105 protein-coding genes, 2 rRNA genes and 2 pseudogenes (1 of these 109 only partly in view) are annotated in these 112,401 nt (G+C 72.8%); 34 read left to right on the top strand and 75 right to left on the bottom strand.

Annotated elements, in window-relative coordinates; genetic code table 11:
- Positions 1 to 49 carry the beginning of a redox-sensitive transcriptional activator SoxR gene (gene soxR, locus IE136_RS09415; RefSeq protein WP_158985785.1) on the bottom strand. Its footprint begins 416 nt before the window's first position, so the window shows 49 of its 465 coding nt (coding positions 1-49); it begins with the start codon at positions 47 to 49; its stop codon lies beyond the left edge, outside the window.
- Positions 50 to 166: 117 nt separating this feature from the next.
- On the opposite strand from soxR, the gene IE136_RS09410 reads away from it, so the two are divergent.
- Complete coding sequence (locus IE136_RS09410; protein ID WP_158985787.1) at positions 167 to 628, top strand: MaoC family dehydratase; 462 nt, start codon at positions 167 to 169, stop codon at positions 626 to 628.
- Here the strand turns inward: IE136_RS09410 and IE136_RS09405 are convergent.
- Both IE136_RS09405 and IE136_RS09400 read right to left on the bottom strand, forming a co-directional pair.
- On the bottom strand, positions 619 to 1,257 hold the full coding sequence (locus IE136_RS09405; RefSeq protein ID WP_158985789.1) for a TetR/AcrR family transcriptional regulator: 639 nt from the start codon (positions 1,255 to 1,257) through the stop codon (positions 619 to 621). The genes IE136_RS09410 and IE136_RS09405 overlap by 10 nt on opposite strands.
- Before the next feature lie 97 nt (positions 1,258 to 1,354).
- The gene (locus tag IE136_RS09400; protein WP_189600087.1) at positions 1,355 to 2,506 is read right to left on the bottom strand and encodes an acyl-CoA dehydrogenase family protein; all 1,152 of its coding nucleotides are present in this window, start codon (positions 2,504 to 2,506) and stop codon (positions 1,355 to 1,357) included.
- 72 nt (positions 2,507 to 2,578) lie between these two features.
- Between IE136_RS09400 and IE136_RS09395 the strand changes: the two genes are divergently transcribed.
- The 3 genes from IE136_RS09395 to IE136_RS09385 all read left to right on the top strand — a co-directional run bounded on the left by IE136_RS09395 (position 2,579) and on the right by IE136_RS09385 (position 5,100).
- Entirely contained in the window at positions 2,579 to 3,244 is a 666-nt protein-coding gene (locus IE136_RS09395) for a TetR/AcrR family transcriptional regulator (RefSeq protein WP_158985792.1), read from the top strand.
- 159 nt (positions 3,245 to 3,403) lie between these two features.
- Positions 3,404 to 4,099 carry an ArsR/SmtB family transcription factor gene (locus IE136_RS09390; RefSeq protein WP_189600086.1) on the top strand — a complete coding sequence of 232 codons (696 nt, stop codon included), beginning with the start codon at positions 3,404 to 3,406 and terminating at the stop codon, positions 4,097 to 4,099.
- Between the two features lie 32 nt (positions 4,100 to 4,131).
- Positions 4,132 to 5,100 (top strand): DMT family transporter, encoded by a 969-nt coding sequence (locus IE136_RS09385; RefSeq protein ID WP_189600085.1) that lies wholly within the window; start codon positions 4,132 to 4,134, stop codon positions 5,098 to 5,100.
- 76 nt (positions 5,101 to 5,176) lie between these two features.
- On the opposite strand, the gene IE136_RS09380 is transcribed toward IE136_RS09385, so the two are convergent.
- From IE136_RS09380 to IE136_RS09330, 11 genes are all read right to left on the bottom strand, one after another.
- A complete protein-coding gene (locus IE136_RS09380; protein ID WP_189600228.1) occupies positions 5,177 to 6,256 on the bottom strand; it encodes a Zn-dependent alcohol dehydrogenase in 1,080 nt (359 codons plus the stop codon).
- Between the two features lie 20 nt (positions 6,257 to 6,276).
- Positions 6,277 to 7,668, bottom strand: a complete 1,392-nt coding sequence (locus IE136_RS09375) for an aldehyde dehydrogenase family protein (RefSeq protein ID WP_189600084.1) — start codon at positions 7,666 to 7,668, stop codon at positions 6,277 to 6,279.
- Positions 7,669 to 7,766: 98 nt separating this feature from the next.
- Entirely contained in the window at positions 7,767 to 8,240 is a 474-nt protein-coding gene (locus tag IE136_RS09370; RefSeq protein ID WP_189600227.1) for a DUF3574 domain-containing protein, read from the bottom strand.
- 365 nt (positions 8,241 to 8,605) lie between these two features.
- Positions 8,606 to 9,376 carry a class F sortase gene (locus tag IE136_RS09365; RefSeq protein WP_158985800.1) on the bottom strand — a complete coding sequence of 257 codons (771 nt, stop codon included), beginning with the start codon at positions 9,374 to 9,376 and terminating at the stop codon, positions 8,606 to 8,608.
- Positions 9,363 to 10,007, bottom strand: coding sequence for a hypothetical protein (locus IE136_RS09360; protein ID WP_158985802.1), 645 nt, complete (start codon positions 10,005 to 10,007; stop codon positions 9,363 to 9,365). The genes IE136_RS09365 and IE136_RS09360 overlap by 14 nt, the downstream gene beginning before the upstream one ends.
- A gap of 136 nt (positions 10,008 to 10,143) precedes the next feature.
- A complete protein-coding gene (locus tag IE136_RS09355; protein ID WP_158985804.1) occupies positions 10,144 to 11,562 on the bottom strand; it encodes a CitMHS family transporter in 1,419 nt (472 codons plus the stop codon).
- Between the two features lie 135 nt (positions 11,563 to 11,697).
- A complete protein-coding gene (locus IE136_RS09350; RefSeq protein WP_189600083.1) occupies positions 11,698 to 13,893 on the bottom strand; it encodes a molybdopterin oxidoreductase family protein in 2,196 nt (731 codons plus the stop codon).
- A gap of 142 nt (positions 13,894 to 14,035) precedes the next feature.
- Positions 14,036 to 14,686, bottom strand: a complete 651-nt coding sequence (locus IE136_RS09345) for a TetR/AcrR family transcriptional regulator (protein ID WP_158985808.1) — start codon at positions 14,684 to 14,686, stop codon at positions 14,036 to 14,038.
- A gap of 85 nt (positions 14,687 to 14,771) precedes the next feature.
- Entirely contained in the window at positions 14,772 to 16,091 is a 1,320-nt protein-coding gene (locus IE136_RS09340; RefSeq protein WP_189600082.1) for a hypothetical protein, read from the bottom strand.
- Entirely contained in the window at positions 16,088 to 16,933 is an 846-nt protein-coding gene (locus IE136_RS09335) for a cupredoxin domain-containing protein (RefSeq protein WP_229818742.1), read from the bottom strand. Before IE136_RS09335 ends, IE136_RS09340 begins: the two co-directional genes overlap by 4 nt.
- Positions 16,930 to 18,993 carry a right-handed parallel beta-helix repeat-containing protein gene (locus IE136_RS09330; protein ID WP_189600081.1) on the bottom strand — a complete coding sequence of 688 codons (2,064 nt, stop codon included), beginning with the start codon at positions 18,991 to 18,993 and terminating at the stop codon, positions 16,930 to 16,932. The genes IE136_RS09335 and IE136_RS09330 overlap by 4 nt, the downstream gene beginning before the upstream one ends.
- Positions 18,994 to 19,136: 143 nt before the next feature.
- On the opposite strand from IE136_RS09330, the gene hmgA reads away from it, so the two are divergent.
- The 3 genes from hmgA to IE136_RS09315 are packed head-to-tail and all read left to right on the top strand — an operon-like array spanning position 19,137 to position 22,487.
- Positions 19,137 to 20,462, top strand: a complete 1,326-nt coding sequence (gene hmgA, locus IE136_RS09325; RefSeq protein WP_189600080.1) for a homogentisate 1,2-dioxygenase — start codon at positions 19,137 to 19,139, stop codon at positions 20,460 to 20,462.
- Between the two features lie 13 nt (positions 20,463 to 20,475).
- The gene (locus tag IE136_RS09320) at positions 20,476 to 21,225 is read left to right on the top strand and encodes a GntR family transcriptional regulator (protein WP_158985816.1); all 750 of its coding nucleotides are present in this window, start codon (positions 20,476 to 20,478) and stop codon (positions 21,223 to 21,225) included.
- Between the two features lie 14 nt (positions 21,226 to 21,239).
- On the top strand, positions 21,240 to 22,487 hold the full coding sequence (locus IE136_RS09315) for a type ISP restriction/modification enzyme (RefSeq protein ID WP_189600079.1): 1,248 nt from the start codon (positions 21,240 to 21,242) through the stop codon (positions 22,485 to 22,487).
- 212 nt (positions 22,488 to 22,699) lie between these two features.
- Here the strand turns inward: IE136_RS09315 and IE136_RS09310 are convergent, their stop codons facing one another.
- On the bottom strand, positions 22,700 to 23,419 hold the full coding sequence (locus IE136_RS09310; protein WP_158985820.1) for a TetR/AcrR family transcriptional regulator: 720 nt from the start codon (positions 23,417 to 23,419) through the stop codon (positions 22,700 to 22,702).
- A gap of 62 nt (positions 23,420 to 23,481) precedes the next feature.
- Between IE136_RS09310 and IE136_RS09305 the strand changes: the two genes are divergently transcribed.
- From IE136_RS09305 to IE136_RS09295, 3 genes are read left to right on the top strand one after another with little or no spacing between them, the layout of a single operon-like run.
- On the top strand, positions 23,482 to 24,420 hold the full coding sequence (locus IE136_RS09305; protein WP_158985822.1) for an ATP-binding cassette domain-containing protein: 939 nt from the start codon (positions 23,482 to 23,484) through the stop codon (positions 24,418 to 24,420).
- Positions 24,417 to 25,193: an ABC transporter permease gene (locus tag IE136_RS09300; RefSeq protein WP_158985824.1), complete on the top strand. Its 777-nt coding sequence runs from the start codon at positions 24,417 to 24,419 to the stop codon at positions 25,191 to 25,193. Before IE136_RS09305 ends, IE136_RS09300 begins: the two co-directional genes overlap by 4 nt.
- A gap of 49 nt (positions 25,194 to 25,242) precedes the next feature.
- Positions 25,243 to 26,439: a CaiB/BaiF CoA transferase family protein gene (locus tag IE136_RS09295; protein ID WP_189600078.1), complete on the top strand. Its 1,197-nt coding sequence runs from the start codon at positions 25,243 to 25,245 to the stop codon at positions 26,437 to 26,439.
- A gap of 294 nt (positions 26,440 to 26,733) precedes the next feature.
- Here IE136_RS09295 and IE136_RS09290 read toward each other — a convergent pair whose 3' ends face one another.
- Positions 26,734 to 26,997: a hypothetical protein gene (locus IE136_RS09290; protein ID WP_158985828.1), complete on the bottom strand. Its 264-nt coding sequence runs from the start codon at positions 26,995 to 26,997 to the stop codon at positions 26,734 to 26,736.
- A 336-nt stretch (positions 26,998 to 27,333) separates the two neighbouring features.
- Here IE136_RS09290 and IE136_RS09285 point away from each other — a divergent pair, with 336 nt between their 5' ends.
- On the top strand, positions 27,334 to 28,974 hold the full coding sequence (locus IE136_RS09285) for a serine/threonine-protein kinase (protein ID WP_189600077.1): 1,641 nt from the start codon (positions 27,334 to 27,336) through the stop codon (positions 28,972 to 28,974).
- On the opposite strand, the gene IE136_RS09280 is transcribed toward IE136_RS09285, so the two are convergent.
- A complete protein-coding gene (locus IE136_RS09280) occupies positions 28,958 to 29,764 on the bottom strand; it encodes an SGNH/GDSL hydrolase family protein (protein WP_189600076.1) in 807 nt (268 codons plus the stop codon). The two genes, IE136_RS09285 and IE136_RS09280, sit on opposite strands and share 17 nt — an antisense overlap.
- 235 nt (positions 29,765 to 29,999) lie before the next feature.
- Here IE136_RS09280 and IE136_RS09275 point away from each other — a divergent pair, with 235 nt between their 5' ends.
- Positions 30,000 to 31,145, top strand: coding sequence for a DUF5925 domain-containing protein (locus IE136_RS09275; RefSeq protein WP_373309041.1), 1,146 nt, complete (start codon positions 30,000 to 30,002; stop codon positions 31,143 to 31,145).
- A 42-nt stretch (positions 31,146 to 31,187) separates the two neighbouring features.
- Here IE136_RS09275 and IE136_RS09270 read toward each other — a convergent pair whose 3' ends face one another.
- Positions 31,188 to 31,562 carry a GntR family transcriptional regulator gene (locus tag IE136_RS09270; protein WP_158985836.1) on the bottom strand — a complete coding sequence of 125 codons (375 nt, stop codon included), beginning with the start codon at positions 31,560 to 31,562 and terminating at the stop codon, positions 31,188 to 31,190.
- A gap of 74 nt (positions 31,563 to 31,636) precedes the next feature.
- Between IE136_RS09270 and IE136_RS09265 the strand changes: the two genes are divergently transcribed.
- Complete coding sequence (locus IE136_RS09265; protein WP_158985838.1) at positions 31,637 to 32,566, top strand: GNAT family N-acetyltransferase; 930 nt, start codon at positions 31,637 to 31,639, stop codon at positions 32,564 to 32,566.
- Positions 32,547 to 33,026: a ribonuclease FAU-1 family protein gene (locus tag IE136_RS09260; RefSeq protein ID WP_189600075.1), complete on the top strand. Its 480-nt coding sequence runs from the start codon at positions 32,547 to 32,549 to the stop codon at positions 33,024 to 33,026. Before IE136_RS09265 ends, IE136_RS09260 begins: the two co-directional genes overlap by 20 nt.
- Here the strand turns inward: IE136_RS09260 and IE136_RS09255 are convergent.
- The 5 genes from IE136_RS09255 to IE136_RS09235 form a co-directional block, all read right to left on the bottom strand.
- Complete coding sequence (locus IE136_RS09255) at positions 33,023 to 33,433, bottom strand: DUF6299 family protein (RefSeq protein ID WP_189600074.1); 411 nt, start codon at positions 33,431 to 33,433, stop codon at positions 33,023 to 33,025. The genes IE136_RS09260 and IE136_RS09255 overlap by 4 nt on opposite strands.
- A 99-nt stretch (positions 33,434 to 33,532) precedes the next feature.
- The gene (locus tag IE136_RS09250; RefSeq protein WP_189600073.1) at positions 33,533 to 33,976 is read right to left on the bottom strand and encodes a GNAT family N-acetyltransferase; all 444 of its coding nucleotides are present in this window, start codon (positions 33,974 to 33,976) and stop codon (positions 33,533 to 33,535) included.
- Positions 33,973 to 35,469, bottom strand: a complete 1,497-nt coding sequence (locus IE136_RS09245; RefSeq protein WP_189600072.1) for a tripartite tricarboxylate transporter permease — start codon at positions 35,467 to 35,469, stop codon at positions 33,973 to 33,975. The genes IE136_RS09250 and IE136_RS09245 overlap by 4 nt, the downstream gene beginning before the upstream one ends.
- A 3-nt stretch (positions 35,470 to 35,472) precedes the next feature.
- Positions 35,473 to 36,009: a tripartite tricarboxylate transporter TctB family protein gene (locus IE136_RS09240; RefSeq protein ID WP_189600071.1), complete on the bottom strand. Its 537-nt coding sequence runs from the start codon at positions 36,007 to 36,009 to the stop codon at positions 35,473 to 35,475.
- Positions 36,006 to 36,989 carry a Bug family tripartite tricarboxylate transporter substrate binding protein gene (locus IE136_RS09235; RefSeq protein ID WP_189600070.1) on the bottom strand — a complete coding sequence of 328 codons (984 nt, stop codon included), beginning with the start codon at positions 36,987 to 36,989 and terminating at the stop codon, positions 36,006 to 36,008. The genes IE136_RS09240 and IE136_RS09235 overlap by 4 nt, the downstream gene beginning before the upstream one ends.
- Positions 36,990 to 37,111: 122 nt before the next feature.
- Here IE136_RS09235 and IE136_RS09230 point away from each other — a divergent pair, with 122 nt between their 5' ends.
- Positions 37,112 to 37,783, top strand: a complete 672-nt coding sequence (locus IE136_RS09230; RefSeq protein WP_158985852.1) for a response regulator — start codon at positions 37,112 to 37,114, stop codon at positions 37,781 to 37,783.
- Here the strand turns inward: IE136_RS09230 and IE136_RS09225 are convergent.
- Complete coding sequence (locus IE136_RS09225) at positions 37,762 to 38,556, bottom strand: DUF72 domain-containing protein (RefSeq protein WP_158985854.1); 795 nt, start codon at positions 38,554 to 38,556, stop codon at positions 37,762 to 37,764. The two genes, IE136_RS09230 and IE136_RS09225, sit on opposite strands and share 22 nt — an antisense overlap.
- A gap of 173 nt (positions 38,557 to 38,729) precedes the next feature.
- On the opposite strand from IE136_RS09225, the gene IE136_RS09220 reads away from it, so the two are divergent.
- Complete coding sequence (locus IE136_RS09220; protein ID WP_189600069.1) at positions 38,730 to 39,764, top strand: lytic polysaccharide monooxygenase auxiliary activity family 9 protein; 1,035 nt, start codon at positions 38,730 to 38,732, stop codon at positions 39,762 to 39,764.
- Here IE136_RS09220 and IE136_RS09215 read toward each other — a convergent pair.
- The 3 genes from IE136_RS09215 to IE136_RS09205 form a co-directional block, all read right to left on the bottom strand.
- Positions 39,761 to 40,639, bottom strand: a complete 879-nt coding sequence (locus IE136_RS09215; RefSeq protein ID WP_189600068.1) for an esterase/lipase family protein — start codon at positions 40,637 to 40,639, stop codon at positions 39,761 to 39,763. The genes IE136_RS09220 and IE136_RS09215 overlap by 4 nt on opposite strands.
- Before the next feature lie 176 nt (positions 40,640 to 40,815).
- A complete protein-coding gene (locus IE136_RS09210; protein WP_158985860.1) occupies positions 40,816 to 41,775 on the bottom strand; it encodes a DNA polymerase Y family protein in 960 nt (319 codons plus the stop codon).
- Positions 41,772 to 45,284, bottom strand: a complete 3,513-nt coding sequence (locus IE136_RS09205; RefSeq protein WP_189600067.1) for a DNA polymerase III subunit alpha — start codon at positions 45,282 to 45,284, stop codon at positions 41,772 to 41,774. The genes IE136_RS09210 and IE136_RS09205 overlap by 4 nt, the downstream gene beginning before the upstream one ends.
- A 159-nt stretch (positions 45,285 to 45,443) precedes the next feature.
- On the opposite strand from IE136_RS09205, the gene IE136_RS09200 reads away from it, so the two are divergent.
- Together IE136_RS09200 and IE136_RS09195 are read left to right on the top strand one after the other, a co-directional pair.
- Positions 45,444 to 46,478, top strand: coding sequence for a DUF3533 domain-containing protein (locus IE136_RS09200; protein ID WP_189600066.1), 1,035 nt, complete (start codon positions 45,444 to 45,446; stop codon positions 46,476 to 46,478).
- A 130-nt stretch (positions 46,479 to 46,608) separates the two neighbouring features.
- Entirely contained in the window at positions 46,609 to 47,565 is a 957-nt protein-coding gene (locus IE136_RS09195; protein ID WP_189600065.1) for a GNAT family N-acetyltransferase, read from the top strand.
- Positions 47,566 to 47,757: 192 nt separating this feature from the next.
- Here the strand turns inward: IE136_RS09195 and IE136_RS09190 are convergent, their stop codons facing one another.
- The 3 genes from IE136_RS09190 to IE136_RS09180 all read right to left on the bottom strand — a co-directional run bounded on the left by IE136_RS09190 (position 47,758) and on the right by IE136_RS09180 (position 50,693).
- Entirely contained in the window at positions 47,758 to 48,669 is a 912-nt protein-coding gene (locus IE136_RS09190; RefSeq protein WP_158985866.1) for a S1 family peptidase, read from the bottom strand.
- Between the two features lie 170 nt (positions 48,670 to 48,839).
- Positions 48,840 to 49,718 carry a S1 family peptidase gene (locus IE136_RS09185; protein ID WP_189600064.1) on the bottom strand — a complete coding sequence of 293 codons (879 nt, stop codon included), beginning with the start codon at positions 49,716 to 49,718 and terminating at the stop codon, positions 48,840 to 48,842.
- Positions 49,719 to 49,892: 174 nt separating this feature from the next.
- A complete protein-coding gene (locus tag IE136_RS09180; protein WP_158994103.1) occupies positions 49,893 to 50,693 on the bottom strand; it encodes a DUF1684 domain-containing protein in 801 nt (266 codons plus the stop codon).
- Between the two features lie 86 nt (positions 50,694 to 50,779).
- Between IE136_RS09180 and IE136_RS09175 the strand changes: the two genes are divergently transcribed.
- Positions 50,780 to 50,950 carry a hypothetical protein gene (locus IE136_RS09175; RefSeq protein WP_162467813.1) on the top strand — a complete coding sequence of 57 codons (171 nt, stop codon included), beginning with the start codon at positions 50,780 to 50,782 and terminating at the stop codon, positions 50,948 to 50,950.
- Here the strand turns inward: IE136_RS09175 and IE136_RS35485 are convergent.
- From IE136_RS35485 to IE136_RS09165, 3 genes and pseudogenes are all read right to left on the bottom strand, one after another.
- Positions 50,946 to 51,221, bottom strand: a pseudogene (locus IE136_RS35485) (hypothetical protein); the annotation flags it as partial. The gene IE136_RS09175 and the pseudogene IE136_RS35485 sit on opposite strands and share 5 nt — an antisense overlap.
- A complete protein-coding gene (locus IE136_RS09170; protein ID WP_373309039.1) occupies positions 51,218 to 51,385 on the bottom strand; it encodes a hypothetical protein in 168 nt (55 codons plus the stop codon). The pseudogene IE136_RS35485 and the gene IE136_RS09170, both read right to left, overlap by 4 nt.
- A 68-nt stretch (positions 51,386 to 51,453) precedes the next feature.
- Entirely contained in the window at positions 51,454 to 52,737 is a 1,284-nt protein-coding gene (locus IE136_RS09165; RefSeq protein WP_189600062.1) for a DUF5685 family protein, read from the bottom strand.
- A gap of 362 nt (positions 52,738 to 53,099) precedes the next feature.
- On the opposite strand from IE136_RS09165, the gene IE136_RS09160 reads away from it, so the two are divergent.
- Entirely contained in the window at positions 53,100 to 53,534 is a 435-nt protein-coding gene (locus IE136_RS09160) for a cell division protein SepF (protein WP_189600061.1), read from the top strand.
- Between the two features lie 36 nt (positions 53,535 to 53,570).
- Here the strand turns inward: IE136_RS09160 and IE136_RS09155 are convergent, their stop codons facing one another.
- Positions 53,571 to 55,268 carry an MFS transporter gene (locus IE136_RS09155; protein ID WP_158985874.1) on the bottom strand — a complete coding sequence of 566 codons (1,698 nt, stop codon included), beginning with the start codon at positions 55,266 to 55,268 and terminating at the stop codon, positions 53,571 to 53,573.
- 405 nt (positions 55,269 to 55,673) lie between these two features.
- On the opposite strand from IE136_RS09155, the gene IE136_RS09150 reads away from it, so the two are divergent.
- A complete protein-coding gene (locus IE136_RS09150; RefSeq protein ID WP_189600060.1) occupies positions 55,674 to 56,753 on the top strand; it encodes a phosphatase PAP2 family protein in 1,080 nt (359 codons plus the stop codon).
- Between the two features lie 90 nt (positions 56,754 to 56,843).
- Here IE136_RS09150 and IE136_RS09145 read toward each other — a convergent pair whose 3' ends face one another.
- The 5 genes from IE136_RS09145 to IE136_RS09125 form a co-directional block, all read right to left on the bottom strand.
- Complete coding sequence (locus IE136_RS09145; protein ID WP_158985878.1) at positions 56,844 to 57,062, bottom strand: proteinase inhibitor I78; 219 nt, start codon at positions 57,060 to 57,062, stop codon at positions 56,844 to 56,846.
- Positions 57,063 to 57,357: 295 nt separating this feature from the next.
- On the bottom strand, positions 57,358 to 58,362 hold the full coding sequence (locus tag IE136_RS09140) for a helix-turn-helix transcriptional regulator (protein WP_189600059.1): 1,005 nt from the start codon (positions 58,360 to 58,362) through the stop codon (positions 57,358 to 57,360).
- Positions 58,363 to 58,428: 66 nt separating this feature from the next.
- Positions 58,429 to 59,700, bottom strand: a complete 1,272-nt coding sequence (locus tag IE136_RS09135) for a glycosyltransferase (protein ID WP_189600058.1) — start codon at positions 59,698 to 59,700, stop codon at positions 58,429 to 58,431.
- Between the two features lie 68 nt (positions 59,701 to 59,768).
- A complete protein-coding gene (locus IE136_RS09130; protein ID WP_158985884.1) occupies positions 59,769 to 61,055 on the bottom strand; it encodes an ABC transporter substrate-binding protein in 1,287 nt (428 codons plus the stop codon).
- Positions 61,033 to 61,542, bottom strand: a complete 510-nt coding sequence (locus IE136_RS09125) for an MTB12 C-terminal domain-containing protein (RefSeq protein ID WP_229818741.1) — start codon at positions 61,540 to 61,542, stop codon at positions 61,033 to 61,035. The genes IE136_RS09130 and IE136_RS09125 overlap by 23 nt, the downstream gene beginning before the upstream one ends.
- Positions 61,543 to 61,676: 134 nt before the next feature.
- On the opposite strand from IE136_RS09125, the gene IE136_RS09120 reads away from it, so the two are divergent.
- Genes IE136_RS09120 through IE136_RS09110 form a run of 3 tightly spaced genes read left to right on the top strand, consistent with a single transcriptional unit; the run spans position 61,677 to position 65,496 of the window.
- Entirely contained in the window at positions 61,677 to 62,075 is a 399-nt protein-coding gene (locus IE136_RS09120) for a hypothetical protein (RefSeq protein WP_189600057.1), read from the top strand.
- On the top strand, positions 62,063 to 64,840 hold the full coding sequence (locus IE136_RS09115; protein ID WP_158985890.1) for an ABC transporter permease subunit: 2,778 nt from the start codon (positions 62,063 to 62,065) through the stop codon (positions 64,838 to 64,840). The genes IE136_RS09120 and IE136_RS09115 overlap by 13 nt, the downstream gene beginning before the upstream one ends.
- Positions 64,837 to 65,496, top strand: coding sequence for an ATP-binding cassette domain-containing protein (locus tag IE136_RS09110; RefSeq protein ID WP_158985892.1), 660 nt, complete (start codon positions 64,837 to 64,839; stop codon positions 65,494 to 65,496). The genes IE136_RS09115 and IE136_RS09110 overlap by 4 nt, the downstream gene beginning before the upstream one ends.
- On the opposite strand, the gene IE136_RS09105 is transcribed toward IE136_RS09110, so the two are convergent.
- On the bottom strand, positions 65,480 to 66,064 hold the full coding sequence (locus IE136_RS09105; protein WP_158985894.1) for a LysM peptidoglycan-binding domain-containing protein: 585 nt from the start codon (positions 66,062 to 66,064) through the stop codon (positions 65,480 to 65,482). The genes IE136_RS09110 and IE136_RS09105 overlap by 17 nt on opposite strands.
- Before the next feature lie 327 nt (positions 66,065 to 66,391).
- Between IE136_RS09105 and IE136_RS09100 the strand changes: the two genes are divergently transcribed.
- Both IE136_RS09100 and IE136_RS09095 read left to right on the top strand, forming a co-directional pair.
- Positions 66,392 to 67,174: a DUF8842 C-terminal domain-containing protein gene (locus tag IE136_RS09100; RefSeq protein WP_158985896.1), complete on the top strand. Its 783-nt coding sequence runs from the start codon at positions 66,392 to 66,394 to the stop codon at positions 67,172 to 67,174.
- A gap of 140 nt (positions 67,175 to 67,314) precedes the next feature.
- A complete protein-coding gene (locus IE136_RS09095) occupies positions 67,315 to 67,665 on the top strand; it encodes a hypothetical protein (RefSeq protein ID WP_158985898.1) in 351 nt (116 codons plus the stop codon).
- A gap of 79 nt (positions 67,666 to 67,744) precedes the next feature.
- Here IE136_RS09095 and der read toward each other — a convergent pair whose 3' ends face one another.
- The 5 genes from der to aroH form a co-directional block, all read right to left on the bottom strand.
- Positions 67,745 to 69,193: a ribosome biogenesis GTPase Der gene (gene der / locus IE136_RS09090; RefSeq protein ID WP_158985900.1), complete on the bottom strand. Its 1,449-nt coding sequence runs from the start codon at positions 69,191 to 69,193 to the stop codon at positions 67,745 to 67,747.
- A 70-nt stretch (positions 69,194 to 69,263) separates the two neighbouring features.
- Complete coding sequence (locus tag IE136_RS09085; protein ID WP_162467852.1) at positions 69,264 to 69,851, bottom strand: lysophospholipid acyltransferase family protein; 588 nt, start codon at positions 69,849 to 69,851, stop codon at positions 69,264 to 69,266.
- A gap of 53 nt (positions 69,852 to 69,904) precedes the next feature.
- On the bottom strand, positions 69,905 to 70,591 hold the full coding sequence (gene cmk, locus IE136_RS09080; protein ID WP_158985904.1) for a (d)CMP kinase: 687 nt from the start codon (positions 70,589 to 70,591) through the stop codon (positions 69,905 to 69,907).
- A gap of 207 nt (positions 70,592 to 70,798) precedes the next feature.
- A complete protein-coding gene (locus IE136_RS09075; RefSeq protein WP_158985906.1) occupies positions 70,799 to 71,887 on the bottom strand; it encodes a prephenate dehydrogenase in 1,089 nt (362 codons plus the stop codon).
- Positions 71,884 to 72,246, bottom strand: a complete 363-nt coding sequence (aroH, locus tag IE136_RS09070) for a chorismate mutase (RefSeq protein WP_158985908.1) — start codon at positions 72,244 to 72,246, stop codon at positions 71,884 to 71,886. Before aroH ends, IE136_RS09075 begins: the two co-directional genes overlap by 4 nt.
- A gap of 138 nt (positions 72,247 to 72,384) precedes the next feature.
- Here aroH and IE136_RS09065 point away from each other — a divergent pair, with 138 nt between their 5' ends.
- From IE136_RS09065 to IE136_RS09055, 3 genes are read left to right on the top strand one after another with little or no spacing between them, the layout of a single operon-like run.
- Positions 72,385 to 72,720, top strand: a complete 336-nt coding sequence (locus IE136_RS09065) for a DUF952 domain-containing protein (RefSeq protein ID WP_158985910.1) — start codon at positions 72,385 to 72,387, stop codon at positions 72,718 to 72,720.
- 46 nt (positions 72,721 to 72,766) lie between these two features.
- Complete coding sequence (locus IE136_RS09060; protein WP_158985912.1) at positions 72,767 to 73,243, top strand: Rieske (2Fe-2S) protein; 477 nt, start codon at positions 72,767 to 72,769, stop codon at positions 73,241 to 73,243.
- Positions 73,244 to 73,253: 10 nt separating this feature from the next.
- Positions 73,254 to 73,943, top strand: a complete 690-nt coding sequence (locus IE136_RS09055) for a nucleotidyltransferase domain-containing protein (RefSeq protein ID WP_189600055.1) — start codon at positions 73,254 to 73,256, stop codon at positions 73,941 to 73,943.
- On the opposite strand, the gene IE136_RS09050 is transcribed toward IE136_RS09055, so the two are convergent.
- From IE136_RS09050 to pyrG, 14 genes are all read right to left on the bottom strand, one after another.
- On the bottom strand, positions 73,923 to 74,690 hold the full coding sequence (locus tag IE136_RS09050) for a nucleotidyltransferase domain-containing protein (RefSeq protein ID WP_189600054.1): 768 nt from the start codon (positions 74,688 to 74,690) through the stop codon (positions 73,923 to 73,925). The two genes, IE136_RS09055 and IE136_RS09050, sit on opposite strands and share 21 nt — an antisense overlap.
- Positions 74,691 to 74,693: 3 nt before the next feature.
- A complete protein-coding gene (locus tag IE136_RS09045; protein ID WP_189600053.1) occupies positions 74,694 to 75,719 on the bottom strand; it encodes an ADP-ribosylglycohydrolase family protein in 1,026 nt (341 codons plus the stop codon).
- Positions 75,716 to 76,456 carry an NUDIX hydrolase gene (locus tag IE136_RS09040; RefSeq protein WP_189600052.1) on the bottom strand — a complete coding sequence of 247 codons (741 nt, stop codon included), beginning with the start codon at positions 76,454 to 76,456 and terminating at the stop codon, positions 75,716 to 75,718. Before IE136_RS09040 ends, IE136_RS09045 begins: the two co-directional genes overlap by 4 nt.
- Positions 76,453 to 77,532, bottom strand: coding sequence for an AAA family ATPase (locus IE136_RS09035; protein ID WP_158985920.1), 1,080 nt, complete (start codon positions 77,530 to 77,532; stop codon positions 76,453 to 76,455). Before IE136_RS09035 ends, IE136_RS09040 begins: the two co-directional genes overlap by 4 nt.
- The gene (pnuC, locus tag IE136_RS09030; RefSeq protein ID WP_158985922.1) at positions 77,529 to 78,182 is read right to left on the bottom strand and encodes a nicotinamide riboside transporter PnuC; all 654 of its coding nucleotides are present in this window, start codon (positions 78,180 to 78,182) and stop codon (positions 77,529 to 77,531) included. Before pnuC ends, IE136_RS09035 begins: the two co-directional genes overlap by 4 nt.
- Positions 78,183 to 78,336: 154 nt before the next feature.
- Entirely contained in the window at positions 78,337 to 79,626 is a 1,290-nt protein-coding gene (locus IE136_RS09025; RefSeq protein ID WP_189600051.1) for a pseudouridine synthase, read from the bottom strand.
- A complete protein-coding gene (gene scpB, locus IE136_RS09020) occupies positions 79,626 to 80,249 on the bottom strand; it encodes an SMC-Scp complex subunit ScpB (protein ID WP_158985926.1) in 624 nt (207 codons plus the stop codon). Before scpB ends, IE136_RS09025 begins: the two co-directional genes overlap by 1 nt.
- Positions 80,246 to 81,559 (bottom strand): segregation and condensation protein A, encoded by a 1,314-nt coding sequence (locus IE136_RS09015; protein ID WP_189600050.1) that lies wholly within the window; start codon positions 81,557 to 81,559, stop codon positions 80,246 to 80,248. The genes scpB and IE136_RS09015 overlap by 4 nt, the downstream gene beginning before the upstream one ends.
- A gap of 45 nt (positions 81,560 to 81,604) precedes the next feature.
- Entirely contained in the window at positions 81,605 to 82,096 is a 492-nt protein-coding gene (locus IE136_RS09010) for a hypothetical protein (protein ID WP_158994105.1), read from the bottom strand.
- On the bottom strand, positions 82,093 to 83,136 hold the full coding sequence (locus IE136_RS09005; RefSeq protein ID WP_229818740.1) for a ParA family protein: 1,044 nt from the start codon (positions 83,134 to 83,136) through the stop codon (positions 82,093 to 82,095). Before IE136_RS09005 ends, IE136_RS09010 begins: the two co-directional genes overlap by 4 nt.
- 442 nt (positions 83,137 to 83,578) lie before the next feature.
- Positions 83,579 to 84,694: an alanine dehydrogenase gene (gene ald / locus IE136_RS09000; protein WP_158985932.1), complete on the bottom strand. Its 1,116-nt coding sequence runs from the start codon at positions 84,692 to 84,694 to the stop codon at positions 83,579 to 83,581.
- Positions 84,695 to 84,841: 147 nt separating this feature from the next.
- Complete coding sequence (locus IE136_RS08995; protein ID WP_229818739.1) at positions 84,842 to 86,827, bottom strand: tetratricopeptide repeat protein; 1,986 nt, start codon at positions 86,825 to 86,827, stop codon at positions 84,842 to 84,844.
- Between the two features lie 211 nt (positions 86,828 to 87,038).
- Positions 87,039 to 87,665: an NUDIX domain-containing protein gene (locus IE136_RS08990; RefSeq protein ID WP_158985936.1), complete on the bottom strand. Its 627-nt coding sequence runs from the start codon at positions 87,663 to 87,665 to the stop codon at positions 87,039 to 87,041.
- Between the two features lie 78 nt (positions 87,666 to 87,743).
- Complete coding sequence (pyrG, locus tag IE136_RS08985) at positions 87,744 to 89,408, bottom strand: CTP synthase (RefSeq protein WP_158985938.1); 1,665 nt, start codon at positions 89,406 to 89,408, stop codon at positions 87,744 to 87,746.
- A 471-nt stretch (positions 89,409 to 89,879) separates the two neighbouring features.
- Here pyrG and IE136_RS08980 point away from each other — a divergent pair, with 471 nt between their 5' ends.
- Together IE136_RS08980 and IE136_RS08975 are read left to right on the top strand one after the other, a co-directional pair.
- Positions 89,880 to 91,682 (top strand): glycoside hydrolase family 15 protein, encoded by a 1,803-nt coding sequence (locus tag IE136_RS08980; protein ID WP_158985940.1) that lies wholly within the window; start codon positions 89,880 to 89,882, stop codon positions 91,680 to 91,682.
- Between the two features lie 117 nt (positions 91,683 to 91,799).
- Entirely contained in the window at positions 91,800 to 93,191 is a 1,392-nt protein-coding gene (locus tag IE136_RS08975; protein WP_189600049.1) for an FAD-binding oxidoreductase, read from the top strand.
- Between the two features lie 14 nt (positions 93,192 to 93,205).
- Here IE136_RS08975 and IE136_RS08970 read toward each other — a convergent pair whose 3' ends face one another.
- Both IE136_RS08970 and IE136_RS08965 read right to left on the bottom strand, forming a co-directional pair.
- Positions 93,206 to 94,852, bottom strand: a complete 1,647-nt coding sequence (locus IE136_RS08970; protein ID WP_189600048.1) for a flavin monoamine oxidase family protein — start codon at positions 94,850 to 94,852, stop codon at positions 93,206 to 93,208.
- 25 nt (positions 94,853 to 94,877) lie between these two features.
- A complete protein-coding gene (locus IE136_RS08965; RefSeq protein WP_373309036.1) occupies positions 94,878 to 96,455 on the bottom strand; it encodes an APC family permease in 1,578 nt (525 codons plus the stop codon).
- Between the two features lie 160 nt (positions 96,456 to 96,615).
- On the opposite strand from IE136_RS08965, the gene IE136_RS08960 reads away from it, so the two are divergent.
- The gene (locus IE136_RS08960; RefSeq protein WP_189600047.1) at positions 96,616 to 98,247 is read left to right on the top strand and encodes a PucR family transcriptional regulator; all 1,632 of its coding nucleotides are present in this window, start codon (positions 96,616 to 96,618) and stop codon (positions 98,245 to 98,247) included.
- 32 nt (positions 98,248 to 98,279) lie between these two features.
- Here IE136_RS08960 and IE136_RS08955 read toward each other — a convergent pair whose 3' ends face one another.
- From IE136_RS08955 to IE136_RS08930, 6 genes are all read right to left on the bottom strand, one after another.
- The gene (locus IE136_RS08955; protein ID WP_189600046.1) at positions 98,280 to 99,362 is read right to left on the bottom strand and encodes a glycosyltransferase family 4 protein; all 1,083 of its coding nucleotides are present in this window, start codon (positions 99,360 to 99,362) and stop codon (positions 98,280 to 98,282) included.
- A 101-nt stretch (positions 99,363 to 99,463) separates the two neighbouring features.
- Positions 99,464 to 99,748 (bottom strand): hypothetical protein, encoded by a 285-nt coding sequence (locus IE136_RS08950; RefSeq protein ID WP_373309035.1) that lies wholly within the window; start codon positions 99,746 to 99,748, stop codon positions 99,464 to 99,466.
- 59 nt (positions 99,749 to 99,807) lie between these two features.
- Positions 99,808 to 101,526 (bottom strand): DNA repair protein RecN, encoded by a 1,719-nt coding sequence (recN, locus tag IE136_RS08945; protein ID WP_158994109.1) that lies wholly within the window; start codon positions 101,524 to 101,526, stop codon positions 99,808 to 99,810.
- Between the two features lie 148 nt (positions 101,527 to 101,674).
- Complete coding sequence (locus IE136_RS08940) at positions 101,675 to 102,604, bottom strand: NAD kinase (RefSeq protein ID WP_158985950.1); 930 nt, start codon at positions 102,602 to 102,604, stop codon at positions 101,675 to 101,677.
- Positions 102,601 to 103,416, bottom strand: coding sequence for a TlyA family RNA methyltransferase (locus IE136_RS08935; RefSeq protein WP_189600045.1), 816 nt, complete (start codon positions 103,414 to 103,416; stop codon positions 102,601 to 102,603). Before IE136_RS08935 ends, IE136_RS08940 begins: the two co-directional genes overlap by 4 nt.
- A gap of 7 nt (positions 103,417 to 103,423) precedes the next feature.
- The gene (locus tag IE136_RS08930) at positions 103,424 to 103,708 is read right to left on the bottom strand and encodes a hypothetical protein (protein WP_158985954.1); all 285 of its coding nucleotides are present in this window, start codon (positions 103,706 to 103,708) and stop codon (positions 103,424 to 103,426) included.
- 42 nt (positions 103,709 to 103,750) lie between these two features.
- Here IE136_RS08930 and IE136_RS08925 point away from each other — a divergent pair, with 42 nt between their 5' ends.
- Entirely contained in the window at positions 103,751 to 104,098 is a 348-nt protein-coding gene (locus IE136_RS08925; RefSeq protein ID WP_158985956.1) for an SCP2 sterol-binding domain-containing protein, read from the top strand.
- 262 nt (positions 104,099 to 104,360) lie between these two features.
- Here IE136_RS08925 and IE136_RS08920 read toward each other — a convergent pair whose 3' ends face one another.
- The 4 genes from IE136_RS08920 to IE136_RS08905 all read right to left on the bottom strand — a co-directional run bounded on the left by IE136_RS08920 (position 104,361) and on the right by IE136_RS08905 (position 108,474).
- On the bottom strand, positions 104,361 to 105,203 hold the full coding sequence (locus tag IE136_RS08920) for an ABC transporter ATP-binding protein (protein ID WP_158985958.1): 843 nt from the start codon (positions 105,201 to 105,203) through the stop codon (positions 104,361 to 104,363).
- 26 nt (positions 105,204 to 105,229) lie between these two features.
- Complete coding sequence (locus IE136_RS08915) at positions 105,230 to 106,264, bottom strand: FecCD family ABC transporter permease (protein ID WP_158985960.1); 1,035 nt, start codon at positions 106,262 to 106,264, stop codon at positions 105,230 to 105,232.
- Positions 106,261 to 107,220: a FecCD family ABC transporter permease gene (locus IE136_RS08910; protein ID WP_158994111.1), complete on the bottom strand. Its 960-nt coding sequence runs from the start codon at positions 107,218 to 107,220 to the stop codon at positions 106,261 to 106,263. The genes IE136_RS08915 and IE136_RS08910 overlap by 4 nt, the downstream gene beginning before the upstream one ends.
- A 177-nt stretch (positions 107,221 to 107,397) precedes the next feature.
- Positions 107,398 to 108,474, bottom strand: a complete 1,077-nt coding sequence (locus IE136_RS08905; protein WP_189600044.1) for an HAD-IIA family hydrolase — start codon at positions 108,472 to 108,474, stop codon at positions 107,398 to 107,400.
- A gap of 116 nt (positions 108,475 to 108,590) precedes the next feature.
- Here IE136_RS08905 and IE136_RS08900 point away from each other — a divergent pair, with 116 nt between their 5' ends.
- Entirely contained in the window at positions 108,591 to 109,877 is a 1,287-nt protein-coding gene (locus tag IE136_RS08900; RefSeq protein WP_189600043.1) for a DUF1015 domain-containing protein, read from the top strand.
- 63 nt (positions 109,878 to 109,940) lie between these two features.
- Here the strand turns inward: IE136_RS08900 and IE136_RS35255 are convergent, their stop codons facing one another.
- From IE136_RS35255 to IE136_RS08885, 4 genes and pseudogenes are all read right to left on the bottom strand, one after another.
- Positions 109,941 to 110,672 (bottom strand): tetratricopeptide repeat protein, encoded by a 732-nt coding sequence (locus IE136_RS35255; RefSeq protein ID WP_229818752.1) that lies wholly within the window; start codon positions 110,670 to 110,672, stop codon positions 109,941 to 109,943.
- A gap of 90 nt (positions 110,673 to 110,762) precedes the next feature.
- Positions 110,763 to 111,935 (bottom strand): annotated as a pseudogene (locus tag IE136_RS36695) (hypothetical protein); the annotation flags it as partial.
- Between the two features lie 138 nt (positions 111,936 to 112,073).
- Positions 112,074 to 112,190 (bottom strand): 5S ribosomal RNA (rrf, locus tag IE136_RS08890).
- 108 nt (positions 112,191 to 112,298) lie between these two features.
- A 23S ribosomal RNA gene (locus IE136_RS08885) occupies positions 112,299 to 112,401 on the bottom strand; the annotation flags it as partial.

Genomic DNA, 112,401 nt, shown 5'->3' with positions numbered 1-112,401 from the left:
ACAGCTGGCCGACGGTGAGTTCGTGGATCGTCTCTGGAATCTGCGGCACTCCTCGAACCCTACTGCTCGGCCCTGCCGACCCGTTGACACAGACCCCGACCCCAGCCAGACTAAGCAGTCGCTTAGAAGACAGAGTGAAACCGGGTGAGAGGCAGGGAGCAGGGACATGGCTGAGCCGAGGATCTTCACATCCGCCGAGGAACTGCGCGCCGGAGTCGGCGAGCAACTGGGCCACAGCGACTGGCTGGAGATCGACCAGAAGCGGATCGACCTGTTCGCCGACGCGACCGGCGATCACCAGTGGATCCACGTGGACCCGGAGCGGGCGGCCGCCGGGCCCTTCGGGAGGACCATCGCGCACGGCTATCTGACGCTGTCGCTGCTGCCGGCCCTGGTCCCGCAGGTCATGCGCGTCGAGGGCATGAAGATGGGCATCAACTACGGCACCGAGAAGGTCCGCTTCCCCGCCCCCGTCCCGGTCGGCTCCCGGCTGCGCGCGAGCGCGGTGCTGACGAAGGTCGAGGAGGCCGGCGGCGGCGTGCAGGTGACGGCGACCGTGACGGTGGAGCGCGAGGGCGGCGACAAGCCGGTCTGCGTCGCCGAGTCGGTCTCCCGCTACTACTTCTGAGCCCCCACCATCCGCAGCACGAGGTCGGCGTAGAGCGCGCCGACCTCGTCCGGCGTCCGGCGGCCCTGGGCGTTGAACCATCGGGACACGTCGATGCAGAGCGAGAGGACCGCGACGGTGGTGCCGGCCACGTCCGGTACGTCGAACTCCCCGGCCGCCACACCCTCGTCGATGATCCCGCGCACAGCCGCGTCGGACTCGCGGCGCAGGGCCACGATCTCGGTGCGGTGCTCGGGTCCGAGTGCGTCGAGTTCGTACTGGACGACCCGCGCGGTGGTGTGCCGTTCCGCGTGCCAGCGCACGAAGGACCGTACGGCGTCGGCGAGCCGCTCCCCCGCCGTACCCTCGCCGTCGGCCGCGGCCCGGAGGATCTCCAGGGCCTTGTCGTGACCGATGCGGCTGATCCGGTGGAGCAGCTCTTCCTTGGTCTTGTAGTGGATGTAGAGCGCCGCGGGGCTCATCCCCGCCCGGCCCGCGATGTCCCGGGTCGTGGTGGCGTGGTACCCGCGCTCGGCGAACGCCTCGACGGCCGCGACCAGCAGCCGCCGGGCCGCCTCGGGCGTGACCTCGCCCCACGGCATGTCGTCCTCGCCGCCGGGCGTCTCCTCCGCCGCGTCCGCCGCGTTCATCGCTCGCCCCTTCTCCAGCCGTCAGGACGAACACCATACAACGAAGCTGAGCAAGCGCTTAGAGGTGCGGGGGCCAGAGGTCCCGGGCCCCCCGCGCTCAGAAGGCGGAGACGCCCGTCAGGGCCCGTCCGATGATCAGTTTCTGGATCTGACTGGTGCCTTCGTAGAGCGTCATCACGCGGGCGTCGCGCAGCAGCTTCCCCACCGGGTACTCGTCGATGTAGCCGTAGCCCCCGAAGACCTGCAGGGCGTTGTTGGCGGCCCGCACGGCGGCCTCGGAGGCGTACAGCTTGGCCTTCGAGGCGGCGGTGGCGAAGTCCTGGCCCCGGTCGACGAGGTCCGCGACCCGCCAGGTCAGCAGCCGGGCCGCGTCCACGTCGACGGCGATGTCGCTGATCAACTCCTGGACGAGCTGGTACGAGGCGATGGGCTTGCCGAACTGTTCGCGCTCGCCCGCGTAGCGCACGGCCGCGTCGAGCGCCGCCTGCGCGATGCCGACACAGCCGGCTGCGACCGACATCCTGCCCTTGGCCAGGGCGGACATGGCGAGGGAGAAGCCCTTGCCCTCCGCCCCCATCATGGCGGTGGCGGGCACGCGGACGTCCTCAAGGACCAGCTCGGCGGTCGCCTGGCCGCGCAGGCCGAGCTTGCCGTGAATGGTGCGGCGCGTGAGCCCCGGGGTGTCCGTGGGGACGAGGAAGGCGGAGACGCCCTTGTGGCCGGGGGCGTCGTTCGTCCGGGCGAAGAGCAGGGCGACATCGGCCCAGGTGCCGTTGGTGATGAACATCTTCGAGCCGTTGATCACGTACGCGTCCCCGTCACGGACGGCCCGGGTGGCGAGGCTTCCGGCGTCGGACCCGGTGCCGGGTTCGGTGAGGCCGAAGCAGCCGACGGCGTCGCCGGAGGCGAGCCGGGGCAGCCACTGCCGCTTCTGCGCCTCGCTGCCCCAGGAGGCGATGGTCTTGGCGACCAGACCGAGCGAGACGGAGACGATGCCGCGCACGGAGGAGTCGCCGCGCCCGAGCTCCTCGGTGACGAGGCAGTAGGCGAGGTGGTCGCCGCCGGAACCGCCGTACTCCTCCGTGATCGTGAGCCCGAGGAAGCCGACGTCGCCGAGTTTCCTCACGATCGACTTGTCGACGTTCTCGCCGCGGTCCCACTCCACGACGTGCGGGGTGACCTCGCGCGCGACGAACTCCTCGGCGAGCCGCCGTACGGCTTCCTGCTCCTCGCTCAGCTCCAGATTCACTGCGACACCGACCTTCGGACGAGATTAAATTAGCACTGCTAGTTTCGAGTGCCCGGGCCTACTATGTGCGCCATGGCCCGACCGCGCAAGCCCCTCCTCAGCAGAGACCGGATCGTCGAGACGGCGAGCGCGCTCGTGGACGCGGAAGGGCTCTCCGCCGTCTCGACGCGGCGGCTCGCGGCCGAGCTCGGGGTGAGCGGGCCGTCCCTCTACAACCACTTCCGGACGAAGGACGAGATCCTCGACGCCGTCGCCGACGCGGTCAGCGCGAAGGTCGACCTGTCGATGTTCGAGGAGGGTGACGCGCGCGACTGGCGTACGGCGCTGCACGACTGGGCCGCCTCCTACCGGGCCGCCCTGGCCGACCACCCGAACATCGTCCCGGTCCTGGCTCAGGGGCCGGGCCGCCGCCCGGCGGGCCTTCGCGTGGCGGACGCCGTCTTCGGCGCGATGGTCCGCGCGGGCTGGCCCCCGGCCCAGGCCACCTACATCGGCGCGTTGATGCGGTACTTCGTCACCGGCTCGGCGCTCGGCTCGTTCGCCCGCGGCTTCGTCGACGACGAGACGGCCTACGACCCCGCCGACTACCCCCACCTCGGCCAGGCGCACCTGCTGGCGGAGCACCGGCAGAAGGTCGACGAGGGGGCGTTCGACACGGGACTGCGGGCGCTGCTCGACGGGTTGGCGATGCAGTACGAGACGGAGGCACGGGAGAAGCGGGCGCGGCAGGACTCGTAGCGGCGGGCGGGCCGGTGGGCGCGCAGGGACGGGAGAGGCGCGGGGCGGGAGAGGCGCAGGGACGGGAGAGGCGCAGGGACGGGAGAGGCGCAGGGACGGGAGAGGCGGGAGGTGGACCGTTCGGCCGCCACCGAATCGTTCGTCCCGCACCCTGGTCCCATGGCCCCAAGAGACCTCGCCGCCCTCGCCGCCCTCTTCGCCGACGAGACCCGCGCCGCCTTCCTCCTCGCCCTGCTCGACGGGCGGGCCTGGACCGCCGGGGAGCTGGCACGGCACGCGGGAGTGGCCCCCTCGACCGCCAGCGAGCATCTGGGCAGGCTCGTCGGCGGCGGGGTCCTCGCCGAGGAACGGCAGGGCAGGCACCGCTACGTACGCCTCGCCGATCCCGCCATCGCGCATCTGGTCGAGGAGCTCGCCGCCCGCGCCGAGCCCGCCGTCAAGGAGGCACCGCGGAACCTGCGGGCCGCGAGCGCGGGGCATGCCATGGCACGCGGGCGGACCTGTTACGACCACCTGGCGGGGCGGCTCGGGATCACGATCACCGAGGCGATGACCGTACGCGGACTCCTGCGCCAGGACACCGGGTTCGCGCTCACGGACGCGGGCCTGGAGTGGTTCGGGGAACTGGGGATCGCCCTCGCGCCCCAGGGGCGGCGGCCCGTCGCCCGCGGTTGCCTCGACTGGACCGAGCGCAAGCCGCACCTCGCGGGGATCGCGGGCGCGGCGCTGTGCCGGCACGCGATGGACGCCGGGTGGTGCGTACGGATCGGCTCCGAGCGGGCCGTGAAGGTGACCCCCGAGGGAGAACATGCCCTCCGGCGGACGCTGGGCATCCAGCCGACGATAATTCGGTGAGCGCCGAACGGTCCAGGGCCTACGGTCGCTCCATGACCGACTCCCCCGCGAGCTCCCGGCTCGCCCTCGCCGCCGCCGGTGTCACCGTCGTCCTCTGGGCCTCCGCCTTCGTCTCCATCCGCAGCGCCGGGGCGGCGTACTCCCCCGGCGCCCTCGCCCTCGGGCGGCTGCTCGCAGGGGCGCTCGTCCTCGGAGCCGTCCTGCTGATACGGCGCGAGGGGCTGCCGGCCCGAGGGGCCTGGCCGGGAATCCTGATCTCCGGACTGCTGTGGTTCGGCGCGTACATGGTGGTGCTCAACTGGGGCGAGCAGGAGGTGGACGCGGGCACGGCCGCGATGGTCGTGAACATCGGGCCGATCCTGATCGCCCTGCTCGGTGCCCGCTTCCTCGGGGAGAAGCTGCCGCCGCGGCTGGTCGCGGGCATGGGGGTGTCGTTCGCGGGCGCGGTGGCCGTGGGTCTGTCCATGTCGGGCGAGGGCCACGCCTCGGTCCTCGGCGTGGTGCTCTGCCTGCTCGCCGCCATCGCGTACGCGGGCGGAGTCGTCGCCCAGAAGCCCGCGCTCGCGCACGGGAGCGCCCTGCAGGTCACGACGTTCGGGTGCCTGGTCGGCACGGTGGCCTGTCTGCCGTTCGCCGGGCAGCTGATCGACGAGGCGGGCCGCGCCCCGCTGCCGGCGACCCTGAACATGGTCTACCTCGGCGTCTTCCCGACCGCGCTGGCCTTCACGACCTGGGCCTATGCCCTGGCTCGGACGACCGCGGGCCGGATGGGCGCGACGACGTACGCCGTGCCGGCGCTCGTGGTCGTCATGGCGTGGGTGTTCCTCGGCGAGCTGCCGGGACTCCTGACGCTCGCGGGCGGTGCGCTGTGCCTCGCGGGCGTGGCCGTCTCGCGCTCCCGGCCGAAGCCGGTGAAGGCGACGGCAGGGAGCGCCGATGCGGCCCCGGCCCGGCTCCGGGGCCGGGCCGGGGCCGAGCTCCCGGACAAGGGCAAGGTCTAGGGGTGTCTTGTGGATGCCGGGTTCGCGACGCCTGGCACGCTCGCTCACTGCTCCGGCCTGATCCCCAAGGCATCCCCTAGAAGACCACCAGGGCCCGGCCGCCCTTGCCGGCGATCATGTTGTCGAAGGCTCCCGGAATGCCGTCCAGGGTGATTCGCTCGGTGACCAGGGTGCTCAGGTCGAGGCGGCCGGCCCGGATGTGCTCGGCGAGGACGGGCAGGTCCTTCGCCGGGTCGGAGTTGCCGTACACGCAGCCGGACAGGGTACGGCCCCAGTGGAAGAGCTCCAGGGCGTGGAAGGAGACCTGCTGGTCCTTGCCGCCGATGCCGACGACCGTGGTGCGGCCGCCGCGCCGGGTGGAGTCCCAGGCGGTACGGATGGTGACGGCGCGGCCGACGCATTCGACGGCCACGTCGGCGCCGTGGCCGCCGGTGAGCTTCCGGATCTCCCTGGCGGTGTTCTCCGAGGCGACGACGTACTCGGTGGCTCCGGCGGCCCGGGCCAGGGCCTCCTTCTCGGGCGACACGTCGACCGCGACGATCGTCGAGGCGCCGGCGATCCGGGCGGCCTGGAGCGTGGCGAGACCCACGCCCCCGACGCCGAAGACGGCGACGGACTCGCCCTGACGTACCCGCGCGGAGTGGTGGATCGCACCCCAGCCGGTCAGGACCGCGCAGCCCAGCAGGGCGGCGTCGGTGAGCGGCACTCCGTCCGGCGCGGGCAGCACGCAGCCGGCCGCGACGACGGTCTCCTCCGCGAAGGCGCCGACGTTGAGGCCGGGGTGGAGCTCGGTGCCGTCCTCGGTCACGGCGTGCACGTTCGCCGCGCCCGTGAGGGCGTTGGCGCAGAGCCAGATCTCGCCGAGCGAGCAGGGGTGGCAGGTGCCGCAGGACGGCGCCCAGTTGAGGACGACGGCGTCGCCGGGAGCGACATGGGTGACGCCCTCGCCGACGGAGAGGACCGTCCCGGCGCCCTCGTGGCCGAGGACGGCGGGGACGGGCACGCGCATGGTCCCGTTGGAGAGGGACAGGTCGGAGTGACAGACCCCGGCGGCGGCGAGGCGGATGCGGACCTGGCCGGGTCCGGGCTCGGGCAGTTCGATGTCGGCGATCTCCAGGGGGGAGCCGACGGCGGGCAGTATCGCGGCGCGGATCACGCTCACAACTCCTCGGACGCTCAGAACTGCAGGGACTTGGTCTGGAGGTACTCGGCGAGGCCGTGCGCACCGAGTTCGCGCCCCACGCCCGACTGCTTGTAGCCGCCGAACGGAGCCAGCGGGTTGAACCGGCCGCCGTTGATGTCGACCTGACCGGTGTCCATGCGGCGGGCGAAGGCGACGGCCGCCTCCTGCTCGCCCCAGACGGCGCCGGCGAGACCGTAGACCGTCCCGTTGGCGATGGCGAGGGCGTCCTCCTCGTCCTCGTACCGCAGGATGGAGACGACCGGGCCGAAGATCTCCTCCTGGGCGATGGTCATCTGCGGGGTGACGTCGGCGAAGACGGTCGGCGACACGTAGTAGCCGGTCTCCAGGGGGGCCTCGGGGCCGCCGGCGACGAGCCGGGCGCCCTCCTCGACGCCCTTCTCGATGTAGCCGCGCACCCGCTGCTGCTGCTTGGCGTTGACGAGGGGGCCGACGCGCTCGCCGGGGACGTACTTGGCGACGGCCTCGGCGGCGAGCGCCACTGCCTCGTCGTACTGGTCGGTGTGGACGAGCATCCGGGTCCAGGCGCTGCACGTCTGGCCCGAGTTGGACATGACGTTGGCGATGCCGACGGCGACCGCCTTGCCGAGGTCCGCGCCGGGCAGGATGACGTTCGCCGACTTGCCGCCGAGCTCCAGGGCCACCCGCTTGACGGCGCCGCCGGCGGTGGCGCCGATGCGCTTGCCGACGGCGGTGGAGCCGGTGAAGGAGACGAGATCGACGTCCTCGTGCTCGGCGAGCGCCTGTCCGGCGACCGGGCCGAGGCCGGTGACCAGGTTGAAGACTCCGGCCGGGACGCCGGCCGCGTGGACGGCCTCGGCGAAGAGCTGGGCGGTCAGCGGGGTGTCCTCGGCGGGCTTGAGGACGACGGTGCAGCCGGCGGCGAGGGCGGGGGCGACCTTGGCGACGATCTGGTGGAGCGGGTAGTTCCACGGGGTGATCGCGCCGACGACGCCGACGGGCTCGGCGTGGACGACGGAGTTTCCGACCTTCTCCTCGAAGGGATGGGTCGCGGCGAGTTCCGCGTACGAGCCGGCGACGGCGATCGGCAGGCCGGTGTGGACGGCGGCGGCGAGCTGGGGCGGGGCTCCGAGTTCGGCGGTGACCGTGGCGGCGATCTCCTCCGCGCGGGCGGCGAGGGCGTCGCGCACCGCTCCTATCAGCGCGGCGCGCTCGGCGGGCGGGGTGGCGGCCCAGGCGGGGAAGGCGGCGCGGGCGGCCCGCACGGCGGCGTCGACGTCCTCGGCGGAGCCGGCCGGGACATGGCCGATGACCCGCTCGTCGGCCGGGTTGATGACCGCGATGGTGTCGGAGGAGGCGGCCGGGCGCCATTCCCCGCCGATGTACATCGCGTCGTGGCTCTTCATCCGCTGCTCCTTCGTTACCGGCCGGTTCGTCGTCTCCACCCAAACTAGCGCTGTTAGTTTTCCGGCGCCAGGGGCCCCGGTCGCACGAATGGCGAGGCTCAGAAGTCGGCGCGGGTCGGCTCGTCGAGCCGGGCCACGGACTCCTGCCCGAAGCCCTGCTCGTACGTGTCCCTGATCCGCTCGATCAGCGGGTCACGGAGCCTCGCCTCCGTCGCCGGGTAGAGCAGGATCAGCTCGTACGAACGCTCCCGCTCGATGGTGCCGTTCCGGTCCCGCCACTGTCCACGCCCGTCCTGCACGGTCAGGCCGTCGGGGAAGAGTGGCGTCACCTCCGCGTCGACGAAGGCCATGAACTGCGGGTCGGTGACGTCGGGGCCGCCGTCCGGCCGCTCGGTCCCGAAGAAGAGCCGGGTCTCCACGTACGGCTTGCCCCGGGTCGGCGTCACGGGGACGGGGGTATCCGGCGACTGTTCCCCGAGTGCGGCGTAGGCGGCGGGCGCGCCGAGGGCGACGAGCAACGCGGCGGCGGCGGTGACGAGTCGGGGACGGCCGGCCTGCGGGCGGTGGGGCACGTACGTCTCCTCGCGGACGAAGGGGCGCACTCCGTACGGTCCGCTCGCCGGGGCAGGGGAGACCGGCCGGCCGGGTCGGTCGACCACCGGCGAGCGGGCCCGTACGGGCACCGAGTGTCCGGACGCGGTCCCGAGGAGGAGCGGGACCGGCTGTTCCGGGCGACGACCGGACTGCTCGGAGAGGTGGCGACCGAGCGGCCCGTCATGGTGGTGCTGGACGACCGCCACGCGGGGGACGCGGCGCCGTGCCAACTCAGCCATCTTCGGCGCCCGGCACGGGACATGGGAAGCGGTTGGCGACATCTCGCCAACCGCGACGGAGGCGCCCGTGCGCCGTCCCACCATGCCCGGGACGGAACCCCGAGTCAGATCTTCTCCGCGACGTCCGTGAGGTGCGCGAAGACGACGACGTTCGACTCGTAGCCCGTCTTGCGGTCGAAACTTCCGCCGCAGGTGAGCACCCTCAGTTCAGGGCGGCCCGTGGAGCCGTACACCTCCTTGTCGGGGAACTCGGCCTTCGTGTAGGTACGGACCTTGTCGACCGTGAAGACGGCGACGCGGCCGTCGGCGCGGGCGACCCGGACGGTGTTCCCCGGGTTGAGCGAGTTGAGGTTGAGGAAGATGGCGGGCCCGGAGCGGGTGTCGCGGTGGCCCACGACGACCGCCGTGCCGCGCTCCCCCGGGGCGGGCCCGTCCTCGTACCAGCCGACGACCCGGGGGTTGTCGACCGGCGGGGTGCCGAGCTGTCCCGCCCGGTCCAGGCGCAGGCCGATGATCGGCGCCTCGATGGTGATCGCCGGGATGGCCAGGCTGGTGGCGCGCGAACGCGCCAGGGGCGGGGTCGGCTGCTGAGGCTTGGCCGGGGCCGGCTTCGGTTCGGGCCTGGGCTTCGGCGTGGACGGAGGCGGCGCCTTCGGCCGCTGGTCGGCGTGCTGCCCGGGTTCGGCCGGGGCGGCGGCGGGCATCGCCGCCACCCCGTGCGTGTCCGGGGCGGCGGCGACCGGCGGGCCGGACGGTTCCTCGTCCTGGGCCCACCAGATGCCGCCGACGACCAGGGACAGGGTCACCACCACCGTCCGGGCGAGCCGGCGAAGGCGCCGCTGCCTGCGCGTGGAGCGGGACCTACGCGGCGCCATCGGTGCGGCGGCGCGACCGGCGGATGAGGATCAGTCCGGCCGTGCCGGCGACGCCGGCGGCGATGGCCGTCCCGACACCGAAGGCGGAGCTGTCGTCGCTCGCCAGCTCGGCGCTGCCGCCACCGCCCGCTCCGACCGGGCCGTGCGGGGGCTTGTGGTGAGGCGGCTTGCCGTTGCCGTTCGGCGGCGGGTTGGTGAAGTCGTCGCAGTCGACCCTGAAGACCTTGCTCTTCTTGGCACCCATCTGACCTGCCCAGGTCCACTCGACCTTGTACATGCCGTCGGGAAGCTCCAGGTCCGGAGTGAAGCCGTTGCCCTCGGCGTCGACGGTGATCGAGCCGCTCTTGATCACGCCACCCTTCGGCGGCTGCGGCGAGATCTCCCAGTTGAGCGCCTGCAGGCCGTCGAAGTTGAGGGCCGCGAAGTAGAACGTGCAGACCTTGGGCTCGTTGCGCTGGTCGGTCTCGGGCGTGCGGGGCGGCTCGTCGGGACGGCCGGCGTGGTGGACCTTGACGTCGCCGTTGTCGCCGGGGGCTGCGACGGCGGCGGGCGCACCGGCCATGGCCACGGCACCGAGGGCGAGGGTCGCGACGGCGGTGGACAGAAGGGGACGGACAGCCAGAGCGGTCATGCGGGGGTTCCTCCAGTCATGAAGACGTCGGATGGATCAACCGATAATCTGACTATCTGTCACGATGTGGACGCGGAGGGTGTCAGCAACGCCGCGACACCCGGACATTCACTCCTCCGGCCGACCGGCCGGCCCCCTAGATGATCCCGAAGAGGATCCCCGCCGCCAGCACCACCAGCGAGGTCAGCGCGGCCCATTTCACCGTGAACCTCGTGTGGTCGCCGAACTCCACCTTCGCCATGCCGACGAGGACGTACACGGCCGGCACCAGCGGGCTCGACATGTGCAGGGCCTGGCCGACGAGCGAGGCACGGGCGATCTCCAGCGACGAGACGCCGTGGGCCGCGCCCGCCTCGGCCAGGACCGGCAGCACGCCGAAGTAGAAGCCGTCGTTCGACATGAAGTACGTGAGCGGGAGGCTCAGCACGCCCGTGACCAGGGCCATGTGCGGACCCATGCCCTCCGGGATCGCGCCCACGAGCCAGTCGGCCATGTGCTTGACCATTCCGGTGCCGGTGAGGACGCCGGTGAACACCGCGGCGGCGAAGACCATGCCGGCGACGTTGAGGACGTTCTCGGCGTGGGAGGCGATCCGGGCCTTCTGGTCGGCCATCTTCGGGTAGTTGACGGTGAGCGCGAGCGCGGCGCCGAGCAGGAAGAGGACGGGGATCGGCAGCAGTTCGAGGATCATCGCGGCGAGCAGGGCCACGGTGAGGCCCGCGTTGAACCAGTACAGCCCGGGCCGCAGCGTCGGGCGGTTCGGGTCGAGGCCCTGGAAACCACCGGCGTGGCTCGCATCGGCACCCTCAGTCGCCTTCGGCACGTCGCCGGACACGCCGGCCGCCGCCGGGCGCTCCGTACCGCCGCCACCACCGCCGCCGGCCTTGACCAGGACTGTCTCCGTCTCCGTCTCCGTCTCCAGAATGTCGTCCAGGGTGAGGTAGCCGATGCGCTTGCGCTCGCGGCGGCCGAGGACGTACGCGAGGACGAAGACGAAGAGCAGGCCCACGCCGAGCGCCGGGATCATCGGGACGAAGATGTCGGCCGCGTCCAGTTTGAGCGCGGTCGCGGCGCGGGCGGTGGGACCGCCCCAGGGCAGGGTGTTCATGACGCCGTTGGCCGTGGCGGCGACACCGGTCATGACGACCAGGCTCATCCCGAGCCGCTTGTAGAGCGGATACATCGCCGAGACGGTGATCATGAAGGTGGTCGAGCCGTCGCCGTCCAGGGAGACGATCGCGGCGAGCACCGCCGTGCCCACCACCACACGCACCGGGTCGGCCTTGCAGAAGCGCAGGATGCCCCGGACGATCGGATCGAAGAGGCCGACGTCGATCATCACGCCGAAGTAGACGATGGCGAACATCAGCATCGCCGCGGTGGGCGCGAGCTTGCCGACGCCTTCGATGACGTAGTCGCCCAGCTGGGCACCCTGTCCGACGAAGACGCAGAAGAGCGCCGGTATCAGCACGAGCGCCGCGATCGGCGACATCTTCTTCATCATGATCAGGACCAAGAAGGTCGCGATCATGGCGAAGCCGAGGATGGTCAGCATCGAGGACACCTCACGTTCACCCTTGAACTCCCACCGGGGAGGCTCCCGCCGGAGCGGCGGTGGCGATGACGTTAGGTGCCCTCTTCAGTCGTTAACAAGATGTCGACGCGTGAGCAATACGAGCAAAACACCAGGTCACAGGAGGGGAGACACGACCACCGGGAAACCGTTGAGCACGGCGGTGCCGGAGAGCGGGTCGAGCCGGGAGCCGTCGAGGAGCTGGTTGACGTTGACTCCGGGGCGGGCGGCGGCGACCGTGAGACGGGTGCCCGGCCGGTCGTGTCCCCAGCCGTGCGGAAGGCTCACCACACCGCTCCGCACGGCGTCGGTGATCTCCACCTCCACGTCCAGCTCGCCTCCCTCGGCGGAGATCCGGGCGGGCTTTCCGTCGGCGAGACCGAGCCGGTCGGCGTCGTCCGGGTGGACCTGCAGGGTGCACCGGTTCGAACCGCCGTTCAGCGACGGCGCGTTGTGCAGCCAGCTGTTGTTGGAGCGCAGATGACGGCGGCCGACGAGTACGAGCGCGTCCGGGCGGGTGTCCAGGGCGGCCCGGAGCCGGGGCAGATCGGCGGCCAAGGGCTCGGGGAGCAGCTCGATGCGCCCACTGCGGGTCTTCAGGAGCTGCGGAACGCGGGGCATCAGCGGCCCCAGATCGACACCGTGGGGCTGCTCGCGCAGGGCATCGAGGGTGAGACCGTACGGGCCCAGGCGCAGCATCAGGTCGAGGCGGCGCTCGGCGCCCGTCGCCCCGGTGAGGGTGGCGGCGAAGGCGCGGGGGTCGGCGCCGTGAGCCGGTGAGTACTCCTGGGTGACGGCCTTGGCGAGGGTGGTTTCGATGGCGAGGTCGTCGACGGCCGAGGGCGACGCTCCGTGCATGCCGGAGACGGCGAGGACCAGCCGGGCGTGGATCTCGCACTCGTCCATGCGTCCCTCTTCCAGAGGGACGGCGGCCGGGGTGAAGCGCGCCTGGTTGTGGACGGCGAAGCCGTTGAAGGCGAAGTCGAAGTGGGCGCTCTGGGAGGGCGGCGGCGGGGGCAGGACGACATCGGCGTGGCGGGTGGTCTCGTTGAGGTAGGGATCGACGGCCACCATGAAGTCGAGGGCTTCCAGGGCCGCGTCGAGGCGCCTGCCGTCCGGAGCGGAGAGGACGGGGTTGCCGGCGATCGTGATCAGGGCACGGATGCGGCCCTCGCCCTCGGTCTCGATCTCCTCGGCGAGTGCGGCCATGGGGAGTTCGCCCTTCGCCTCGGGGTGGCCGGAAACCCTGCTGGTCCAGCGGCCGAGGGCGAAGCCCTTGCCCGGGCCCGCGGGGCGGGGCGCCGGGGTCGTGGCGGAGAGCGGGAAGAGGGCGCCCCCCGGGCGGTCCAGGTTGCCGGTGAGCACGTTGAGGACGTCGACGAGCCAGCTGGCGAGCGTGCCGTGGCTGACGGTGGAGCTGCCGATGCGCCCGTAGACGGCGGCCGAGGGGGCGGCGGCGAGTTCGCGGGCGACCGTACGGATGGTGAGGGCGTCCAGGTCGCATGCGGCGGCCACGGCCTCGGGGGTGAACTCCCGTACCGCTTCCCTCACCTCCTCGACGCCTTCCACATGGCCGTCGAGCGCGCCGAGGTCGGTGAGGTCCTCGTCGAAGAGGGTGTGGGTGAGCGCGGCGAGGAACAGGGCGTCGGCGCCGGGCCGGATGGGGAGGTGCCGGTCGGCGAGGCGCGCCGTACGGGTGCGGCGCGGGTCGACGACGGTGAGCGTGCCGCCGCGCTTGCGCAGTGCCTTGAGCTTGCCGGGGAAGTCGGGGGCGGTGCAGAGGCTCCCGTTGGACTCCAGCGGGTTGGCGCCGAGCATGAGCAGGTGCGCGGTGCGGTCCAGATCCGGTACGGGTACGGCGAAGGGGTCCCCGAAGAGCAGTCCGCTGGAGACGTGCTTGGGCATCTGGTCGAGCGTGGAGGCGGTGAAGAGGTTACGGGTCCGCAGCGCGCCGATCAGGAGGGGCGGGTAGAGGGCGCCGGCCATGGTGTGGACGTTCGGGTTGCCGAGGACGATGCCGACGGCGTTCGGACCGTGCGCGTCGACGAGGGGCCGGATCCGGGCGGCGACGGTGTCGAACGCCTCGGCCCAGGTGGCCTCCTGGAGGACGCCGTCCTTGCGGACCAGGGGAGTCCTCAGCCGGTCGGGGTCGGAGTCGACCTCGCCGAAGGAGGCGCCCTTGGGGCAGATGAAGCCTTGACTGAAGACGTCGTCGCGGTCACCGCGGGCGCCGGTGACCCTGGTGCCTTCGATGGTCAGGGTCAGCCCGCAGGTGGCTTCGCAGAGCGGGCAGATGCGTGGGGCGGTGGGCATGACGGCTCCCTGGGGCGGCGACGGAGGCACGCGGGCACGAGCGAGCATACCGACCGGTAGGGACGGTGGGGAGGGGAGAGGCGGCCGGGTCTGGCCGGGGGCCGGGGGCCGGGGGCGCGGGGCCGGGTGCGCGGGGCCGGGCTCAAGCGCTCAGCGAGGGTGCGAGGTAGGCGTAGAGGAGCGCGCGGGTCTCGGCGACGAGGGCGGGGTCCCCGGTCGGGGAGGTGCGGAAGGCGAGTTGGAGCAGCGCGTCGGCCGCCTCCACACCGACGAGGACCTTGCGGCGCAGGACGTCGTCGGCGGGGCGGTCGAGGTGGGTGGCGAGCAGACCGCAGAGGCGGTCGGCGACGAGGTGGTTGGGGTCGTCGTCGGCGCCTTCCCCCGCGGCGGGCGCCGGAACGCCGAAGTCGACGAGCGCGAAGCCGGGGACGGTGCGCTTCATGGCGATGTACTCGTCCAGGACGCTGTCGATCGCGCGGTACGCGTCGGGGCGCGGGGCCGCGGCCAGGCGGGCGCCGATGCGCTCGGCGTAGCGGTCGAGGTTCCGGTGGGCCAGGGCGGCGGCCATGGCGCGCTTGTTGCCGAAGAAGCGGTAGACGGAGCCGATGGGGACGCCCGCGCGGACGGCGACGGCACGGGTGCTCAGCTGCTCGTAGCCGCTCTCGTCGAGGAGTTCGGCGCAGGCGTCGAGGATGCGGGCGAGGCGCTCGGCGCTGCGCTGCTGGACGGGGGTGCGGCGGAGGGGGTGCCGGGCTTCGGGGCGGGGCGGATCGGGCTGGGGCACGGGGTCCATGATGCCGTTCCCCCTCGCCTCCCGGGGTGCGGGGCGGCGGTCGCGGTGCGGTGGGGTCGTCGGTGCGGTGCGGTCGCCGTCCCGCCTAGGCGACGAGGAGGCCGATGCCGCCGAGGGTGTACGCGACCATCAGCGCGAACAGCGGGAGTTGGCCCGCCACCGCCCGCTCGGGAGGAAAGAGGCGGACCGAACGGTCGTGGGCGGCGACCACGCCGAGGACGTGACCGGTGACGACGGCCCCGATCTGGAGGGTGGCGAGACCGCCGGGAGCCAGGGGTGGGGCGGGCGCGGGAGCGTTGTCAGTGCCCAGTGCCATCATGACGGTGCGTGGCCCTTCGGTGACGAAGAGTGTGAAGTAGTGGGCGGTGAGGTAACCGAGGGCGATCGGCAGGAGGGAGTGGGCGAAGGAGGTGAGGGGGTGGGTGAGTTCGCGGTCCATCAGCCGTAGGGCGCCGGCACACAGGCCGTAGAGGGAGGCGACGAGGGCGACGGCGGCGAGCAGGCCGAGGGTGGCGGTGGGCGCGGGGCCGAGGGGGGAGGTCTGGAGAGTGGTGATCCAGCGGGGGTTGTCGGAGACCCCGTCGTAGGCGGTGGAGCCGAGGAGGACGCAGAGCGTGGCGACAAGTCCGGGGGTCTGCGGGGTGGAGTCGAGGCCGTGGAAGGGGGAGCGCAGGACGAGCCGGCCGTCGGCGCCGCGGCCGACCGGGGAGAGCCGGGCGAGGAGGGAGGAGTAGACCTCGAAGGGGTCGGCGTGGGCGAACCAGGCGGGGCCGTGGCGGGCGGCACCGAGGAGGTGGACGGCGGTGTGGGCGGCGAGGAAGGACAGGAGAGCGGCGGTCGAGGCGGGGTCAGGGGCGGCGAGTTCGAGCCAGGCGTAGAGGAGGAGCCCCGCGGCGGCGGGGCGGATGCCGACGCCGGCGGGGAGCGGGCGGGGGGCGCGGGCGGCGGGAAGCAGGGCGTGGAGGGTGCGCAGCGGGTTGAGGAGGCGCCAGACCGGGCCGAGGAGGAGGGAGGCGGGGACGAGGCCGACCCAGAGCAGGACGTGGACGGCGCCGGGCGCGGGGTTGCGTTCGGGGTCGTCGGGACCGAGGAGGAGGTGGAGGACGACGGTGAGGGCCGCGGCCAGACCGAGGAGACGCAGGGCGGTGCGGGTCGTCCGCGCGTCGGCCAGGCGTTGGACGGTGGCGGGGAGCGGGCGGCCGGCGCGGTCACCGCGGAAGCGGGAGGAGGACCAGAGCAGCGCCAGGCCGAGGAAGGAGACGAAGAGCGCGGCGAACGCCCCCGCGTAGGCGTAGAAGGGCGGAAGGGGGAGGTCGTGGGTGGCGCCGACGCCGTGGGCGAGCAGAGGAGGGACGGCGTCGTCAGCGGCCTCGACGCCCGCTGCGAGTGGAGTCGGCGCCCTCATCGGACGACGAGTTGAGTCAGCACGAGTCCGGACTCGTGGGTCTCCACCTCGAAGAGTCCGGTGCGGTCGGCGGTGAGGGTCAGGGAGACGGGTCGGTCGGCGGGAAGGGCGACTTCGCGGTCGTAGCCGTGGACGTGGAGGGTGTCGGGGCGGTCGCTGGTGACGCGGAGGGTGACGCGTTCGCCCTTCCTCACCTCGACGCGGGAGGGGGGTGGTTGGACGGAGTCGCCGTTGACGGTGATCTCGACGGTACGGCCGGGGGCGGGGACCGGGGTCGACGTGGCGGAGGGCGCGGTCGGCGACGGGGGGCCGGGCGGGCCGAGGGCGGTGGTGGCCTCGACCGGCCTGCCCGCGACGGCCCACACCGTGTGGTCGTCGGCGTGGAGCCGGACGGTGACGGTGCGGACGCCGGGCGGCACATGGTGCCAGGGTCCGTAGAGCCGGGTGGCTTCCTTGCCGTCGGTGACCACTCGGGCGTACCCGCGCCCGGGGATCGCCGCGCCGCCGACGCTCTCGGGGGTGAACCGGAACCTCTCCACGGTGAGGTGGATGTTCCAGCCGCCCTCGGAGTCGGGCCGCGCCTCGACCCGCACGGCGGGGGCGCCCGGGGCCTCGACCTCCCGCAGCCGGTGCCCGGCCTCGTCCGTGGCCGGGAGCACCGTGCCGTTGCCGCCGGTCGCCACCTGGTGACCGGTGCCGGGTTTGTGGTGGGTGGTGGCCCGCCCGCCGCACCCGGCGGCGAGGGTGACGGCCAGGACGGCGCCCAGGAGGACGCCGGACCGGCGCCCCGCCGTCCCCCGGGCCGGCGGGGCGGTCGGCCGGGCGCTCACGCGCGCGCTCATCCCGCGCTCCCGGGCGCCGTGGCGGCGGCCGGTGCCGCGCGGCGCGACGGGCGGGACGGCGTCCGGGCCGACGATGCCACGAGCGCCCACAGGACCCACACCACCGCGAGCAGGCCGCGCAGCCAGGCCGGACTCAGCGGAGTCCAGGGGATCATCAGGACGGCCTTGTCGAAGGCGTCCAGGAGGGTGAGGGCGCCGAGCGACAGGGTGGTCCAGGCGAGGGCGGGGCGCTCCGCTCGCAGGGTCACGCCCAGGGCCGTCCATCCGGTGCCCGTCAGGACGAGCGCCAGGGCCGGGACGGGCCCGGAGGCCAGGCTCAGGGTCGATCCGGCCACGTCCAGGGCGAGCCCCGTGAGGCCCACCAGGGCCGCCGCGCCCGCGACCCGGCTGCCGCGGAGCCTGCGCCACCACAGGGCGCCGCCGACCAGGGCGAGGACGACGGCGAACGCCAGGGCGAGCTGGGTCTCGACCCGCTGGATCCCGCGCGCCCCGTACCAGTCGCAGCCCACGGGCAGCCGCCGGGCCTGGACGTCGTAGTCGGCGCAGACGAGGAGTTGGGCGAGCTTGACGGGTTCGCCGATGAGCCGGTCACTGCCGCCGGAGACCTCGCCTCTGGGTGTCCCGCACACGGGCAGGGCCCCTGGGCTGGAGGCCCCGGCGTCGGCCTGCCAGCAGTTGCCGCCGCCCTGGCCGTCCCACCACACGTCCGCGCGGTTGGGGCGTGGGGTGCCGGTCCTGTCGACGCCCAGGTGGTTGCCGGCGTAGCGGTTGTGGTGCGAGGTGTCGGCCTGCTTCCCCCACGCCGACTCGCCCCGGACGAAGGCGGGGACGGCGCTCAGGTAGAACGCGGCGCGCTGGTGCCCGTACACCCAGTTGTTCTCGTACAGGTTCCAGTTGCCGCCCGCCGTGATGATGCCGGTGCCCGGAGGCATGGAGATCTGGGGGCACACCACGCCCCGTTCGTAGCCGCGCTCGACCGGGGGTTCGGCGCAGGTGCCGTCGGCGACGTACGGGTAGTAGTTCTGGTTGTTGTCGTGGATGAGGTTGCGTTCGAACCGGGCGTGGTTCTGCGGGAGTCCGGGGTGGCCGGGGAAGGCGGAGTCCATGGAGGCGCCGCCCATGTTGTGGTCGAACTCGTTGTCGTGGACCCACACCGAGTCCCCGGCCGTGCCGCTGTAGCCGACCATGTTGTGGTGGCTGCGGCAGCCGGTGATCTCGATGGAGTAGCGCGGGACGTCGTAGCCGCGGCCGTTGTTGATGTCGGAGGCCGAGCCGGGGTAGATGCCGGAGTCGCCGTTGCCGTACGACTCGCAGTTCTTGTAGAGGCCGTGGTCGGAGGCGAAGGTCAGGAAGCCGTACTCGTCGTTCCAGCGGGTCAGGACGTCGTCGATGACGAAGCCGTCGCCCGCGAGGACGTACAGCGAGTTGAAGGTGGTCCGCTGGGCGGTGAAGTTGCGGAAGTAGATCCCGTCGGACTCGTCGGCCCGGATGGCGTTGAGTTTGGCGTACTTGGCGTCGAAGACGACGTCGAGGCGTGAGGCGCCGGTGCCCTCGATCTGGAGGTCCTTCTTGCCGAGGATCGCGACCAGGTTCTGGTTGTGCGGGCACTGCTTCTGCTGCTCGTACGACAGGATCTGGTAGCCGAGCGCCGACGTGGGCGCTTCGAGGGAGGCGCAGGCTCCGGCCGGGGGCGGCAGGGACGGTTGCTCCTCGTAGAGCCCGGGCAGGACGGCGATGGTCATGCCGGGCCGGTCGACGGCGTCGACGGCCTGCTGGAGATGGCGGTGGCCACCGCGTACGCAGCGGTCGAACAGAGCCAGGTTCCGGGCCTTCAACGCGGCGGGGAAGCCGGAGATCCGGCGGACGAGGTCGGCCCGGTCGGTCTTGCAGACCAGGAGGTCGGGCTCCCCGGTGCGCAGCTTCGGCACGCTGCCGGAGCCGTCGGGGAAGGTGACGGGCCGCTCCTCGTGGGCCTGGGCCCCGGGGGCGGTGAGAAGGGTGGCGGCGAGCGCCGCGAGAACGACCGAGAGCGCGACAAGGAGCCTGCGGGTCCACGACATGCGCGTGAGAGTAGAGCAATGTTCATCTTTTGGAACCCCCCGTGCACGCCCCACGTCGAAGCAGGGCCCCGTTGACGCGAACGGTCGCGGAATCCTACGGTCATGCATAGGATTCCTTTGCGGGCTCAGGACAGGAGCGGGCGATGACCACGGACCACACGGCGGCGCAGGCGAGAAAGACCGCCGAGGCGCTGACGTACACCACCGGATTCGGCAACGAGCACAGCTCGGAGGCCGTGCCGGGCGCCCTGCCGCACGGCCGCAACTCTCCCCAGCGCGCCCCGTTGGGCCTGTACGCCGAGCAGCTGAGCGGCAGTGCGTTCACCGAGCCGCGTGCCCACAACCGCCGCTCGTGGCTCTACCGCATCCGCCCGTCGGCCGCGCACCCGCCGTTCACGCGGATCGACAACGGCGCCGTCCGCTCCGCGCCCTTCAGCGAGACGGTCCCCGACCCCAACCGGCTCCGCTGGAACCCGCTGCCCGACCCGGCGCCGGGCACCGACTGGCTCGGCGGCCTGTGGACCCTCGGCGGCAACGGCGACGCGACCCAGCGCGCGGGCATGGCCGTGCACCTCTACCACGCCAACGCCTCCATGGAGCGGGTGTTCAGCGACGCCGACGGCGAACTGCTGATCGTCCCCGAGCGCGGCCGCCTCCTCCTGCGCACGGAGCTGGGCCTGCTCGCCGCCCGCCCCGGCGAGGTGGCGCTCATCCCCCGCGGCGTCCGCTTCCGGGTCGAGCTCCTGGACGAGAGCGCCCGCGGGTACGTCTGCGAGAACTACGGCGCGCCCTTCCAGCTCCCCGACCTCGGCCCGATCGGCGCCAACGGCCTGGCCAACGCGCGCGACTTCCGTGCGCCCGTCGCCGCGTACGAGGACGTCGAGGGCCCGGTCGAGGTCGTCAACAAGTACTGCGGCAACCTCTGGTCGGCGACGTACGGCCACTCCCCCCTCGACGTCGTCGCCTGGCACGGCAACCACACCCCGTACGTCTACGACCTGCACCGCTTCAACGTGATCGGGACGATCACGTACGACCACCCGGACCCGTCGATCTTCACGGTCCTCACGTCGCCGTCCGACACCCCCGGTCTCGCGGGCGTCGACTTCGTGGTCTTCGCCCCGCGCTGGCTGGTCGGCGAGGACACCTTCCGCCCGCCGTACTTCCACCGGAACGTGATGAGCGAGTACATGGGCCTGATCGAGGGCGCGTACGACGCCAAGGCCGAAGGCTTCGTGCCTGGCGGCGGCTCGCTGCACAACATGATGTCCGCGCACGGACCGGACCGTGAGACCTTCGACCGCGCCAGCGCCGCCGATCTGAAGCCGCAGAAGATCGACGACGGGCTGGCCTTCATGTTCGAGACCCGCTGGCCCATCACCGCCACCGGTCAGGCGGCCGAAGCCGACCATCTGCAGAAGGGGTACGACGACGTGTGGCAGGGTCTTGAGCGCCACTTCCGGTCGTAGTACGGAGAACGCCGTGACCGCCTTCGCTCCCGACTCGCTGGTCCTGAACCGTAAGCTGCCGCTCTGGTATCAGGTCTCGCAGTCGCTGCGCGCCTCGATACTGGGCCGCACGCCCGACGCATCGCTGCGGCTGCCCACCGAGGAGCAGCTCGCCACGCACTACGGCGTCAGCGTGCTGACGATGCGCCAGGCCCTCAAGGAGCTGGAGGAGGAGGGCCTGATCAGCAGGCACCGGAGACGGGGCACGTTCATCGAGCCCGGCGCCCGGCGCTCCGCCCCGCGCCGGCTGCTCGGCTCGATCGACGCGATCGTGGCCCAGCAGTCGGGCGAGCGGACGACCGTCCTCGGCCACGGCTCCGGCCCGGTGCCCGGCGAGCTGGCCGAGTACTTCCCGGACGTGACCGAGGTGGTCGCCTACCGGCGGCTGCGCTCCGACGGTGAGAGCGGGGAGCCCACGAACTGGGCCGAGAACTCGGTGCGCCCCGACATCGCGGCCGGGCTCGACCCGGCCGACCTGGAGCGCTGGCCGATGACGAAGGTGCTGCGGGACGTGGTCGGGGTCCGGATCAGCCGGATCACGGACACGGTGGAGGCGCGGCTCGCGGACCCCGAGACGGCGGCGCTGCTCCAGGTGCCGCTGCTCTCGCCGATCCTGCACTACACCGGCGTGACCTACGACGCCGACAGCCGGGTGGTGGACGTGGCCCGCATCCGCTACCGCGGCGACCGGTTCTCCTTCTCGGTGACGGTGGAGGCGCACTGAGGAGGCTCGTTAGCATGCGGGGCGTGACGACCGAAGACCCGCGGCCGGACGACGACGCGCCCCTCCTGAAGGACCCCCTTCTCGACGCGCCCCTCCTCGACGAGCTGATGCCGTGGTCCGTGGCGCCGCTGCGGCTCGGCAGGTCCTGGATCGTGGCACCCGACGTCCGCACGCTGCGGGCCCGCTGGGACCGCCTGACGAAGGCGGAGGGAGACGAACGCGAGGCGCTGTTCCGCTCCAGCCGGGCCCGTACGCCGGCGAGTTCGGTGGCCGCGCTGCCGGGGCAGCGGACCGGCACCGGCCGGTTCGCCCGCGAGTGCGGGCCGTGCCCCGAACCCGTACGGTTCGCGCACGGGCCGTTCGACGAGCAGTGGCTGATCCCCGACCACCGGCTGATCGACAGTGCCCGGCCCGAGCTGTGGCGGGTGGCGGACGAGCACCAGCTGTTCGCGGTCGAGCAGGGGTACGTGCCCGGTGCGGCGGGCCCCGCGCTGGTGGTGACCGCAGCGCTGCCCGACGGCCGTTCCCCGGCCGGTCGCCCGGGCCGGATCCGCCCGCTCTTCCGGCGTCCCGGCGGCCTGGAGCCGAACCTCGCGCCGGGGCTCCCGGACCTGCTCGGCGAGCGGTACGGACAGGAGGTCGCCGCCGAGGACGTGCTGGCGTGGGCCGTGGCCGCCGCCCGCCCCTCCCCCGCCGGCTGCCGTGTCCCGTTGCCGCTGGACCCCGGAGTCTGGTCCTCGGGGGTGGAGCTCGGCCGGCGGCTGACCCGCATCCAGCTGCGGGGCGCCCGGGGCGGCGAGCGGCCCCGGCTGCCCGGCGGCCGGCGCCCCTACGTGCGGGCGCCGGTCCCGGCCCGGCCCGGGACCCTTTCGTACGACTCCGCGGAGGAGACCCTCGCCCTCGACACGGGGAGGATCTCTCCGGTGCCGTCCGAGGCGTGGGAGTTCCGCGTCGGCGGGGTGCGAATGCTCGAACAGTGGTTCACGCACCGGACCGCGCCCGTCGAGCCCGGCACCCTGGAGGCGACCGGCCCGGGCGCCTGGCCGCAGGAGTGGACCTCGGAGCTCCTGGAGCTGATCACCGTCCTCGCCCTCCTCGCCCAGCGGGAGCCGGAGCGGGCCGCGCTCGCCGAGGACGCCCGGCTGACCCGTACCGCGCTGCGGGAGGCGGGCGTCCTGCCCGTCCCGGAGTCCGCCCGACGCCCCGCGTCCGTCCTGGACCACCGGGAGGAGGGCCCGGAGGGCCAGTTCGCGCTGCTCTAGGTCGGGTCCGGAAAGTAGCGCCGTCTGCCCGCAGGGCAGGGCCCGCGGCGTCTGGTGCGTGCGGATCGCAAGGCGGAGGGTCGCGGTCGCCCTCGTACGGGGCGTACTCGGGTGATCCCGACAACGCGGCGAGCGTGCGTGCCAGACGCCGCAGGCCACGCGGGACTTCACGGACACGGCCCAGCGCCGTAGGGGCGCTCTCGCCGCAGGGCCTACTCCGGCGCGACGAACGAGTCGAGCACCCGCCCGAGCGTCCGGTCGAAGATCTCCTCGGGGTCGATGCGCGTGGCACCGGACTCGGCCATCACGGCGGCCAGCCGCGGGTAGGCGCCGCCCGCCAGTTGCCGCATCAGGTAGGCGCCGCGCACGGCCTGCTCCTCCTCCTCGGACCAGGGGAGCCCGCGGGCCCGTTCGGCGAGGGCGAGCTCGTTGGCGACGATCGTCATCACCGTGCCGTTGATGTTGGCGATGAGCTCCATCTTGGCGCCGCCGGGCAGGCCGACGCCCTCCAAGCAGGTCAGACAGTGCTCCAGGAAGCGCAGGGCGTTGGGGCCGGAGGCGTAGCCCGTGGTCATCAGGCGGATCACCCAGGGGTGGCGCCGCAGGATCCCCCGGGCCTCGCGGCCCACCGCGAGCATGTCCGCGCGCCAGTCACCGCTCGGCGCCCCGGTGAACTCGTACTCGCCGCTCACCGCGTCGACCATCAGCTCGTACAGGTCCTCTTTGCGCGGCACGTAGTTGTAGAGCGACATCGTGCCGCAGCCGACGTCGGCCGCGATCCGGCGCATCGAGAGCGCGTCGATGCCGTCGGCGTCGGCGAGGCGCACCGCGGCCGCCACGATGTCGCTCCTGCTGTACACCGGCCGGGGACCTCGTCCCGCCCGCTCGGGCCGCGCCCAGATCACTTCCGGTTCGGCCGCTCGGCCTGCCATGGATCATCACCTCGCCCCCATCCTAGTTACGTACAGCGTACGTAGTGCGCTATGGTCGAGCCATGACTACTACGTACGCTGTACTTAGTGAGGGTCTGCGGAAGCGGTACGGCGAGGTCCACGCCCTGCGCGGGCTCGATCTGGCGGTCCGCGAGGGCACCGTCTGCGGTGTTCTCGGCCCCAACGGCGCCGGGAAGACCACCGCCGTACGTGTCCTGACGACGCTGGTCACCCCCGACGCGGGCAGTGCGCGGGTCGCCGGTCACGACGTCGTCCGCGATCCGGCCGGGGTGCGACAGCGGATCGCGGTCACGGGGCAGTACGCCTCGGTCGACGGCGACCTCACGGGCGCGGAGAACCTGCGGCTGTTCGCGAGGCTGCTGCGTGCCCCGCGTGCCCGCGCCGACGAGCTCCTGGAGCGGTTCGCCCTCGCCGAGGCGGCCGGGCGGCCCGCCCGTACCTACTCGGGCGGCATGCGGCGGCGGCTCGACCTGGCGGCGAGCCTGCTGGTCCGGCCGCGGGTCCTCTTCCTCGACGAGCCGACGACCGGGCTGGATCCGCACAGCCGGAACGGCATCTGGGACGCCGTACGGGAGCTGGCAGTGCGGGGCACCACCGTGCTGCTGACCACGCAGTACCTGGAGGAGGCCGATCAGCTCGCCGACGACATCGTGCTGATCGACGAGGGCCGGGCCGCGCACCGCGGCACCCCGGCCGAACTCAAGGCGCTGATCGGAAGCCGGGCGGAGGTCGTCGTCGCCGACCCGGCGCTGCTGGACGCCGCCGCGGCCGTGCTCGACCAGCTGACCGGCTCCGCCCCGTCCCTCGACGCCGAGCGCCGGGCGATCGGCGCGGTGACCACGGATCCCACGCTCACCCTCCCCCGGCTCGTCCGCGAGATCGACGCTGCCGGCATCCACATCGTCGACGCCTCACTGCGTCCGCCCACCCTCGACGAGGTGTTCCTGCGCCTCACGGACCGTAGGGAGATCACCGCATGAGCGCGCTCGTCCACGACGGGACCGCCGTGCTCGGCCGTCACCTGACGAAGGTCCGGCGCGCGCCGGCGATCGCCGTCATGACGCAGACGATGCCGATCGTCTTCCTCCTCTTCTTCGGTTACGTCTTCGGCAGCGCGCTCGCGATGCCCGGGACCGAGTACCGGGCGTACCTGGTGCCCGGGCTGCTCGCGGCGACGGCGGCGGGCGGGCTCATGACCGGGATGTTCCAGGCCGCGCAGGACGCGCACCGGGGCGTGACGGACCGCTTCCGGACCATGCCGATCAGCAGGGCCGCCGTACCACTGGGGCAGGCGCTCGCCGATCTCGTGACGAGCGCGGTCGGCATGGTCCCGATGATCCTGGTCGGGCTCGCCATGGGGTGGCGGATCGAGGGGACGGCTCTGGAGGCGCTGGGCGCGTTCGGGCTGCTGCTGCTCTTCCGCTTCGCGACCACCTGGGTGGGAATCCTGCTCGGCCTGGCCTCGCGGAGCGAGGAGGCGGCCGGCCAGCTGGGAAGCGCCACCTTCATGCTGCCGCTGCTGTCGAACGCGTACATCCCGACCGAGAGCATGGCGGGCTGGCTGCGGACGGTCGCCGAGTGGAACCCGATCTCGGCGGTGACGACGGCGGTACGCGAGCTCTTCGGCGACGTGGCCGTACCGGCGGACGCGGCCTGGCCGGTGGCGCATCCGGTGGCGGGGGCGCTGCTGTGGTCGTTCGGCCTGATCGCGCTCTTCGCGCCGCTCGCGGTGCGGCGGTACGCGCGCGGGTGAGAAGGGCCGCAGTGACAAGGGGGGCCTTCGGCGGGTAGGCAGGGCAGTCATGAGCACTCAGCCACTTCCTCTGGAAGGCGTCACGGTGGTGGCGGTCGAACAGGCCGTCGCCGCCCCCTTCGCCACCCGTCAGCTCGCCGACCTCGGGGCCCGGGTCGTCAAGATCGAACGCCCGGACGGCGGGGACTTCGCCCGCGGCTACGACACGGCGGCCCGGGGTCTCGCCTCGCACTTCGTGTGGTGCAACCGCGGCAAGGAGTCGGTGGCCGTCGATCTCAAGGACGGGCGCGGGCGCGACCTGGTCCACCGGCTGGTGGCCGGCGCCGACGTCTTCGTACAGAACCTGGCACAGGGCGCGGCGGCCCGTCTCGGTCTGGACGCGGCCACCCTCTGCGCCGCGCATCCCCGCCTGATCGCGGTGGACATCTCGGGGTACGGGCCGGGCGGGCCGTACGCACACAAGCGGGCCTACGACATGCTCGTGCAGTGCGAGGCGGGGCTCGTCTCGGTGACCGGGACCGAGGAGCGGCCGGTCAAGTCGGGGATCCCCGCCGCCGACATCGCGGCGGGGATGTACGCGTACGCGGGCGTGCTGGCCGCGCTCGTGCGGCGGGGGACGACGGGGCGGGGCGGCCCCGTGGAGGTGTCCCTGCTGGACGCGTTGGCGGAGTGGATGGGGCATCCGCTGCACCATGTGATGCACGGGGGCACGGCTCCGGCGCGCACGGGTCTGGCGCACGCCGTCATCGCGCCGTACGACGCCTACCCGACGGCGGACGGGAGCATGGTGCTGCTGTCCGTCCAGAACGACCGCGAGTGGCGGCGGCTCGCCGAGCAGGTCCTGGGCCGGCCGGAGCTGGCGGACGATCCGGCCTTCGCCACCAACACGGCCCGGGTGGCGGGGCGCGCCGCGACGGACGCGGTGGTCGCGGAGGCCCTGGCACCGCTGACGGCGGCCGAGGCGCTGGTACGGCTTGACGCGGCGGGGGTCGCCTGTGCCCGGCTGAACACGGTCGCGGACCTCGCGGAGCACCCGCAGCTCGGCGCGCGCGACCGCTGGCGGCCGGTGGACTCGCCGGTGGGACCGCTGCGTTCGCTGCTGCCGCCGGTCACCTTTCCGGACGGTCCCGAACCTCGCATGGAGCGGATCCCAGCCCTGGGGCAGGACACGGACGCGGTCCTGGAGGAGCTGGGCGTGCCGGCCTCGGAGCGAGAGACGCTGCGGGAGGCGGGTGTGATCGCCTGACGGTCCGGCGGTGACCCCCAGTCGCGTTCGGCGCGGGCCACCGGACGGGGTGGCGGCGCCGGAAGGCCGGCCGCCGGGCCGGGGCGCGACTGTCACGGACAGCGCGGGGAGCCGGGCGGGAGCGCGGGCGGCGTGATTCGGCGGCGCCGGACGGGTGGGGAAGACACGTCCGGCGGAGCGTCGGCGGGCACGGTCGGGCCGGGCGAGGAGCGGGCGGGTGCGCGTGCGAGCACGCGGTTCCCGGCCCGACCGGTCGGGTGGCGGTGGGCCCCCGGCCGGCGGTGGCCCCCCGGTTTAGCGGTGGCTGCCGAAGAGCGAGCGGCGCAGTCGGCGCAGCGGGGCGAAGAGCGACACGCGCGCGCTCTTGCTGCGACGGCTGTGCGTGATGTCGCGCGACGTGAGTTCGCGCATCAGGAGCGTCGCCTCGGCCGCCTCGCGCTGTGGCACGGCGGGGCCGCCCAACACCGCGAGATGGCGGTCGAGCCGCGAACTGGTCGCGCTGCTCCCGCACGTGATGGCAGGCACTCGCGGCCTGCTCCGCATTGCTATCTGTTCCATGTCACTCCCCACCCTGACGAGGGCACCCGGCCCGGGCAGGTTAACCCTATCGCCCCGCTGTGACACTCGTGTATCCCGGCGGCAGGATTCACCGCACTCGTACGGGGGTTGACGACTACTGTCCGAATACGGCTGATTCCAGGGTGAGTTGCGCACCACTCGAACACCAGCCGAACCGCCACGAACCATCCTGCACATCAAGCGCTCTCCTGCGAAGATCTGACGGAGTGTGATCTCCACCACCAAGATCACCCGGGCCCGCTTCACGCGGAGTTCGAAGTACCCACGACAGGGGCAGGAATGCCCCACCGGCCGACGGCTGACGGGAGACGCGCCATGACCGTGATCGCGGGGCGGTACCGGCTCCTCGACGTCCTGGGCGAGGGCGGCATGGGCACCGTCTGGCGCGCCAGGGACGAGACGCTGGGCCGCGACGTCGCCGTCAAGGAGGTCCGCGCTCCGGCCGGTCTTCCCGCGGCGGACCGGCGCCGGCTCTACGCCCGCCTGGAGCGGGAGGCGTGGGCGGCCGCCCGGATCACCCACCGCAACGTGGTAACGGTCTACGACGTGGTCACGGAGGACGACCGCCCCTGGATCGTGATGGAGCTGGTCCCCGGACTCACGCTCTCCGAGGTGCTGGACGCGGAGGGTCCGATGCCGCCGCGGCGGGCCGCGCTGATCGGGGCCGACGTGCTGGCCGCGCTGCGCGCCGCGCACGAGGCGGGGGTCCTGCACCGGGACGTGAAGCCGGCCAACGTCCTGCTCGCCAACGACGGGCGTGCCGTCCTGACCGACTTCGGCATCGCCGCCGTGGAGGGCACCTCCCCGCTCACGATGACCGGGGAGCTGGTCGGCTCGCCCGAATTCCTCGCGCCCGAGCGCGCGTTGGGCCGCACACCGGGACCTCCCTCGGACCTGTGGTCGCTCGGCGTGCTGCTGTACGCGGCGGTGGAGGGCAACTCCCCCTTCCGGCAGAACACTCCGCTGAGCACGCTGCGCGCCGTGGTCGACGAGGAGCTTCCGCCGCCGCGCAGGGCGGGGCCACTGGCCCCGGTGATCGAGGGGCTGCTGCGCAAGGAGCCGCTGGAGCGCCTGTCGGCCGCGGCGGCGGAGGAGGCGCTGCGGCTGGTGGGCGCGGGCGGGACACCGCGTTCGGGGCCGGTGTCGGCGGATCCGTACGGGCCGGGCCGGCCGGCCGCGACCACGACCGTGATTCCGGCTTCCGGTCCCGCTCCGGGTGCCCGCGGCGGCGGCGCCCCGGCCGGGCCCGGTTCCGGGGCGACACCGTCGCCCGGTCCGCGCGACGAGGACCGGCGGGAGCGGACGGGGCGGCGCGCGGTGACGGTGCTCGCCGCCGGGGTCGTCCTTCTGCTGCTGGTCGTGGGAGCACTGACGTACGCCCTGCTGCGGGACGAGGAACCGGGCGGCGGCAGGGATCCCGGCGGCGGGCCCACCACCGGCGCCCCCACGGCGAGCGGCACAGACGCCACGAGCGGTCCGCCCGCCACGGCCACCACCACGAGCGGCCCGACCCCGACCGCGACGCCCACCACCGCCCGGCCGCCGGCCCATACGGTCCTGGTGTACGTGAGGGCGCTGCGCGGCAGTTACGCGGGGCCCTGCCCGCCGCCGGGGACCGAGGCGCCCGCCTTCGCCGCCACGCTCACGGTCGGGCGCACACCCGCCTCGGTGGAGTACCGCTGGGTCACGGAGAGCGGCGAGGGCGCGGCGGACGGCTGGCGGACCGTGGAGTTCGCGGCGGGCGGCCCTCAGGAGAAGCGGGTCGAGCACACGGAGGCGGCGTACCGCGCGGGCGACACGCGTCGCGACCGGATCCGGATGGAGGTCCGGGCTCCGGTCGGGACGCGCTCGAACTGGGTGGGGTTCTCGGTCACCTGTGAGCAGGCGACCCCGACGGGCGGGGCCACCTCCCCGGGTGGATCCCCTACGGCCGGATCGCCTACGCCACAGCCCTGAAGCTGGGCAGGTAGCCGCCGGACTGTCCGGCGGCGGTGGGGTGGTACGACTCGCCGATGTTGAGCCAGTTGACGCTGTGCAGCCAGGCCGAGCCGGAGCAGATCTCATGTCCGGTGAAGGCGGGGACGACGCTGCCGAACGTGTAGCCGTGGTCGGCTGCGCGCTTGGCGGTGGCCGCGTTGAGGTAGTCGGCCGCGTCGTTGATGGCGCGGCGCTCGTTCTCGCTCAGTCCGGCGACGCAGCTGCCGCCGAGCTTGTAGAAGCGGGGGTAGCCGAGGACGACGACCCGCGCGTTGGGCGCCTTGGTTCTGATGGCCGAGTACACCGCGTCGAGCTTGCCGGGCAGGGTGGTGTCGACGTAGCCCTTGGCTTGATTCACTCGGTTGATACAGGTGGCCTCGGACTGCAGGACACAGGTGGTCATGACGTCCGCGAATCCGGCGTCATTGCCACCGACCGTGAGGGAGACCAGGTCGGTGGCGGTGGAGAGGGGTCCGAGCTGACTGCTCGTGACATCACCCGTCCGTGCGCCCGAACAAGCGGTGAAGGCGAACGACGAGGGTGAGTTCGCGCTCGCCCACAGGACGGGGAAGGCGCGGGTGGAGCGCTTGCAGTCACCACTGAGGCCGTCGTAGCTTCCGGCGCCGACGCCGGAGGAGTACGAGTCGCCGAGCGCCACGTAGTCGAGTGCGGCGGATTCGGCGGCCTGGGCGGCCCCCGCCCCGGTGAGGGCGAGAACGGCGCCGAGCAGGAGCGAGGACGAGAATGCCGCGAATCGGGACAGTTTCATGGAACCTCCCTGGAGCAGGATCTCTGCGTTACTAGGTAGTAGCAGCGCACCCGGCTTGCTGGAAGTGTCCATGCCAAGAAGATTTGGCGAGAACCTGCCGACGCTCTCTCAGGACAGGTCGCTTTCAGGCCGGCTGATGGATCATCCGGGGCCACACGCGCGGCAGAAGGGGGTACGCGGCGGTCACCGTCCGTCGCGACCCGCGGATCGTCCCCTTCAAAACACTGTGCACGCAATGCCCGATTGCCGGATCATGGTCGCCATGTCTGCCACCCCATCGGAGCCCGCCGCGCCGTCCGAGCCGCAGCGGGCGCTGCCGATCCGGCTCAACGTCGACGACAGCGACTCGCCCGCCGACGTCGTCGACGCGCTCTTCCTCGGCCGCTTCACGACGGGCGAGCAGCCGCACTCGCAGAGCACCACCCTCGACCGGGTGAAGCCCGCCGCGACCCTGCTGCCGGCCGGCGCGAAGGTGCTGCGCGCGGCCAAGGACGACGACCGCAGCGCCGTGCTCGCCGAGGGCGAGGGCTGGACCCTGCTCATCTCCCGCTGGAACCGGGGCGCGGACGTCACCGTGACCGCGACGCGCCCGGAGCTCGCGGAGAGGGTCCTCAAGGAGGCGACGGACGGGGCGAAGGACGAACCCGAGCCGCAGCCGGAGAACGTGACGATGGGCTTCTGGTACGTGTCGCCCCGACGCGGCCCGCACCGTACGACCCGTCAGATCAGCGCGGGCACGTGGGAGGAGATCCGGCCCAACTACACCGCGCCGGTCGCCGACGCGATGGACCGGCTGATGAAGGTCACCCCGGACGACATCGCGGGGCGGCTGCTGCTGCTCCACGGGCCGCCCGGGACGGGCAAGACGTCCGCGCTGCGCACGCTCGCCCGGTCCTGGCGCGACTGGTGCCAGGTGGACTGTGTCCTGGATCCCGAGCGGCTCTTCAACGACGTCGGCTACCTGATGGACATCGCGATCGGCGAGGACGAGGGCACGGCGAAGGGCCGGTGGCGGCTGCTGCTCCTGGAGGACTGCGACGAGCTGATCCGCGGCGAGGCGAAGCACACGGCGGGCCAGGCGCTGTCCCGGCTGCTGAACCTGACGGACGGTCTCCTCGGCCAGGGCCGCAACGTCCTCGTCGGCGTCACCACCAACGAGGACCTGGAGCGCCTCCACCCGGCGGTGGTCCGTCCGGGGCGGTGCCTGGCGCGTATCGAGGTGGGTGGCCTGACCCGCAACGAGGCCGTGGCGTGGCTCGGCACGGAGGAGGGCGTGTCCCACGACGGGGCGACGCTGGCGGAGCTGTACGCGCTGCGACGGGGTACGCATGCCCCGGGACTCCCGGAGCCCCGGGTCCCGGACGCGGGTCTGTACCTGTAACCCCTCGCACCGACCGGACGACGCCGGGGCCGGAGGGTGGAATCAGTTCCCGTACGCGGCCCGGAGGGCGTCGGTCACCGCCGCCGTCGCCGCCTCGCGGGTCAGGCCCAGGCGGTGGGCCTCCTCCGCGAAGACGGAGGCGGCGGCCGCCGCCCGGCGCGACGCCGCGTCGCCCGCCGCCGCGACGAACGTGCCGTTGCGGCCACGCGTCTCGATCACCCCGTCGGCCTCCAGCGCCTTGTACGCCTTGGCGACCGTGTTCGCCGCGAGACCCAACTCCTCCGCCAGGCCCCGTACCGTCGGAAGTCTGTAGCCGACCGGCAGGGCGCCGGCGCGGGCCCGCTCCGCGATCTGGGCGCGCAGCTGTTCGTACGGGGCGGCCGGGGAGTCCGTGTCCACGATGATTCGCAATGTCACGGCTCCGATTCTGCCTCCGCTCCCCCGGAAAATGGGAGGCGGCCCGGCGCCGCCCGCACGTAGCGTGCGACAGCATGACTGTGATCGTCCGTGACGTACGACCCGAGGACCCGAGGGACGCGGGCGGCTTCGCCCGGGTCCGGCGCGCCGCGCTCCCCTTCATGCTCGTCGGCGCCGAGCAGACGGCCTTCGACTGGGCCCACGCCCATCCCGACGCCCACGAGCGCCCGCTGGTCGCCGAAATCGACGGGGAGATCGTCGGCACCTCGCAGGTCCGCATCGCGCACGACGCGCCCGAGCCCGGGGTCGGCTCGCTCAACGTCTACGTCCGCCCGGACAGGCGGGGCCTCGGCGCGGGAACCCTCCTGGTGCGAGCCTCCGAGGAGCACCTCGCGGAGCACGGGGCGAGGACGCTCTACAGCTGGGTCCTCGACGAGCCGGCGTGCCGGGACTTCGCCGTGCGTCACGGCTACACGGCCCGCCGCTCCGCGCACTTCCTCCGGCTCGATCTGACGGCCGCGGCCCTGCCGCCGCTCCAGGAGGTGCCTGCCGGTGTCGAGCTGCGCGCCGCCGCCGACTTCGCCGCCGATCCCCGCCCGCTGTTCGCGCTCGACGCGCTGACCACCGCCGACGAGCCGGGTGACGTCGGCGCCGACCTGACGGACTACGAGCACTGGCTGGCGACGACCTGGAACCATCCGCTCTTCGACCGCGAGCTGACGGTGGTCGCCGTCGTCGACGGGCGCCCGGCCGCGTTCAGCGCGGCCCAGACCGACGGGCGGGGCCGCTACTCCACGGCGATGACGGGCACCGCACCGGAGTTCCGGGGACGGGGCCTCGCCAAGCTCGCCAAGAACCACTCCCTGCACCGGGCGCGCGCCGCCGGCTGCACGGAGGCGTTCACCGGGAACGACGCCGGCAACGAGCCGATGCTGGCGATCAACAAGTGGTTCGGCTACGCGATCTGCGCCACGGAGGTACGTCATGTCCGCACGCTCGGTTGAGGTGACGCTGGTGAAGGCGGGCCGGACCAAGATCCGCTACCCCGCCGAGGTCGTCGCCGACGACGGGACCCGGCTGACCGTCCGTGCCCCCTGGGCCGCCGAGGGGGTGCGGGACTTCGGCTTCGTACGGTTCGAGCCGGGCGACGTCTTCGTCGAGCACTACTGGCGCGACCGCTGGTACGCGGTGAAGGAGGTCCGCTCCGCCGGCGGGGCGCTCAAGGGCTGGTACTGCGACATCACGCGGCCGGCGCGGGTCGACGGCGCCGGGGTGGCGGTCGAGGACCTGGACCTGGACCTGTGGGTGTCGGCGGACGGCAGTGAGGTGCTGCGGCTCGACGAGGACGAGTTCGAGGCGAGCGGCCTCGTCGATTCCGACCCGGAGGCGGCGGCCCGCGCCGTCGTCGCCCTCGACGAGCTCGAGTGCCTCGGCCGCGAAGGTCTGGTGGAGCTGCTGCGTTAGCGGAGCGTGATGTCCACGTCCTCGGCGGCGAGGAAGCCGGGCAGCGGCAGTCCGAGGGGGCCGCTGGGGATGAGCTGCATCAGGGTGGCCCGGACCCGGGCCCGGCCCGCGCGGTAGACGGGCTCCTTCACGACGGCGGAGTTGGTCCATGCGCGCACCAGGCCGTCGCAGACGGCGCGGGTGCCGCCGATGCCGGCGGAACGGTCTCCCTGGACGAGCGTGCTGCCCACGAAGACGGGCCCCGCGGTGTCGTCGAGGCAGCGGTAGGTGCCGGAGACGGTGACCGTGCCGTCGAGGGTGCCGTACGCGCTGACGGAGAGGCCGTTGCCGGCGTCGGCGTGGGCGAGGGGGGCGGTGGCGGCGGCCAGGAGGGTGCCGACGGCGAGGACGGCCAGACGGACACGCATGAGCGGGATCCCTTCGGGGTGGGAGCTGTTGCCCGCCAGGGATACCGGCTCGCGCCGCCCGGTGTCCGAAACTCACCCTGACGAGGGCGAGTTGTGCCGTCATACGCGCTTGCGGTAATGAATACGGTCGTATGGTCCCTCCGCTCGCCGCCGCACGACCTCGTAGCCGTACCGCTCGTACATCTTCTGGTTCTCCCACATCATCGCGTTGGTGAGCAGCCGTACCTCGGGCAGTCCGAGTTCGCGTGCGCGGGATTCCACGAAGGCCAGCAGGCGGCGGCCGAGGCCGGTGCCCTGGGAGTCGGGGTGGACGGCGATGTTGTCGAGATACAGATGGTCGGCCTCGGGCCTGAGGACCACGAGGCCGGCCACCGGGTCACCGGCGACGAACACCCGCCCCGCGGCCACGTCCGCCGCGTGGTCCGCCTCCATCGGGGCCGGCACCAGGCCGATCCGTTCGATGTAGTGGTGGTAGGCCGCGTCGGTCACGGCCTTCACCCGCGGGACGTCGGTACGCACGGCGAGGCGGATGTCCTGTGTCATGCCGACACGTTACGGCGGCGGACGATCACCTTCCTCAGCAGGGGCCAGGCCAGCAGGAGCACGATCACGGCGTACACGGCGACGGAGAAGGGGGTGTTCACCAGACCCGTCAGGGCGCCGTCGCTGATCTGCAGGGCGCGGCGCAGCTGCTGTTCGGCGGCCGGGCCGAGGATGACGCCGATGACGGCGGGCAGGACCGGGAGTCCGTAGCGCCGCATGCCGAAGCCGATCAGGCCGATGATCAGCAGGATGACCAGGTCGAGCGCCTCGCCGCCCACCGCGTACGCGCCGACGGCGGCGAAGAAGAGGATGCCGGCGTAGAGGTAGGGGCGCGGGATCCGCAGCAGCTTCGCCCAGACGGGGGCGAGCGGCAGGTTGAGCGCGAGCAGCAGGACCATGCCGACGAAGAGCGAGGCGATCAGGCCCCAGACCAGGTCGGGTTCGCGTTCGAAGAGCAGCGGTCCGGGCTGGATGCCGTACTGCTGGAAGGCGGCGAGCATGACGGCCGCGACGGCGGTCGTCGGCAGGCCGAGGGTCAGCATGGAGACGAGGGTGCCGGCCGCGGAGGCGGAGGCGGCGGACTCGGGTCCCGCGACGCCCTCGATGGCGCCCTTGCCGAACTGCTCCTTGTGCTTCGAGAGCCGCTTCTCGGTGACGTACGAGAGGAAGGTCGGGATCTCCGCGCCGCCGGCCGGGATCGCGCCGAACGGGAAGCCGATGACGGGGCCGCGCAGCCAGGACTTCCAGGTGCGCTTCACGTCGTCCCGGCCGAGCCACGGCCGTCCGACCGGCAGGGCCTCGCCCGTCGTGCGGCGCAGGTGGGCGGCGACCCAGAGGGCTTCGCCGATGGCGAAGAGGCCGACCGCGACGATGACCACGTCGATGCCGTCGGCGAGCTGGAGCGAGCCGAAGGTGAGGCGCTGCTGGCCCGTCATCTGGTCGAGGCCGACCAGGCCGAGGGTGAGGCCGATGAGGAGCGAGGCGAGGCCGCGGATGCGGGAGGAGCCGAGGACGGAGGTCACCGCGATGAAGGCGAGGACCATGATGGCGAAGTAGTCGGGTGCGCCGATGTCGACGGCGAGCGCGGCGACGGTCGGGGCGAGGGCGACGAGCAGCAGCGTGCCGATCATGCCGCCGGTGAAGTGACCGATGGCGGCGGCCGCGAGCGCCTGCGCGCCGCGCCCGGCCTTGGCCATGGGGTTGCCTTCGATGGCGGCGACGACGGCCGCGCTCTCGCCGGGGGTGTTGAGCAGGATGGAGGTGGTGGAGCCGCCGAACATGGCTCCGTAGTAGATGCCGGCGAACATGATGAAGGCGCCGGTCGGCTCGAGTCCGTACGTCACCGGGAGCAGCAGGGCGACGGCCATGGCGGGGCCGATGCCGGGCAGCACGCCGATGGCGGTGCCGAGGAGTACGCCGATGGCGGCCCACAGCAGGTTCATCGGGGTGAGCGCGGTGCCGAATCCGTCGATGAGCGAGTTGAGCGAGTCCATGGGTCAGAGCACTCCCATCAGCGGGCCGCCGGGCAGCGGGACTCCGAGCAGGTTGTTGAAGACGACGTAGGTCAGCAGGGAGAGACCGGCCGCGATCAGCGGGTCGCGGTGGAGGTGGCGGCTGCCGAGCGCGTACGCCGCGCCCCAGAAGAGAAGGGCTCCGGCGACGGGGAAGCCGACGGGGCCGATGAGGACGGCGAAGGCGAGGAAGACACCGGCCAGGAGGAGGACGGTGCGCCAGTCGCTCGGCTCGGAGAGGTCGACGTCCTCGCCGCCCTCCGCCTCGCCCCGGCCGCCGCGCAGGACGTCGATCGCGAGGAGGAAGGCGACGACGAGGAGGCCGGCGCCGACGACGACCGGGACGGTCTTGGGGCCGACGGGGCCGCGCTGCGTGATGTCGACGGTCATGGTGAGGGCGTCGGTGAGGACGAGCACGCCGATGACGAGGAGCAGGAGGCTGACGCCGAGCTCGGAGTGCTCGCGCAGCCAGGACTTCTTCTCCGGCGCGGGCGTGGCCGGTGTGGTCGGTGTGGTCGTCACAGTCCCAGCTCCTTCAGCACCGAGCCGACGCGGCGGTCCTGTTCGTCGAGGAAGGCGCCGAACTCCTCCCCGGGCAGGAAGGCGTCGTTCCAGCCGTTCTTCTTCAGCGACTCCCGCCACTGCGGGGAGTCGTGCAGTTTCCGCACCAGGCCGACGAGCTTTTCGCGCTCGGCGTCCGAGAGGCCGGGCGGGGCGACGATCCCGCGCCAGTTGGTGAAGTCGGTGTCGAGCCCGGCCTCGCGCAGGGTGGGCGCGTCGAGCCCGGGGACCCGCTTCGGGCCGGTGACGGCGAGCAGCCGCAGCTCGCCGGACCTGATCTGGTCGAGGTACTCGCCGACGCCGGAGACGCCGAAGGCGACCTTGTCGCCGAGGATGGAGGCGAGGAGTTCGCCGCCGCCGTCGAAGGGGATGTAGTTGACGCTCGATGGCGCGATCCCGGCGGCCTGGGCCATCAGCATCGGGGCGAGGTGGTCGGGCCCGCCGGGCGAGGACCCGCCGCCGACGGGCAGCTTGCCGGGGTCCTTCTTCCAGGCCGCGAGAAGGTCCTGGATGGTCTTGTACGGGGAGTTCTTGCCGACCACGACGATGTCCTGCTCCTCGGTGAGCCGGGCGATCGGGGTGGTGTCGGCGAGGGTCTTCGGGGACTTGTTGGTGTGGACGGCTCCGACGACGCCGAGGCCCATGGACATGGCGAGCCGGCCGTTGCCGTGTTCGCCGACGAGCCGGGTGAGGCCGACGGTCCCGCCGGCACCGGGCAGGTTGAAGACCTCGATGTCGGTGGTGAGACCGGCGTCCTCGGCGTTCTTGGCCGCGGTGCGGGCGGTGATGTCGTATCCGCCGCCGGGTGTGTTGGGGACCATGAACCGCAGGCCGGGGATCTGGGTGCCGGTGTCGGAGCCGCTGCCGGTGGAGAGCAGCGGCGGCCCCACGAGCACCAGCAGCGCCGCCCCGAGCAGGGCGAGGGGAGTGCGCAGACGCACGTGTGCCGCCTCTCGGTAGGTGAGGTGAAGTGGCCCACATGTTGCCTGCGCGTTAAGAAGCTGTCTCTCTTCCGCAATCAACGGACGTTGTGGTCCTTGTGGTCGCGACCTAGCGTGTCGGCGTGACGAAGGTGCTGGTGGTGGACGACGACTTCATGGTCGCGAAGCTGCACAGCCGTTATGTGTCGGCCGTGGACGGTTTCTCCGTCGTCGGAGTCGCGCACAGCGGCGCCGAGGCGCTGCGCGCCGCCGACCTGTTGCGTCCCGATCTGGTCCTGCTCGACATCTTCCTTCCCGACATGGACGGGATCAGTGTGCTGCGGGAGCTGCGCGGGGCGGGCCTGGGGGTCGACGCGCTGTTCATCACGGCGGCGCGGGACGCGGGCATGATCCGCTCGGCGCTGCGCGCGGGGGCGCTGCACTATCTGATCAAGCCCTTCAACCAGGCGGCCCTGCAGGAGCAGCTGCGGCACGTGGCCTCGCTGCGCAGCCGGCTGGACGAGCTGGACGAGGCCCGCCAGGAGGACGTGGACCAGATTTTCGGGGCCCGGCCGCCCGGGTCCCGCGAGCTTCCCAAGGGCCTCGCGGCCCCGACGGCGGACCTGGTGGACGGCATCCTGCGGGCCCATCCGGAGGGCATGTCGGCGACGGAGTGCGCGGAGGCGGGCTCCCTGTCCCGGGTCAGCGCCCGGCGCTATCTGGAGTACTTCGCGGAGACGGGCCGGGCGGAGATCACCCTGCGGTACGGGGGGACGGGACGCCCGGAACGCCGCTACCGGCGGCTCGGGGGCTGACGGGTCCCGGTCGTCGCCGGGGTACGGCTCACGGTCCGGCCGAGCGCCGACACCGCGCGGGCGAAGTGGGCGGCGTCGGCGATCGCCGCGCCGCCGGTGTCGTTGTTGAAGTACGCGTACACCTCTGCCTCGTCCGGCCAGGTGTCGGCGAGGCGTCCGGCCCAGGAGGCGAGCGCCTGCCGGCCGTAGCGGGGCGGCGGCTTGGCGAGGCCGGCGTGGAACCGTACGTACCCCCAGGACGCGGTCCGCCACAGCGGGGTCACCGGGCGCGACCATCGATCGGCCCAGCACAGCGCGCTGCCGTGCCGCTCGAGCACCGCGCGCAGGGCGTGTTCCGCCTCCCACCAGGAGGGGTGGCGGAGCTCCACGGCGACGCGGACGTCCGGGGGGAAGCAGCGCAGGCAGGCGTCCAGCGCCTCGACGTTCTCCCGGAACCGGCCGGAGAGCTGGAGCAGCACGGGCCCGAGCCGGTCGCCGAGCCCGGCCGCGCGGTCCAGCAGCCGCGCCACCGGTTCCCGGGGGTCGTGCAGCTGCTTCAGATGCGTCAGGTAGCGGCTGGCCTTGACCGCCATGACGAAGCCCTCCGGCGTCCGGTCCCGCCAGGACCGGAAGGTCTCGGCCGTGGGCAGCCGGTAGAAGGCGTTGTTGTTCTCGACGGTGGCGAAGGCCCCGGCGTACTCCTCGAGCCAGAGCCGCTGCGGGGTCGTGGGCGGGTAGAGCACCCCGCGCCAGTCCCGGTACTGCCACCCCGAGGTTCCGACGAGTACGGGCATGCTCCGGTCCACCTCTCGGGACGGCCCAGCCGATCTTTCTATTGTGCCGCTTAGCGGCTCCTTAAAGCGACCATAAGGATCGCCGTCGCCCCCTCTCCGCGGCCGATTTCGCGGTTCTCGGCGACTAGCTTGCTGAGCGGCCCCACGTTCCCCCCTCGAAGGAGTTGCTCACCATGACCGTTCGCCGCACGGCCTCCGCCGTACTCGCCCTCGGGGTGGCGCCGCTCGCGACGGTCGGTCTGGCCTCCGGGCCGGCCGTCGCGCACGGGTCGATGACGGATCCGGTGAGCCGGGTCTCGGCCTGTTACGCGGAGGGGCCGGAGAGCCCGAAGTCGGCGGCGTGCAAGGCCGCGGTCGCGGCGAGCGGGGCGCAGGCGTTCTACGACTGGAACGCGGTGAACATCGCCAACGCCGCGGGGAAGCACCGTGAGCTGATCCCGGACGGCGAGCTGTGCAGCGCCGGGAACGACAAGTACCGGGGCCTCGACCTGGCGCGCGGTGACTGGCCGGCGAGCCGGCTCGACGCCGGGAAGCACACCTTCCGTTACAAGGGGACCGCTCCGCACCGGGGATCCTTCGAGCTGTACGTCACCAAGGACGGCTACGACCCGTCGAAGCCGCTGACGTGGTCGGACCTGGAGGAGAAGCCGTTCGCCACGGTGACCGACCCGCGGATGGAGGGCGGTGACTACGTCTTCGACGGGACCGTGCCGAACAGGTCCGGCCGGCACCTGATCTACTCGGTCTGGCAGCGCTCCGACTCGCCCGAGGCGTTCTACACCTGCTCCGACGTCGTCTTCGGCGCGGACAACGGGGGCGGCGGTGGCACGGCTCCGGCTCCCACCGCGACGCCGCCGACCGACCGTCAGATCGAGGACGGCAAGGACGAGTCGTCGGTCGAGCACGGCGGGCACGGGGACGACAAGGCGGAGACCGGTGCGAAGGCGACCGCCGCGGCGCCGGCGACCGCGCCCGCCGAGCCGGCCGGGACGGCGCCCTCCGCCCAGGCCGCGACCGCCTCCGCCGAGCCGGTCGCGCCGAACGAGCCCGCCGCCGCCGGCTCCGGCGAGAACCTCGCCGAGACCGGGGGCGACGCCTCGACCCCGTACCTCGCGGTCGGCGGCGCCGCCGTCCTGGCGCTGGGTGCTGCGGTGCTCTTCGCGACGGTCCGCCGCAGGTCGCTGCCGGCGGGCCGCCACAGCCGCTAGCCGATCACCGACAGACAGGTGGTCGGGGTCGCGTGGGCCGGGTCGAGGGCGTTGGCCACCTCGTGGAACGTGATCCGGTCCACCGTCCCGATCGCCACGTGCTCCGAGAGGTTCAGCGCGCACTTGTCCTGGATGAGGACGTTGGTGACGTCGTCGCCGGAGAGGAACTGGGAGCGGTACGGCGTGACGACCTGGTCGTACTTGGTCGCGATGACCGTGTACGTGACTCCCGGCACCGTGTCCCCGCCCTCGTTGAGCTTGGTGAGGAACGGGGAGCCCGCCACCTGGTCGGCGAGGCCGGGGGTCTTCTCACTCAGCAGCTCCGCCGCGCCGGGGAAGTACGGCAGCAGCTCGGCGAGGCCGAGGAGGGTGGTGCCGTGGTTGTCGGGGGCGATCCCGACGAGTGCCCGCACCTTCTCGGCCCCGCCGAGGAACTTGAGGTAGTGGCGCGGCATCATGCCGCCCTGCGAGTGGCCGACGAGGTCTGCCTCGGGGGCTCCGGTGGCCGCGAGCACCTTGTCCACGTACGCGTCGAGCTGTTCTGCCGACTTGTCGATCGGGCCGAGCCCGTGGAAGAAAGGCACGTTCGGGAGCCGGCCGTAGTCGAGCGAGAAGACGCAGTACCCCCGGCCGACCAGGTACGGAGCGAGGCCCAGCCAGTTGTCCACGGAGTTGCCGAAGGTGCCGTGGACGAGGACGATCGGGCGCGGGTGCGCGGCGGAGGGCTTGCAGGAGAAGTCGTTCCAGCCCCGGTTCGGGGCGGCGGCAGTGGCGGTGTCCCGGGCCGAGGCGGAGGCGGTGGGGGCGAGGGTGGCGGCGGCGGTCAGCAGGAGGACGGACAGCGCTCGGACGGCGCGTCTTTTCCAGGGCAGCATCGGACGATCTCCTTGCGGCTCAAGGGGAGTCTGGGACGAACGAATGCAGTACGCCCTGCGGTCCGGACCACAAGTGGGGATGCGTTCCCGACAAGCTACGCACGGGTAGCGTTCACTGGGAAGTTACGCGTCGGTAAAAAGTGACTTCTCGTCAATAAGGAGTAGGAGCAGGCCGGTCAGGCCGCCAGCGCCCCGGGCAGCACCGCCCGCGGCCCGAACTTCGCCCGTGCCCGGTCCGCCACCGCCTCGATCCGCCGGGCCTTCTCGTCCGCCGGGTCGAAGGTCAGCTGGTGCGCGGCCCCCTCCGCGGGCGCGAGCCCCTCGGCGCGCAGCGCGATCCCCCGCACCCGGGCCCGCTGCAGCCCGAACGACGTGTGGATCGCGTACGCGAGAGCGGTGAGCGCCGCCGTGTGCGCGGTCGGCTCGGGGAGCGTCCGGGTGCGGACGGTGGTGGACCGGTCCGCGTACCGCACGGTCACCGTCAGGGAGCGGCACATCTGCCCCTCCGTCCGCATCCGGAGGCCCAGCTCCTCGGTGAGCGAGAGCAGCGCCCTGCGGTGGGCCGACGGGTCCAGCTCGTCGCGGTGGAAGGAGCGTTCGGCCGCCATCGAGCGGGAGAGCGCGTTCGGGACGACCGGGGTGCGGTCGACGCCCCGCGCCCGCTCCGCCAGTTCGCGCCCGGTCTTAGCGCCGACCAGCCGCTGGAGCACGGCGAGCGGCGCGTCCGCGACCCGGCCGATGGAGTCGAGTCCGTACGCGCCGAGGGTACGGGCGGTGGTGCGGCCGACCCCGTCGAGCGCGTCGACGGGGCGGTCCCGCAGGAAGGCCGCCGGGTCGTCGACGACCAGGGTGGCGCCGGGGCGCGCCTCGCGGGCCGCCATCCGGGCCAGCATCGGGTTCGGGCCGGCCCCGACGACGCAGTCGACGCCGTACAGGGCGAGCGCCCTGACCCGTACCACCGCGGCCAGTTCCGTCGGGCTCCAGCCGAAGTAGCGCAGCGCGCCGCGCACGTCGGCGAGGAGGGTGTCGGGCGGGGTGGCCTCGACGACCGGGGTGAACTCGCCGAGCAGGTCCACCAGTCGCGGCAGCAACGGCTCATGGAGGGGTTCCAGCCGGAACCGTACACAGAGGATCATCCCGCGCTCCCCGGACTGCTGTGCCACAGTTTCCGCGGCGGGGTCGCCGCGCCCTCGCCGGCCGGCTGGAGGTCGGCCCAGGGGTTCATCTCGTACCCGGTCGACATCTTGATCCGGCGGCCGCTGTCACCCTCTCCGGACGGCAGGGGCGCCGCGAGGCGCTCCCCGACCGCCTCCAGTCCTCCGGCGGCCCGCAGGTCCACCAGGTCGGCGAGGTTCCAGGCCGCGGACCCGACCACGCTGAGGCTGCGCGGGCCGCGCCGCTGCACCACGCCCCGGACGAGCAGCAGCCAGGAGTGGAAGACGGTGTGCGCGCAGGCCTCGTGGGAGTCGTCGAAGAAAGCGAGGTCGACCAGGCCGGTGCCGTCGTCGAGGGTCGTGAAGATGACCCGCCTGCCGGAGCGGATCGGCGGGGTCTGGGTGGCCGCCTTGGCGCCGGCGACCAGGACGGTCTGCCCGTGCGGGGCCTCGCGCAGCCGCTTGGCGGAGACCACGCCGAGTTCGCGCAGGAAGGCGTGGTGGTCGTCCATGAGGTGACGGGAGGCGTCCATGCCGAGGACGCCCAGCTCGGCACTGAGCCGCTCCGACTCGTCGAGGTCGGGCAGCCCGACGGGAGCGGTCTTCCGGCCCTGGGCGAGCGGGAGTTGACCGCCGTAGGAGGCGGCTCCGCGCTGGACGCGGTGGAGTTCGGTCAAGTGGAGCAGCAGATCCCGGCGGTTGGCGCCGAAGGCGTCCAACGCGCCCACCTGCGCGAGGCGTTCGGCCACCGGCTTTCGCGGACGGGCGCGCTCCCAGAAGTCGAGCAGCGAGGCGTAGGGCTGTCCCGTCTCGATCCGCGCGCTCTCCGCCTCGCTGATGCCGTGGACGTCGGCGAGGGCCAGCCGGAGCCCCCACACCCGAGGCGACTCGGACACCAGTTCGATGCGATGGGCGGCCCCGGACCGGTTCACGTCCAGCGGCAGCACGGGCACCCCGCGCCGCCGCGCGTCCGCGAGCAGCAGCCGCTTCGGGTACATCCCGGGGTCGTGGGTGAGCAGCCCGGCGTAGAAGGCCGCCGGGTGATGGGCCTTGAGCCAGGCCGACTGGTACGTCGGCACGGCGAAGGCCACCGCGTGCGCCTTGCAGAAGCCGTACGAGCCGAAGGCCTGCACGATCTCCCAGGTGCGGGCGATCGTCTCGGGGTCGTACCCCCGTCGCGCGGCCCGCCGGCCGAACCAGACCTTGATCCGCCCCTCCGACTCGGGGTGCGAGAGCCCGCGCCGCGCCTGGTCCGCCTCGCCCCGGCCGCAGCCGGTCATGATCCGCACGATCTCGATGATCTGCTCGTGGAAGACGACGACGCCGTACGTCTCCTTCAGCGCCTCCTCCAGGTCCGGGTGCGGGTAGCGGGCGGGGGCCCGGCCGTGGCGCGCCTCGATGAACGGGCGGACCATGTCGGCCGCGACCGGTCCCGGCCGGAAGAGCGAGATGTCGACGACGAGGTCGTGGAAGGTGGCGGGCTGGAGCCGGCCGACCAGGTCGCGCTGGCCGGGCGACTCGATCTGGAAGCAGCCGAGGGTCTCGGTCGACTGGATGAGCCGGTACGTCTTCGGGTCGCCCGGCTTCACCTGCTTCGGGTCGTCGAGGTCCACCTTCTCGCCGGTCGCCCGCTCGATCTCCGCGACGGCGTGGGCCATCGCGGACTGCATCCGCACCCCGAGCACGTCGAGCTTGAGCAGTCCGAGGTCCTCCACGTCGTCCTTGTCGAACTGGGACATGGGGAAGCCCTCGCCGCTGGTGGGCACGACGGGGGTACGGGTGAGCAGCGAGGCGTCCGAGAGCAGCACCCCGCACGGGTGCATGGCGATCCCGCGCGGCAGCTTGTCGAGGGCCTCGACCAGTTCCCAGAGCTTGCCGTACTTCTGCCTCTCGCCCGCGAGCGCGCGCAGTTCGGGCAGTTCGTCGAGGGCGGCGAGCGCGTCACGGGCCCGGATGTGCGGGAAGGCCTTGGCGATCCGGTCGATCTCGGCCGGATCCATGGACAGGGCCGCGCCCACGTCCCGTATCGCGTGGCGCACCCGGTAGGTCTCGGGCATGGCGACGGTGGCCACCCGCTCGGTGCCGAAGCGGTCGATGATCGACCGGTAGACCTCCAGACGGCGGGCGGACTCGACGTCGATGTCGATGTCGGGCAGGGCGGTGCGGTTCTTGGAGAGGAAGCGTTCCATCAGCAGCCCGTTCTCGACCGGGTCGGCGTGGGCGATGCCGAGGAGGTGGTTGACGAGCGAGCCGGCGCCGGAACCGCGCGCGGCCACCCTGATCCCCATCCGCTTCACGTCGTCCACGACCTGGGCCACCGTCAGGAAGTAGGTGGCGAAGCCGTGGTGGGCGATGATGTCGAGCTCGCGGTGCATCCGGTCCCAGTACACCCGCCGGTCGGAGCGTCTGTCGTACCCGCGCAGCACCATTCCGGCGGCGGCCCGGGAGGCCAGCACACGCTGGGCGGTGCGGCGCTCGGCGCCGACGAGATACGGCTCGGGGAAATGGGCGGAGCCCATGCCGAGGTCGTCCTGGGGGTCGACCAGGCAGTCGGCGGCGACCGCCTGGGTCTGCTCGAGCAGCCGGTGCGCGGTGTCCCGGCGGAATCCGGCGGCCTCGACGATCCGCTCGGCGGCGGCCAGCATGTCCCCGGCGCCCTTGAGCCAGGCCTCGCCGCTGTCCAGCTCCTTGCGGGGGTCGACGGGGACCAGGCGGCGGGCGGAGTCGAGGACGTCGGCGACGGGGCCCTGGCCGGGGTCGGCGTAGCGGACGGCGTTGCCGAGGACCGGGCGGACGCCCTGCTCGGCGGCGAAGCCGACGGTACGGGCGGCGAGCCGCAGGGAGCCGGGGCCGGCGCCGGAGCGGCCGTGGTGGACGGCCTCCAGGCGCAGGGCGTCGCCGTACCGCTCGCGCCAGGGGGCGAGCAGCCGGGCGGCCCGGTCGGGGCGGCCGGCGGCGAGGGCGCGGCCGACATCGGAGGCGGGACCGAGCAGCACGGTCAGGTCGTCGCCGTGGTTGACGTTCCAGGGCAGCAGCGGACTGTCGGCCGTGTCGCCCCTCGCCGTCCCCGCGCTCTCGTCCCGGGCGTGGGCGGCGCTGATCATCCGGCAGAGCGCGGCCCAGCCCACCCGGGAGCGGGCGAGGTAGACGACGCGGGGCGCGGACTCGTCGACGAAGGCGCCGCCACGGACGGGGACGCGGCGCGCGGAGGTCCTGCCCGGGCCGCTCTCGCCGAGGCCCGAACCCGAGCGGCCCGAACCCGAGCCGGGACCGGCCGGGTCGGTCGCGAGGTCCACGCCGAACAAGGGGCGCACCCCTGCCTCGGCGCACGCCTTCGCGAACCGGACCACGCCCGCGACCGTGTCCCGGTCGGTGAGGGCGAGGGCGTCCATGCCCCGCTCGGCGGCGCGCTCGGCCAGCCGCCCGGGGTGCGCGGCGCCGTAGCGCAGGGAGAAGCCCGACGCGGTGTGCAGATGCGTGAACTCCGGCATGCGCACCTCCCGCATCGATTCGTACGTACGTTCCCACCCCCCTCTTCTTCACCATAGACCATTTCGAACGCCCGTACGATATGCGGGGCGCGCCCTCCCCGTCATCCGTTCGGCCCCAGCCCACCTGCGGGAACACGTCCCGCCCCGGAGCGTGGGGGCATGAGTCTCGTCGAGGAACTGAAGAGCGCCGTCACCCCCCGAGCAGCCGTGCTCGTCGTCGGCGTGCTCGCCCTGCAGCTGCTGTTCATCGCCTCGTACGTCGGGGCGCTGCACAACCCGACGCCGAAGGACGTCCCCTTCGGCGTCGTCGCACCGCAGCAGGTCTCCGCTCAGCTCCTCGGGCGGCTCGAGAGGCTCCCCGGCGAACCGCTCGATCCCCGGACGGTCGCGGACGAGGCCCAGGCGCGGAAGCAGATCATGAACCGCGAACTCGACGGCGCCCTGGTGGTGAACCCCGGCGGGACCACCGACACCCTGCTCGTCGCCTCCGGCGGCGGAACGGTGCTCTCCTCCGCCCTGGAGACGCTCTTCACCCAGGTCGAGGGCGCCAACCGGCGCACGCTCAGGACCGTCGACATCGCCCCGGCCTCGAAGCAGGACTTCGACGGCCTCTCGGCGTTCTACCTGGTCGTCGGCTGGTGCGTCGGCGGCTACATCTGCGCCGCGATCCTCGCCATCAGCGCCGGCTCGCGGCCCGCCAACCGCGAGCGCGCGATCATCAGGCTCGGCGTGCTGGCGCTCTACTCGGTCCTCGGCGGCCTCGGCGGCGCGGTCGTCGTCGGCCCGATCCTGGGGGCGCTGCCCGGCAGCCTCGCGGCCCTGTGGGGCCTGGGCGCCCTGGTCGTCTTCGCGGTCGGCGCGGCCACCCTGGCCCTGCAGTCGGTCTTCGGCATCGTGGGCATCGGCCTGGCGATCCTGCTGATCGTGATCGCGGGCAATCCGAGTGCGGGCGGCGCCTTCCCGCTGCCGATGCTGCCCCCGTTCTGGAACGCGATCGGCCCCGCCCTGCCCCCGGGCGCGGGCACCTGGGCGGCGCGCTCGATCGCGTACTTCAAGGGCAATGACCTCACCGGCTCACTCCTGGTCCTCTCCGCCTGGGCCGTCGTGGGCAGCGTGATCACGCTGGTGATGTCCTCGCTGAAGCGCACGCCCGAGTCGGAGCGGATCGCCGGCGAGGCCGGCTCGGCGAGGTGAGCCGGAAACAGGAGGGGGAGGTGAGCCGGAGCGTGAGCCGTTGACCCTTCGAAAAGGGCTGGTCCGTCTCCGGTCGGGCCGTTAGGTTCGCGTGGCGGCACCCCTCCTTCCCCGACCGACAAGGCTCTCCGTGACTCTCGTGCGTACCGCCCGTTCCGGCGAACTTCCCACTCTGGTCGAGCACCCCGGCGACACCGAGCGCAACACCGCGACCCGGGAGTACCTCGCCCAGCTCCTCGACAGCGGGTGCACCCGGCCCGAGTGGTGCCTGGTCGCCGAGGACGGCGACGGACGGACGGTCGGCAGCGCGGTGCTGTGGACCATACCGGGGCATGAGGTCCCGCTCGCCGTCGTGCTGTTCGAGGCGCCCGCGGACGCGCCGGAGACAGGGACCGCCCTCCTCGACGCGGCCGCCGCCAAGGCCCGGGAGCTGGGCGCCACCGAGCTGGAGCATGTCGTCGACTCCCCCGCGCAGGCGCCGCAGTTCCAGCGGGACCCGGAACGCCGGGGCGCGCTGTTGCGGCGTGCGGGATTCCGGGAGGTCCGTGACGGGCGGCGGTTCCGTCTCGACGTACCGGCGGCCGGGGAGCTTCCGGCCGACGACCCGCGCCTCACCTTCCGTTCGCTCGCCGAACTCGGCCCCGAGCCGTTCGTCGCCGTACTGGAGGAGCTGCTCACGGACACCGCCGACGCCCGGCTCGCGGACGACGTACGCCGGCACGGGCCGCGCCGCGCGGCCGAGCTGCTCTTCGAGGAGACGGCCGAGCTGAAGCACGAGCCCGAGTGGTGGGAGCTCGGCTACGACGCGGACGGCACCGTCGCCGTGATCAGCCTCCCCGCCGAGAACCCCAGCGTGCCCGTGATCGGCTTCGTCGGTGTCGCGCCGGCCCACCGCGGCAAGGGGTACGCCACCTCGGTCGTGGTCCGGGGCACCCGGGTCCTCGCCGCGCACGGCGCCACCGAGATCCGCGGGGACTGCGACGCGGCCAACCGCGCGATGGCCAAGTCGTTCGAGCGGGCCGGCTATGTGAACTTCGCCGACCGGCGGGAGTTCGCCCGCCCGCTCGGAGACGCAGGGGCGAAGTAGGCGCGACACGCGGGTTTCCCCGTCGACGGCGTTCCCCCGCAGAGCCACGAGTCGGTCCCCCGGCCGTCGTGCGGCCGGGGGACCTCGTCCACTGCCGGGTCATGGTGCTGCGGAGGTACCGCCTCCGGCTAGGCCGTGTCCGTGAAGTCCCGCCTGCCCCGCGGGCAGACGGCGCCACTTGCCGGACACGACCTAGTACACGCTGACCCCGTACGCGCTCAGCGCCTCGGTGACGGGCTGGAAGAAGGTCGTACCGCCCGAGGAGCAGTTGCCGCTGCCGCCGGAGGTGAGACCGATGGCGCGGCTGCCGGAGTAGAGCGGGCCGCCGGAGTCGCCCGGCTCGGCGCACACGTTGGTGCGGATCATGCCGTAGACGATGTCGCCGCCGCCGTAGTTGACCGTGGCGTTGAGGCCGGTGACCGAGCCGCTGTGGGTGCCGGTGGTGGAGCCGCGGCGCGTCACGGACATGCCGACGGTGGCGTTGGCGGCGCTGGTGATGTCCACGCTGCCGACGGTGCCGGACTTGGTGACGGTGCTGTTGGTGTACCGGACGATGCCGTAGTCGTTGTTCGGGAAGCTGGATCCCGAGGTGGAGCCGAGCACGGTGGTCCGGCCGGAGTTGGAGTACCAGGTGCCGGCGCCGTCGGTGCAGTGCCCGGCGGTCAGGAAGTAGTAGTTGCCCGCGCTGTCACGGACGTTGAAGCCGAGGGAGCAGCGCCAGCTGGTGGCGTAGACGGCGTCTCCGCCGGAGATCAGCTTGTTGAACTTCCCGGGCGTCCGCTCGATGCGGATCGCGCCGGCGTTGGCGCCGGCCTGTCGCTTGATCTTGGCTATCTCGGCCTGCGACACGGTGGAGTCGGCGGTGACGACCAGGGTCTTGGTGGTCTGGTCGACGTGCCACGCGGTACCGGCCACATCGGCGGTCAGGACGGCGTCGCCCGCGGCGGAGAGCTGCGTCGCGCTGAACGTCTGGGCGGTGTCGGCGTTCGCGGTGGGGACGGCGAGGGCCGCCGCGGCGACGAGACCGGTGGTGACGGCGAGGAGACGGATCCGTCTCGTGGCGCCGCCGCGGGGGGTGGTGGGGGTGGTGCGCTTGATCCTCACTTGTCGTTCCTCCAGAGGGGAATCGGGGGTCCGCAGTGGGGTTTCGGACCCGTGAGGCGCGGCCGGGGGCCGGCGCTGTGGGGGAGTCTCGGGCCGTCCGGGCCGGCGCCGCAAGGGCGCCTTTCGGCCGTACGACGCTCAACTACCGGGCGGCCTGAGAGGCTTGGGGATCAGTACAGGCTGACGCGGTACTTGGCGAGGGCCTCGGGCACCGGCTGGTAGAAGGTCGTGCCGCCGGTGGAGCAGTTCCCGCTGCCGCCGGAGGTGATGCCGAGCGCCTTGGTGCCGTCGTAGAGCGCGCCGCCGGAGTCGCCCGGCTCGGCGCAGACGTTCGTCTGGATCATGCCGCGCACGGTGCCGCCGCCGGAGTAGTGGACCGTGGCGTTCAGACCGGTGACGGTGCCGCTGCGGGTGCCGGTGGTGGAGCCCGAGCGCTTGACGGGCTCGCCGACGTAGGCGTCGGCCGCCGTGAAGCCTCCGGGGTGGCTCAGCGAGGCGTTGTCGTAGCGCACCAGGGCGTAGTCGTTGCCGGGGAAGCTGGAGCCGACGGTGGCGCCGATCAGCGTGGACTGGGCCGAGTTGGCGTACCAGGTCTTGACGACGTTGCCGCAGTGGCCGGCGGTGAGGAGGTAGTACGTGCCGCCGCTCTGGACGTTGAACCCGAGGGAGCAGCGGTAGCCGCTGCCGTAAATGGCGTCACCGGCGCCGAGCAGGGGCTTGAAGACGCCGGGGGTGCGCTGGACGGTGAGCGCGCCGGCGTCGGCGCCGGCCTGCCGCCTGATCTTGGCGATGCCGGCGTCGGAGACGGTGGAGTCGGCGGTGACGACGACCCGGCCGGAGGCCCGGTCGACGTACCACGCGGTACCTTCGACGCCGGCCTTGAGCACGGCGGCGTCGGCGCGGGCGAGCTGGGCGGCTCCGGCGGGCCCGGGGGCTGGGGCCGCGTGCGTCGCGCCGGGGAGTCCGAGGGCGGTGACGGCCGCCAGGCCGGCCGCGACGGCGAGCAGTCGGGTGCGCTTGATCCTCACTGGTCTCACGGGTCTCCTCATGGGAAAGCGGAGGGGCCCGTGGGTGGCGGGCCCGTGAGGCGCCATCAGGTGACGTGTTCCTGACATGCACCGCCTGCGATAGTGGCCCCCGAATGCCGGACGCACAAGACCGCACACCGAACGGGCGCCGCACGACCCCGTGGCCGTCGGCGCCCGTACCGGAAGAAGACCGGGTCAGCCCTCGGCCACCCGCCGCTCGCCGGCCGGCACCGCGGTGTCGAGGGTGTTTCCCGGCGGCGGGAAGGGGCAGATGAAGTGGTCCACGAAGGCGCACGGCGGCAGCAGCGCGCGGTTGAAGTCGACCGTCACCGAGCCGTCCGCCGCCGGCGGGGCCGTGCGCAGGAAGCGGAACCGGTAGCTGTCCCGCCCGCTGGTGGCGTCCGCGAAGACCGCCCACAGCGTGCCGTCCTCCTCGACCGCCACCTGGAGGGTGTGTTCGACGCCGCGGATCTCGAAGGAGAGCTCGCCGGAGAGGCCGAGTCCGCGCTCCCTGCCGTCCGCGTTCTCGACCCGGACGCTGCGCACCTCCTCGTACGGACGGAAGGTGCCGGGCACCACCCAGCGCTCGTCGTACGGCGTGGCCTCGATGCCCCGGAAACTCCGGCGCGCCGCGGACTCGGGGTCGAAGTCCCGTACCGCCCAGTGCCCTTCGCGGCGCAGCACGACGAGCCGCCGCCCGGCCGACTCGGCCCGGGACTCGTGGATCGGCGCGTGGTCGGCGGTGAGTCGGACGCTGCCGATCAGGGGCTTTCCGTCGACGGTGATGGCGTCCTCGGCGCCCGCCGTCAGGACCACCTCGTCGCCTTCCTCCCGCCACAGCCCGGGCACGGCCGGAATTCGACCCTCCGGGTGGTCCGAGAGCCAGTAGGTGCCGGTGAGGGAGAGCGGGCCGTACGACGAGGCGACCGCGGCCACGCGCTGCTCGTGCCAGTGCCGCCAGTCCTGTCGCGCGGCTTGGGACGCGTCCCGGGACAGGTCGTGGGACGGGTCCTCGGACGCGTCCCGCTGAGGTTCCGTGCTCATGGTGTTCCACCCTTCCACACGGGCGCCGGAAGCCCGAGGTGCGAACGGAGCGTCGTGCCGGAGTACCCCGTACGGAAGACCCCGCGCTCCTGCAGGAGCGGGACGACGGGGTCGACGAAGTCGTCGAGACCGCCCGGGGTGAGGTGCGGGACGAGGACGAAACCGTCGGCGGCGTCCGTGGCGACGTGCTCCTCCAGGGCCGCGGCTGATCGACTCGGGCCGGCCGACGACGTCCAGGTCGTGGATGCGACCGCCGTGCTCGCGCAGCCGCAGCCCCTCGGCGAGGAAGAAGAAGTCGAAGAGCCCACGCTCGGCGGTCCGCGCCAGGTGCTCGAAGGAGGAGAAGTCGATCTGCGAACCGGAGCGCGGATCGGCCCAGACGGTGGTGGAGTTGACGCCGGGGAAGTGCGCGGCGAGATGGATCCGCGTCTTCTTCCCCCGGCTCCCGCTCTCGCCGCGGTACCCGTCGGACGTGCTCATGCCGCTCCTCCCGCCGTCGCGTACCGGCTGAGCGGGCGGGCGAGCCCGAGGTGTTCCCGCAGGGTGGTTCCCTCGTAGGAGGCACGGAACAGGCCGCGCCCCCTCAGCAACGCCACCGTTCGCCCCACGAAACGCTCCAGGTCCCGCTCGGGCCGGGCGGGCACGAGCTCCGCCGGAGATTCCGGCGCCGGCGAAGTAGCCCGCCGGACGGTCCGATGCGGCGGACGGACCGTCAGCAGCCGTCGCAGGGGCAGCAGCAGTCGCAGTTGCCACAGCCGTCACAGTCCCGGCAGCAGCCCTCGCGCTTCTTCCGGGACCAGGGGCCTTCGTACTCCTTGGCACAGCAGATCTGGCAGGTGCAGAACAGCCAGGTGAAGGCGGCGCATCCGGCGAGGAAACCGCGCGGCCTGGGCTGCTGGGGGCCGCCGCCACCGAACTGCGGCGGCGGCCCGCCCGGCCCCCCGGCCCCGCCACCGTAGGGCCCGCCGGGGGTGCCGCCGTACGGTCCACCCGCCCCGCCGCCGTGCGGGTTGCCGGGAGCGCCCCCGTAAGGATTGCCGCCCCCGTAGGGGTTCTGAGGGCCGTACGGTCCGGGGGCTCCGCCCTGGTACGGATCGCCCTGCCCGGCCCCGGCCGACGCGGCCGCCCCGTGCGCGCACGTCGTCGTGCCGAACGCCCGGTCCACCGAGCTGCGCAACTCGTGCGCGAGCAGGACGTGGACCAGCTTGCCGTCGACGAACTCCGCGTCCCGCAGCGCGAGCCGTATCCCGTGCAGCGCGTCGTCCGCCAGCCTGCGGGCCTCCGCCAGGGAGGTGCCCGTCGCGGTGAGCGGGTTCCACGCGCCCGACTCGGCGTCGGCTCGCTGGTCCTCGACGGCGTCCAGCAGATGCGCGAGGCGGCCGAAGAGCCGGCCCGCCTCGGCCAGCGGCGCCGCGTTCCGCGGCCGGCCCGCCAGGACCGCCGTGTGCGCGAAGGCGGCCGCCGTCGCCGTCTCGGTCGGCTCGGTCACGGCGAGGAGAGGCGTGCCGGGCCCGGCGAGCGCCTCGATCCCGGTCTGTCGGTCGACCGCGTCCACCAGGACCGCCGTGTCGAAGCCGAGCTCCCGTCCCGTACGGGCGCCCGCCCGGTCCCAGGACCTGGCGACCCGGCGGGCCGCCGCGGCCACCGGGCGGCGGGCCAACAGCCCGTCACCGTCGGCCACGTGGTCGCGTATCTTCGCGGAGGCGAGCACGAGCGACACCGTCGCGGCGAGGCGCGCGCCCTCTCCCCTGGCGACGGGCGCGGTCCTCATCTGGCGCAGCGGGCAGGGGCCCGCCGTACGCCGTGTGCCGGAGGCGACCCCCGCCTGAGCCTCCGTCAGAACCGAGACGATGAGGCCGTCGTAGTTGGTGACCACCCGGGCGAACTGCCCGTGGTCGGCCCGAAGTGCCAGACAGAGTCCGCAGAGATGGGCCATCCACTCCGTCTTGAGCCCGTCGGTCAGCCGGTGCGTGCAGGGCCTGACGATTCCGAACATGAGGACTCCCCCGTGAGTCGCGCGTACGCCGTCGCTGTGCGGGTGCCGCGCCGGTGCGGTGCCGGTGCCGTGCCGGCGGTGCGGCAGGCATCGTATCGAGCCCGTCGTTCACCCGGACGCTCCGGCAGTCACCCTTCTGGCCCGACTTTCATATTTTAAGTTGCGCAATCCCTGGCGACCCCCCGTCAGGCCCCGCATACCGCAAGTTTCCTGACGAATCGACAGAAACAGGGCCTCACATTCTGCACCAGTACCGTCACGAAACCCTCGCGCGCCGACTATCCACTTGGCGCGCGATCCGCATCATGGACGACGATAGGGACATGCGGAACCACAAGTGACCGCGTTGAAAGGAGGCGTCCATGGGATCGGTGCGCAAGGCCAGTGCCTGGCTGGGACTCGTCGAGGACAGCGACGATCGTTACTACGACGACGAGTACGCCGAAGGTGCCGAGAGCGGCGACGCCTGGGTGACGGACCCGCGCGTCCGGGTCGCGTCCGACTCCGCGCAGGAGCAGGGACGCCGGATCGCGACCGTCTCCCCGGACGGATTCCGCGACGCCCGTGGCATCGGCGAGCTCTTCCGGGACGGCGTCCCGGTCATCGTGAACCTCACCGCCATGGAGCCCTCCGACGCCAAGCGGGTGGTGGACTTCGCCGCCGGTCTCGCCTTCGGCCTGCGCGGATCGATCGAGCGGGTGGCGACGCGGGTCTTCCTGCTGACCCCCGCCGACACGCAGATCATCAGCGGAGACGCCGCGGGGCGTGCGCAGGACGGTTTCTTCAACCAGAGCTGAGTCGGGCCCCGCGGCCGGCGCCACGGATCGTACGGCTCAGTGCGCCGGCCGTCCGGAGCCGGCCGGCTCGACCGGCTCGCACGTGACGGGCTCGCGGGTGGACGACCCGCCGCGGGTGGAGGACTCGCGGGCCACCGGCTCGCGCGTGACCGGAAGGCGTACCGGCTCGGAGGCGACGGTCAGGTCCTCCGGATCCACCGGGCACTCCATCACGCGCGGCAGCCGCAGCGCCATCAGCGCACCGAGGAGCAGCAGGCCGGCGCTGACGAACAGGGTCAGGTGAAGTCCGTCGACGAAGGCGTGCCGGGCCGCGTGGTAGAGCGCCCCGCCGGCCGCGCCCCCGAGCTGGTCGGCCACCTGGTACGCCTCGCCGAGCGAGTTCGCGGCGGCCTGGCCGGCGGCGGCCGGGACGCCGGGGACGGCGGAGAGCCCAGGAGCGTACGCCGCGTTCATCACGCTGCCGAGCAGGGCGATGCCCATGCCGGCGCCGAGCTGGTACGAGGTCTCGCCGATGGCCGCGGCGCCGCCCGCGCTCTCCGGCGGGGCCTCGCTGAGCATCGACTCGTACGCGGCGAAAAGGGTGGTCTGCAGCCCGAAGCCGAGCAGCACGAAGCCGACGGTGAGCAGCAGCGGCCGGTCGTGCTGCCCCATGAGCACCAGGAGCAGTACGGCGGCGGCGGTGAGCACGAAGCCCCAGCCGACCATCCGGCGCGGTCCGATCCGGCGCAGGGTGTAGGAGCCGGTGGCGCCGGCCGCCATGGCGGCGAAGGTGAGCGGCAGCAGCCGGAGCCCGGTCTCCAGGGGGGTGAGGCCGAGGACGAGCTGGAGGTACTGGACGGCGATCAGCTCCAGGCCGACCAGGGCCAGCATGGCGAGGACGATGCAGCCGACGGAGGTGGTGAAGGCGGGGCGGGAGAAGAGCCGCATGTCGATCAGCGGCTGCGCCCGGCGCCCCTGCCGCCGTACGAAGACGATGAGCAGCGCCGCTCCGAGGAGAAGCGGGGCGGCGGTCTGCGGTGCCAGCAGGTTCTCGCCGGCGCCGATCCGCTTCACCCCGAGGACGACGCCGAGCACGCCGGCCGCGGCCATGAGCGCGCCGAGGACGTCCCAGGGGCCGTCGCCGCCGCCCTTGGACTCGGGAAGCAGCCAGCGGCCGAGCGGCAGGATCAGCGCCATCAGCGGAATGTTGATCAGGAAGACCGAGCCCCACCAGTAGTGCTCGACCAGGAAACCGCCGAGCACGGGGCCGGTGGCGGCGCCGACGGCGGCGACCGCGGTCCAGATGCCGATGGCGGTGGCCCGCTCGCGCCGGTCGGGGAAGACGGCCCGGAGGATCGAGAGGGTGGCGGGCATGATCATCGCGCCGCCGACGCCGAGCAGGGCACGCGCCCCGATCAGCACCTCGGGCACGGTGGCCAGGGCGGCGACCGCGGAGGCGACGCCGAACAGCGCGTAACCGAGGAGCAGGACTCTCCGCCGTCCCACCCGGTCACCGAGGGTGCCGAAGAGGATCAGCAGCGAGGCGCAGATCAGCGGGTAGGCGTCGACGATCCAGAGCAGCGCGGTGGAGCTGGGGCGCAGGTCCTCGGTGAGGGAGGGGACGGCGACGTGGAGCACGGTCGCGTCCAGCGCTACCAGCAGCAGGCTGACGCAGAGGACGACAAGGACGACCCAGCGGTTGGCGCCGCCGCCGGCGGCGCGGAGTCGTGCCCCGGCCGTGATCGTCCGCTGCATGTACGTACCTCCCAGTGAAGCCCTCGCGCTCGGCGGGCACCGGCCGGGGGTCGCGCCCTCGGGGCGGCCCGGCATCGACGGGCGAGTGAGCCGTCAGCGTACGCGAGTTCAAGGCCCGAGCGCGTGGCGCAGCTCTCACCCCGGCGGGCCACGGAGTGTGGCGTACGCCACTCCACCCGCTCCGCGCGTCGCGTGGAATTCCATCCGGACAACCGTTTGAAGCATTTCCGCGGCGTACAAACAGAGTTCCGGAAAGTCACCCGCCGACAATAGGGCGGAAGGTCATCAGATTCTCCGACAGACGGCAGGAATAAGCCGGGGCTGAGACCTACTCCACATCACATCGTCATCACGAAGAGACCGGATCGACCTGGGTCGCTACTCACTCCCTGTAACGTCGATTGGGTGCGTACCGACATCTTTGCCCGGCTGGACCGGGAGCCGGAACCGCCGAAGATAGAGGTCCCGCGGATGACCCGCACGCGTCTCGCCCTCTTCGGCGGGACGCTGGCGTTCTATCTGGCCATCGTCGTGGCCGTGCTGCTCTCGACGTGGCTGGTGACCCTCGACTGGAAGATCATGCTCTTCCGGCCCTATCAGCAGTGGCCGGAGCTGCACGCCTTCCTCGACTACTACGTCGTCCTCGGCCAGCGCGGCCCGACGGCCGTGATGGTGGCGGCCTGGCTGGGCTGGCGCTCCTGGCGCCAGCACACCCTCCGGCCGCTGCTGACACTCGGCGCAGCGCTGCTCCTGCTCAACGTCACGGTCGGCGCGGTCAAGCTCGGACTCGGCCGTCTCGGTCCCCACTACGCGACGCAGATCGGCTCCGCCGAGCTCTTCGCCGGCGGCGATATATTTCCGTCCGGACACACCGCCAACGCGGTCGTGACCTGGGGAATCCTGGCCTATCTGGCGACGACGCCGAGGGCCCGGCGCTATCTGTCGGCCCTCTCGGCCGTGGTCGCGCTCGGTGTCGGCCTCACCACGGTCTACCTCGGGACGCACTGGCTGAGCGATGTACTGCTCGGCTGGGCCGCGGGGCTGCTGATCCTGCTCGCCCTGCCGTGGTGCGAGCCGCTGATCGGCCGTGCGGAGTCGATGACCCTCAGCCTGCGCGACCGGCTGCGCGAGCAGTTGCGGGCCCGCCGCCGGCTGGTGCCCTCGCTGCCCGTCGCGAGCGGTGGCCCCCGCCCGGTGCTGATTCCGCAGCCCTCGATGGGGACGGAGGAACCGGTCCGGGAGACCGTCGGCGCCGGCAGCGGCCGGACCACGTCCGTACGGAGCGAGAGCCGGCCGGCCTCTGAGGGCCGGCTGGCACCGCCGCTCACCGCACCCCGCGCGCACTCCACGCACGGGCACGCCGGGCACGCGGGACACTCCACACATGCCGGGCACGGGACGCATGCCGTGCGCTCGGAGCGGACGCCGGTCACCCCGGCCGGCAGTCGCCGTCCGCCGCACTCGCGGCCGCTCACGGGCGGCTGAGCACCCGACGACCACGACCCCGTGAGGAAGGGCCCCGGCCGCACGGCCGGGGCCCTTCCCATGTCCTGGCCGGTCGCTCGCCGGTCGCCGCTAGCCGAGCCAGCAGCGGGTGACGGTGCCGTCCTTCACCTCGAAGTTGATGCGCCCCTCCAGGTACTCCATCGTGATGATCGAGCCGGGGGGCAGCGACCGCACCACATGCCAGCCGCGGTCCCGGGCCAGTTGCTCGGCGCGCCCCGAGGGGAGTCCCACATACGACTCCGGAGGGACGTCTTCGGGCGGTACGGAAGAGCTCGGCATCGGTGTCATGGGCTTCACGTTAGGCGGCCCCGGACGGTGACGGAAGCGGAAGCGAAGAGATCTCCCAGCAAGGCCATGTACCTCACCGGTCACGCTTGTGTCACAGCTTCTCGACATATGTTTGACGCGAGGACCGTCACCCGGAAGGGCAGTTTCCGGTCGTATCTCCAGCAATTCCCGCCCTCTTCCGGTAGTTCCGGCAAGGGTTCCCGGAATTCCGTCGCGCGTACCGCTCACGTGAATTGACGGAGCGCGGCACGAGCGTCCCGGCATTCACCATTCCCCCGCAGGACGTACACATACTTCAATCGCCTCGGCGCTCGCGGGACCGGGCGGCGGCCCCCTCGGCGGTCCGGTCCAGGGCACGGGAGATCCGGTCCCTGATCGCCCGCATCCGCCCTTCGAGCACGGCCGGCTCGACCACCTCGAACTCGAAGCCCGTCATCACCACGTGGATGACCAGGTAGTCGAGGTTCCCCGCGCCGGTTCGCAGCAGGCAGGCCCCCTCCCCGTCCGGCTCCAGGACGCCGTCCATGGGCCCGACGACCCGCGCGGCCTCGGTCAGGGGGACGTGGAGGCGGATCGTCGCCTCCGCCGCGTAGGCGCCGACCGAGACACCCTGGGAGACGTACGCGGCCAGGTCCCGGGCGGGCGGCTCACGGGGTGGGAAGCGGGGGCCGTGCGGCGGCCTGGGCTCGATCCGGTCGGCCCGGAACGTACGCCAGTCCACGCGGTCCAGATCCCAGGCGACCAGGTACCAGCGATGCTCGGTGCAGACCAGGCGGTGCGGTTCGACGGTGCGGCGAGTGGTGGCGCCGTCGTGGTCGCGGTAGGCGAAGCGGAGCCGCTCGCTGTCCCGGCAGGCGTTCGCCAGCTCGGTCAGAACCTCCGGGTCGACCTGGTCCCGCGGGGCGCGCAGCATCGGCACCGTGAAGGCGTTCAGGGTGCTCACCCGTCGCCGCAGCCGGCCGGGCAGCACCTGCTCCAGCTTGGCGAGCGCGCGCACGGAGCTCTCGCCGATGCCCTCCACACCGTGGCCGGCCGCCGTGCGCAGCCCCACCGCGACGGCGACGGCCTCCTCGTCGTCGAGCAGCAGCGGGGGCAGCTCCGCACCGGCGCCGAGCTGGTACCCGCCTCCGGTTCCGGGGCTGGCGTTGACCGGGTAGCCCAGTTCACGCAGCCGGTCGACGTCACGCCGCACGGTCCGGGGCGTGACCCCGAGCCGCTCGGCGAGGTCCGCGCCGGACCATTCGCGGTGGGCCTGGAGCAGTGAGAGCAGTCGCAGCAGCCGTGCGGAGGTCTCCAACATGGCGCCGAGTCTGCCAGTGGTCGAGGACAGCTGCGGTCCTCGATCCCGCTCGCCGCCGACGGGAGGTCAGCGGAAGCGGCGCACCAGGACCCCGATCCGGCGCTTCAGCTCGTAGCCGGCGTCGACGGCGGACCCGACGGCGCGGTGGAGTCCGGCGGCCGTCCGGCCGTGGGGGCGGCCGGACGGGCCTCGGGCGACGAGTTCCGTCCAGATCTCCTCGTGTCGGGCGGCGATGCGGGCCGGGTCGAAGCGCTCGGACGCCATGAGCGCCGCCCGCGCGGTCTTCGCCCGCAGCTCGTCGTCCTCGATCAGTTCCCGCAGTGCCCGGGCGACCGCGGAGACGTCGTCGACCGGGACGAGCCGGCCGTCGACCCCGTCCTCGATGATCTCGCGGGGGCCGTGGCAGTCGGTGGAGACGACGGGGAGGCCGCATCGCATCGCCTCGACGATGGTCATGCCGAAGGACTCGCGCAGCGAGGTGACGGCGGCGATCGAGCCCTTCACCCACTCCGGCTCCATCGGGTTGGCCCAGCCCATGAGGGAGACGTTCTCCCCGAGGCCGCGTTCCTCGATGCGCCGGGCGAGCGCGGGCCGCATGTCGTCGACCGCGTCCCCGGTGCCGTAGATCCGCAGCCGCCAGTCGGGGTGGGCGGCGGCAACCTCGGCGAAGGCGTCGATCAGCACGTCGTACCGCTTGATCCGGGTCAGCCGGCCTGCCGCGACGACGATCTTCGCCGCGGGGTCGGCGGGCCCCACCTTCGGCGCGGGCACGCTGTTGGGCACCGCGTCGATCCGTACGCCCGGAATGCCGAGCTCCCGGTACGCGCGGGCGTCGGACTCGGTGACGGTGGTCACGGCGTCAAGGAGCGCGTACTGGTGGCGGATCTCGCGGCGCAGTCGGAAGGTGTGGCCGGTGAGGACGAGGTGCTCCTGGCCGATCAGGACCGGGCCGCGCCGGGCCTGCTTGGCGAGGTGGACGTTGAGGCCGGGGCGGGTGGCGACCACCACGTCGGCCGTGACGGTGGCCAGGTGCTCGCCGATCCGGGCGTCGGTCAGCGCGCTGTACTGCTTCCAGCGGCCGTCGCCGCGCGGGAAGACCCGGGCGGGGCGGGCGTGGTCGGGGTGGTCGCCGTCGTAACCGGGGCTGTTCTTCCGCAGATCGACGAGGTGACGCAGGGTCACGCCGGTGGGGACGCCGAGGATCGGCTCGTCGCGGTGCCGGAAGACGGAGACGATCTCCACGTCGTGACGTTCCGCCAGCACCTGGGCCAGCGTGAACGTCGTCCGGATGGTGCCGCCGATGTGGTAGGCGTTGTGGAGCAGAAACGAGATGCGCATCGGGTTGCCGGTTCCCCCCGGTCTTGTGGTCGGTCGGGCCGACTGTACTGCCCGCTCTGGGTCCCGGTTCACGGCCGGTAGCCGAGCTGGGGGACGGTGGCGCAGTTCGTGGTCATCTCTCCCTGTGTGACCCAGCCCCTCCCGTCCTGCCAACGGGCGACCGACAGGCAGGTGTGACGGGTCTTCGGCGGCTCGGCCAGCTTCTCGAACCGTACGGGCAGGAGCAGCCCTCGGGCGGTGTACGGCTCCGGGCGGTCGAGGAACTCCTCGACGCAGGCGCGCGTGAGCCGGTCCCCGCAGGAGCGCGCGGCGTCCGTGAACCACATGGCCGCCGCCCAGCCCTCCAACTGCCACTGGGAGAGCGGCCGCTCGCCCATGGCCGCCCTGAACTCCCGCACCGCCGGATGCCCGGTGTCCGCGAAGTTCCGGCTGGAGCCGGTCACGTGCAGGGCGGCGCGGCAGCCGGGGGACTCGGCGTGGTCGCGGGGCACGGAGGAGGACCAGTTCTGCACATTCGTCACCTTGGCCGCGACCCGGACCCCGAGCGCCTCCATCGCCTCGCAGAGCCGCGCGTTGCCGTGCGTGTCCAGGGCGTCGAAGACGAGGTCGGTGCCCTGGGCCCGCAGATCGGCGGCGACGGCGCGGAAGTTGGGCAGGGCGAAGTCGACCTGTTCGTGGACGACCCGGTATCCCTCGGCCCGCAGCCCGTCGGCGATCAGACGGGCGTACGAGGTGGAGGCCGCCTGGTTGTAGGCGACGACGGCGGCGGTACGGGCGCCGTACTCCTGCTTGAACCAGCGGTAGACCTCGGTGCCTCCGTACAGGACGCCGCCCCAGCCGGGCGCCGTGCCGGTGCGCGGGGCGGAACTGCCGTAGATCCCGTACAGGTGCGGATAGGTCTCGTACGCCGGGGTGAGCGGCTGGCCGCCGATGTCGGGGACACCGGACTCGGAGACCCGCGGGGCGCCGGCGTAGTCGAGCGCGGTGGTGGCCACCAGGGCGAACACCTTCCGCTCGTCGAGCAGCCGGTGCACGCACGCGTTGTTGCCGACACCGCTGCCGCCGTCGTCGCAGGTGATGACCTCGACCCGGCGTCCGTTCAGCCCGCCGCGCGCGTTGAGGGCGTCGAACCAGGCCCGGGCGCCGTCGCGGGGCCCGGTGAGGGCGTCGCCGCCGACGGGGCTGGTGGCGCTGGTGATGATGCCGACGCGGAGCGGCTCACCGCCGGAGGGGCGGGCGGCGGGGCGCTCCCTGAACGCGTCCTCCGGAAGCCTGCTGCCGCACGCCGCGGTCAGCGCGAGCAGCGCGGCGAGGAGCAGCGCCGCGAGCGCCTCAGCAGCCCGGAACGGACGCACCGCTGAGCTGCACCAGACCGCAGAGGGTCTTCACGGACACCTTCCACGTGTCCTCCTGGAGGACGGACGTGCCCTTGGAGTCGGGCAGGGCCGCGGCCCCGCCGACCAGCAGGTCGTAGGTCACGTCGGCGTCGTTCGGCGAGGTGAACTCGATGCCTTTGACCTTCGCCGAGGTCATGGCCGCGTTCTTGTCGCCCGCGAAGGCGGCGAGGACGGTCCGCATCCGCTCACCGTTCTCGAGCAGTTTCACCTTCTCGTCCGTGGGGGTCTTCGGATCGAAGAAGGCCGTCCAGTTCTTGGTGATCTCCGCCTCGGCCGCCTCGGGGTCGCGCGGTCGGTCCGTGGCGGTCGGCAGCGTCGCGGGCGGTGCCTCGCCGTCGCCGCCGTCGCCGTCGCCGCACCCCGCGAGGGCCGGTCCGAGCACCAGGGCCGCGGCCGCCGCCAGGGCGACGAGACGGGAGCGTCCACCGTGTCGTTCGAGAACCATCTGGCTCACCACCGGGTGTCCTCCTGGCCGCACGGACTGATGATTGCCGGACGGCCCGATGATTCCAGGGTGTGCCGGTCGCGGGCAGAGCGCAAGGAAGAGGACGCCGCCTGGAAGAACACGAGGGAGGTCCGGTGCCGGCATCCCGGGTACTGCTGTGGGGCGGCCTCGCGGTGGCCGTCGGCGGCGCGGTGCTCTGCTTCCTGGGCTGGTACGGCGTCTCGGGGCAACGGTTCGCGGAGCGGCAGCTGCCGTACCTCGCCTCGTGCACGGTGCCCGGTGCCGCGCTGATCGTGGCGGGGGCGGTACTGGTCGGGGCGGCGGGCGGGATTCCCGTACGACGGGAGGCGCCGGCCTCCTCCCCGCCCGACGACGCTCCCCCGCCGTCGTCGGACGAGCCGCCCGTCCGGGTCCCCGGCGGGACGCTGGCACACCGTCCGGACTGCCCCCTGGTGGCGGGCCGGCCCGAGGCGGTGCCGGTCGGGGACGAGCAGCTGGACCCCTGCCCGGTGTGTGAGCCGTGGCCTCGCTGACGTACGACCTCGCCCTCGCCGGTCTCGCGGTCGGCAGCGCCGCCGCCCTCACCGGGATCGGGCTGATCGTCACGTACCGGGCGACCGGCGTGCTCAACCTTTCGCACGGCGCCATCGCCATGGTCTGCGCGTATGTGCTGCGGCAGCTCGTGGTCGAGTGGGGCTGGCCTCTGCCGCTGGGCGCCCTGGTCACGCTGTTCGTGGTGGCGCCCGGGATCGGGTTCGTCCTCGACCGGGCGGTCTTCCGTCCGCCGGCGCTCGCCGGCTCGAACCCGGCGCAGACGCTGGTGGCCTCCATCGGGGTCTTCGTGCTGCTCGTCGGCGGGGCGGCGCTGGTGTGGGGCGGCGGTACGCGGCCGGACGCGCCGGTGCTGCTCGGCGACGACCCGTGGACCCAGCTCGCCGCCGTGGTACTGCTGGCCTGCCTGGTGGGGGCGGTGACGCGGTGGACGCGCTTCGGGCGGGAGCTGCGGGCCGTGGTCGACAACCGGTCGCTGGCGATACTGGGCGGGATCGACGCGGACCGGGTGTCGGTGGTGGGGTGGTCGTTCGGCGCGTTCACCGCGGGTCTGACGGGGGTGCTGCTCGCGCCGTACGTACGGCTGGATCCGTACGGGATGCCGCTGCTGGTCGTCGAGGTGATCGCGGTCGCGGTGGCGGCCCGGATGCGGAGCCTGCCGGTGGCGATCGTGACGGCCCTCGCGATCGGGGTGGTTCAGGCGCAGCTCGCCCGGTTCCATCCGGAGGGGTGGGCGGGGCCGCTCGTGCAGGCGGTCGGGGCGAACCTGTTCGTGGTGGCGCTGCTGGTCGCGGTGCTGGTCGTACCGGGGGTGGGCGGCCGGGGGCAGGACGCGCTGCCGCCGCCGACGAGGGAGGGCCGGGTCCCGGGGGGCGTATGGGTCACGGCGGGGGTCCTCTTCCTCCTCCCGCTGGGGTTCGCGGGCTCGGACCTGCAGACGTCGGTCCAGGTGCCGGCGCTGGCGATCGTGCTGCTTTCGCTGGTGGTGGTGACCGGGCGGGGCGGGCAGATCGCGCTGGGGCAGGCGGCGTACGCCGGTCTGGGCGCGCTGTTCACGGCGTTGCTCGCGGCCGGCGGTGTGCCGGAGCTCGCGGCTCTGGCGCTCGCGGTGCTGCTCGTCGCCCCGCTGGGCCTGCTGACGGGCTGGCCCGCGATCCGCAGGCACGGCCTCGCCCTGGCGCTCGCGACGCTGGCGGTAGGGGTGGCGGTGAGCCGGTTCGTCTTCGCGCAGCCGTACGCGACGGCGGGACTGGAGCTCGGCCGCCCGGCCGGTTTCGGGGACGACCGGCGGTACTACGCGCTGGAGCTCGTCGTCCTGGCCGGCTGCCTGGTGCTGGTCGCGGCGCTGCGCCGGGGCCGCACGGGCCGGGCGCTCGCCGCTCTGCGCGACCACGAGGCGGGGGCGGAGTCGGCCGGGGTTCGGGTGGCGGGCCTCAAGCTCCTGGCCTTCGTACTGGGCGCGGCCCTGGCGGCCCTCGGCGGCGGCCTCCTGGGCATGGGCCTGCGCGCCTTCGACCCGCAGGCCTACGACCCCCTCCGGGGCCTCCTCTGGTTCGCCGCCGTCGTCGTCCTCGGCGCCGACAGCCTCCTCTCCCCGCTGGCCGCCGCCGTCCTCCTGGTCGGCCTCGACGCGGGCACCCGCGGCGGCGTGGCGGCGGCGGTGATCGGCGTCCTGGCCACTCTGGTGGGCCGCGTCCCACCCCTGACCACCTGGCTCCCGCGGGCCGACGAGGCACCGCGCCACCCCTCTCCGGGGATGCTCCGATCCTCACGGCGCCCCGGCACCGCGGACCTCAGCGCCCCCCGGCGTCCCCTCGCGCCTGCCCGCGAGCCGTCCGGCGCGGACCGGCCCGCGCCGGAGGCCAGGCGCCGAGCCGCCTCCGCGCCGGCACGCGAGCCGCAGGGCGCGCCGGGTCAGGGGCCTTCGGTCCCGCCCGGGGGGCGGCCCGGGACCACAGCCGAGGCGGCCGGAGGCCCGCCGACACCGCCGAGCGTCGCCGCCCACCCCGCGGGAAAGGCGGTGTCCCCGGGGAAGGCGGGGACACCCCGCCCGGCCGGAGGCCGGCCGGCCAGGTCCGAACCCTCCGCATCCCCGCCCCCCGCCCGGCTCCGAGCCCACGGACTCACGCTCACCTATCCCGGGGGTCTCACCGCCCTCGACTCCGTCTCCCTCGCCCTCGTCCCGGGACGCGTCACCGCGCTCGTCGGGGCCAACGGGGCCGGCAAGAGCACGCTCTTCGACTGTCTCGCCGGGGCGCTGCGCCCCACACGCGGACGCGTCACGCTCGACGGCGTCGACATCACCGACCGGCCCGCCCACGTCCGCACCCGGCTCGGGATCGCCCGGACCTTCCAGCGGCTCGCCGTCTTCCCGTCCCTCACCGTCGAGGAGAACGTCCGCCTCGGCGCCGAGCAGGGCCACGTCCGCGACCCCGCCGCGGCCGAGTACAGCCTGCGGCTCCTCGGCCTCTCCGGTGCCGTCCGGCACCGGCCGGCCGCCGATCTGACCACCGGGACCCTGCGACGGGTCGAGCTGGCCCGCGCTCTGGCCGGGCGGCCGCACACCCTCCTCCTGGACGAGCCCTCGGCCGGGCTCGACGCCGCCGAGACCGACGCCCTCGCCCGGGTGCTCGCCGCGCTCGCCGCCGACGGCCTCACCGTCCTCGTCGTCGAGCACGACCCGGACCTCGTCGCCGGCCTCGCCCACACCGTGCACACCATGGAGGGGGGCCGGATCGTGCCATGAGCGTCGAGATCGCCCTTCGCCGGGCCCGGGTCCACTACGGTCCCCTGGAGGCTCTGCACGGCCTCGACCTGCCCCTCCCGGCCGCCACGGTCACCGTCCTCCTCGGCCGCAACGGCGCCGGCCGGACCACCGCGCTGCGCGCTCTCGCCGGCACCGTGTCCCTGTCCTCCGGCCGCGTCCTGTGGCGCGGAGCCGACGTGACCCGGACCCCCGCCCACGAACGAGCCCGGCGCGGCCTCTGCTTCGTACCGGACCTGCGGGCGGTCTACGCGACCCTCACCGTCGCCGAGAACCTGGAGCTGGCCTCCCGTGACCGCGAGGCGGCGCTGGAGGCGTACCCCGAACTCGCCCCCCTCCTCGCCCACCCCGCCGGCACCCTCTCCGGCGGCGAGCGCCGCATGCTCGCGCTCACCCGCGCCCTGCTCACCCCCGCCCGCGTGGTCCTGGTCGACGAACCGGCCCTCGGCATGTCCCCGGCGGTCGCCTCCCGTACGTACCGTCTGCTCGCCGCCCTCGCCCTGCGCGGCGGCGCCGCCGTCGCCCTGGCCGAGCAGCGCCTCCCACCCGGCCTGCCGCCCGGCACCCTCGTGCACGAACTGCGGCGCGGCTCCCTCGCCTTCAGCGGGGAGGCCGCCGAGCTCACCTCAGGACGGTGAGCGGCGCGATGCTCAGCATCGTCCCGGTCATGAGCCGGTTCGGATCGGCCCCGACCACGCTCCGGTTCGCCGCGTAGAGCGCCTGCCACCCGCCGGCGATCCCGAAGCGCCGGGCGATCGAGCTGAGCGTGTCCCCCGGCTGCACCGTGTGGACCCGGCCGCTCAGCCCGTACCGCTTGGCGCAGGTCGGCCAGGCGGCCCAGCCCTGTGTCCGCAGCACCTCCTCCGCGATCGTGATCTGCTGTGCCCGGGTCGCCAGGTCGGCGCGCGGGGCGTAGCGCGGCCCGCCGTGCTCGACCCAGGTCGGCTGCCAGAACTGGAGGCCTCCGTAGAAGCCGTTGCCGGTGTTGATGTGCCAGCGGCCGCTGCTCTCGCACTCGGCGATACAGCCCCAGGGCCACTGGTCCTTCGCGCAGGCGTAGGCGGGGACCGCGGACAGAACCGCGGAGGGAACCTCGGCGGGCACCTCGGAAGCGGCCGCTCGCGCGGGCCCCGGAAACAGGCTCGTCAGCGCGAGGGAACACATCCCGGCCAGCGCACCGGCCGTCCACCATCGGATAGTCGACATCGGGGCAGGCTAGGCGGCGGGCCCCGGCCTCACCCCGGTGCCGCGCGGAGCGGCCCGCAGGCCCACCCGGTCGGAGGCACGCGCGTCCCCGGCCGACCGGGCCGCCGCCCCCGCGCGAGTCACGGCCCGACGGCCCACCGCGTACGCGCGGTCACGGCCGGGCCGACCGCCATGTCCCGCGCGTCTCGCGGGCCCGTCCGGCGGGCTCCGCCGCGGAAGTTGGCGCGCGCCGACGCGTGACCCCGGCCGAGCCTTCCCCGTTGAACTCTGTATGAGACGTGCCGGGATCCGCCCGGCGTCGCACGTACCGAGTCCAGGGAGCCCCCCGTGCCGCGCATGCTCGACGTCAGCGAGGACGTACGCGCCGAGATCGGCGACGAAGAAGCCGACCGGCTGCTCGCCGGCGACAACGCCCCGGGCAGCTACGACTGCACCTCCTGCCGCACGCCGGGTGACTCCGAGCAGGAGCGCACGAGCACGGTGCTGTTCGTCGGCGAGGAGACCGCCGTCCTGGCGTTCGCCCACGCCAGCTGCATCCCGTCGCAGGTCGTCCAGGTCGCCGAGGAGCAGCTCCAGGGAGCGGTCCGCTCCATCGCCGCGACCGACGCGGCGGACGCCCTCAGCGCGGCCCACCCCGAGCAGGCCGTGCTCGGGGTCACCAGCGGTCTCGTCCTGATCGAGGGCGAGCTCCACCCGGCGCTGGTCGTCGAACCGACCGCGCCGGTGGCCCGACCGGGTTCGGGCGGGGTCACCGACGAATTCCTGCCGCTCCTGATCGAGCAGGGCTTCACGCCGGTCGCCGATGTGAACCAGAAGCCGGGCGTTCTTCCCGGCTGGTCCGTGCTGGTCGCCATGGGCCAGCTGCACTCGGTGCTCCAGCCGGGCGCGGGCGGCAGCGGCCAGGCCGCCTGGTGGCAGGCCCACCAGCCGCTGCAGGTCACCGAGGGCTGGCGTGCGGCGGCCAACAAGTCGCACACCGTTCTGGTCTTCGCCGCCCCGGTCGGTTCGATCGGCCAGCAGCCGCGCGAGGACCTGCTGCGCGACGCCCTGGAGAAGGCCGCGGCCGACGGGCGCCTGGTGGCCGCCGCGATGCCGCTGGCGGGCACGTGAGGGAGCAGCACGGGCGTCCCGGCATAGGGCCCCTTGGGTACGGCCCCTGGGTTCCCGTCTCGACCGTGCCTCGCCCCCGGCGGGCTCCCCTATCCGAGGGCCGCCCGCATCCGACGGAGGACGGTGTCGTTGGCACGTATGTGCACTCATACGACCCACTCCGCCCGCCCCGTCCGAGTCAGATCCCTTCCATGCGCCCCGCGCAGGACATCACCGCAGGCCAGTCGGCGACGCCGATCTACGACGCTCTGTACTCGGAGTACCGTCGGTCGTTCCGCACACTGCCGGGTGACCGCAGCGGCGAGGAGGATCTGGCCTTCCGGGCCTTCGGGACGCCGGTGAGCACCGGGCTGTACGGCCAGGGGCAGGGGCACGGCGGGAGCCGGCACGCGTCCCACACGGCTCATCCGGTGGCGTGGTCGGCGCAGCACCACTCGGGGCTCCACCACACGCCGGCGGCGCTGCCACCGGCGCCCCGCCGGGGGCAGTAGGGCCTGAGGACTCGCGAGAACGGCCGAGGGCCGGGGCGAAACGCCCCCGGCCCTCGGCCGTTCTCGTGTCTTCGTGTGCCTACTTCTTGCGGCCGCGCTTCTCCCGGACCCGCACCGAGATGTGGATCGGCGTGCCCTCGAACCCGAACTCCTCGCGCAGCCGGCGCTCGACGAAGCGGCGGTAGCCGTGCTCCAGGAAGCCGGAGGCGAAGAGCACGAACCGGGGCGGCTTGGTGCCCGCCTGCGTGCCGAAGAGGATGCGGGGCTGCTTGCCGCCGCGGATCGGGTGCGGGTGGGCCGCTACCAGCTCACCGAGGAAGGCGTTCAGGCGCCCGGTGGGGACACGGGTCTCCCAGCCGGCGAGGGCGGTCTCGATCGCCGGGACGAGCCGGTCCATGTGGCGGCCGGTCTTGGCGGAGACGTTGACCCGAGGCGCCCAGGCGACCTGCTGCATCTCGGTCTCGATCTCGCGCTCCAGGTAGTAGCGCCGCTCCTCGTCCAGCTCGTCCCACTTGTTGTAGGCGATGACGAGCGCACGGCCGGACTCGACCGCCATGGTGATGATGCGCTGGTCCTGGACCGAGATGTTGTCGGTGGTGTCGATGAGGACGACGGCGACCTCGGCCTTCTCGACCGCGGCGGCGGTACGCAGGGAGGCGTAGTAGTCCGCGCCCTCCTGGAGGTGGACCTTCTTGCGGATACCGGCGGTGTCCACGAACTTCCACGTCTTGCCGCCGAGCTTGATCAGCTCGTCGACCGGGTCGCGGGTGGTCCCGGCCAGCTCGTTGACGACCACGCGGTCCTCGCCCGCGACCTTGTTCAGGAGCGAGGACTTGCCGACGTTCGGGCGGCCGATGAGGGCGATCCGGCGGGGGCCGCCGACCGCGTTGCCGAAGGTCTGCGCGGGGGCCTCGGGCAGCGCCTCCAGCACGGCGTCGAGCATGTCGCCGGTGCCGCGGCCGTGCAGCGAGGAGACGGGGTACGGCTCGCCGAGGCCCAGCGACCACAGGGCGGTGGCGTCGGCCTCGCCGGAGGGGCCGTCGACCTTGTTGGCGCAGAGCACGACGGGCTTGCCCGCCCGGCGCAGCAGCTTGACGACGGCCTCGTCGGTGTCGGTGGCGCCGACGGTGGCGTCGACGACGAAGACACAGGCGTCGGCGGCCTCGATGGCGTACTCGGCCTGGGCGGCGACGGAGGCGTCGATGCCGAGGACGTCCTGCTCCCAGCCGCCGGTGTCGACGACCTTGAAGCGGCGGCCGGCCCATTCGGCCTCGTAGGTGACGCGGTCGCGGGTGACGCCGGGCTTGTCCTCGACGACGGCCTCACGGCGACCGATGATCCGGTTCACCAGGGTCGACTTGCCGACGTTGGGGCGGCCGACGACGGCGAGCACGGGGAGCGGGCCGTGCCCGGCCTCCTCGATCGCGCCTTCGACCTCCTCGACGTCGAAGCCCTCTTCCGCGGCGAGCTCCATGAACTCCGCGTACTCGGCGTCGCCAAGTGCCCCGTGGTCGTGCTGGTCGTTCATGAAGTCCGTTCCTTGATCATTCGTGGTCGGTGGGTTCCCGAGCCTCGGGGCCCACTACTGAGAGTGTCGCTCAGCGCCCGGTGAGGCGCCTGGCGTTTTCCAGGTGGCCCGTGAGCCGCTCCTGGATGCGTACGGTGGCCGCGTCCAGCGCCTTGCGCGTGCGGCGGCCCGATCCGTCGCCGGCCTCGAAGGCGTCGCCGAAGACGACGTCGACGCGGCTGCGCAGCGGCGGCAGTGCTTTGATCAACCGTCCGGGGCGGTCGGAACTTCCCAGGACCGCGACCGGCACGATCGGCGCCCCGCTGCGGACGGCGAAGTAGGCGAGGCCGGCGCGCAGCGAGGCGAAGTCGCCCTCGCCGCGGGTGCCCTCGGGGAAGATCCCGAGGACGCCGCCGTGCTCCAGGACCGCGAGGGCGTTGCCTATCGCGGCCCGGTCGGCGCCGGCCCGGTCCACCTTGAGCTGGCCGATGCCCTCCAGGAAGGGCCCGAGGGGCCCGATGAAGGCTTCCTTCTTGATCAGGAAGTGCACCGGCCGGGGCGCGGTGCCCATGAGCATGGGGCCGTCGATGTTGTGCGCGTGGTTGACGGCGAGGATCAGCGGGCCGGCAGCCGGCACCCGCCAGGCGCCGAGGACGCGCGGCTTCCACAGGCCGTACATCAGCCCGATGCCGATGCCGCGCCCGACGGCGGCGCCCTTCTCGGAGGGCAGGGTCACTTGGCGGCCGTCCTCTTCTCCTCCACCAGGGTCACGACACACTCGATGACCTGGTCCAGGGTCAGGTCGGTGGTGTCGACCTCGACGGCGTCGTCGGCCTTGGCCAGCGGGGAGGTCTTACGGCTGGAGTCGGCCGCGTCCCGCTTGATCAGGGCCTGCTGGGTGGCGGCCACGTCGACGCCCTTGAGCTCGCCGGAGCGGCGGGCCGCGCGGGCCTCGGGCGACGCGGTGAGGAAGATCTTGAGGTCGGCGTCGGGCAGGACGGTGGTGCCGATGTCCCGGCCCTCGACGACGATGCCGCCCTCGGCGTTCTTGGCGATGGTCCGCTGCAGCTCGGTGATCAGGGCCCGTACCTCGGGGACGGCGCTGACGGCGCTGACCTTGGAGGTGACCTCTTCGGTACGGATCGGGCCGCCGGCGTCGGCGCCGTCGACAGTGATCGTCGGCCGGGCCGGGTCGGTGCCGGAGACGATGACGGGCTTGGCGGCGGCGTTGGCGACGGCGTCCGCGTCGTCGACGTCGACCCCGTTGCTGATCATCCACCAGGTGATCGCCCGGTACTGCGCACCGGTGTCCAGGTAGCTCAGGCCCAGCTTGGCGGCAACCGCCTTCGAGGTGCTCGACTTGCCCGTGCCAGAGGGCCCGTCGATGGCGACGATCACGGTTTCCACGGTGGGGAACACCTTCCTGGGTACGCGGTGAGTACGCGGTGAGGCCCCACCGGATGCAGGGGGCCACCCCAAGGTTACCGATTCCCGCGCACCCATTCGGCCCAGTGGGGGGCGGGGCCCTCCCGGGAGCCCCGCCCGCCGGGTCGAGCCGCCGGCTGCCGGCCTGCCGTCGGCCGGGCTTCAGCCCGCTCTCAGCCCGGCCTCAGCTCCTCTTCACCTTCACCCCGCCCGCAGCGCCCATCCGCGTTCCTTCAGGGCGGCTTCCAGGACCGGGGCCGCGGAGGGCTCCACCATCAGCTGGACGAGACCCGCCTGCTGGCCCGTCGCGTGCTCGATGCGGACGTCCTCGATGTTGACGCCCGCCCGGCCCGCGTCCGCGAAGATCCGCGCGAGTTCGCCCGGCTGGTCGCTGATGAGGACGGCGACCGTCTCGTACTGCGCCGGTGCGGCGCCGTGCTTGCCCGGGACCCGGGCGCGGCCCGCGTTGCCCCTGCGCAGCACGTCCTCGACGCCGGAGGCTCCGCCGCGACGCTCGTCCTCGTCGGCCGACTGGAGCGAGCGCAGCGCCCGTACGGTCTCCTCCAGGTCCGCGGCGACGCCCGCGAGCACGTCGGCGACCGGTCCGGGGTTCGCCGACAGGATCTCCACCCACATGCGCGGGTCGGAGGCGGCGATCCGGGTGACGTCGCGGATGCCCTGTCCGCACAGCCGTACCGCCGTCTCGTCCGCCTCCTCGAGGCGGGCCGCCACCATCGACGACACCAGTTGCGGGGTGTGCGAGACGAGCGCGACCGCCCGGTCGTGGGCGTCCGCGTCCATGACGACCGGGACGGCGCGGCAGAGCGCGACCAGTTCCAGGGCCAGGTTGAGGACCTCGGTGTCGGTGTCCCGGGTCGGCGTCAGTACCCACGGCCGTCCCTCGAAGAGATCGGCCGTCGCCGCCAGCGGGCCGGAGCGCTCCTTGCCCGACATGGGGTGCGTCCCGATGTACGCGGTGAGGTCGAGGCCCAGCCGCTCCAGCTCCCGCTTCGGGCCGCCCTTGACGCTCGCCACGTCCAGGTAGCCGCGCGCGAGCCCGTCCCGCATCGCCGCGGCCAGGGTGGTCGCCACATGGGCCGGCGGTACGGCGACGACGGCGAGGTCGACGGGCCCCTCGGGCGCTTCGTCCGTACCGGCGCCGAGCGCCGCCGCCGTACGCGCGCGTGCCGGGTCGTGGTCGCGCAGGTGCACGGCGACGCCGCGCCCGGCCAGTGCGAGCGCCGCCGAGGTGCCGATGAGGCCGGTTCCGATGACGAGGGCGGTTCTCACTGGGCGATGTCCTTGCGCAGGCTGGCCGCGGCGCCGAGGTAGACGTGCGCGATCGCGGACTTGGGCAGCTCCGACTCGACGTGCGCGAGGAGCCGTACGACTCGCGGCATCGCGCCCTCGATGTCCAGCTCCTGCGCGCAGATCAGGGGGACGTCGACGATCCCGATGCGGCGGGCCGCGGCGGCCGGGAAGTCGCTGTGCAGGTCGGGGGTGGCCGTGAACCAGATGCTGATCAGGTCGTCGGCGGTGAGCCCGTTGCGTTCAAGGACGGCGGTGAGCAGCTCCTCGACCTGCTCGTGCATGTGTCCGGCCTCGTCCCGTTCGAGCTGGACGGCGCCTCGGACCGCTCGTACCGCCACGTGGTGCTCCTTCGAAAAGCGATCAGTGCTCCGACCAGCCTAGTCAGGGGCTCGGGCGCTCCGCCCAGGCGACCGCCCTCCGAGACGGGGCGTCGGGCGGCCTGCCGGCCGGGGAGGCCTCGCGGTACAACTGTCGGCATGCTTCTCCACGTCGTACCGCTGGACGAATGGTCCGCCGATCCCGGGCTGCCCTACGCGCCGCCTTCGCTGGCCTCCGAGGGCTTCGTGCACTGCTCGCCGGACGAGTCGGCGGCGCTGACCGTCGCCGACGCGCACTACCGCGGTGTCCACGGCCCGCTTCTGGTGCTCGTGGTCGACGAGAGCCGGCTGGCGGCCGAGGTCCGCTGGGAGGGGTCGGAGGACACGCTCTTCCCGCACGTGTACGGCCCGATCGAGCGGGCGGCCGTCAGGGCCGTGCTCGAGGTCCGCCGGGACGCCGACGGCCGTGCGAGGGAGCTGACCCCCTGGGTCTAGGCGTGTTTGCGGAGCGCCGACGGGACCCCCGAGCAAGCTGTACGGCATGACTCCAGATGCCATGCCCCGCCGTACCGTGCTGCTGGCCGGCGCGGGTTCCGTCGCCGCGCTGACCACGGGCTGCGGCTCCGACGGCGACAAGGACGGCGGTACGGCCGCCAGCCCGACGCCCACGGCTGCCACGCCCGCGGAGACCTCACCTGCCGCCTCGGCGCCGGTCACGTCGGCGCCGGCCGGGGACTCGCTCGGCCGCACCTCGCAGATCCCGGTCGGGGGCGGGACCGTCTTCAAGGAGCGGAAGGTCGTCGTCACGCAGCCGACGGCGGGAGAGTTCAAGGCGTTCTCGGCGGTCTGCACCCACCAGGGCTGCACGGTCGGCAAGGTCGAGAACGGCACGATCGACTGCCCCTGCCACGGCTCCAGGTTCCGCATCGCGGACGGTTCGGTCGCCGCGGGACCGGCCTCGCGCCCGTTGCCTGAGGAGCGGATCACCGTGTCGGGAGACGCGATCACCCTCGCGTAGCCTGTCGCCCATGACTCCGGAAGAACTGGTGCGCGACCACACGATCTACTCCTGCGTCATGGGGTCGCGCGCGTTCGGTCTGGCCACCGAGGGGAGCGACACGGACCGCCGGGGCGTCTACCTCGCCCCGACGCCGCTCTTCTGGCGCTTCGACAAGCCTCCGGCGCATGTGGAGGGCCCGGGCGAGGAGCAGTTCAGCTGGGAGCTGGAACGCTTCTGCGAACTGGCCCTGCGCGCCAATCCGAACGTCCTGGAGTGCCTCCACTCCCCCGTCGTCGAGCACATCGACGACATCGGACGCGAACTGGTCTCGCTGCGCGAGGCGTTCCTCTCCCGCCAGGCCCACCAGACCTTCGTCCGGTACGCGGGAGGGCAGCGCAAGAAGCTCGACGCCGACGTCCGGCAGTACGGCGAGCCGCGCTGGAAGCACGCCATGCACCTGCTGCGGCTGCTGATGAGCTGCCGCGACCTGCTCCGTAGCGGCGAACTGACCATCCACGTGGGCGAGGAGCGCGAGCGCCTCCTCGCGGTGAAGCGGGGCGAGATGTCCTGGCCGGAGGTCGAGTCCTGGATGACCCGCCTCACGGACGAGGCCGACCGCGCCTCCACCACCAGCCCCCTCCCCCCGACCCCGGACCACCCCCGCGTGGAAGCCTTCCTCCTGCGCGCCCGCCGCGCGTCAGCCCTGCGGGTGCTCTAGCCGGACCCGTACGACAAGGTCGTGCAGGGCGTCCAGACCTCCGGGCGCGTCCCCGAGCCCCGACCCGGTCTGCGCCGTGTCCAGGACGGCGTGCAGCGCCTCCACGTGACCGCGTACCCGCTCCACGTCCACCTCGGCAGGCCCGTGCTCGGCCGTCGCCTTGGCCGCGATGAGTTCCGGTAGGTACGCGGGAGCCTCGGTCACCTCCCCGACGAGCGTGGGCAGATGCGCCTGGACCTCGCCGGAGCGCATGAGATGGATCCCGGTGAGCAGCGCGCGGAACGTGTAGAGCAGGGGCTTCAGCTCCTCCGTCTTCTCGAAGAGCCGCCACTGGGTCGCCGCGAACCCGCGGTAGTGGTGCGCGTGGTGGATGGTGAGCACATGGGGCACCAGCGAGATCAGCTCGGCATGGACCTCGGAGGTGTGGGCCACCCATGGGGAGAGCAGCTGCTCCAGTACGTAACCGTTGCGCCGCAGCATCAGCCGGACGAACTTCCGCAGGTCGTGGGTGACGAGGTCCATCTCGACGCCGTCACGGTCCCACATCCGGCTCCGCGTCTCCTCGGGCTCCCGGAGCCCGATCAGGGCCGCCGCCGGCAAGAGATGCACCCCGCGCAGGTCGACGTCCGAGTCGCGGGAGGGAAATCCGTACAGGTGCGCGCCGGAGACGGTGGCGAAGATCAGCCGATCGGGCTGCTCCGCCACGACGGCGGACAGGTCGACTTGGGGAGTGAGGGACGCGGTCATGGATCAAGCGTCCCAGAGCGTGCCGAAGGTGAGCAGTTCGTCGCGGTGTTCGATGCGGGTCGTCCATTCCTGCGGCCAGGCGGCGGCGCCGAGGTGGGCGCCCGCGAAGGCGCCCGCCAGGCAGGCGAGGGAGTCGGAGTCGCCGCGGGTGCAGGCGGCGCGGCGCAGGGCCGTGAGCGGGTCCTCGGGGAAGAGGAGGAAGCACAGGAGGCCGGTGGCCAGGGCCTCTTCGGCGATCCAGCCGTCGCCGGTGTACGTGCAGGGGTCGAGTTCGGGGTCGGCGGTGCGCTGGACGGCGTCCAGCCTCTCCAGGACGGCCAGGCACTCGTCCCAGCCGCGCTCGATGAAGTGGCGGGCCGACGGGTCCTGGGCGTGTGTCCAGAGGTCGCCGAGCCACCTCTCGTGGTAGCGGGAGCGGTTCTCGTACGCGTACGAGCGCAGGTGGCCGACGAGTCCCGTCGGGTCGACGCCCTGGGCGAGCAGGTACACCGCACGGGCCGTCAGGTCAGAGGCGGCGAGCGCCGTCGGGTGGCCGTGCGTCAGCGCCGACTGGAGCTGGGCCGAGCCCGCGCGCTGTTCCTCGCTCAGGCCGGGGACGATCCCGATCGGGGCGACCCGCATGTTGGCGCCGCAGCCCTTGGAGCCGGTCTGGCTCGCCTCCTGCCAGGGCCGGTCGCTGTCGAGGAGCCGGCAGGCCCGCAGGCAGGTGTTGCCCGGGGCACGGTTGTTCTCCGGTGAGTGGTACCAGTCGACGAACTCCCGGCGCACCAGCGCGGCGAACCGCTCCGAGTCGGCGACCCCCCGCTCCTGGCACCCCCGGACCCCCCGGGCGAGCGCGAGCGTCATCTGGGTGTCGTCCGTGATGTACGCGATCCCCTTGCCCTGCCCCTTGCCCGGGAGATCCATCTCCCGCCAGGGCCCGAACTTCGCGAGGATCGTCGGCACGTCGGCGAACTCCGTCGGGAAGCCCAGCGCGTCCCCGAGCGCCAGTCCGATCAGGGAGCCGGTGGCGGCCTGCTTGGTGGTCATGAGGTGGATCGTCCTTCCGGTCGCAGCAGCGGCGGGTGGAGGGCCTTGGCCTCACCCGCCCGGTAGAGAGCGGCCGGTTTCCCCCGTCCGCCGGTGAGGCGCGGAGGTCCCTCCACGGCCCGGACGAAGCCGGGGGTGGCGAGGACCTTGCGCCGGAAGTTGGGGCGGTCGAGTTCGACGCCCCAGACCGTCTCGTACACCTGGCGCAGCTCGCCGATCGTGAACTCGGGCGGGCAGAAGGCTGTGGCGAGACAGGAGTACTCGAGCTTGGCACCGATCCGGTCGTGCGCGTCGGCGAGGATCCGGTCGTGGTCGAAGGCGAGAGGCCCGAGCGTCCCGTGCGGCATCCACCGCGCCCGCGCCGCGTCCCCGCCGCCCCTGGGTTCGGGCGGATCCGGTACGAGCGCGGTGTAGGCGACCGAGACGACCCGCATCCGGGGATCGCGGTCCGGCTCGCTGTAGGTGCGCAGTTGTTCGAGGTGGAGGCCGGCGACGGTGTCCGCCGAGAGGCCGGTCTCCTCGGCCAGTTCACGGCGCGCGGCCCGCTCGGCGGACTCGCGGGGCAGCACGAAGCCGCCGGGCAGCGCCCAGGTCCCGGCGTACGGCTCCTGGCCGCGCTCCACGAGGAGGACGTGCAGTCGCTCCTCGCGGACGGTGAAGACGGCGAGGTCGACGGTGACGGCGAACGGCTCGAAGGCGGAGGGGTCGTAGCCCTCGGGAGCCCGGGATCGGTTCATCGGCGCTCCGGGAGGGGGTCGGCGAGGTACGGACCCTCGGCGAGCAGGGCGTCCACGGCGGCGACGGCGGCCGCGAGGCGCTCCTCGTGCGGACCGGTGAGGACGGCGGTGCGACGGCCCGTCCGGGAGAGCTGGGCGACGAAGCGGGCCGTCATCCACGGCCGCAGATGCTCCCCGTCGCGCAGCCCGTCGTCCTCGAACGGGACGCCGTTGTGGTCGGTGAGCAGCCACAGGTGCTGCCGGCCCCGGGCGGCGATCTCACCGGTGGCGGGGCTGGTGGTGCCCATGTACCGCTCGTGCCAGATGGTGGTGGCGAAGGCGTCGGTGTCGCAGAAGAGCACGGGCGAGCCCTCACGCGCCGCCGCCTCCTCCATCTCCGCCTGACGCTGGGCGATGACGGGGAAGTCGGCGGACCGGAAGGTGACGTCCGTCCAGTCGGCGCCGGGGCGTTCGGCGCGCAGTTCGGCGAGCTTGCGTTCGCTGTACTCGCGGCCGTACTCCGGTACGTACCGGGTGCGGGCCCACACGCCGCCCCGGCTCCGGTAGTGGTCGGCGAGGGCGCGGGCCATGGTGGTGGTGCCGGTGGACTCGGCGCCGAGGACGACCACGCGCCGGGTGAGCGCGGCGCGGACCGGCGCCTCCAGGAAGTCCCAGCAGCCGACGGGGTCCTTGCGGACGGCGGTGCCGGAGACGGGGAAGAGCGTACGGTCCGGGTCGACGCACACGGACTCGGCGCCGAATCGGCGGCCGAGCTCCTCCCCGTACGCCTCGGAGGTGAAGACGGCGTCGACGGGCTCGGGGACCGCCGCGCGGAAGACGGCCATGTGGGCGGCCCACACGTCGGGGTCGTGGAGGTCGACGGGGATGTCGTCGACGGCGCCGACGACGAGGACGTCGGGGTGGATCTCGCGCATCCAGGCGACCCGGTCCTCCAGGGACAGGGACTCCACGGAGGAGGCGCAGACGAGGACGGTGAGCCGCTCGCAGCGGTCGCGCGCGGTGCGCACGAGGTGGTGGTGGCCGGCGTGCGGCGGGTAGAACTTGCCGAGGACCAGGCCGTGTCCGTAGCGCTTCATGCCGTCGCCTCCACCGGGTGGACGCGCCGGGCGGCGAGGTCGCGGCTCCAGCCGCGCAGGCCGAGGACGCAGAGCGTCATGAAGCCGACGTACAGCAGGGAGGTCAGGTACAGCTCCTTGTACGCGTACAGCGGTACGTAGACCACGTCGGCGGCGATCCAGAGCCACCAGGACTCCAGCCGCTTCCGGCACTGGCCGTATGTCGCCATCAGGGAGAGCGCGGTCGTCAGGGCGTCCCAGAAGGGGACGGTGGAGTCGGTCGCGCGGTCGAGCAGCAGGGTGAGGCCGAGGGTCCCCACCACCCCCGCCGTGAGCAGCCAGGTCCACTCGGTGCGCGTGGTGCGGCGCACCGGGAGGGTGTCGGAGCCTGGTCCACCCCCGTGGGTCCAGGTCCACCAGCCGTACACGGCGAGGGTGATGAAGACGATCTGGAGGCCGGCGTCGGCGTAGAGCCCGGCCTGACCGAAGAGAAGGATGAAGAAGAGGTTGTTGGCGATGCCGATGGGCCAGTTGGCGATGTGCTGGCGGGCGACGAGCCAGACGCAGAGCGCTCCGCTGCCGAAGCCGAGGACCTCGGTCCAGCTGACCGGGGTGTCCAGGACCGTGAGGAGCGGCCGCTGCAGAGGTTCGAGGATGTTCGCGAGGCTCACGCCCGCCTCCTTAAGAGTCATGTTGACTATAAAGGGCGACGGGCTTCGGCCACAAGTGCGAAAGAGACATGAGGAAGCCCGTGAGCGCCGGGCGGCGGTCACGGGCTTCGTCGTCGCGCGTCGGCCGTACGTACGTACGTACGGCCTCGCGGGTCTACATGCCGACTTCCTTCATCAGCATGCCGACCTCGGTGTTGGTCAGCCGGCGCAGCCAGCCCGACTTCTGGTCGCCGAGCGCGATCGGGCCGAAGGCGGTGCGGACCAGCTTCTCGACCGGGAAACCGGCCTCGGCGAGCATCCGGCGCACGATGTGCTTGCGGCCCTCGTGCAGGGTCACCTCGACCAGGTAGTTCTTGCCGGTCTGCTCGACCACGCGGAAGTGGTCGGCGCGGGCGTAACCGTCCTCCAGCTGGATGCCGTCCTTGAGCCGCTTGCCGACCTCGCGCGGCAGCGGGCCCGTGATGGCGGCCAGGTACGTCTTCTTCACGCCGTACTTCGGGTGCGTGAGGCGGTGGGCCAGCTCACCGTGGTTGGTGAGCAGGATGATGCCCTCGGTCTCGGTGTCGAGCCGGCCGACGTGGAAGAGGCGGGTCTCACGGTTGGTGACGTAGTCGCCCAGGCACTGGCGGCCGTCGGGGTCCTCCATGGTGGAGACGACACCGGCGGGCTTGTTCAGCGCGAAGAAGAGGTACGACTGGGTGGCGACGGTCAGGCCGTCGACCTTGATCTCGTCCTTCTCCGGGTCGACGCGCTTGCCCTGCTCCAGGACGATCTCGCCGTTGACCTCGACACGGGCCTGCTCGATCAGCTCCTCGCACGCGCGGCGCGAGCCCATGCCGGCCCGGGCGAGCACCTTCTGGAGCCGCTCGCCCTCCTGCTCGGCGCCGGGGAAGGTCTTGGGGGTCTTGATCTCCGGGCGGTCCGCGTACCGGTCGCGGTTGCGCTGCTCGATCTTGGCGTCGAGCTCACGCGAGCGGGCCGGGGCCTGCCGCTGTCCGTGCGGGCCACGACGGGGCGGGGTGCCGCCCTGCGGGGCCTTCGGGCCGCCCTTGGCGCCACCGCGGGCCGCGGCGCCGCGGCCCTTCTTCGGGGCCTCGGACGTGCCGCCCACGTCGTAGCGGCGCTCCTCCGGGCGCGGGTTGCGCGGCCGACCGCCACCGCCCTGCCTGTCGTCACGGCCACCGCCACCACCGGCACCGCGGTAGCCGCCGCCACCGCCCTGCCTGTCGTCACGGCCACCGCCACCACCGGCACCGCGGTAACCGCCGCCACCGCCCTGCCTGTCGTCACGGCCACCGCCACCACCGGCGCCACGGTAGCCGCCGCCACCGCCCGCGCTGCCGCCGCGGCCGCCGCTGCTGCTGCCGCTTCCGCGGCCGCCGCTGTTGCCACCACGGCTCCCGCCGTTGTTTCCGCTGCTGTTCCTGCCGCTGCTGCTTCGCATCAAAGTTCCGTCTTGTCGTCTGCGTCCTCGAAACCCGGTGCATCTGGTGCGTCCGGGTCGAACGACGGGACCCCTTCCAGCGTCTCCGCCTCGATCGCGTCCGCCTCGGGGAGGAAGGGCGCGAGCTCCGGGAGCTCGTCCAGGCCGCGCAGGCCCATCCGCTCCAGGAAGTAGTTCGTCGTCCTGTACAGGATCGCACCTGTTTCGGGTTCCGTGCCCGCCTCCTCCACGAGACCGCGCTGGAGGAGGGTCCGCATGACCCCGTCACAGTTCACGCCGCGGACCGCGGAGACACGGGAGCGGCTGACCGGCTGGCGGTACGCGACGACGGCGAGGGTCTCCAGGGCCGCCTGCGTGAGCCGGGCCTGCTGCCCGTCGAGGACGAAGGCCTCGACGGCCGGGGCGTACTCCGCCCGGGTGTAGAACCGCCAGCCGCCGGCGACCAGGCGCAGCTCGAAGCCGCGGCCCTGGACCGTGTACTCGTCCGCGAGCTCGCGCAAGGCGTCGCCCACCTCGCGCGGGGTGCGCTCCAGGACCTTGGCGAGATGGGCCTCGGTGGCGGGCTCGTCGACGACCATGAGGACGGCTTCGAGGGCGGGCTTGAGATCGTCGGGTGCCTTCACCTCGGGGCCTCCGTTTCCTGGTCTTCCTGGTCGAACTCGTCGGTGACGCGGGCCTCCTCAACGCCGTCGCCGCCGGTCCAGGAGACGGTCAGCTCTCCGAGGGCCTCCTCCTGGTCGAGGGCGACGGCCTTCTCGCGGTAGAGCTCCAGAAGGGCGAGGAAGCGGGCCACGACGGTGAGGGTGTCGGGCGCTCCTTCCGCGAGTTCGCGGAAACTCACCGTCCCGCGCTCCTTGAGGAGGGCGACGACGAGCCCGGCCTGCTCCCGGACGCTGACGAGGGGGGCGTGGATGTGGTCGACGTACACCTGCGGCTCGGCCTTCGGCTGCATGGCCTTGACGGCGAGCCTGGCGAAGCCCTCGGCGCCGATGCTGATGACGACCTCGGGGAGCAGCTCGGCGTGGTGGGGCTCGAGGCCGACGGTCCGGGGGTGGCGCCGCCCCTCGGCCTCCCACCGCTCGGCGAAGATCTCGGCGATCCGCTTGTACGCGCGGTACTGCAGGAGCCGGGCGAAGAGGAGGTCCCGCGCCTCCAGGAGCGCGAGATCGGCCTCGTCCTCCACCTCGGCGGCGGGCAGCAGCCGGGCGGCCTTGAGGTCGAGCAGCGTGGCGGCGACGACCAGGAACTCGGTGGTCTGATCGAGGTCCCAGTCGGGCCCCATGGCCCGGATGTGCGCCATGAACTCGTCGGTGACCCGGGACAGGGCGACCTCGGTGACGTCGAGCCGGTGCCTTGAGATGAGCTGCAGCAGAAGGTCGAAGGGCCCCTCGAAGTTCGCCAGCCGCACGGTGAAGCGCCCGTCGTCGGACACGGGGGCGCCTTGGACGGGTCCGTCGGCCGCCGGAGCATCCGCGGCGGGTACGGAGGCGTCCTCGGCGGGCACGGGGCCGCCCTCGGTGGATCCGCCGCCCGCGACCGCTGGAGCGGGCGGCGCCGCGTTGCTCGCACCCGGCCCGGGCACAGGGCCGGGCCTGCCCTCGGGGGCGTTCCCCGGCGCACCGGAACCGCCGGTACCGGACTCGGCCGGATTGCCGGCGAGGCCGCCTGACGCGGCAGCTTTCTCAGGGCCCCCGCTCCCCGGGTCGGCGACGGCCGGCGGGGCGGGGGCGGCCTCGTCCAGCGCCTCCGGCGTCTCGTCCAGCGGGCCACGGGCCGGACCGGCGGGGCCCGCAGGGGCCTCTGCGGCCCGCGACGGGCCGGGCGCGGCGGACGGCGGCTCTGGCGGCGCGGCCCCCGGGGGCGTCGTCCCCGGGCCCCGGCCCAGGATGCGGCGGCGGGGCGGGCGGGACGTTTCGTCGGGGGGCGGGGGCATGGGGGTCCAGGGAGGAGCAGGAGCGCGGCAGCCCGCAGGTTACCTTCAGCGGCCGCGCAGGCGGCGTACGAGGATGCTCGCGTCGCCGCGGGACTCCAGGTCCGCCAGGACCACCGCCACCGCCTCGCGGACGATCCGGCCCCGGTCCACGGCGAGACCGTGCTCGCCCCGGAGCACCAGCCGCGCGTGCTCCAGGTCCATCAGCTCCTCCGCGGAGACGTAGACCGTGATCTTCTCGTCGTGCCGCTCGCGCCCGCTCGGCCGTCGGTTCGGCGACCGGCCCCGGCGTCGCGCCTGGGCGGACGCGGCGGGCGCCGCCGGGGAGGCCGGAGCCGTCGGCTCCGCGGTCCTGGCCCGCGGTTCCGCCGTCTCCGACGCCGCCGCCGAGTGCTCCGCGGAGGCCGAGCCCTCCGCCGCACCCGTGCCGCTCTCGCCCGCGGGAGCCGGCACCCTGGCCTCGCCCCTGCGGGGTGAGGAGGACTGCAGCGCCATCCCCCCGGTCGTACGGAACAGTTCGTCGGCGCCGGGCAGACTCACTCGGCGTGACACCGGGCGAGCACCTCCCTGGCGAGCTGACGGTAGGCGGCGGCGCCCACGGAGTTGGAGGCGTACGTCGTGATCGGCTCACCGGCGACCGTGGTCTCCGGGAAGCGCACGGTCCGGCCGATCACCGTGTGGTACACGTGGTCGTCGAAGGCCTCGACGACGCGCGCGAGCACCTCACGGCTGTGCACGGTCCGGGAGTCGTACATCGTGGCGAGGATGCCGTCGAGCTCCAGCTCGGGGTTGAGCCGCTCCTGGACCTTCTCGATCGTCTCGGTCAGCAGGGCCACACCACGCAGCGCGAAGAACTCGCACTCCAGCGGGACGATGACCTTGTGAGCCGCCGTCAGCGCGTTCACGGTCAGCAGACCGAGCGAGGGCTGACAGTCGATCACGATGTAGTCGTAGTCGTTCATCAGCGGCTTCAGGGCGCGCTGGAGCGTGGACTCGCGCGCGACCTCGCTGACCAACTGCACCTCGGCCGCTGACAAATCGATATTGCTGGGCAGCAGGTCCATGTTGGGAACGGCGGTCTTGAGCAGGACCTCGTCCGCCGACATGCCCCGCTCCATGAGCAGGTTGTAGACGGTGAGGTCGAGCTCCATCGGGTTCACACCGAGACCGACCGACAGGGCACCCTGCGGGTCGAAGTCGACGAGCAGCACCCGCCGCCCGTACTCCGCGAGCGCAGCACCCAGGTTGATGGTCGACGTGGTCTTGCCGACGCCGCCCTTCTGGTTGCACATCGCGATGATCTTCGCGGGTCCGTGGTCGGTCAACGGGCCCGGGATCGGGAAGTAGGGCAGGGGCCGTCCGGTGGGGCCGATCCGCTCGCGGCGCTGGCGGGCAGCGTCGGGTGCGAGCGTGGCCGCGTACTCCGGGTCGGGCTCGTACTCGGCGTCGGGGTCGTAGAAGTGCCCCTCGGGCACCTCGTCGTAGGCGGCGAAGTGGGTGGACTCTCGGCCACTCTCGTTGCCGGCCGTGGCGTTCACGTGTAGGCCGTCCATCATCTTCATCGTGTGGGCTGTCGTCATGGGCTGATTGGCCGCCGCGTTGTTCGCGAAGGTTCGGACAGCGACGGAGCCGACAGGGATTCCTGGCTGTCCACCCCCGGGAGTAAATGTCGACTCATTCACAAGTCGTCTTACCTCCTTGATGTGGCCAGGAACATTTATCGATAGGTCAGCGTGGCACCATGCCGACGGTTGGCGACTCTATGGCGTGTCACCGGTCCGCAGCAACACAATCCGCCGTTCCCGGCCCGATGTGTCGGTAACCGAACACCCCTCTGTCAAGGGTGCGCAGCCACGCATCCGCACGTTTCGGGGGTGTGCGAAACGGTTAAAGGGTTACGTTCGAGGCGAGTTGCACAAGGCCCCTGAAGTGGCCGGACACACATCCGGCCGGACCTTGGCGCACAAGGTCCGGCCGGATGCGTGAGGTTGACGGCACGCGTTGACGTGATGTCCGGGAGGGTCAGCCCAGCAGGCTGTTCAGCTCGAGGTGCTCCAGCCCGTGGGCCTCGGCGACCTCCTTGTAAACGACCTTGCCGTCATGGGTGTTGAGGCCCAGGGCGAGCGCGGAGTCGCGGCGCAGCGCCTCGACCCAGCCGTTGTTCGCCAGCGACACGATGTAGGGCAGCGTGGCGTTGGTGAGGGCGTACGTGGAGGTGTTCGGCACCGCGCCCGGCATGTTGGCGACGCAGTAGAAGACCGAGTTATGGACCTGGAAGGTCGGCTCGGCGTGGGTGGTCGGGTGGGAGTCCTCGAAGCAGCCGCCCTGGTCGATCGCGATGTCGACAAGGACACTTCCGGGCTTCATCTTGGCGACGAGCTCGTTGGTGACCAGCTTCGGGGCCTTGGCGCCCGGGATGAGGACGGCGCCGATGACGAGGTCGGCCTCGACGACGGCCTTCTCCAGCTCGAAGGCGTTGGAGACGATCGTCTTCACCTTGGTGCCGAAGATCTTGTCGGCCTCGCGGAGCTTGTTGATGTCACGGTCGAGCAGGGTCACGTGGAAGCCCATGCCGACGGCGATCTGGGTGGCGTTCCAGCCGGAGACACCGCCGCCGATGACGACGCACTCGCCGGCGTGGGTGCCGGGGACGCCGCCGGGGAGCACACCGCGGCCGCCGACCGAGCGCATCAGGTGGTAGGCGCCGACCTGCGGGGCCAGACGGCCCGCGACCTCGGACATCGGGGCGAGCAGCGGCAGCGCGCGGTTCGCGGTCTCGACGGTCTCGTACGCGATGGCGGTGGTGCCCGAGGCGAGGAGCGCGTCCGTGCACTCGCGGGAGGCGGCGAGGTGCAGGTAGGTGAAGAGGGTCTGGTCCTTGCGGAGGCGGTGGTACTCCTCCGCGATGGGCTCCTTGACCTTCAGCAGCAGGTCGGCCGTGGCCCAGACCTCGTCGGCGGTGGGCAGGATCTGCGCACCGGCCGAGACGTACTCCTCGTCCGTGATCGAGGAGCCCACACCGGCGTTCTGCTCGACGAAGACCTGGTGGCCGTTGCGGACGAGCTCGTGGACACCGGCAGGGGTGATGGCCACGCGGAACTCGTTGTTCTTGACCTCGCGGGGGATGCCGACCTTCATCGTCGATCACGGTCCTTGAATCAGGGGGATAACTGGGGGCAATGCGATACATACCCGGCCGTACTGCGGCACACCGGGACAGACCGCGATCGAACGCGGCGCACCCAGTCTAATGAAGGAGTTCCCTCTGTCTAGCCTTGCAAAGCATTAATCTTCGAGAGCAGCACTGCGGATTTCGTAGGCGGAGGCCTCGGTTCCAAGCAGTCTTTCCGCCGCGGACCTGTGCAGTCGGGCGGCGGCCGGGTCCCCGAGCCGGTCGAGGGTGTCGGCCAGCCGGAGCTGCAGAGCGGCCTGGAGGCGTACGTCCTGGGCACGCCGGGCCCACTCCACCGCCTCCTCACAGGTCCGCAGGCATTCCTCGGGCCGTCCGGCGTACTCCTGGACCCGGGCGGCCTCGCTCAACGCCCGCGCGTAACCGGGGAGATCGGACAACCGCCGGTAGCCCGCGGCGGCGGCGCGCCAGTTCCGCAACGCCTCGCCGTAGCGGCCCGCGTAGGTCTGCACCGCGCCGAGCCGTGCGTACAGCCGGGCCTGGTCGGCCCGCTCGTCGCGGGCGAGGCGCTGGGCGAGGGCCCGGCCGTACCAGTCACCGGCCCGCTGCCAGTCCCCCAGCTCCTGGTAGGAGCCGCCTACGGATTCCATCGCCCGGCCGATCGCGTACGGGTCGTTCGCCGCCTTTCCGGCGTCCAGCGCCGCCCGGTATCGGGTCAGGGCGTCCTCGGTACGGCCGGTCTTGGCGTCGAGATCGGCGAGATTCAGCAGGGCCGCGGCCCGCTCCCGGTGCAGTCCGCGCCGCTCGGCCACGTCCAGGACCAGCCGGTGCAGTCCGTAGAGATCGGGCGCCGCGGCCTCCGCGCCGCGGTGCGCGGTCTCGGCCCGGACAAGGGCGGCGACCAGGCGGCGGGCCAGGGTGTCGAGCTCACCGTCGGCGACGGCGAGCCGGGCGGAGGCGAGCAGGACGGGCCTGCGGCGCTCCAGCCACTCCGCGGCGGCGGCCACGTTCGGGAAGCGCAGGGCGCGGGGCAGCCCGGCGAGCTTCTTGCGGGCGGCGGACCCCTCGGGCTCGGTGACCGCACGGCAGGACTGGAGGAGCCGTACGGTCCGCTCCAGCATCCGGGCCCGGGCGAGCTGGACCTCGGCGGGCCGGTCGCGCTCCTCCATCTGCTCGCGCAGCAGGGGGACGAGATGGCCGGGCACCTCATACTCCCCCGCTCCCTCCTCCCGTACGACTCCGAGGCCCACCAAGCCGGCGAGGGTGGTCTCGGCCGCCGAGACGGAGCAGCCGGCGAGGGCGGAGGCGGCGTGGGCGTCGGCGCGGCCGAGGGGCGCGAGGGAGAGGAATCGCAGTATCCGGGCGGCGGGCTGGGGCAGGGAGTCGTGGACGAGGCGGAAGGTGCGGGAGAGCGGGTCGCCGTTCAGGGCGCGCAGCCGCTTGGCGAGGTCGGCGACGGAGTCCTTGGGGCGGGCGGCGAGCCAGCGTCCGGCCAGGACGACGGCGGCGGGCTGGCCGCCGCACTCCTCGACGAGGGTCTCGGCGGCCTGGGGGTCGACCGTGACCCGGACCGAACCGGTGAGGGTGGTGAGCAGCTCGATGGCGGACTTGGGGTCCAGGCCGCCGAGGGTGCAGGGGCGGACGTCGGGAATGCCGGTCAGGGGGCCCTTGGCCACGGCGACGACGAGGGCGTCCGGGTTGTCGGGGAGCAGCGGGTCGACCTGCTCGGCGTCGACGGCGTCGTCGAGGACGAGGACGGTGCGGCGTACGGAGAGGGCCTTGCGGACCATCTCGGTGAGCTCGTCCTCGGCGGCGCCCGGGGGTTCGGCGACTCCGAGGTCCTTCAGCAGCCCCTGGGCGGCCCGGGCGGTGGGGACGGGGTCCCCGCCGGGCTCGGTCAGACGGGCGCGGTACACCCCGCCGGGGTAGGCGTCGCCGAGGCCGGCGACGAGTTCGCCGGCGAGCGCGGTCCGCCCCGAACCGGCCCGTCCGGCGATCAGGAGCACGCGTGCGCGGGGGGCTTTGTGGCCGGCGAGGGTGTCGAGTCCGGTCCGTTCGATGTCGGCGCGCAGGGCCTTCAGCTCCCGCTGCCGCCCGAAGAAGCTCCGCACCCCGCCCGCTGCCACCGCCTGATCCGTCACGGGCCACACTCCCGTCCACCTGCGCACGAGCCGATCCCGTGGGGGGTCTCCGCACGGGCGATCCCGAGCGTAGTTCAGGGCGGGGTGCGGACCCGGTGGAGCGCGACGCACAGGTCCCCCGATCGGATCAACCGATCGTCAGACCGCCTCCTTCGTCCGCTGCGGCCCACGCCCCCCCACCGGCGTGGACGGCCTCAACGGGGTGGCACGGCTATGCCTCGAAGGGGCGGGCCGGCCAGGGGGCCTCGGCGGGGCGGAGGGCGTCGAGGCCCTCGCCCGCCCGGGCGGCCAGGACCGAGAGGACACCCACCACCAGGCAGTTGTTGTGCAGCTCGCCCGCCAGGACGCCCCGCGCCAGCTCCTCCAGCGGAACCCGCGCCAGCTCCATGTCCGCCTCCTCCTCGGCGACCTCGAAGCGATCCCCCTCGGCCTCCGAAAGCCCCCGCGCCAGGAAGATCCGTACCGCCTCGTCGCAGCCGCCCGGCGACGTGTAGACGTCGGTCAGGACCCGCCAGTCCTCCGCCTTGACGTGCGCCTCCTCGTACAGCTCGCGCACCGCCGCGTGCAGCGGATTCTCGCCCGGCACGTCGAGCAGACCGGCCGGGATCTCCCAGAGCTTCTGCCGCACCGGGTGCCGGTACTGCTTGAGCAGCAGGACGCGGTCCTCGTCGTCGAGGGCGACCACCGCCACCGAGCCGGGGTGGACCTGGTAGTCGCGGCGCGCGACCGTGCCGTCCGGCATGACCACGTCGTCCGTGCGGACACTCGTCTTGTTGCCCTGGAAGGGGGTCGTCGTGGCGACGACCTGCCACTCCTCCGGGGTGTCCTGCAACTCCATCTGCGTCCTCCCACACACGAAAACCGGGGTACGAATCCAGCGAAGGACCCGTACCCCGGCAACGTTAACCGCTTGCGCCTACTCGCCCGTCTTGCGCGCGTCCTGCTGACGTTCGACGGCCGCCTTCACCAGGCCCGCGAACAGCGGGTGCGGACGCGTCGGACGCGAGCGCAGCTCCGGGTGGGCCTGCGTCGCCACCAGGTAGGGGTGCACCTCACGGGGGTACTCGACGTACTCGACGAGCTTGTTGTCGGGCGAGGTGCCCGAGAAGACCAGGCCGGCCTTCTTCTCCAGCTCGCCGCGGTAGGCGTTGTTCACCTCGTAGCGGTGGCGGTGACGCTCCTCGACGTAGGGCTGGTCGTCGTAGACCTCACGCACGATCGAGCCCTCGGCGAGCTTCGCCGGGTACAGGCCCAGGCGCATCGTTCCGCCCAGGTCGCCGGCGCCCTCGACGAACGCGAGCTGCTCCTCCATCGTCGAGACGACGGGGTGGGCGGTCGCGGCGTCGAACTCGGTGGAGTTCGCCTCCGGGATGTCCGCCAGATTCCGCGCGGCCTCGATCACGATGCACTGCAGGCCCAGGCAGATGCCGAGCAGCGGCACCTTGTTCTCGCGGGCGTACCGGATCGCGCCGATCTTGCCGTTGACACCGCGGTCGCCGAAGCCGCCGGGGATCAGGATCGCGTCGACGTCACCGAGCTGCTTCTGGGCGTCGGCCTGCGTCTTGCAGTCGTCGGAGGTGACCCACTTGACCTTGACCCGCGCCTTGTTGGCGAAGCCGCCGGCGCGCATGGCCTCGGTGATCGAGAGGTACGCGTCGGGCAGGTCGATGTACTTGCCGACGAGGGCGACGGTGACCTCGTGCTCCGGGTTGTGGACCCGGTCGAGCAGGTCGTCCCAGGTCGACCAGTCCACGTCGCGGAACGGCAGGTCGAGCTTGCGCACGACGTAGGCGTCCAGACCTTCGGTGTGCAGCACCTTGGGGATGTCGTAGATCGACTTGGCGTCAATGGCGGCGACGACGGCGGCCTCGTCCACATCGCACATCAGCGAGATCTTGCGCTTGATGGCGGTGGGGACGTCTCGGTCGGCGCGCAGGACGATCGCGTCCGGCTGGATGCCGATGTTGCGCAGCGCGGCGACCGAGTGCTGCGTCGGCTTGGTCTTCAGCTCGCCGGAGGGGCCGATGTAGGGCAGCAGCGAGATGTGCACGACGAAGACGTTGTCGCGGCCGACCTCGTGACGGACCTGGCGGACGGTCTCCAGGAAGGGCAGCGACTCGATGTCGCCGACCGTGCCACCGACCTCGGTGATGACCACGTCGACGTCGTCGGTCGCCATCCGGCGGATCCGGGACTTGATCTCGTTGGTGATGTGCGGGATGACCTGGACCGTGTCGCCGAGGTACTCGCCGCGCCGCTCCTTGGCGATGACCTGCGAGTAGACCTGGCCGGTGGTCACGTTGGCCGAGCCGTCGAGGTCCACGTCGAGGAAGCGCTCGTAGTGGCCGATGTCCAGGTCGGTCTCGGCGCCGTCATTGGTGACGAACACCTCACCGTGCTGGAAGGGGTTCATCGTGCCGGGGTCGACGTTCAGGTACGGGTCGAGCTTCTGCATCGTGACCCGCAGGCCCCGCGCCTTGAGGAGCGCACCCAGGCTGGAGGCGGTCAGGCCCTTGCCGAGGGAGGAGGCGACACCCCCGGTGACGAAGATGTGCTTGGTCGTCGTGGTTTTGGGCGGCATCGCCAAGAGGGGGCTCCCGTGGTCGCGTTCTGGAGGTGCGTACCGGCCTCCCCTCCGGAAGAATCGGGGGGTGCCGTCGCTGCGGTTTCGGGGGCCTCGGCTTTCGCCGTTTCCCACCGGTCCACGGGGTACCAGGGTATCAGCGACGAAGGGAGACCGCTTCCGGCCACACGGGGCAGTCGGGTGCGTACGGACCGCATCCGGAACGCATGCGGAATGCTCCGGACGGCGACTCCACAGGTCACATGAGCCTCACCCGTTCGGCGCAACGTCGTTACAAGGACGTAGCGGCGCCTGCTCAGGGTGCGTCGTATCCTGCTCGGACACTCCCTGCCGAGCCGGACCGGCCATCGGCACCAACCCCGCCAGTCAACCGGAAGCAAGAGCTCGTCAACGATCCCTTGACTGCTGGCACCATCTGTAGGAAGCGCCCCGCGGGGCGGACGTTGGCCGTTCGACTGGAGATAGCACGTGGCCGGGCGCATCGAGGATTACGCACTCATCGGAGACATGCAGACCGCCGCACTGGTCTGCCGGGACGGCAGCGTCGACTGGCTGTGCCTGCCCCGCTTCGATTCCCACGCCGTCTTCGCCGGACTTCTCGGCACGGAGGAGCACGGATTCTGGCGGGTGGGTCCCGCCGGACCCAACGGCTCCGCCGCGGCTCCGGCCGACCGGCGCCGCTACCGCGGCGACTCGCTCATCCTGGAATCCGAGTGGGACACCCCGCGCGGCACGGTCCGGGTGACCGATTTCATGCCGCCGCGTGACGGCGCTCCGCAGCTGATCAGGATCGTGGAGGGCGTCTCGGGCCGCGTGCAGATGAGCTCGGCCCTGCGGATGCGGTTCAGCTACGGCCGAGTGGTGCCCTGGGTCCACAAGGTCGGCGACCGTACGGTAGCCGTCGCCGGCCCCGACTCGGTCTGGCTGGACACGGCCGTCGAGACGCACGGCAAGGACCTCACCACGTACTCCGAGTTCACCGTCACCCCCGGCGACCGGATCACCTTCACGCTCAGCTGGCAGCCCTCCCACAAGGAGCCGCCGCCGCTGCCGGACCCGGAGGGTTCGCTGGAGGCGACCGTCGACTTCTGGCGGGAGTGGGTCGAGCACTGCACGTACCACGGGCCGTACCGCGAGGCCGTGGTCCGCTCCCTGATCACGCTGAAGGCGCTGACGTACGCCCCCACCGGCGGCATCGTCGCCGCGCCGACCACCTCCCTGCCGGAGGAGATCGGCGGCGTCCGGAACTGGGACTACCGCTACACCTGGCTGCGCGACGCCGCGATCACCCTGTCGTCGATGCTGCGCACCGGCTACCGCGAAGAGGCCCGCGCCTGGCGGGACTGGCTGCTCAGGGCGGTCGCGGGCGACCCGGAGAACCTGCAGATCATGTACGGGATCGCGGGCGAGCGCGAGCTCGGCGAGGCCGAGCTGGACTGGCTGCCCGGGTACGAGAACTCCAGCCCGGTCCGGGTGGGCAACGGGGCGGCGAACCAGCTCCAGCTCGACGTCTACGGCGAGGTCACCGAGGCCCTGCACCTGGCGCACATGACGGGCCTGTCCCGGAACGACTACGCCGCCCTCCTGCAGCTCAAGCTCATCCGGTACCTGGAGACGCACTGGGACCAGCCCGACGAGGGCATCTGGGAGGTCCGCGGCCCGCGCCGGCACTTCGTGCACTCCAAGGTGATGGCCTGGGTGGCGGTCGACCGCACCATCAAGCTGATCGAGTCCGGGGACGCCGACGGCCCGCTGGAGCGCTGGCGCGAGCTGCGCGACGACATCCACCGGGACGTCTGCGAGAAGGGCTACGACAAGGAGCGGAACACGTTCACGCAGTCGTACGGCTCCAAGGAGCTGGACGCCTCGCTGCTGTTGATCCCGCAGATGGGCTTCCTGCCGCCGGACGACAAGCGGGTCATCGGCACCATCGAGGCGATCCAGCGGGAGCTGTCGACGGAGGACGGCTTCGTGCTGCGCTACCCGACCGCCGGTGAGGAGGCGGGCGTGGACGGTCTGGAGGGCGACGAGGGCGCGTTCCTGGCCTGCTCGTTCTGGCTCGCCGACGACCTGGCGATGATCGGGCGCGTGGACGAGGCCCGCAAGCTCTTCGAGAAGCTCCTCGGGCTCCGCAACGACCTGGGCCTCCTCGCGGAGGAGTGGGATTCCCGGCTGCAGCGGCAGGTGGGCAACTTCCCGCAGGCGTTCAGCCACGTTCCGCTGATCGACACGGCGCTGCGGCTGACGGCGAGCGGGGCGTACGGGGGCTGAGGCGTAGGGGGCAGGGGCCTGCGGAGGCCGCCGGGATCCGCGGGGCCGGGACGCGGGGGACGGCGTACCGCAATACGATGAAATGGTCCTGCTCCCCCCTCGGAAAGGGGGGGTCCCATGGCTCCCCGCAGTGTGCCGGAGAGCGCCCTGGCCGGACTCCGCGAGGATCTGGCCGGCCAGGTGCTCGTCCCCGGCGACCCGGGCTACGACGAGGCCCGGACCCTCCACAACGCCATGATCGACCGGCGTCCCGCGGTCATCGCCCAGTGCGAGACCCAGGCGGACGTCTCCAACGCCGTCCTCTTCGGCCGCGAGACGGAACTGCCCGTCGCGGTGCGCGGAGGCGGTCACAGCGTCGCCGGGACCTCGGCCGTCGACGACGGCCTGGTCGTCGACCTGCGGCGGATGCACCGGGTCGTGGTCGACCCGGAGGACCTGACCGTACGGGTCGAGGGCGGGGCGACGATGAGTCACCTGGACCGGGCCTGCCAGCCCTTCGGGGTGGCGACGACGGGCGGGCGGGCGTCGACCACGGGCGTGGGCGGCTTCACGCTGGGCGGCGGATCGGGCTGGCTGGAGCGGAAGTTCGGGCTCGCCTGCGACAACCTGCTCGCCGTCGACCTGATCACGGCGGAGGGCAAGCACGTCGTGGCGAGCGCCGACGACAACCCGGAGCTGTTCTGGGCCCTGCACGGCGGCGGCGGCAACTTCGGTGTGGCGACCTCGCTGACCCTGCGGCTGCACGAGCTGCCGGAGACCAGCATCGCGATGGTGTTCGTCCGACCCGAGTCCGCGCCCGACGTGGTGCGCGCCTTCCGCGATCTGGGCGAGGTCGCCCCGGACGAGGTGGGCGGTGGTGTCATCTGCTGCCCGGCGCCGCCCGCGCCCTTCATTCCCGAGCACCTCGTCGGCGAACTGGTCTGCGGCGCCCTGCTCACGTACGCGGGCCCGGTGGACGAGGTCCGCGAGTTCGCGGCGCCGCTGCTCGCGCTGCGGCCCGAGGTCGAGCTGGTGACGGACATCGCGTACGCGGACCTCCAGTGCATGATGGACGACCCGCCGGGGCTGCGGAACTACTGGTCGGCGGAGTATCTGAGCGAGTTCCCGGACGACGCCGTGGACGTCTTCTGCGAGCGCGCGGCGCGGATTCCGATGCCCACGAGTACCCAGCACGTGCTGTTCATGATGGGCGGCGCGGTGGCGGACGGGCCGCTGGACTACCCGGTGCCGTGGCGGACCGCGCCCTGGGTCGTGCACCCGTTCGCGACCTGGGAGGACCCGGCCGACGACGAACGCGTACGGCGGTGGGTGCGGGACGTACGGGCCGATGCGAGGCCGTGGTCCATCGATGCCGTCTATCTCAACTTCATCGGCAACGAGGGTGAGCGGCGGGTCGTCGCCGGCTACGGCGCCGGGAACCACCTGCGCCTGGCCAGGGTCAAGGCCGCGTACGACCCCGACAACGTCTTCCACCTCAACCACAACATCGCACCGGCCGCGTCCGCCTGACGGCCGCGAGGAGGTCACCTCAGGGCGTCGATCACCTCCCGCGCGGCCCGCTCGCCCTCGGTGGCGCCGCCTTCCATGAAGCCCTGGAAGTCGTAGCTGCAGTGCTCGCCGCCGATGTGGACGTTGCCCTGCGCTGTGCCTTCGTACCCCGCGTACCGGTGCAGATAGCCGACCGGCCAGCAGGAGTACGCGCCCAGCGTGTACGGGTTGCGGTGCCAGGCGGAGAGCTGGGCGCGCCCCGTGTACGCCTTCGAGGTGCCGGGGAAGAAGGCGTCGATGCCGGTCAGGTACCGGCTGACGAGCGTGCGTACGTACGGGTCCGACTCGGTGGAGAAGGGACCGGCGGGCGTCAGCGACCTGGCCAGGGTGCCGCCGCCGTACTGGATGAGGATGCCGCCCGTCCCGCCCTGGATCTTGGTGGTGTCCCAGGTCTGCTGGACCTCGGTGTCGGTGAAGCAGTCGCCGGCCGAGACGCCCGGCCAGGCGCCGGTGCCGCGCCACGGGCGGGTGGCGAACTGCATGTTCAGCTTGGTGCAGTGCCCCATCTTCGCGTCCCGCAGCAGGTTCTTCATCAGGGGATCGAAGGCGGCCTGGGTCAGGTCGAGTTGCTTGAGGACCGGCAGCGGGAGACAGAGGATCGTGTGGTCGGCGGTGACGGTCCGCGTGGCGCCGGCCTCGGCGAAGGTGAGCGTCTGGGTGCCGTCGGCGTTGGCTCGTACGGCGGTCAGGGACCAGCCGTGGCGCAGGGTACCGGGGGCGAGGGCGCCCGCGATGGCGTTCGGGAGCCGGTCGTTGCCGCCGGTGATGTGGTAGCGCTCGTTGGACAGGCCCCAGACGTTGAAGTGGCCCGGATTGGTCTGGTAGCCCATGAGCAGGACGAGGGCGAGCGAGGACTGTTCGGTGGTCTCGGCGCCGTACTCGACGTTGTAGGCGACGTCGATGAACTTGCCCAGCGGCGAGGAGTGCCCGCCGGGGACGCGGGTCTCGATCCACTCGTATATCGACATGTTGTCGAGTGCCGTGCCGGTGGGCGTGGTCTGGTTCCACATGACCTCGCCCGCCTCGGACAGATCGCGGTGCAGGGCCTGGTAGACGGCCTTGAAGTCCTCGTCGGCCTGGTGGCGCGGGTAGTAGGCGCCGTTGAACCAGAGGACTTCCTCGGCGCCTGTGGGCCCGCCGCCGAGGAAGTCCTCCACGGGCAGCCCGAAGCGGCGGCAGAGCTCCAGGATCTTCTTGTGACTGGTGTCGATCAGCTCACCGCCGATCTCGGAGGTCTGTCCGTACGTCCAGTGGCCGCGCTGGGTCCACATGCGACCGCCGACGCGGCTCGGGTTGGCCTCGTAGAGGACCGGGGTGAGGCCCGCGTCCTGGAGGGTGAGGGCGGCGGTGAGTCCGGAGATCCCGGCGCCGACGACGGCGATCCGGGCGGTGCCCCTGGCCTTGGGGTCGGCAGTGGCGGCGCGGGCGGTCGCGGGCAGACCCGCCCCGGCCACGGCCCCGGCCGTGAGACCGGCCGCGGCGGCGTACTTGAGGAGGGAGCGTCGGCCGATCTCGTCGGACCTCATCCCTCGGAGTTCGGCGACGGGGAGGCCCAGCCGACGGGCGTCGGCGTGCTCTGCGGCCAGGTTCTTCAGGACGTGCATCGGATTGGTGCGGGCCATGGCGGGCTCCTGCGGGTGGGAGGGATCAGCTCTGGGAGATCGGGGACACGGCGGGGGCGGTGGCCGGCTGCTCGGGCTCGTCGGTGCGCTCGGTCGCGTCCTCCAGGACGATCCGGCCGATGATCTCGTAGCGCTCGGGCCGCCTGGCCTTGAGATGGAGGCCGAGGCCGAGGCCGCCGAGGAAGACCGCTGCGACGATCCACGGGATGGCCTTGAAGAAGAGCGAGTCGGCGGCGAGTCCGGCCGCGGTCTCCATGTTGACGATCAGCAGGACGACGACGGCGGTCATCCCGATGCCGCCGAGCAGCGGCGCGGTGAGGGTCTTGAACCAGTGCCGGTCCTCGGGGTGGTTCTTGCGGAAGTACCCGATGACGGCGAAGGAGCAGAGCGTCTGGACGATCAGGATCGCCATCGTGCCGAGGATCGCGAGCAGGGTGTAGAGGTGGATGTACGGGTCCTGGCCGGTGAGCCAGAAGGCGCCGACGAGGAGGACGGCGATGGCGCTCTGGACGTAGGAGGCGATGTACGGGGATCCGTGCCGGGGGTGCGTACGGCCGAGGGCCGGGTGGAGGAAGCCCTCGCGGCCGATGGCGTACAGATAGCGAGCGGCGCACTGGTGGAAGGCCATGCCGCAGGCGAAGGAACCGGTGAGCAGCAGCCACTGGAAGGCGTCGACGGCCCAGGCGCCGATGAATGACTGGGCGGGGGCGAAGAAGAGGTCGAGGGGCGTGGCGGAGGACGAGAGCTTCACGGAGCCGGCGAGGCCGTTGCCGGCGATCGTCATCCAGGAGACGTAGATGTAGAAGAGGCCGACGCCGACGACGGAGATCAGGGTGGCCCTGGGGATGACCCGCTTGGGGTCGCGGGACTCCTCGCCGTACATCGCGGTGGACTCGAAGCCGACCCAGGACCAGAAGGCGAAGAAGAGCCCGAGGCCGGCGGAGGCGCCGGTGAACGCGTTCTTGGGGTTGATGGGCTCGACGGGGATGCCGTCGGGGCCGCCGCCGGCGATCAGCACGGCGGTGGCGACGGCGAACAGGACCGCGATCTCGGCGATCAGCATCACGCCGAGGGCCTTGGCGGTGAGGTTGATGTCGAAGTGGGCGAGGACTCCGGTGACGGCGAGCATCGCCGCCGCGTACACGATCCACGGCAGATCCACACCGAGCTGGTCGGCGACCGTCGTTTTGGTGAAGTAGGCGAAGACGCCGACGATGGAGGCCTCGAAGACGATGTACGCGAGGACGGCGAGCATCCCGGAGGCCATGCCGGCGATCCGGCCGAGGCCGTGCGAGATGTAGCCGTAGAAGGCGCCGGCGGCGGTGATGCGTTTGGCCATGGCGACGTAGCCGACCGAGAAGACGGTCAGGACCAGCGTCGCGAAGAGGTAGCCGGCGGGGGCGCCCGTGCCGTTGCCGAAGCCGACGGCGATGGGGAGGTTGCCGGTCATCGCCGTGATCGGGGCGGCGGTGGCGACGGCCATGAAGACGACGCCGACGATCCCGACCGAGTTCGCCTTGAGTCGGTGCACCTCGGGGGCGGAGCCGGGGGCGGACCGCGGGATGGAGCCGGGGTGGGAGCCAGGTGTGGAGTTCTCTGCCATGGCGGGAGAGCATCCTCCGGGGTGATGTACGCCACAATCGACATGCGGTCGCGCAATTGGCCTGTTGGGGCGACGTGTTGTCCAGACGGGGGACGGACTGTCCGGTCCCGTGGCCGTCGGGTGATGTCGTCACAACACCCACGGAGGTAGCGTCCGGCCCATGGACAATCAGGGCGGGATCACCGTGCAGCGGGCGCTGGAGCTGCCCGGCCTCCACGGCGGGCTCCCGGAGGTCGTCGCCGGCGCCGACCGGCTGCACCGGACGGTGCGCTGGGTGCACGCGGGTGAGGTCCCGAACATCGCGTCGCTGCTCAAGGGCGGCGAGCTGCTGCTGACAACAGGGCTGGGACTCGGCACGCGACCGGCCGAGCAGCGGGCGTTCGTGCGGCGGCTCGCGGACCGTGGCATCGCGGCGCTGGTCGTGGAGCTGGGACCGCGTTTCTCGCGGCTGCCGGCGACGATCGTGGAGACGGCCCGGTCGGCGGGTCTGCCGCTGGTGCAGCTCCACCGGGAGGTCCCCTTCGTCGCCGTGACGGAGGAGATCCACACCGAGATCGTCAACGGACACTACGCCCTGCTGCGGCAGGCGGAGGAGGTCCACCGGCAGTGCACGGAGGCGCTGCTCGGTGGGGGCGGGGTGCCGCAGGTGCTGCGGATCCTGGCCGATTTCACGGCGAACCCGGTCTTCCTCGAGACGCCGGAGGGCCAGCTCCTCTACGCGGCGGGCGCGGAGTCGGCCCCGGCGGACCCGCTGCAGGTGTGGGACGGGCTGCGCGGACAGCGGGCGGCACGCGAGTCGGGGCCGCCGACGGGCGCGGTCCTGGTGGACGTGCCGGGCGGGGGCGGGCCCGGCAGCGGATCGGTGCGGGCCCGGCTGGTGCTCCTGGCGGTCTCGGGGCCCCTGTCGCCCGTCCACCGGATGGCGGCGGACCGGGCGGCGGGTCTCCTGGCGGTCGTCCTGATGCAGGCCCGCCAGGAGGAGGAGCTGGCGGCGCGCGGCCGGGGCGACTTCCTGACGGACCTGGCGGAGGGCCGGATCGCGGCGGAGGACGCGCCGGCGCAGGCGCGGGTCCTCGGTTTCAAGCCGGGCGACGGGCCGCTGTTGCCGGTGGTGATGCGGCTGGCCTCCGAGCTCTCGCCGTCCGGGAACTGGGCGCTGCTCGCGCGGGCGGTCCTGGAGGAGCTGGCGTCGGTGGGCGTCCCGGTGCTGCTCGGTGTACGTCCGGTGGAGGGCAGGGTCCCGCTCCTCCTCGGGCTGCGGTCGGAGACGGAGCGTACGGCGGTGGCCGACCGGGTCGCGGCGGCGCTGCGGGCGGGCGTGGAGCGGGCGGGGCTCGAACGCGCCGGCACCCATCCGCCGGTGGTCGTGGTCGGTGTCGCGGGGAGCTGGGCGGCGGCCTCCGCGGGCCTGCGTCACGCGGCGGAGACGGCGACGGCGGCCCAGGGCCTTTCGGACCGGCCCTGGTACGACGCCCGGCGGCTGGACATCGACCTGCTGCTGTGGCGCCTGCACCACCACGGCGACACCGTCCTGCCGGCCTTCGTGGACCGGGCGATCGGCCCCCTCCGCGACCACGACCGCACGTCACGCCCGCCGCTGCTGCCGACCCTGGAGACGTATCTGGCGCACGCGGGCCGCAAGGCGGAGACGGCCCGGGAGCTCCACCTGAACCGCCAGACGCTCTACAACCGCCTGGCCCGTATCTCGGAGCTGCTGGGGACGGACCTGGACGACCCGCAGACGGTGCTCGCGCTGTCGCTGGCCCTGCGGGCGAGACGCCACACGACGTAGGGCGCGTCAGGAGTGCCGGGGTGTCGGCGTTGTCAGCACCCCACCAGCTCGTCGTACACGCTCAGGACGTGCGCGATCGTCTCGTCCTCCGTCGGCCACGTCCTCGCCTGTACGCGTCCCGCCGCCGCCAGGTCCATCCGGCGGTCCACGTCCTCCAGCAGCCCCCGCACCGCCGTCGCCAGCGCCTCGGCATCTCCCCAGGGGACCAACTCGGCCGCGTCGCCGACCAGTTCCGGCACACCGCCCACCGCCGTCGCCACCAGCGGCACCCCGAGGCGCAGGGCCTCCTGCGCGAGCAGCGAGCGGGACTCCCAGCGGGACGTCAGGACCGCCACGTCCGCCGCCGCCAGCAGCTCCGCCACATCGTCCCGGCGGCCGATCAGCCGGACGGCGAGGCCCTCCTCCTCGATCCGGCGCTGGAGGGCCGCCCGTTCGCGCCCCTCCCCCGCGATCACGAGAAGCGGCTGCGGGTCGAGGTCCCGCCACACCCGTGCGGCGTCGAGCAGCATCCCGTACCCTCGCTCGGGCACCAGAGCGCCGACCGCCATCAGCAACGGCCGGTCCACCGCGCCCAGTTCCGCCCGCGCCTTGCCGTCGTGCAGGCAGACCGGCGCCCGCGAGGCGGGCACCGACACCGGGGCGAGCCTGGCGTCCCGCGCTCCTCGTCTGCGCGCCCGGTCCACGAGCTCCGAGGACGTGCCGAGCACGACGGCAGCCGCCCGTACGCTCCTTCGCTCGAGCAGTCGCACCAGACCGCCCCGCGCCCCGTCGGCGTGGCCCCGGGTGTGCCAGGTCGTCACGAGCGCCGGCGCCCGGACGCCGCCCGCCAGCACGAGCGTGGCCCGTACCGAGGCGTGCAGACCGTGGGCGTGCACGACGTCCGCGCCGATGAAGGCGTTGCGGAGCATCGCGAGGGTCGCGGGGCCGCCCAGGCGCGGAACGGGTACGAAGTGTGCGCCGGCGCCGCGGAAGTCGTAGGCGTGATCGAGCTCGGCCGGGGCGCACACGGTCACCCGCACGCCCCTCGCCACCAGCCCCGAGGCAAGTGATCTGACGTGAGCGCTGCTGCCCGCGCTGCCGCCGCCCAGCACTTGGACCGTACGGAGCTGTGTCACGCGCCCAAGGATGCCAGCCCGCACGCACGTTCCGGCACCGAAGCCGCTTCGTTGTCGTGTCGTTCCTGTGTCGGGCGCCTCGACTCACCGGGCCGGATCACTCACACGGGTGAGGTGCGAGTGCGCTGACTTGCCCCGGCCTCCGCCGGGGAGATCCCCGCCTCGCGTCGCTCGCCGTATGCCGCGACGGCGACGAGTCCGGCCGCGTGGAGGGCGAGCCCGAGCCGGCCGTTCCCGGCGACGACGGCGCAGCCGACGGCCGCGCCCAGCGCGTGTGCGCCCGTGTCGCCGAGCATGGTGCGCTCGCCGAGGACGGCGGCCGCGGCGCCGGTCCGGCGCTCGCCGAGGCCTCGAAGCGGGCGCGGCGAGCCCGCCCGGCGAGGCACCGAGCCCCGGAGCGGAGCGGCCTCGGACCTCCGGTCCTCGGGCCGGCGGGCCCCGATCCTCAGGCGTCCGCGCGCGCCGTCGCCAAGAGTTCCTCCGCGTGCGCGCGGGCCGTTTCCGAGTCCTCCTGGCCCGCCAGCATCCGGGACAGCTCCCGGACGCGGTCCTCTCCCTCCAGGACCGTCACGCCGGAGCGCGTCACGGAGCCGTCGTGGGTCTTCTCCACCAGGAGCTGGCGGTCCGCGAAGGCCGCGACCTGCGGAAGGTGGGTGACCACGACGACCTGCGCGGACTTGGCGAGCTTCGCGAGCCGGCGGCCGATCTCCACGGCCGCCTTGCCGCCGACGCCCGCGTCGACCTCGTCGAAGAGGTACGTCGGCACCGGGTCCGTACCGGCGAAGACGACCTCCACCGCGAGCATCACCCGCGACAGCTCACCGCCGGACGCCCCCTTGGCGATCGGCCGCGGCGGTGCCCCCGGGTGCGGGGCGAGGAGGAGTTCGACCTCGTCGGCGCCGGACGGCCCGTAGGCCACCGTCCGTCCGCCGACCTCGACGCCCTCGGGGTCCTCGGTCTGCCGGATGTCGAAGGACACGCGCGCGTGGGGCATGGCCAGCGAGGCCAGTTCTGCGGTGACGGCGTCGGCGAACCGGGCCGCCGCCTCCGTACGGGCGTCCGTGAGCGCCTGGGCGAGGACCGACAGTTCCGCCCGCAACGAGTCCCGTTCGGCCGTCAGCTCGCCGATCCGGTCGTCGTCGCCCTCCAGTTCGGTGAGCCGGGCCGCGCTCTCCTCCGCCCACGCCAGGACGGCGGCGACGTCCGCGCCGTACTTCCGGGTGAGCTGGGTCAGCGTCGCGCGCCGCTCCTCGACGACGGCGAGCCGTCGCGGATCGGCGTCCAGGTCGTCGGCGTAGCCGGCGAGCTCCCCCGCCACGTCGGCGAGGAGGATCGAGATCTCCCCCATCCGGTCCGCGAGCGCGGCCAGCGCCGGATCGTGGGACCGTACGGCCTCCAGCGCGCGTCCGGCGCCCGCGACCAGGGTCGTCGCGTCGACGGCCTCCGGGTCCTCGGGGTTCCCGGCGAGCGCGCCGTGCGCCAGGGCGGCGGCCGACGCGAGGGCTTCGGCGTGACCGAGCCGCTCGGCCTCGGCTGCGAGTTCGACGTCCTCGCCTGCCCGCGGTTCGACGGCCTCGATCTCGCCGAGCCCGAAGCGCAGCAGATCGGCCTCCTGCGCCCGCTCCCGCGCACGCGTGGTGATCTCGTCCAGTTCGGCGACGACGGCCCGCAGCCGCCGGTACGCCTCGCCGTACGCGGCCAGCGGTACGGCGACGGCGTCGCCCGCGTACCGGTCCAGGGCCCCCCGCTGCCGGGCCGGTTTGAGCAGGCCCTGCTGATCGGTCTGGCCGTGGACGGCGACGAGTTCGTCGGCGAGCTCGGCGAGCAGCCCGACGGGCACGGAGCGCCCGCCGAGATGGGCCCGCGAGCGTCCCTCGGCCGAGATCGTCCGGCTGACGAGCAGTGCGCCGTCGTCCAGCTCGGCGCCCGCCTCCTCGGCCCGTACGGCGGCGGGGGCGCCCGCGGGCACGCTGATCCGCCCCTCGACCACGGCGGACGCCGCGCCGATCCGCACCAGGGCCGGATCGGCGCGCCCGCCGAGCAGCAGCCCGAGGCTGGTCACGACCATGGTCTTGCCCGCACCGGTCTCGCCCGTCACCGCGGTGAAACCGGGCGACAGCTCGACGACCGCGTCGTCGATGACCCCGAGCGACCGTATCCGCATCTCCTCCAACACGGGGAAGACCTTACGAGGTCCGAGCCCGGCTGTGCGACGGCCCCTGCCGGAACGTGATGAACCCGCAGGTCGGGAAAGCGGTTGTCACCCGTGGGGGTGGGGCCCGCCGGGCGCCCGCCCCCGTACGGAAACATGGCTAGCGCGGCGCGCCGCGCCAGCCCGAGACCGGCAGGGCGAACTTCGCGACCAGCCGGTCGGTGAAGGAGGCGTGGTGCAGCCGTGCCAGCCGTACCGGCACCGCCCCGCGCCGTACCTCCACCCGTGCCCCGGACGGGAGTTCCACCGTCCGCCGGCCGTCGCACCACAGCACGCCGTGCGGCGTGTGCGGCTCCACCTCCACCGTCAGCACCGACTCCGGCGTCGTCACCAGCGGCTTGGCGAACAGCGCGTGCGCGCCGATCGGCACCATCAGCAGCGCCTCGACCTCCGGCCAGATCACCGGCCCGCCCGCCGAGAAGGCGTACGCCGTCGAGCCCGTCGGGGTCGCGCAGATCACGCCGTCGCAGCCGAAACCGGTGACCGGCCGGCCGTCGATCGCGAGGACGACCTCCAGCATCCGTTCCGGGGAGACCTTCTGGACGGCCGCCTCGTTCAGTGCCCAGTCCCGGTGCAGAACGTCACCGTTCTCGTAGACGGCCACGTCCAGGGTCATCCGCTCCTCGACCTCGTACGCCCGCGTGACCACCCGGTCCACGACCTTGTCCAGGTCGTCGCGCTCGGCCTCCGCGAGGAAGCCGACCCGCCCCAGGTTGACCCCGAGCATCGGCACGCCGGACGCCCGCGAGAACTCGGCGCCGCGCAGCAGCGTCCCGTCGCCGCCGAGCACGACGAGCAGTTCGCAGCCGTCGAGCGCGTCGGAGCAGGCCTCCCGCACCACCTCCACGGACGGCGGCAGCGGCAGGTCGGCCGCCTCCGCCTCCAGGACGCGGACGCCGATCCCGCTGCGCAGCAGGCCCAGGACGACGAGTTCGGCGCTGCGCACGGCGGCCGGCCGGCCGGTGTGCGCGAGCAGGAAGACAGTACGACTGCCAGGACGAACATCAGGTGGTGCGGTCGTTGAGCTCAACGAGGTCCCTCCGCCACGGCGCGGTCGACATCCGCCGGATCCAGCGCGGGCGCCCCTGCCCGCAGCCACAGAAAGTACTCGACGTTGCCCGAGGGCCCGGGCAGCGGGCTCGCCGTGACACCCAGCACACCCAGTCCGAGCTCACCGGCCTGCCGCGCCACGTTCCGTACGGCGTCCGCGCGCAGCTCGGTGCTGCGGACGACTCCACCGGTCCCGAGTCGCTCCTTGCCCACCTCGAACTGCGGCTTGACCATCAGGACGAGATCCGCGTCGGGGGCGGTGCAGCGCACCAGGGCGGGCAGCACCAGGCCGAGCGGGATGAAGGAGAGGTCGCCGACGACCAGGTCGACCGGGGTTCCGTCGATCGCGTCGAGGGTCAGCTCGCGGACGTTCGTCCGGTCCTTCACGGTGACCCGCTCGTCGCTCTGCAGCGACCAGGCGAGCTGTCCGTAGCCGACGTCGACGGCGACCACGTGGGCGGCGCCCGCGCGCAGCAGCACGTCGGTGAAGCCGCCGGTCGACGCGCCGGCGTCGAGCGCGCGCCGTCCCTCGACCTTGAGTCCCCGCGGTACGAAGGCGGCGAAGGCACCGGCCAGTTTGTGACCGCCGCGCGAGACGTAGTCGGGGTCGGCGTCGTCCTGCGAGACGACGATGGCCGCGGCGGTCTCGACCTGGGTGGCGGGCTTGGTCGCGACGGTCTTGCCGACGGTCACCCGTCCGGCGGCGATCAGCTGACTGGCGTGCTCGCGCGAGCGCGCGAGCTTGCGGCGTACCAGCTCGGCGTCGAGACGGCGGCGTGCCACTCCTGCCACGTTCGGTTCAGCTCCTGAGGTTGTTCGGCGGTGTCGGTCCGGGGCGGACGGTGTCGAGCGAGGTCAGCTCGGAGCGCAGCCCACGGTGTACATCTTCGTACACCTCCAGATGCCCGTCGGCCGCTAGGTGGTCGGCGTCCGCGAGACGGCCGAGGAGGGCGTCCACGCCGGGGTGCCCGGTGGGGGTGAGCGGCACGCCCAGCGGCGCGGGCGCGGCGGGCTCGAAGGCCGCGTCCTGGGCCGGCCCCACCGTGGTGTCCTGCGGCTCCGGCTCCGGCATCACGTCGTCCATCCCCCGACGCTATCGCGAAGCTCTGGGGTACGGTCGGTCGCGATGGCCACGATCGAGGAGTGCCGCAGCGCACTCGACAAGCTTTCGGACAATCTCACCCACGCGGACGGCGAGGTGCGCAGCGCCACGGCGCTCGACCGCACGCTGAGCTGCCACCTCACGGACCTGGACACGACGTTCACCGGCATGCTCGCGGACGGCCGGATCGAGGTCCGGGACACGGTGGCGGGGCCGCCGCCCGACAAGGCGCAGATTCGCCTGGCGATGACCGGCGACGACCTCGTGGCGATGGTGAACGGCGAGCTGAACTTCGCCAAGGCCTGGGCCTCCGGCCGGGTCAGGCTGGAGGCCGGCTTCCGCGACCTGCTGCGGCTGCGGTCACTGCTGTAGCGCGGCGCCCGCGCCCGGCGCGGGCCGACCGGCGCCCGTCCCCGTGGCGCGGTCGCTCGTACGGCTGTGCGGCGGCATCGCGCCGCCGCCCGGCAGCCCCGCACAGCCGGCCACCCCTTCAGCCCGGCCGCCCCGCACAGCCGGCCACCCCTTCAGCCCGGCAGCCCCGCACAGCCGGCCACCCCTTCGGCCCGGCAGCCCGGCCGCCCGGACAGCCCGTGCACCCCGGCCACGTACGCCGCCCCGGGCACCCGGCCTCCCGTCACTTCTGCAGAACCGGCTCCGGCGCCGCCACGGTCTCGCGGGCGCGCGCCTTCCGGCCCGCCGGGACCACCAGCGGCGTCCCGGTCTCCGGGTCGTCGATGACCTGGCAGCGCAGCCCGAAGACCCGCTCGACCAGCTCGGCCGTCACGACCTCGGCCGGCGGGCCCTCCGCGACGACCTCGCCGCCGCGGACGGCGATGAGGTGGGTCGCGTACCGGGCGGCGTGGTTCAGGTCGTGCAGGACGGCGACCAGGGTGCGGCCCTGGGTCTCGTGCAGCTCGGCGCACAGGTCGAGGACGTCGATCTGGTGCTGGATGTCCAGGAACGTCGTCGGCTCGTCGAGGAGCAGCAGCGGCGTCTGCTGGGCGAGCGCCATCGCGATCCACACCCGCTGGCGCTGACCTCCGGACAGCTCGTCGACGTACCGCTCCCCGAGCTCGGCCACACCGGTCGCCGCCATCGACTCCTGGACGATCCGCTCGTCCTCGGGGGACCACTGCCGCAGCAGCCCCTGGTGCGGGTACCGGCCGCGGGCCACCAGGTCGGCGACGGTGATGCCGTCCGGGGCGATGGAGGACTGGGGCAGCAGGCCGAGGGTCTTGGCGACCTTCTTGGCCGGCATGGTGTGGATGGTCTGGCCGTCCAGGAGCACCCGGCCCTGGGAGGGCTTGAGCATCCGGGACAGGGCGCGCAGGAGGGTCGACTTGCCGCAGGCGTTCGGCCCGACGATGACCGTGAAGGAGTTGTCGGGAATCGCCACCGACAGGTCGCGGGCGATGATCCGCTGGTCGTAGGCGAGGGTGACCGACTCCGCGCTGAGCCGCTGGGTCTGACCGTCCATGGGGGTGCTCCTGAGGTTCTTCTCGTTCATATCCGTCCCGCCTTGCGTTCGGTGACGAGCAGCCACAGCAGATAGCAGCCGCCGAGCACGCCGGTGACGACGCCGACGGGAAGTTGCCGGTCGCCGAAGGCGTTGGTCGCGAGCCAGTCGGCTACCAGCAGCAGCGCGGAGCCCATGAGGGCGGACGCGGCGAGGTTGGGTCCGGGCGAGCGGGTGAGCCGGCGCGCCAGCTGCGGCGCGCTGAGCGAGACGAAGACGATCGGGCCGGCGGCGGCGGTGGCGACGGCCACGAGCAGCACGGCGGAGCCCATCAGCACGACGCGGGTCCGTTCGACCTTCACGCCGAGCGCGTACGCGGCGTCGTCTCCCATCTCCAGCATCCGCAGCGCCCGGCCGTGGCCCAGGACGAGCGGGACGAGCAGACAGCTGACCGCGAGCAGGGGCCAGAAGTGGTCCCAGTCCCGCCCGTCCAGCGAACCGGTCATCCACACGGTGGCGCGCGTGGCGTCGACCAGGTTGGCCTTGGTCAGGAGGTAGTGGATGACGGCGGTCAGCATGGCGGCCGCGCCGATACCGACGAGGACGAGGCGGTAGCCGTGGACTCCGCGCTTCCAGGCGAGCAGGTAGATCGCGGTGCCGGTGACCAGCGCGCCGACGATCGCCCCGCCCGCGGCGGCGGTCGAACTGCCCTGGAAGAGCACGATGACGAGCAGCGCGCCCACGGAGGCGCCCTGGCCGAAGCCGATCACGTCGGGGCTGCCGAGGGGGTTGCGGGAGACGGACTGGAAGACGGCGCCGCCGATGCCGAGCGCGGCGCCGACGAAGACGGCGACGAGGACGCGCGGCAGGCGCAGGTCCATGACGGCGAACTCCTGGACGGCGGTGCCGTCGCCGAGGAGGGTGGCGACGACGTCCGCCGGGGCGATCGGGAAGTCTCCGCTGCCGATGAGGACGACGCCGACGGCGAGGGTGAGCACGATCAGCGCCAGCACGGAGATCGCGGCGCGGGGCTCGTACCGTACGGAGAACCCTCCACCGGTCCGTAGCGACTTGGTGGTCACAGCTGGGCCATCCTCTTGCGGCGTACGAGATGGATGAAGACGGGTCCGCCGACGAGCGCCGTCACGATGCCGACCTGGAGCTCGGACGGCCGGGCGACGAGCCGGCCGATCACGTCGGAGCCGATGAGCAGGACGGGCGCGAGGACGGCGGCGTACGGGAGGATCCAGCGCATGTCGGGGCCGGTGATGGCCCGTACGAGATACGGCACCATCAGCCCGAGGAACATGATCGGCCCGCAGGCGGCGGTCGCGGCGCCGCACATCAGCGTGACGGCCAGCATGGCGACGACGCGGGTGCGGTTGAGGTCGGCGCCGAGCGCGCGAGCGGTGTCGTCGCCCATCTCCATCGCGTTGAGCGGCCGGGAGATGAGCAGGGCGAGGGCGACGCCGGCCACGATGAACGGGGCGACCCGGCGCACCGTCTCCATGTCCGCGGAGGCGAGCGACCCGACCGTCCAGAAGCGGAGCCGGTCGAGGGCGGCCGAGTTCAGCAGCTGGACGGCGTTGACGTAGCCGTAGAGCGCGGCGGTCGCGGCGGTGCCGGCGAGCGCGAGGCGTACGGGTGTGGAGCTGCGGCTGCCGCCCAGGACGTATACGACGACGGAGACGACGGCCGCGCCGAGGAAGGCGAACCAGACGTAGTCGGTGACCTCGGTGATCCCGAGGAACGCGATCGCGGACACGACGGCGGCCGCGGCACCGGCGTTGACGCCGAGCAGTCCCGGTTCGGCGAGCGGGTTGCGGGTGAGGCCCTGCATCACGGCTCCGGACAGACCGAGCGCGACGCCGACGAGCAACCCGAGAAGGGTCCGGGGAACGCGCACGTCATGGATGATGACGTCGTTTCCGACACCGCTGTTCTGGAACAGCCCGTGCCAGACATCGCCGAGCGGCACCGGTTTGGCGCCGATCATGATGCTCAGGACACAGACCAGCAGCAGGACTCCGACGGCCACGACCAGGCCGACGACGCGCACGGAATCGCGACGCCTCGGCGGCTGGGCAGGGTCTGTCGACTCCGCGCTCGTTCGGGAGGGACTCTCGACCAACACGGAGTTAGGTTAGCCTACCCTGCTATCGACTTCGTGGGGCTGGTTCCCTCCCCGGACGGCCGCCTTTCACCGACAACGGCCTCACCCTCGCCCTCCCAGCCCCAGCCGCTCCAGCACCTTCCCCGCGTCCAGCCCGCACGCCCCCGCGCCCGCGTCCGACCACGCCGCCGCGCACAACGCCCGTACGCCGTCCAGCACGTCCCCTTCTCCGTCCAGCGCCAGCGCTCCCCCGCTCACCGAAGCCGTCCACCCCCCGCAGGCGAAGCCACCTTCGGCCTCGGTCACTTCGGGCTGCCCCACCAGCAACCCCCGCAGATCCGCCGCCACATACGTCGGCCGGTGCTCCGGCACCGCCGCCAGCAGCTGCGGTACGTCCGTCACGCCCGTCAGCACGAGCAGCGAGTCCACGCCCCCGTTGAACGCCCCCTCGATGTCCGTGTCCAGGCGGTCCCCGACCACCAGCGGCCGCTCGGCGCCGGTGCGCAGCACCGTCTCCCGGTGCATCGGCGGCAGCGGCTTCCCCGCGACCTTCGGCTCCACGGTGCCGCCCGTGGCGATCCGCACGACCTCCACCGCCGCCCCGTTCCCCGGCCCGATGCCCCGGGGCCCGGGAATCGTCAGGTCGGTGTTCGACGCGTACCACGGCACGCCCCGCGCCACCGCGTAGCTCGCCTCGACGAGCCGGCTCCAGGTCAGGTCCGGGCCGCCGTACCCCTGCACGACCGCCGCCAGGCCCTCCTCGTCCGCCGACTCCACCGGCTCCAGGCCCCGCTCACGCAGCGCCACCCGCAACCCCTCGCCGCCGATCACCAACACCCGCGACCCGGGGGGAACTTCGTCGGCGATCAGCCGCGCCACGGCCTGTGCGGACGTGATGACGTCTCCGGCCTCGGCCGGCACGCCCAGCTCGGTCAGGTGCGCCGCCACCGCGTCCGGCGTCCGCAGCGCGTTGTTGGTGACGTACGCGAGATGCATGCCGCCGGCCCGCGCCGAGCCCAGCGCCTCGACCGCGTGGGGAATCGCCTGCCCGCCCGCGTACACGACACCGTCCAGGTCGAGGAGCGCGGTGTCGTACGCCTCGCTCAGCGCCCGCGCGCTGCCCCCCGGCCGGTTCCTGCCCAGCCGCCCCTGACCGTCGCCCACGCCGCCGTCCTCCATGACCTCGTACTCCTCACATCACCGAACACCGGCGTACGCCACCGATGTGCCACCGGGCGAAAGTCCCCCGCTCCCCCGATCATCGCTCATAGCCACCGTCCACTTACGATTGCGCAATGAACACCTCAGGTCCCGCGGCCGACGACGTCCGCGCCGGCGGTCTGCGCCTGCTCCCGTTCCGGGGGCTCCGCTACGTCCCCGAGCGGGTCGGCAGCCTGGCCGCCGTGACCTCCCCGCCGTACGACGTCGTCGTACGGCCCGACGGCCTCCACCACCTCGAGTCCGCCGACCCCCACAACATCGTCCGCCTGATCCTGCCGCAGGCCGTCATCGCCGGCGCCCGCCACCGCAAGGCCGCCGTCACCCTCGACCGCTGGCTCGCCGACGGCATCCTGGCACCTGACCCCGAGCCCGCGCTCTACGTGTACGAGCAGCACGGCGACGGCATCCTCCAGCGCGGCGTCATCGGCGCCCTGGAGCTCTCCGACCCGGCACAGGGCATCGTGCTCCCGCACGAGGACGTGATGCCGCACGTCGTCGAAGACCGGGCGGCGCTGATGCGGACGACCGCCGCGAACCTGGAGCCCCTGCTCCTCACGTACCGCGGCGACGGCGACGGAGCCGCGGACGTCATCGAGCGCACCGTCCAGCGCGATCCGCTGCTCTCCACGACCACGGAGGACGGCTTCCACCACCGCCTGTGGTCGGTCACGGACCCCGCCGAACTCGCCACGGTCACGGCCGGCCTCGCCGATCACCAAGCGCTGATCGCGGACGGCCACCACCGTTGGGCGACGTACCTCCGGCTGCGCGAGGAGCACGCCTCCCCGAGCCCGTGGAACTACGGTCTGGTCCTCCTCATCGACACCGCCCGCTACCCCCTGCGGGTCCGCGCCATCCACCGTCTCCTCAACCGCCTCCCGGTCGCGGACGCGCTCGCGGCCGTCGGGGACGGTTTCCGCGTCCGCCGCGTGCAGGGCCCGTTGCAGGCGGCCCTGGCGTCCCTGGCGTCGGCGGCGGCCGAGGGCAACGCCTTCCTCCTGACCGGCGACGGCGCCTTCCACCTCGTCGACCGGCCTGACCCGGAGCTGATCGCGCGCACGGTCCGGACGGACCGCCCCGAGGCCTGGCGCACCCTGGACGCGACGGTCCTGCACGCCACGCTGCTCGACCACCTCTGGCACATCCCGGACGCCCCCGAGCACATCAGTTACATCCATGACACCGCGGCCGCCGTCGAGCAGGCGGAACGGCGCGGCGGTACGGCGGTCCTCATGCATCCGGTACGGGAAGAGGTCGTACGGGACCTGGCGCGGCAGGGCGTCACGATGCCCCGCAAGTCGACGTCGTTCGGCCCGAAGCCGGCGACGGGCCTGGTGCTCAGAAGCCTGGCGCTGGACTGAGCGCACGAAAAAGGGCGGCACCCCCGCGAGGGGGTGCCGCCCTTCTCCGTTCCGTCTCAGACGTCAGACACGGTCGTCCTCGTCGTCCTCGTCCTCGTCGCCGTCGCCGGGGGCGGCGTCGGCGTCGGTCTCATCGGCGGCCGGGGCCTCGACGATCTCGTCGGACTCGTCCAGGTCGTCGATGGCGTCGACGAACTCGACACCGTCCAGCTCGGCGAGCCGGTCCGAGGCGTCCGTGGCCCCGTCCTTGTCCGACTCCAGTGCCTTGGCGAACCACTCACGAGCCTCGTCCTCGCGCCCGGCGGCGAGCAGGGCGTCGGCGTAGGCGTACCGCAGGCGGGCCGTCCACGGGTGCACGGCGGTCGACGCGAGCTCGGGGCTCTGCAGGGTCACGATGGCGGCGTCCAGCTGCCCCATGTCCCGGCGCGCACCGGCGGCGACGAGCCGCATCTCGACCTGTCCTGCCTTGTCCAGCTTCTGCGTCTCGGGCTCACCGGCCATCGCCAGCGCCCGCTCGGGCCGACCCATGCCGCGCTCGCAGTCGGCCATAACGGGCCAGAGCTCGACACCGCCGGTCATCCGCCGCGCGGCCCGGAACTCGGCCAGCGCCTCGGAGTACTTCTGCGTGGCGTAGGCGGCGAAGCCGGCGGCCTCACGCACCGCGGCCACACGGGAGGCGAGTCGCAGGGCGATACGGGCGTACGCGTACGCCTGCTCGGGGTCCTCGTCGATCAGGTTGGCGACCATGACGAGGTTGCGGGCGACATCGTCCGCGAGCCCCTTGGGCAGGCTCATCAGCTCCTGGCGCACATCCGCGTCGATCTCCTCACCGGTGATCTCCGCCGGGATCGGCAGCCGCTTGATCGGCGCACGATCCGGCCGGTCCCGGTCCCGGTCGTCCCGACGCCCGTAGCCGCCCCGGTCGTCCCGACCGCGGTACCCACCCCGGTTGTCGCCACCACGGTCGTCACGACGGAAGCCGCCGCCACCGCCACGGCTGTCGTCACGACGCGGCCCACGGGGACGGTCGTCCCGGCGGTCGTCACGCCTGTCGTCACGACGGAAGGCCGGACGCTCGCCACCCCGGTCGTCACGACGGAACGACGGACGGTCGTCCCGCTGGAAGCCACCACCGCGGTTGTCGCCCCCACGGTCGTCACGCCGGAAGGAGGGGCGCTCATCGCGCCGGTCGTCACGACGGAACGACGGACGGTCGTCCCGCTGGAAGCCACCACCGCGGTTGTCGCCCCCACGGTCGTCACGACGGAACGACGGACGGTCGTCCCGCTGGAAGCCACCACCGCGGTTGTCGCTCCCACGGTCGTCACGACGGAAGCTGCCACCACCACGGTTGTCATCGCGCCGGTCGTCACGACGGAAGGGAGGACGCTCATCGCGACGGAAGCCGCCGCCGCGGTTGTCGCCACCGCGGTTGTCGTCACGGCGGAAACCACCGCCAGCACCACGGTTGTCATCACGGCGCTCATCGCGCCGGAACGCCGGCCGCTCGCCACCGCGGTCGTCACGACGGTCGTCACGACGGAAGGGAGGTCGCTCGTCGCGCCGCTCGTCACGACGGAAACCACCGCCACCGCGCGTGTCACCGCCGCGGGTGTCGCCACCCCGGTCGTCGCGACGGAAACCGCCACCGCCACGGGTGTCACCGCCACGGTCGTCGCGACGGAAACCGCCGCCACCACGGGTGTCACCGCCACGGTCGTCGCGACGGAAACCGCCGCCACCACGGGTGTCACCGCCACGGTCGTCGCGACGGAAACCGCCGCCACCTCCGCCGCGGTTGTCGTCACGCCGATCATCACGGCGGAAGGCCGGCCGCTCGCCGCCACGGTCGTCACGGCGGAAGCCGCCGCCACCGCGGTTGTCGCCGCCACGGTTGTCGTCGCGGCGGTTGTCGTCGCGACGGAAGCCGCCACCACCACGGTTGTCGCCGCCGCCACGGTTGTCGTCACGACGGGGCCCGCGGTAGCCGCCCCGGTCGCCACCGTCCCTACGACGCGGCTCGCGCTCCGGACGGTCGTCGGGAGAGTTGGTGGACATCGACGTGACTCCTGTCTTCGGGTACTGCAGTCATTCTCGCGCAGTCGGCAGACCGACGCGCTTCGGCAAAATACGAGGAAAAGCAAAAAGGACCCTTGGTCCCAGCGTGAACGCTGGGACCAAGGGTCCTGAAAGATTGTTCGGCGGCGTCCTACTCTCCCACAGGGTCCCCCCTGCAGTACCATCGGCGCTGAAAGGCTTAGCTTCCGGGTTCGGAATGTAACCGGGCGTTTCCCTAACGCTATGACCACCGAAACCCTATCGGGTTCTAGCGAACAAGCACACTCTTCAATTAAAAGTGGAGCTGGTTCAACCGGTGCGACTGTTCGCAACCCGGGAACCACACAGTGGACGCGAGCAAATGAGGACAAGCCCTCGGCCTATTAGTACCGGTCAGCTCCACCCATTACTGGGCTTCCACATCCGGCCTATCAACCCAGTCGTCTACTGGGAGCCTTACCCTCTC

The sequence above is a fragment of the Streptomyces lateritius genome, assembly GCF_014649715.1.
Lineage (GTDB): Bacteria > Actinomycetota > Actinomycetes > Streptomycetales > Streptomycetaceae > Streptomyces > Streptomyces lateritius.
The sequence above is the reverse complement of the archived record's forward strand: the minus strand, read 5'-3'. Positions and strand labels throughout refer to the sequence as shown.

Bases quoted from the DNA above. Each gene is read 5' to 3' on its own strand.
- IE136_RS09265 (WP_158985838.1), top strand. From the start codon at position 31,637: ATGACTGTGATCGTCCGTGACGTACGACCCGAGGACCCGAGGGACGCG.
- IE136_RS09390 (WP_189600086.1), top strand. From the start codon at position 3,404: ATGGCCCCAAGAGACCTCGCCGCCCTCGCCGCCCTCTTCGCCGACGAG.
- hmgA (WP_189600080.1), top strand. From the start codon at position 19,137: ATGACCACGGACCACACGGCGGCGCAGGCGAGAAAGACCGCCGAGGCG.
- IE136_RS09140 (WP_189600059.1), bottom strand. From the start codon at position 58,362: ATGTTGGAGACCTCCGCACGGCTGCTGCGACTGCTCTCACTGCTCCAG.
- IE136_RS09165 (WP_189600062.1), bottom strand. From the start codon at position 52,737: ATGTTCGGAATCGTCAGGCCCTGCACGCACCGGCTGACCGACGGGCTC.
- IE136_RS09220 (WP_189600069.1), top strand. From the start codon at position 38,730: ATGACCGTTCGCCGCACGGCCTCCGCCGTACTCGCCCTCGGGGTGGCG.
- IE136_RS09060 (WP_158985912.1), top strand. From the start codon at position 72,767: ATGACTCCAGATGCCATGCCCCGCCGTACCGTGCTGCTGGCCGGCGCG.
- IE136_RS09040 (WP_189600052.1), bottom strand. From the start codon at position 76,456: ATGAACCGATCCCGGGCTCCCGAGGGCTACGACCCCTCCGCCTTCGAG.
- IE136_RS09395 (WP_158985792.1), top strand. From the start codon at position 2,579: ATGGCCCGACCGCGCAAGCCCCTCCTCAGCAGAGACCGGATCGTCGAG.
- IE136_RS09365 (WP_158985800.1), bottom strand. From the start codon at position 9,376: ATGGCGCCGCGTAGGTCCCGCTCCACGCGCAGGCAGCGGCGCCTTCGC.
- IE136_RS09385 (WP_189600085.1), top strand. From the start codon at position 4,132: ATGACCGACTCCCCCGCGAGCTCCCGGCTCGCCCTCGCCGCCGCCGGT.
- IE136_RS09280 (WP_189600076.1), bottom strand. From the start codon at position 29,764: ATGAAACTGTCCCGATTCGCGGCATTCTCGTCCTCGCTCCTGCTCGGC.
- IE136_RS09135 (WP_189600058.1), bottom strand. From the start codon at position 59,700: ATGCGCATCTCGTTTCTGCTCCACAACGCCTACCACATCGGCGGCACC.
- IE136_RS09245 (WP_189600072.1), bottom strand. From the start codon at position 35,469: ATGGACTCGCTCAACTCGCTCATCGACGGATTCGGCACCGCGCTCACC.
- IE136_RS09410 (WP_158985787.1), top strand. From the start codon at position 167: ATGGCTGAGCCGAGGATCTTCACATCCGCCGAGGAACTGCGCGCCGGA.
- IE136_RS09310 (WP_158985820.1), bottom strand. From the start codon at position 23,419: ATGGCAGGCCGAGCGGCCGAACCGGAAGTGATCTGGGCGCGGCCCGAG.
- IE136_RS08970 (WP_189600048.1), bottom strand. From the start codon at position 94,852: ATGGCCCGCACCAATCCGATGCACGTCCTGAAGAACCTGGCCGCAGAG.
- IE136_RS09275 (WP_373309041.1), top strand. From the start codon at position 30,000: ATGCCCGATTGCCGGATCATGGTCGCCATGTCTGCCACCCCATCGGAG.
- IE136_RS09200 (WP_189600066.1), top strand. From the start codon at position 45,444: ATGAGTCTCGTCGAGGAACTGAAGAGCGCCGTCACCCCCCGAGCAGCC.
- IE136_RS09105 (WP_158985894.1), bottom strand. From the start codon at position 66,064: ATGTCGACTATCCGATGGTGGACGGCCGGTGCGCTGGCCGGGATGTGT.
- IE136_RS09215 (WP_189600068.1), bottom strand. From the start codon at position 40,639: ATGCTGCCCTGGAAAAGACGCGCCGTCCGAGCGCTGTCCGTCCTCCTG.
- IE136_RS09255 (WP_189600074.1), bottom strand. From the start codon at position 33,433: ATGCGTGTCCGTCTGGCCGTCCTCGCCGTCGGCACCCTCCTGGCCGCC.
- IE136_RS09330 (WP_189600081.1), bottom strand. From the start codon at position 18,993: ATGTCGTGGACCCGCAGGCTCCTTGTCGCGCTCTCGGTCGTTCTCGCG.
- IE136_RS09300 (WP_158985824.1), top strand. From the start codon at position 24,417: ATGAGCGCGCTCGTCCACGACGGGACCGCCGTGCTCGGCCGTCACCTG.
- IE136_RS09295 (WP_189600078.1), top strand. From the start codon at position 25,243: ATGAGCACTCAGCCACTTCCTCTGGAAGGCGTCACGGTGGTGGCGGTC.
- IE136_RS09025 (WP_189600051.1), bottom strand. From the start codon at position 79,626: ATGCGAAGCAGCAGCGGCAGGAACAGCAGCGGAAACAACGGCGGGAGC.
- IE136_RS09315 (WP_189600079.1), top strand. From the start codon at position 21,240: ATGCGGGGCGTGACGACCGAAGACCCGCGGCCGGACGACGACGCGCCC.
- IE136_RS09285 (WP_189600077.1), top strand. From the start codon at position 27,334: ATGACCGTGATCGCGGGGCGGTACCGGCTCCTCGACGTCCTGGGCGAG.
- IE136_RS09045 (WP_189600053.1), bottom strand. From the start codon at position 75,719: ATGACCACCAAGCAGGCCGCCACCGGCTCCCTGATCGGACTGGCGCTC.
- IE136_RS09340 (WP_189600082.1), bottom strand. From the start codon at position 16,091: ATGAGGGCGCCGACTCCACTCGCAGCGGGCGTCGAGGCCGCTGACGAC.
- pyrG (WP_158985938.1), bottom strand. From the start codon at position 89,408: ATGCCGCCCAAAACCACGACGACCAAGCACATCTTCGTCACCGGGGGT.
- IE136_RS09160 (WP_189600061.1), top strand. From the start codon at position 53,100: ATGGGATCGGTGCGCAAGGCCAGTGCCTGGCTGGGACTCGTCGAGGAC.
- IE136_RS09035 (WP_158985920.1), bottom strand. From the start codon at position 77,532: ATGAAGCGCTACGGACACGGCCTGGTCCTCGGCAAGTTCTACCCGCCG.
- IE136_RS09260 (WP_189600075.1), top strand. From the start codon at position 32,547: ATGTCCGCACGCTCGGTTGAGGTGACGCTGGTGAAGGCGGGCCGGACC.
- IE136_RS08960 (WP_189600047.1), top strand. From the start codon at position 96,616: ATGGACAATCAGGGCGGGATCACCGTGCAGCGGGCGCTGGAGCTGCCC.
- IE136_RS08925 (WP_158985956.1), top strand. From the start codon at position 103,751: ATGGCCACGATCGAGGAGTGCCGCAGCGCACTCGACAAGCTTTCGGAC.
- IE136_RS09210 (WP_158985860.1), bottom strand. From the start codon at position 41,775: ATGATCCTCTGTGTACGGTTCCGGCTGGAACCCCTCCATGAGCCGTTG.
- IE136_RS09055 (WP_189600055.1), top strand. From the start codon at position 73,254: ATGACTCCGGAAGAACTGGTGCGCGACCACACGATCTACTCCTGCGTC.
- IE136_RS09345 (WP_158985808.1), bottom strand. From the start codon at position 14,686: ATGGACCCCGTGCCCCAGCCCGATCCGCCCCGCCCCGAAGCCCGGCAC.
- IE136_RS09405 (WP_158985789.1), bottom strand. From the start codon at position 1,257: ATGAACGCGGCGGACGCGGCGGAGGAGACGCCCGGCGGCGAGGACGAC.
- IE136_RS09350 (WP_189600083.1), bottom strand. From the start codon at position 13,893: ATGCCCACCGCCCCACGCATCTGCCCGCTCTGCGAAGCCACCTGCGGG.
- IE136_RS09145 (WP_158985878.1), bottom strand. From the start codon at position 57,062: ATGACACCGATGCCGAGCTCTTCCGTACCGCCCGAAGACGTCCCTCCG.
- IE136_RS09110 (WP_158985892.1), top strand. From the start codon at position 64,837: ATGAGCGTCGAGATCGCCCTTCGCCGGGCCCGGGTCCACTACGGTCCC.
- IE136_RS09360 (WP_158985802.1), bottom strand. From the start codon at position 10,007: ATGACCGCTCTGGCTGTCCGTCCCCTTCTGTCCACCGCCGTCGCGACC.
- IE136_RS08975 (WP_189600049.1), top strand. From the start codon at position 91,800: ATGGCTCCCCGCAGTGTGCCGGAGAGCGCCCTGGCCGGACTCCGCGAG.
- IE136_RS08900 (WP_189600043.1), top strand. From the start codon at position 108,591: ATGAACACCTCAGGTCCCGCGGCCGACGACGTCCGCGCCGGCGGTCTG.
- IE136_RS08965 (WP_373309036.1), bottom strand. From the start codon at position 96,455: ATGGCAGAGAACTCCACACCTGGCTCCCACCCCGGCTCCATCCCGCGG.
- IE136_RS09355 (WP_158985804.1), bottom strand. From the start codon at position 11,562: ATGCTGACCATCCTCGGCTTCGCCATGATCGCGACCTTCTTGGTCCTG.
- IE136_RS09065 (WP_158985910.1), top strand. From the start codon at position 72,385: ATGCTTCTCCACGTCGTACCGCTGGACGAATGGTCCGCCGATCCCGGG.
- IE136_RS09335 (WP_229818742.1), bottom strand. From the start codon at position 16,933: ATGAGCGCGCGCGTGAGCGCCCGGCCGACCGCCCCGCCGGCCCGGGGG.
- recN (WP_158994109.1), bottom strand. From the start codon at position 101,526: ATGCGGATACGGTCGCTCGGGGTCATCGACGACGCGGTCGTCGAGCTG.
- der (WP_158985900.1), bottom strand. From the start codon at position 69,193: ATGAACGACCAGCACGACCACGGGGCACTTGGCGACGCCGAGTACGCG.
- IE136_RS35255 (WP_229818752.1), bottom strand. From the start codon at position 110,672: ATGAGCCTGCCCAAGGGGCTCGCGGACGATGTCGCCCGCAACCTCGTC.
- IE136_RS09085 (WP_162467852.1), bottom strand. From the start codon at position 69,851: ATGTACGGCCTGTGGAAGCCGCGCGTCCTCGGCGCCTGGCGGGTGCCG.
- IE136_RS09225 (WP_158985854.1), bottom strand. From the start codon at position 38,556: ATGCCCGTACTCGTCGGAACCTCGGGGTGGCAGTACCGGGACTGGCGC.
- IE136_RS08905 (WP_189600044.1), bottom strand. From the start codon at position 108,474: ATGGAGGACGGCGGCGTGGGCGACGGTCAGGGGCGGCTGGGCAGGAAC.
- IE136_RS09290 (WP_158985828.1), bottom strand. From the start codon at position 26,997: ATGGAACAGATAGCAATGCGGAGCAGGCCGCGAGTGCCTGCCATCACG.
- IE136_RS09015 (WP_189600050.1), bottom strand. From the start codon at position 81,559: ATGCCCCCGCCCCCCGACGAAACGTCCCGCCCGCCCCGCCGCCGCATC.
- IE136_RS09250 (WP_189600073.1), bottom strand. From the start codon at position 33,976: ATGACACAGGACATCCGCCTCGCCGTGCGTACCGACGTCCCGCGGGTG.
- IE136_RS09185 (WP_189600064.1), bottom strand. From the start codon at position 49,718: ATGAGGAGACCCGTGAGACCAGTGAGGATCAAGCGCACCCGACTGCTC.
- IE136_RS09050 (WP_189600054.1), bottom strand. From the start codon at position 74,690: ATGACCGCGTCCCTCACTCCCCAAGTCGACCTGTCCGCCGTCGTGGCG.
- IE136_RS08920 (WP_158985958.1), bottom strand. From the start codon at position 105,203: ATGGACGGTCAGACCCAGCGGCTCAGCGCGGAGTCGGTCACCCTCGCC.
- IE136_RS09005 (WP_229818740.1), bottom strand. From the start codon at position 83,136: ATGACGACAGCCCACACGATGAAGATGATGGACGGCCTACACGTGAAC.
- IE136_RS09305 (WP_158985822.1), top strand. From the start codon at position 23,482: ATGACTACTACGTACGCTGTACTTAGTGAGGGTCTGCGGAAGCGGTAC.
- IE136_RS09375 (WP_189600084.1), bottom strand. From the start codon at position 7,668: ATGAAGAGCCACGACGCGATGTACATCGGCGGGGAATGGCGCCCGGCC.
- IE136_RS09205 (WP_189600067.1), bottom strand. From the start codon at position 45,284: ATGCCGGAGTTCACGCATCTGCACACCGCGTCGGGCTTCTCCCTGCGC.
- ald (WP_158985932.1), bottom strand. From the start codon at position 84,694: ATGAAGGTCGGCATCCCCCGCGAGGTCAAGAACAACGAGTTCCGCGTG.
- IE136_RS08990 (WP_158985936.1), bottom strand. From the start codon at position 87,665: ATGGAGTTGCAGGACACCCCGGAGGAGTGGCAGGTCGTCGCCACGACG.
- IE136_RS08930 (WP_158985954.1), bottom strand. From the start codon at position 103,708: ATGGACGACGTGATGCCGGAGCCGGAGCCGCAGGACACCACGGTGGGG.
- IE136_RS09125 (WP_229818741.1), bottom strand. From the start codon at position 61,542: ATGGTTCTCGAACGACACGGTGGACGCTCCCGTCTCGTCGCCCTGGCG.
- IE136_RS09155 (WP_158985874.1), bottom strand. From the start codon at position 55,268: ATGCAGCGGACGATCACGGCCGGGGCACGACTCCGCGCCGCCGGCGGC.